Source organism: Burkholderia guangdongensis, from assembly GCF_013403875.1.
Classification (GTDB): Bacteria; Pseudomonadota; Gammaproteobacteria; order Burkholderiales; family Burkholderiaceae; genus Burkholderia; species Burkholderia guangdongensis.
Window position 1 is genome coordinate 57,672 of sequence record NZ_JACBNX010000011.1, and the last position, 110,214, is coordinate 167,885.

102 protein-coding genes, 2 tRNA genes and 5 pseudogenes are annotated in these 110,214 nt (G+C 66.6%); 54 read left to right on the top strand and 55 right to left on the bottom strand.

Annotation, left to right across the window (positions count from 1 at the left end):
* Positions 1–26 precede the first annotated feature (26 nt).
* Positions 27–368: a hypothetical protein gene (locus tag HZI36_RS12245; RefSeq protein WP_179402923.1), complete on the top strand. Its 342-nt coding sequence runs from the start codon at positions 27–29 to the stop codon at positions 366–368.
* A 210-nt stretch (positions 369–578) separates the two neighbouring features.
* Here the strand turns inward: HZI36_RS12245 and HZI36_RS12250 are convergent, their stop codons facing one another.
* On the bottom strand, positions 579–1,814 hold the full coding sequence (locus HZI36_RS12250; protein ID WP_179402924.1) for an MFS transporter: 1,236 nt from the start codon (positions 1,812–1,814) through the stop codon (positions 579–581).
* A 206-nt stretch (positions 1,815–2,020) separates the two neighbouring features.
* On the bottom strand, positions 2,021–3,208 hold the full coding sequence (gene metK / locus HZI36_RS12255; protein WP_179402925.1) for a methionine adenosyltransferase: 1,188 nt from the start codon (positions 3,206–3,208) through the stop codon (positions 2,021–2,023).
* A gap of 417 nt (positions 3,209–3,625) precedes the next feature.
* Between metK and HZI36_RS12260 the strand changes: the two genes are divergently transcribed.
* The 10 genes and pseudogenes from HZI36_RS12260 (at position 3,626) to hslU (ending at position 12,819) form a co-directional block, all read left to right on the top strand.
* Entirely contained in the window at positions 3,626–4,510 is an 885-nt protein-coding gene (locus HZI36_RS12260) for a lipid A biosynthesis lauroyl acyltransferase (RefSeq protein ID WP_179402926.1), read from the top strand.
* 40 nt (positions 4,511–4,550) lie between these two features.
* Positions 4,551–5,429, top strand: a complete 879-nt coding sequence (dapF, locus tag HZI36_RS12265; RefSeq protein WP_179402927.1) for a diaminopimelate epimerase — start codon at positions 4,551–4,553, stop codon at positions 5,427–5,429.
* 35 nt (positions 5,430–5,464) lie between these two features.
* The gene (locus tag HZI36_RS12270) at positions 5,465–6,238 is read left to right on the top strand and encodes a DUF484 family protein (RefSeq protein ID WP_179402928.1); all 774 of its coding nucleotides are present in this window, start codon (positions 5,465–5,467) and stop codon (positions 6,236–6,238) included.
* 26 nt (positions 6,239–6,264) lie between these two features.
* A complete protein-coding gene (xerC, locus tag HZI36_RS12275) occupies positions 6,265–7,185 on the top strand; it encodes a tyrosine recombinase XerC (RefSeq protein WP_179402929.1) in 921 nt (306 codons plus the stop codon).
* A 57-nt stretch (positions 7,186–7,242) separates the two neighbouring features.
* Positions 7,243–7,597 (top strand): annotated as a pseudogene (locus HZI36_RS27510) (23S rRNA (cytosine(1962)-C(5))-methyltransferase RlmI); the annotation flags it as partial.
* 80 nt (positions 7,598–7,677) lie between these two features.
* Positions 7,678–8,508: pseudogene (locus HZI36_RS12280) on the top strand (class I SAM-dependent rRNA methyltransferase); the annotation flags it as partial.
* Positions 8,509–8,673: 165 nt separating this feature from the next.
* The gene (locus tag HZI36_RS12285; protein WP_179402931.1) at positions 8,674–9,750 is read left to right on the top strand and encodes a CobW family GTP-binding protein; all 1,077 of its coding nucleotides are present in this window, start codon (positions 8,674–8,676) and stop codon (positions 9,748–9,750) included.
* A 496-nt stretch (positions 9,751–10,246) separates the two neighbouring features.
* Positions 10,247–10,663, top strand: a complete 417-nt coding sequence (gene dksA / locus HZI36_RS12290; protein ID WP_179402932.1) for an RNA polymerase-binding protein DksA — start codon at positions 10,247–10,249, stop codon at positions 10,661–10,663.
* A gap of 265 nt (positions 10,664–10,928) precedes the next feature.
* On the top strand, positions 10,929–11,465 hold the full coding sequence (hslV, locus tag HZI36_RS12295) for an ATP-dependent protease subunit HslV (RefSeq protein WP_179402933.1): 537 nt from the start codon (positions 10,929–10,931) through the stop codon (positions 11,463–11,465).
* A 10-nt stretch (positions 11,466–11,475) separates the two neighbouring features.
* Entirely contained in the window at positions 11,476–12,819 is a 1,344-nt protein-coding gene (gene hslU, locus HZI36_RS12300; RefSeq protein ID WP_179402934.1) for an ATP-dependent protease ATPase subunit HslU, read from the top strand.
* Between the two features lie 40 nt (positions 12,820–12,859).
* Here hslU and HZI36_RS12305 read toward each other — a convergent pair whose 3' ends face one another.
* From HZI36_RS12305 to HZI36_RS12315, 3 genes are read right to left on the bottom strand one after another with little or no spacing between them, the layout of a single operon-like run.
* Positions 12,860–13,402, bottom strand: coding sequence for a response regulator transcription factor (locus tag HZI36_RS12305; RefSeq protein ID WP_179402935.1), 543 nt, complete (start codon positions 13,400–13,402; stop codon positions 12,860–12,862).
* Positions 13,403–13,435: 33 nt separating this feature from the next.
* Entirely contained in the window at positions 13,436–14,746 is a 1,311-nt protein-coding gene (locus tag HZI36_RS12310) for an ATP-binding protein (protein WP_179402936.1), read from the bottom strand.
* A 49-nt stretch (positions 14,747–14,795) separates the two neighbouring features.
* Complete coding sequence (locus HZI36_RS12315) at positions 14,796–15,080, bottom strand: cysteine-rich CWC family protein (protein WP_179402937.1); 285 nt, start codon at positions 15,078–15,080, stop codon at positions 14,796–14,798.
* Between the two features lie 181 nt (positions 15,081–15,261).
* Between HZI36_RS12315 and argB the strand changes: the two genes are divergently transcribed.
* From argB to HZI36_RS12350, 7 genes are all read left to right on the top strand, one after another.
* A complete protein-coding gene (gene argB, locus HZI36_RS12320) occupies positions 15,262–16,161 on the top strand; it encodes an acetylglutamate kinase (protein WP_179402938.1) in 900 nt (299 codons plus the stop codon).
* Positions 16,158–16,976 (top strand): pyrimidine 5'-nucleotidase, encoded by an 819-nt coding sequence (locus tag HZI36_RS12325; RefSeq protein ID WP_179402939.1) that lies wholly within the window; start codon positions 16,158–16,160, stop codon positions 16,974–16,976. The genes argB and HZI36_RS12325 overlap by 4 nt, the downstream gene beginning before the upstream one ends.
* The gene (slmA, locus tag HZI36_RS12330) at positions 16,943–17,617 is read left to right on the top strand and encodes a nucleoid occlusion factor SlmA (RefSeq protein WP_179402940.1); all 675 of its coding nucleotides are present in this window, start codon (positions 16,943–16,945) and stop codon (positions 17,615–17,617) included. The genes HZI36_RS12325 and slmA overlap by 34 nt, the downstream gene beginning before the upstream one ends.
* Before the next feature lie 214 nt (positions 17,618–17,831).
* Positions 17,832–18,977, top strand: coding sequence for a homoserine O-succinyltransferase MetX (gene metX, locus HZI36_RS12335; RefSeq protein WP_179402941.1), 1,146 nt, complete (start codon positions 17,832–17,834; stop codon positions 18,975–18,977).
* Positions 18,974–19,582, top strand: a complete 609-nt coding sequence (gene metW, locus HZI36_RS12340) for a methionine biosynthesis protein MetW (RefSeq protein ID WP_179402942.1) — start codon at positions 18,974–18,976, stop codon at positions 19,580–19,582. Before metX ends, metW begins: the two co-directional genes overlap by 4 nt.
* An 86-nt stretch (positions 19,583–19,668) precedes the next feature.
* Complete coding sequence (locus HZI36_RS12345) at positions 19,669–20,988, top strand: AmpG family muropeptide MFS transporter (RefSeq protein ID WP_179402943.1); 1,320 nt, start codon at positions 19,669–19,671, stop codon at positions 20,986–20,988.
* Entirely contained in the window at positions 20,978–22,060 is a 1,083-nt protein-coding gene (locus HZI36_RS12350; RefSeq protein WP_179402944.1) for a M48 family metalloprotease, read from the top strand. The genes HZI36_RS12345 and HZI36_RS12350 overlap by 11 nt, the downstream gene beginning before the upstream one ends.
* A 16-nt stretch (positions 22,061–22,076) precedes the next feature.
* Here HZI36_RS12350 and HZI36_RS12355 read toward each other — a convergent pair whose 3' ends face one another.
* The 5 genes from HZI36_RS12355 to gatC form a co-directional block, all read right to left on the bottom strand.
* Positions 22,077–22,847 (bottom strand): exodeoxyribonuclease III, encoded by a 771-nt coding sequence (locus HZI36_RS12355; RefSeq protein ID WP_179402945.1) that lies wholly within the window; start codon positions 22,845–22,847, stop codon positions 22,077–22,079.
* A gap of 31 nt (positions 22,848–22,878) precedes the next feature.
* A complete protein-coding gene (locus HZI36_RS12360; protein WP_179402946.1) occupies positions 22,879–23,715 on the bottom strand; it encodes a PPK2 family polyphosphate kinase in 837 nt (278 codons plus the stop codon).
* 47 nt (positions 23,716–23,762) lie between these two features.
* Positions 23,763–25,235: an Asp-tRNA(Asn)/Glu-tRNA(Gln) amidotransferase subunit GatB gene (gene gatB, locus HZI36_RS12365; RefSeq protein WP_179403018.1), complete on the bottom strand. Its 1,473-nt coding sequence runs from the start codon at positions 25,233–25,235 to the stop codon at positions 23,763–23,765.
* An 8-nt stretch (positions 25,236–25,243) separates the two neighbouring features.
* Positions 25,244–26,734, bottom strand: coding sequence for an Asp-tRNA(Asn)/Glu-tRNA(Gln) amidotransferase subunit GatA (gene gatA / locus HZI36_RS12370; RefSeq protein WP_179402947.1), 1,491 nt, complete (start codon positions 26,732–26,734; stop codon positions 25,244–25,246).
* Positions 26,735–26,814: 80 nt separating this feature from the next.
* Complete coding sequence (gatC, locus tag HZI36_RS12375) at positions 26,815–27,114, bottom strand: Asp-tRNA(Asn)/Glu-tRNA(Gln) amidotransferase subunit GatC (protein ID WP_179402948.1); 300 nt, start codon at positions 27,112–27,114, stop codon at positions 26,815–26,817.
* A 371-nt stretch (positions 27,115–27,485) separates the two neighbouring features.
* Here gatC and HZI36_RS12380 point away from each other — a divergent pair, with 371 nt between their 5' ends.
* The 5 genes from HZI36_RS12380 to rodA all read left to right on the top strand — a co-directional run bounded on the left by HZI36_RS12380 (position 27,486) and on the right by rodA (position 33,834).
* Complete coding sequence (locus tag HZI36_RS12380) at positions 27,486–28,529, top strand: rod shape-determining protein (RefSeq protein ID WP_059517226.1); 1,044 nt, start codon at positions 27,486–27,488, stop codon at positions 28,527–28,529.
* Between the two features lie 112 nt (positions 28,530–28,641).
* Positions 28,642–29,820: a rod shape-determining protein MreC gene (gene mreC, locus HZI36_RS12385; RefSeq protein ID WP_179402949.1), complete on the top strand. Its 1,179-nt coding sequence runs from the start codon at positions 28,642–28,644 to the stop codon at positions 29,818–29,820.
* Positions 29,820–30,332, top strand: a complete 513-nt coding sequence (gene mreD, locus HZI36_RS12390; RefSeq protein ID WP_179402950.1) for a rod shape-determining protein MreD — start codon at positions 29,820–29,822, stop codon at positions 30,330–30,332. Before mreC ends, mreD begins: the two co-directional genes overlap by 1 nt.
* 14 nt (positions 30,333–30,346) lie before the next feature.
* Entirely contained in the window at positions 30,347–32,674 is a 2,328-nt protein-coding gene (mrdA, locus tag HZI36_RS12395) for a penicillin-binding protein 2 (protein ID WP_179402951.1), read from the top strand.
* Positions 32,675–32,685: 11 nt separating this feature from the next.
* The gene (gene rodA / locus HZI36_RS12400) at positions 32,686–33,834 is read left to right on the top strand and encodes a rod shape-determining protein RodA (RefSeq protein WP_179402952.1); all 1,149 of its coding nucleotides are present in this window, start codon (positions 32,686–32,688) and stop codon (positions 33,832–33,834) included.
* A 22-nt stretch (positions 33,835–33,856) separates the two neighbouring features.
* Here the strand turns inward: rodA and HZI36_RS12405 are convergent, their stop codons facing one another.
* From HZI36_RS12405 to rsmB, 10 genes are all read right to left on the bottom strand, one after another.
* Positions 33,857–34,681: a tetratricopeptide repeat protein gene (locus tag HZI36_RS12405; protein ID WP_179402953.1), complete on the bottom strand. Its 825-nt coding sequence runs from the start codon at positions 34,679–34,681 to the stop codon at positions 33,857–33,859.
* Positions 34,678–35,463 (bottom strand): HpcH/HpaI aldolase family protein, encoded by a 786-nt coding sequence (locus HZI36_RS12410; protein ID WP_179402954.1) that lies wholly within the window; start codon positions 35,461–35,463, stop codon positions 34,678–34,680. The genes HZI36_RS12405 and HZI36_RS12410 overlap by 4 nt, the downstream gene beginning before the upstream one ends.
* Before the next feature lie 300 nt (positions 35,464–35,763).
* Positions 35,764–36,216: a 6-carboxytetrahydropterin synthase QueD gene (gene queD / locus HZI36_RS12415; protein WP_179402955.1), complete on the bottom strand. Its 453-nt coding sequence runs from the start codon at positions 36,214–36,216 to the stop codon at positions 35,764–35,766.
* Between the two features lie 18 nt (positions 36,217–36,234).
* Positions 36,235–36,867, bottom strand: a complete 633-nt coding sequence (queE, locus tag HZI36_RS12420) for a 7-carboxy-7-deazaguanine synthase (protein ID WP_179402956.1) — start codon at positions 36,865–36,867, stop codon at positions 36,235–36,237.
* 65 nt (positions 36,868–36,932) lie between these two features.
* Positions 36,933–37,664: a 7-cyano-7-deazaguanine synthase QueC gene (gene queC / locus HZI36_RS12425; protein WP_179402957.1), complete on the bottom strand. Its 732-nt coding sequence runs from the start codon at positions 37,662–37,664 to the stop codon at positions 36,933–36,935.
* 333 nt (positions 37,665–37,997) lie between these two features.
* Positions 37,998–38,073: transfer RNA gene (locus HZI36_RS12430), tRNA-Phe, on the bottom strand.
* A gap of 61 nt (positions 38,074–38,134) precedes the next feature.
* Entirely contained in the window at positions 38,135–38,824 is a 690-nt protein-coding gene (gene esaR, locus HZI36_RS12435) for a response regulator transcription factor EsaR (RefSeq protein ID WP_179402958.1), read from the bottom strand.
* Positions 38,825–41,236, bottom strand: a complete 2,412-nt coding sequence (gene esaS, locus HZI36_RS12440) for a sensor histidine kinase EsaS (protein ID WP_179402959.1) — start codon at positions 41,234–41,236, stop codon at positions 38,825–38,827.
* A complete protein-coding gene (locus HZI36_RS12445) occupies positions 41,226–41,816 on the bottom strand; it encodes a DUF4390 domain-containing protein (RefSeq protein WP_179402960.1) in 591 nt (196 codons plus the stop codon). The genes esaS and HZI36_RS12445 overlap by 11 nt, the downstream gene beginning before the upstream one ends.
* A complete protein-coding gene (gene rsmB, locus HZI36_RS12450) occupies positions 41,813–43,186 on the bottom strand; it encodes a 16S rRNA (cytosine(967)-C(5))-methyltransferase RsmB (RefSeq protein WP_179402961.1) in 1,374 nt (457 codons plus the stop codon). Before rsmB ends, HZI36_RS12445 begins: the two co-directional genes overlap by 4 nt.
* Positions 43,187–43,449: 263 nt before the next feature.
* Between rsmB and HZI36_RS12455 the strand changes: the two genes are divergently transcribed.
* The 4 genes and pseudogenes from HZI36_RS12455 to HZI36_RS12470 form a co-directional block, all read left to right on the top strand.
* Positions 43,450–43,977, top strand: a complete 528-nt coding sequence (locus HZI36_RS12455) for a PAAR domain-containing protein (protein WP_179402962.1) — start codon at positions 43,450–43,452, stop codon at positions 43,975–43,977.
* Positions 43,974–44,717, top strand: a complete 744-nt coding sequence (locus HZI36_RS12460) for a VRR-NUC domain-containing protein (protein WP_179402963.1) — start codon at positions 43,974–43,976, stop codon at positions 44,715–44,717. The genes HZI36_RS12455 and HZI36_RS12460 overlap by 4 nt, the downstream gene beginning before the upstream one ends.
* 14 nt (positions 44,718–44,731) lie before the next feature.
* On the top strand, positions 44,732–45,946 hold the full coding sequence (locus HZI36_RS12465) for a DUF3396 domain-containing protein (protein WP_179402964.1): 1,215 nt from the start codon (positions 44,732–44,734) through the stop codon (positions 45,944–45,946).
* Positions 45,947–45,959: 13 nt separating this feature from the next.
* Positions 45,960–46,198, top strand: a pseudogene (locus tag HZI36_RS12470) (IS110 family transposase); the annotation flags it as partial.
* 16 nt (positions 46,199–46,214) lie between these two features.
* Here the strand turns inward: HZI36_RS12470 and htpX are convergent.
* From htpX to def, 4 genes are all read right to left on the bottom strand, one after another.
* The gene (htpX, locus tag HZI36_RS12475; protein WP_179402965.1) at positions 46,215–47,072 is read right to left on the bottom strand and encodes a zinc metalloprotease HtpX; all 858 of its coding nucleotides are present in this window, start codon (positions 47,070–47,072) and stop codon (positions 46,215–46,217) included.
* Positions 47,073–47,177: 105 nt separating this feature from the next.
* Positions 47,178–47,807: a LysE family translocator gene (locus HZI36_RS12480; protein WP_179402966.1), complete on the bottom strand. Its 630-nt coding sequence runs from the start codon at positions 47,805–47,807 to the stop codon at positions 47,178–47,180.
* A 123-nt stretch (positions 47,808–47,930) separates the two neighbouring features.
* Positions 47,931–48,926 (bottom strand): methionyl-tRNA formyltransferase, encoded by a 996-nt coding sequence (fmt, locus tag HZI36_RS12485; RefSeq protein WP_179402967.1) that lies wholly within the window; start codon positions 48,924–48,926, stop codon positions 47,931–47,933.
* A gap of 28 nt (positions 48,927–48,954) precedes the next feature.
* Positions 48,955–49,458 (bottom strand): peptide deformylase, encoded by a 504-nt coding sequence (def, locus tag HZI36_RS12490; RefSeq protein ID WP_179402968.1) that lies wholly within the window; start codon positions 49,456–49,458, stop codon positions 48,955–48,957.
* Between the two features lie 189 nt (positions 49,459–49,647).
* Between def and dprA the strand changes: the two genes are divergently transcribed.
* The 3 genes from dprA (at position 49,648) to HZI36_RS12505 (ending at position 54,184) form a co-directional block, all read left to right on the top strand.
* Positions 49,648–50,883 carry a DNA-processing protein DprA gene (gene dprA, locus HZI36_RS12495; RefSeq protein WP_179402969.1) on the top strand — a complete coding sequence of 412 codons (1,236 nt, stop codon included), beginning with the start codon at positions 49,648–49,650 and terminating at the stop codon, positions 50,881–50,883.
* A 37-nt stretch (positions 50,884–50,920) separates the two neighbouring features.
* Complete coding sequence (locus tag HZI36_RS12500; protein WP_179402970.1) at positions 50,921–51,301, top strand: thioredoxin family protein; 381 nt, start codon at positions 50,921–50,923, stop codon at positions 51,299–51,301.
* A gap of 285 nt (positions 51,302–51,586) precedes the next feature.
* Complete coding sequence (locus tag HZI36_RS12505) at positions 51,587–54,184, top strand: DNA topoisomerase III (RefSeq protein ID WP_179402971.1); 2,598 nt, start codon at positions 51,587–51,589, stop codon at positions 54,182–54,184.
* Positions 54,185–54,295: 111 nt separating this feature from the next.
* Here the strand turns inward: HZI36_RS12505 and HZI36_RS12510 are convergent, their stop codons facing one another.
* Positions 54,296–55,366: a LysR family transcriptional regulator gene (locus tag HZI36_RS12510; protein ID WP_179402972.1), complete on the bottom strand. Its 1,071-nt coding sequence runs from the start codon at positions 55,364–55,366 to the stop codon at positions 54,296–54,298.
* A 383-nt stretch (positions 55,367–55,749) separates the two neighbouring features.
* On the opposite strand from HZI36_RS12510, the gene HZI36_RS12515 reads away from it, so the two are divergent.
* Positions 55,750–56,763 (top strand): D-2-hydroxyacid dehydrogenase family protein, encoded by a 1,014-nt coding sequence (locus tag HZI36_RS12515; protein WP_179402973.1) that lies wholly within the window; start codon positions 55,750–55,752, stop codon positions 56,761–56,763.
* 52 nt (positions 56,764–56,815) lie between these two features.
* On the opposite strand, the gene HZI36_RS12520 is transcribed toward HZI36_RS12515, so the two are convergent.
* Both HZI36_RS12520 and HZI36_RS12525 read right to left on the bottom strand, forming a co-directional pair.
* A complete protein-coding gene (locus HZI36_RS12520; protein WP_179402974.1) occupies positions 56,816–57,682 on the bottom strand; it encodes a patatin-like phospholipase family protein in 867 nt (288 codons plus the stop codon).
* A 7-nt stretch (positions 57,683–57,689) separates the two neighbouring features.
* Positions 57,690–58,091, bottom strand: a complete 402-nt coding sequence (locus HZI36_RS12525; RefSeq protein ID WP_179402975.1) for a PaaI family thioesterase — start codon at positions 58,089–58,091, stop codon at positions 57,690–57,692.
* A 181-nt stretch (positions 58,092–58,272) separates the two neighbouring features.
* On the opposite strand from HZI36_RS12525, the gene HZI36_RS12530 reads away from it, so the two are divergent.
* Positions 58,273–58,348 (top strand) — tRNA-Lys (locus HZI36_RS12530).
* A 373-nt stretch (positions 58,349–58,721) separates the two neighbouring features.
* Here HZI36_RS12530 and HZI36_RS12535 read toward each other — a convergent pair.
* Positions 58,722–59,006 carry a hypothetical protein gene (locus HZI36_RS12535; protein ID WP_179402976.1) on the bottom strand — a complete coding sequence of 95 codons (285 nt, stop codon included), beginning with the start codon at positions 59,004–59,006 and terminating at the stop codon, positions 58,722–58,724.
* Positions 59,007–59,158: 152 nt separating this feature from the next.
* Positions 59,159–59,476 carry a hypothetical protein gene (locus HZI36_RS12540; RefSeq protein ID WP_179402977.1) on the bottom strand — a complete coding sequence of 106 codons (318 nt, stop codon included), beginning with the start codon at positions 59,474–59,476 and terminating at the stop codon, positions 59,159–59,161.
* Between the two features lie 386 nt (positions 59,477–59,862).
* Here HZI36_RS12540 and HZI36_RS12545 point away from each other — a divergent pair, with 386 nt between their 5' ends.
* Positions 59,863–60,084, top strand: coding sequence for a hypothetical protein (locus tag HZI36_RS12545; RefSeq protein ID WP_179402876.1), 222 nt, complete (start codon positions 59,863–59,865; stop codon positions 60,082–60,084).
* Positions 60,085–60,195: 111 nt separating this feature from the next.
* Here the strand turns inward: HZI36_RS12545 and HZI36_RS12550 are convergent, their stop codons facing one another.
* From HZI36_RS12550 to HZI36_RS12590, 9 genes and pseudogenes are all read right to left on the bottom strand, one after another.
* Positions 60,196–61,110, bottom strand: a complete 915-nt coding sequence (locus HZI36_RS12550) for a dimethylarginine dimethylaminohydrolase family protein (protein WP_179402978.1) — start codon at positions 61,108–61,110, stop codon at positions 60,196–60,198.
* 61 nt (positions 61,111–61,171) lie between these two features.
* Complete coding sequence (locus tag HZI36_RS12555) at positions 61,172–62,425, bottom strand: Zn-dependent hydrolase (RefSeq protein WP_246327056.1); 1,254 nt, start codon at positions 62,423–62,425, stop codon at positions 61,172–61,174.
* Between the two features lie 150 nt (positions 62,426–62,575).
* Complete coding sequence (locus tag HZI36_RS12560) at positions 62,576–63,490, bottom strand: LysR substrate-binding domain-containing protein (RefSeq protein ID WP_179402979.1); 915 nt, start codon at positions 63,488–63,490, stop codon at positions 62,576–62,578.
* Positions 63,491–63,705: 215 nt separating this feature from the next.
* On the bottom strand, positions 63,706–63,987 hold the full coding sequence (locus HZI36_RS12565; protein ID WP_179402980.1) for a PAAR domain-containing protein: 282 nt from the start codon (positions 63,985–63,987) through the stop codon (positions 63,706–63,708).
* A 9-nt stretch (positions 63,988–63,996) separates the two neighbouring features.
* On the bottom strand, positions 63,997–64,884 hold the full coding sequence (locus HZI36_RS12570; RefSeq protein WP_179402981.1) for a DUF4123 domain-containing protein: 888 nt from the start codon (positions 64,882–64,884) through the stop codon (positions 63,997–63,999).
* A 37-nt stretch (positions 64,885–64,921) separates the two neighbouring features.
* Positions 64,922–67,105 (bottom strand): T6SS phospholipase effector Tle1-like catalytic domain-containing protein, encoded by a 2,184-nt coding sequence (locus HZI36_RS12575; RefSeq protein WP_179402982.1) that lies wholly within the window; start codon positions 67,103–67,105, stop codon positions 64,922–64,924.
* Positions 67,102–67,836 (bottom strand): DUF3304 domain-containing protein, encoded by a 735-nt coding sequence (locus HZI36_RS12580; protein ID WP_246327057.1) that lies wholly within the window; start codon positions 67,834–67,836, stop codon positions 67,102–67,104. The genes HZI36_RS12575 and HZI36_RS12580 overlap by 4 nt, the downstream gene beginning before the upstream one ends.
* Positions 67,805–68,458, bottom strand: a complete 654-nt coding sequence (locus HZI36_RS12585; RefSeq protein WP_246327058.1) for a DUF3304 domain-containing protein — start codon at positions 68,456–68,458, stop codon at positions 67,805–67,807. The genes HZI36_RS12580 and HZI36_RS12585 overlap by 32 nt, the downstream gene beginning before the upstream one ends.
* Positions 68,459–68,473: 15 nt before the next feature.
* Positions 68,474–71,003, bottom strand: a pseudogene (locus HZI36_RS12590) (type VI secretion system Vgr family protein).
* Between the two features lie 382 nt (positions 71,004–71,385).
* On the opposite strand from HZI36_RS12590, the gene HZI36_RS12595 reads away from it, so the two are divergent.
* From HZI36_RS12595 to HZI36_RS12625, 7 genes are all read left to right on the top strand, one after another.
* Positions 71,386–71,736 (top strand): YgiW/YdeI family stress tolerance OB fold protein, encoded by a 351-nt coding sequence (locus tag HZI36_RS12595; protein ID WP_179402983.1) that lies wholly within the window; start codon positions 71,386–71,388, stop codon positions 71,734–71,736.
* On the top strand, positions 71,733–72,308 hold the full coding sequence (locus HZI36_RS12600; protein WP_179402984.1) for a class I SAM-dependent methyltransferase: 576 nt from the start codon (positions 71,733–71,735) through the stop codon (positions 72,306–72,308). The genes HZI36_RS12595 and HZI36_RS12600 overlap by 4 nt, the downstream gene beginning before the upstream one ends.
* Before the next feature lie 246 nt (positions 72,309–72,554).
* Entirely contained in the window at positions 72,555–73,814 is a 1,260-nt protein-coding gene (locus HZI36_RS12605) for a transglycosylase SLT domain-containing protein (RefSeq protein WP_179402985.1), read from the top strand.
* A 154-nt stretch (positions 73,815–73,968) separates the two neighbouring features.
* Positions 73,969–75,000 carry an AraC family transcriptional regulator gene (locus tag HZI36_RS12610; RefSeq protein WP_218883831.1) on the top strand — a complete coding sequence of 344 codons (1,032 nt, stop codon included), beginning with the start codon at positions 73,969–73,971 and terminating at the stop codon, positions 74,998–75,000.
* Between the two features lie 2 nt (positions 75,001–75,002).
* Complete coding sequence (locus HZI36_RS12615) at positions 75,003–75,551, top strand: chromate transporter (RefSeq protein ID WP_179402986.1); 549 nt, start codon at positions 75,003–75,005, stop codon at positions 75,549–75,551.
* Positions 75,548–76,081, top strand: a complete 534-nt coding sequence (locus HZI36_RS12620) for a chromate transporter (RefSeq protein WP_179402987.1) — start codon at positions 75,548–75,550, stop codon at positions 76,079–76,081. Before HZI36_RS12615 ends, HZI36_RS12620 begins: the two co-directional genes overlap by 4 nt.
* 249 nt (positions 76,082–76,330) lie before the next feature.
* The gene (locus tag HZI36_RS12625; RefSeq protein ID WP_179402988.1) at positions 76,331–76,612 is read left to right on the top strand and encodes a hypothetical protein; all 282 of its coding nucleotides are present in this window, start codon (positions 76,331–76,333) and stop codon (positions 76,610–76,612) included.
* A 48-nt stretch (positions 76,613–76,660) separates the two neighbouring features.
* On the opposite strand, the gene phnY is transcribed toward HZI36_RS12625, so the two are convergent.
* Both phnY and phnA read right to left on the bottom strand, forming a co-directional pair.
* Positions 76,661–78,115, bottom strand: coding sequence for a phosphonoacetaldehyde dehydrogenase (phnY, locus tag HZI36_RS12630; RefSeq protein ID WP_179402989.1), 1,455 nt, complete (start codon positions 78,113–78,115; stop codon positions 76,661–76,663).
* Positions 78,116–78,145: 30 nt separating this feature from the next.
* On the bottom strand, positions 78,146–79,381 hold the full coding sequence (phnA, locus tag HZI36_RS12635; RefSeq protein WP_179402990.1) for a phosphonoacetate hydrolase: 1,236 nt from the start codon (positions 79,379–79,381) through the stop codon (positions 78,146–78,148).
* Positions 79,382–79,584: 203 nt separating this feature from the next.
* On the opposite strand from phnA, the gene HZI36_RS12640 reads away from it, so the two are divergent.
* The 5 genes from HZI36_RS12640 (at position 79,585) to HZI36_RS12660 (ending at position 86,062) form a co-directional block, all read left to right on the top strand.
* Entirely contained in the window at positions 79,585–80,643 is a 1,059-nt protein-coding gene (locus HZI36_RS12640; RefSeq protein ID WP_179402991.1) for a putative 2-aminoethylphosphonate ABC transporter substrate-binding protein, read from the top strand.
* Positions 80,643–81,734, top strand: coding sequence for a putative 2-aminoethylphosphonate ABC transporter ATP-binding protein (locus HZI36_RS12645; RefSeq protein ID WP_179403022.1), 1,092 nt, complete (start codon positions 80,643–80,645; stop codon positions 81,732–81,734). Before HZI36_RS12640 ends, HZI36_RS12645 begins: the two co-directional genes overlap by 1 nt.
* Positions 81,731–83,458 (top strand): putative 2-aminoethylphosphonate ABC transporter permease subunit, encoded by a 1,728-nt coding sequence (locus HZI36_RS12650; RefSeq protein ID WP_179402992.1) that lies wholly within the window; start codon positions 81,731–81,733, stop codon positions 83,456–83,458. Before HZI36_RS12645 ends, HZI36_RS12650 begins: the two co-directional genes overlap by 4 nt.
* 70 nt (positions 83,459–83,528) lie before the next feature.
* Complete coding sequence (locus tag HZI36_RS12655; protein WP_179402993.1) at positions 83,529–84,659, top strand: 2-aminoethylphosphonate--pyruvate transaminase; 1,131 nt, start codon at positions 83,529–83,531, stop codon at positions 84,657–84,659.
* 14 nt (positions 84,660–84,673) lie between these two features.
* Positions 84,674–86,062, top strand: a complete 1,389-nt coding sequence (locus HZI36_RS12660) for an FAD-dependent oxidoreductase (RefSeq protein WP_179402994.1) — start codon at positions 84,674–84,676, stop codon at positions 86,060–86,062.
* Positions 86,063–86,188: 126 nt separating this feature from the next.
* On the opposite strand, the gene HZI36_RS12665 is transcribed toward HZI36_RS12660, so the two are convergent.
* Complete coding sequence (locus HZI36_RS12665) at positions 86,189–88,354, bottom strand: phosphocholine-specific phospholipase C (RefSeq protein WP_179402995.1); 2,166 nt, start codon at positions 88,352–88,354, stop codon at positions 86,189–86,191.
* A gap of 49 nt (positions 88,355–88,403) precedes the next feature.
* Positions 88,404–88,619 carry a hypothetical protein gene (locus HZI36_RS12670; protein WP_179402996.1) on the bottom strand — a complete coding sequence of 72 codons (216 nt, stop codon included), beginning with the start codon at positions 88,617–88,619 and terminating at the stop codon, positions 88,404–88,406.
* 263 nt (positions 88,620–88,882) lie between these two features.
* Between HZI36_RS12670 and HZI36_RS12675 the strand changes: the two genes are divergently transcribed.
* A complete protein-coding gene (locus HZI36_RS12675; RefSeq protein WP_179402997.1) occupies positions 88,883–89,776 on the top strand; it encodes a LysR family transcriptional regulator in 894 nt (297 codons plus the stop codon).
* Between the two features lie 42 nt (positions 89,777–89,818).
* Here HZI36_RS12675 and gshA read toward each other — a convergent pair whose 3' ends face one another.
* From gshA to ada, 3 genes are all read right to left on the bottom strand, one after another.
* The gene (gshA, locus tag HZI36_RS12680) at positions 89,819–91,432 is read right to left on the bottom strand and encodes a glutamate--cysteine ligase (protein ID WP_179402998.1); all 1,614 of its coding nucleotides are present in this window, start codon (positions 91,430–91,432) and stop codon (positions 89,819–89,821) included.
* A 195-nt stretch (positions 91,433–91,627) separates the two neighbouring features.
* Positions 91,628–92,566, bottom strand: a complete 939-nt coding sequence (locus HZI36_RS12685) for an AlkA N-terminal domain-containing protein (protein WP_179403023.1) — start codon at positions 92,564–92,566, stop codon at positions 91,628–91,630.
* Between the two features lie 53 nt (positions 92,567–92,619).
* A complete protein-coding gene (ada, locus tag HZI36_RS12690; RefSeq protein ID WP_179402999.1) occupies positions 92,620–93,708 on the bottom strand; it encodes a bifunctional DNA-binding transcriptional regulator/O6-methylguanine-DNA methyltransferase Ada in 1,089 nt (362 codons plus the stop codon).
* Between the two features lie 377 nt (positions 93,709–94,085).
* On the opposite strand from ada, the gene HZI36_RS12695 reads away from it, so the two are divergent.
* Positions 94,086–94,499 carry a VOC family protein gene (locus tag HZI36_RS12695; protein ID WP_179403000.1) on the top strand — a complete coding sequence of 138 codons (414 nt, stop codon included), beginning with the start codon at positions 94,086–94,088 and terminating at the stop codon, positions 94,497–94,499.
* A gap of 39 nt (positions 94,500–94,538) precedes the next feature.
* On the opposite strand, the gene HZI36_RS12700 is transcribed toward HZI36_RS12695, so the two are convergent.
* Positions 94,539–95,093, bottom strand: coding sequence for a YaeQ family protein (locus tag HZI36_RS12700; RefSeq protein ID WP_179403001.1), 555 nt, complete (start codon positions 95,091–95,093; stop codon positions 94,539–94,541).
* A gap of 213 nt (positions 95,094–95,306) precedes the next feature.
* A complete protein-coding gene (gene sap1 / locus HZI36_RS12705) occupies positions 95,307–95,654 on the bottom strand; it encodes a surface attachment protein Sap1 (protein ID WP_179403002.1) in 348 nt (115 codons plus the stop codon).
* Positions 95,655–95,864: 210 nt separating this feature from the next.
* On the opposite strand from sap1, the gene HZI36_RS12710 reads away from it, so the two are divergent.
* The 3 genes from HZI36_RS12710 (at position 95,865) to HZI36_RS26995 (ending at position 96,884) form a co-directional block, all read left to right on the top strand.
* A complete protein-coding gene (locus HZI36_RS12710) occupies positions 95,865–96,023 on the top strand; it encodes a hypothetical protein (protein ID WP_179403003.1) in 159 nt (52 codons plus the stop codon).
* 344 nt (positions 96,024–96,367) lie between these two features.
* Positions 96,368–96,538, top strand: coding sequence for a hypothetical protein (locus HZI36_RS12715; RefSeq protein ID WP_179403004.1), 171 nt, complete (start codon positions 96,368–96,370; stop codon positions 96,536–96,538).
* A 106-nt stretch (positions 96,539–96,644) separates the two neighbouring features.
* Complete coding sequence (locus HZI36_RS26995; protein WP_179403005.1) at positions 96,645–96,884, top strand: DUF2795 domain-containing protein; 240 nt, start codon at positions 96,645–96,647, stop codon at positions 96,882–96,884.
* A gap of 394 nt (positions 96,885–97,278) precedes the next feature.
* Here HZI36_RS26995 and HZI36_RS12725 read toward each other — a convergent pair.
* The 4 genes and pseudogenes from HZI36_RS12725 to mnmE all read right to left on the bottom strand — a co-directional run.
* Positions 97,279–97,494 (bottom strand): annotated as a pseudogene (locus HZI36_RS12725) (serine hydrolase); the annotation flags it as partial.
* A gap of 69 nt (positions 97,495–97,563) precedes the next feature.
* Entirely contained in the window at positions 97,564–97,968 is a 405-nt protein-coding gene (locus HZI36_RS12730) for a PIN-like domain-containing protein (protein ID WP_179403006.1), read from the bottom strand.
* The gene (locus HZI36_RS12735) at positions 97,965–98,651 is read right to left on the bottom strand and encodes a MerR family transcriptional regulator (RefSeq protein WP_179403007.1); all 687 of its coding nucleotides are present in this window, start codon (positions 98,649–98,651) and stop codon (positions 97,965–97,967) included. The genes HZI36_RS12730 and HZI36_RS12735 overlap by 4 nt, the downstream gene beginning before the upstream one ends.
* Positions 98,652–98,770: 119 nt before the next feature.
* On the bottom strand, positions 98,771–100,216 hold the full coding sequence (gene mnmE / locus HZI36_RS12740) for a tRNA uridine-5-carboxymethylaminomethyl(34) synthesis GTPase MnmE (RefSeq protein WP_179403008.1): 1,446 nt from the start codon (positions 100,214–100,216) through the stop codon (positions 98,771–98,773).
* Positions 100,217–100,554: 338 nt separating this feature from the next.
* Here mnmE and HZI36_RS12745 point away from each other — a divergent pair, with 338 nt between their 5' ends.
* Complete coding sequence (locus tag HZI36_RS12745; RefSeq protein ID WP_179403009.1) at positions 100,555–100,977, top strand: transcriptional regulator; 423 nt, start codon at positions 100,555–100,557, stop codon at positions 100,975–100,977.
* A 129-nt stretch (positions 100,978–101,106) separates the two neighbouring features.
* Here HZI36_RS12745 and yidC read toward each other — a convergent pair whose 3' ends face one another.
* The 4 genes from yidC to rpmH form a co-directional block, all read right to left on the bottom strand.
* Complete coding sequence (yidC, locus tag HZI36_RS12750) at positions 101,107–102,807, bottom strand: membrane protein insertase YidC (protein WP_179403010.1); 1,701 nt, start codon at positions 102,805–102,807, stop codon at positions 101,107–101,109.
* Positions 102,808–102,815: 8 nt separating this feature from the next.
* Positions 102,816–103,082, bottom strand: coding sequence for a membrane protein insertion efficiency factor YidD (yidD, locus tag HZI36_RS12755; RefSeq protein ID WP_179403011.1), 267 nt, complete (start codon positions 103,080–103,082; stop codon positions 102,816–102,818).
* A gap of 152 nt (positions 103,083–103,234) precedes the next feature.
* Positions 103,235–103,702: a ribonuclease P protein component gene (rnpA, locus tag HZI36_RS12760; protein ID WP_179403012.1), complete on the bottom strand. Its 468-nt coding sequence runs from the start codon at positions 103,700–103,702 to the stop codon at positions 103,235–103,237.
* 13 nt (positions 103,703–103,715) lie between these two features.
* Positions 103,716–103,850, bottom strand: coding sequence for a 50S ribosomal protein L34 (gene rpmH, locus HZI36_RS12765; protein WP_004198824.1), 135 nt, complete (start codon positions 103,848–103,850; stop codon positions 103,716–103,718).
* A 475-nt stretch (positions 103,851–104,325) separates the two neighbouring features.
* On the opposite strand from rpmH, the gene dnaA reads away from it, so the two are divergent.
* The 3 genes from dnaA to gyrB all read left to right on the top strand — a co-directional run bounded on the left by dnaA (position 104,326) and on the right by gyrB (position 109,735).
* Entirely contained in the window at positions 104,326–105,903 is a 1,578-nt protein-coding gene (gene dnaA / locus HZI36_RS12770) for a chromosomal replication initiator protein DnaA (RefSeq protein ID WP_218883849.1), read from the top strand.
* Positions 105,904–106,061: 158 nt separating this feature from the next.
* On the top strand, positions 106,062–107,165 hold the full coding sequence (gene dnaN / locus HZI36_RS12775) for a DNA polymerase III subunit beta (protein ID WP_179403014.1): 1,104 nt from the start codon (positions 106,062–106,064) through the stop codon (positions 107,163–107,165).
* A gap of 95 nt (positions 107,166–107,260) precedes the next feature.
* Positions 107,261–109,735: a DNA topoisomerase (ATP-hydrolyzing) subunit B gene (gene gyrB, locus HZI36_RS12780; RefSeq protein WP_179403015.1), complete on the top strand. Its 2,475-nt coding sequence runs from the start codon at positions 107,261–107,263 to the stop codon at positions 109,733–109,735.
* The last annotated feature ends 479 nt before the right edge of the window (positions 109,736–110,214 follow it).

Sequence of the window (110,214 nt, forward strand, 5' to 3'; positions counted from 1 at the left end):
GATCCAGCAAGCCAGACGCCGTTCACATGCCATTCCGCTTGACTTCCCGTGTCAGCCGCGCGCCCTCGCGCGTCGCTCCGACCCTTCCCCACCGCACGCTGCGCCATCATCGCGCGCGCTCGCAGGCGCTCGCCGGGCGCAAGCTGCAGCACGGCCGCCTCGAAGGCATCCGCGCGTGGTTCCGCGCGTTCTTCTCGATGATGAACGCGCACGTGCTCGTGCGCCGCACCGGGCTGCGCTCGTTGCTGCAGAAGCCGTCGTCGCTGCGCGCGCTCGCGCTGCGGCGCGCGCACGGCCCGCAGCGCCGGATCAACCGCCCGCGCCGCCAGGCGACGAGCACCGGCTGGTTCGCGTTCGCGACGCGATAACCGAATGGGAGGCAGCCTACGCTGCCTCCGCTCTCCGCTCCACCACATCACACGCAGGCCGGCTGCGCGCATACTCGAATCGACCGTTCGACGATGATTCTGTGCGCGACGCACTTTTGCCAGAACACGTCCGTCGCTTCGCCGGTCATCCTGATCGACTGGCACAGCTCGAGAAAACGCGCGCGCGGGAATACATCCGCCGTGCACAGACTAATCGCCTCCGGGAGGATGCGGCGCCAGGTGGGTTTCATGAGCATCGGTGCGAAAGTAGCAAATAGCGGCTATCACGACCGCCGAAATGGCGCTCAACAACACGAAAGCGGCACCGGAACCGATGCTTTCCGCTGCCAGCCCGCTGCTCCAGACGAGCAACGCGGCCCACACGGCACGCACCAGCGAAGCGCCTGAAAGAATCGTGGTCCGATTGGCTGCGTGAGGCGGCAGGCACCGGTTGATCAGGTAGGCGGTGTAGGACGGCACCATGCCTCGGACAAGCTGATGGCAGGCAATCGCGAACAATATCCAGGCAGTCGATGCCGATGCGCCGGGCACGGCAAGCGCGGCAGCCGCCACGGCCAAAAGCAGCACGAGCATGATCGGCGGCCATTTCGACACGAGCGTCGATTTCCTGATGTGGCTGAACAGGTAGGCCATCAGTGACGAGCAGCCATACATCGCCGCGAAGATCCACCCGATCGTTTCGACGCTAGTGCCGCTGTCACGCAGCAACGGCTGGTAAAAATTGAAGCCCGCGCGCAGACATGCAAACGCGGCCGCGGCAATCAGCATGGCCGCCATCAACGGGCGATTCGACACGCATCCGATGACGCCGTCGCGAACGATCGCCGCGACGCTCGCACGTCGAATGTCGGCCCTGCGCGCCGGCTCTTCGAGCCAGACAGCCAATGCCAGCGTCAACGCGCCCAGCACGCCGATGTCCACGACCATCGGCAACGCGAGCGAGCGCGCCGCGAGCCAGCCCCCCGCGACGGCAGCCGCCCCGCTGCCCAGCATCGAAAGACTCGTCGCCCGCGCGTTTATCGCATGAAAGTCGGCATCGCGGCCGCTCTGCGCGAATGCATCGAACATCATTCCCTGAAACGCACCCGTCGCCAGCGCGCCGCCGCAAGCGAACAACAACGCGACGAGCCACGGCGAAACGGCATGACCGAACGCGACCAGGCAAGCCATGGCCGCCAGATACACCACATTCCCGGCGACGAGCGCGTTTTTTCTGCCATATCGATCGGCGAGCGCGCCCATCGGTATTTCGAGCCACCATAGAAAGACGAAGATCAGCGAAATGATCGTGGTGTATTCGGCAATCGTGAAACCCGCATAGGACGTGTAGAAGAGCACCAGAACGGGGGCCGAAAATGCCTCGAGCGCAAGGGCGCCCTGCAGATAGCACAACCACTTCCAGCGCAGCAGCACGGCGTCATTCATGGTCCTTCGGAAGGAGCATTCGCCAGATCCGGCGAATCTGAAAATCCATCGATCATTCGATGCATGAAATCCAGTGTCTCACTCTCGATCCGAGGCGGCCTTGCGACTCATCAACTCAAGCCGTAAACGAAACAACCCGACCGTGCCAATGCACGATCGGGTTGTTTCGTTTCAATCAGACGCCCGGCTCGGCCGGGCGCGTCCGCTTACGCGACGCGCACCGCCGGCTCGACGCCGGCCGCTTCCGCGAGCGCCAGCGCCTTGTCGGTCGCTTCCCACGAGAATTCCGGCTCCTCGCGGCCGAAGTGGCCGTACGCGGCGGTCTTCTCGTAAATCGGGCGCAGCAGGTCGAGCATCTTGATGATGCCCTTCGGACGCAGGTCGAAGTGCTCGCGCACGAGCTTCGTGATCGTCGCGTCGGACACGCGGCCGGTGCCGAACGTGTTGACCATCACCGACGTCGGCTCGGCCACGCCGATCGCGTACGACACCTGGATCAGCGCCTTCGACGCCAGGCCCGCGGCGACGATGTTCTTCGCGACGTAGCGGCCCGCATACGCGGCCGAGCGGTCGACCTTCGACGGATCCTTGCCCGAGAACGCGCCGCCGCCGTGCGGAGCCGCGCCGCCGTAGGTATCGACGATGATCTTGCGGCCGGTGAGGCCGCAATCGCCCTGCGGGCCGCCGATCACGAACCGGCCGGTCGGGTTCACGAGGAACTTCACGTCGCCCTTGATCAGATCCTTCGGCAGCGTCGGCTTGATGATCTCCTCGATCACCGCCTCGCGCAGCGCGGCGAGCTCGATGTCCGGCGCATGCTGCGTCGACAGCACGACGGTGTCGATCGAATCCGGCTTGCCGTCGACGTAGCGGATCGTCACCTGCGACTTCGCGTCCGGGCGCAGCCACGGCAGGCGGCCGTCACGGCGCAGGCTCGCCTGGCGCTCGACGAGGCGGTGCGACAGGTGGATCGGCAGCGGCATCAGCTCGGGCGTTTCGTCGCACGCGTAGCCGAACATCAGGCCCTGGTCGCCGGCGCCCTGGTCGAGGTTGTCGTCGTGCGCGCGGTCCACGCCCTGCGCGATGTCCGGCGACTGCTTGTCGTACGCGACGAGCACCGCGCAGCCCTTGTAGTCGATCCCGTATTCGGTGTTGTCGTAGCCGATGCGCTTGATCGTGTCGCGCGCGATCTGGATGTAGTCGATGTTCGCGGCCGTCGTGATTTCACCGGCGAGCACGACGAGACCCGTGTTGCACAGCGTTTCGGCGGCTACGCGCGAATACTTGTCCTGCTCGAGGATCGCATCGAGAATCGCGTCGGAGATTTGATCGGCGACCTTGTCCGGGTGGCCTTCGGAGACGGATTCGGAAGTGAAGAGATAGTCGTTTGCCACTTTTCGGGCTCCCTCGTTGGTTACGATTTGACTTCACGTAGCCAGCTTCGATCGGCCTGAAGCGGCGACGCTTTAGCGGATTACAGACCCGGTTGGCGCGCGTCGCGCCGGCCGGCTTCGCCCCGCAAGTTGTCATTTAACTCGGCGAAGCCCGTATTATAGCGGCTTTCCGGAATTGTCACAGAGCGCCCCCTTGCCTCATCGCCCCCTGTTTTTTCCATCGCTTTCCGGCCCGCATTCCGGCCCGATTTTCGGCCTGCTTCCCGACCGGATTTCCGGCCCGCTTGTTGGTCCGCTTGTTGGTCCGCTTGTTGGTCCGCTTGTTGGTCCGCTTGTTGGTCCGCTTGTCGGCCCGCTTGTCGGCCCGCTTTCCGGTCAGATTCCCCGGCCACTTCGCCGGCTCCCCGGAGACATCGCATGCTAGCCCGCGTCGGCTCACTGTTCGCGATCGGATTCCTGAAGCTGCTCGCGCGCCTGCCGTACGGCCTGACCGCGCGTTTCGGCGACGGCCTCGGCTGGCTGCTCTACCAGATTCCGAGCAAGCGCCGGCGGATCGTCCACACGAACCTCAGGCTCTGCTTCCCCGAATGGAGCGATGCGCGCCGCGAGGAAGTCGCGTCGATGCACTTCCGCCACGCGATCCGCAGCTACGTCGAGCGCAGCTATCAATGGTTCGCGTCGGAGGAAACCTTCCGCAAGCTGTACACGGTCGAAAGCGCGGTCGACCTCACCGATCCGGACATGCCGCCGACGCTGCTGCTCGGCTTCCATTTCGTCGGGATCGAAGCCGGCTCGATGGCGATCAATCTCGAGCTCGGCCGCATTTGCGGGTCGCTCTACACGCCGATCAAGAATCCGTGGGTCGATGCCGCCTCCAAGGCCGGCCGCAGCCGCTTCGGCGCCGAGCTGGCCGGCCGCGCGGACAGCGCGCGCACCGTGCTGCGCTGGCTGCGCGACCGCAAGCCGGTGATGCTCGGCGCCGACATGGACTACGGGCTGCGCAACTCGACGTTCGTGCCGTTCTTCGGCGTGCCCGCGTGCACGCTGACCGCGGTCGGCCGGTTCGCTCAGACCGGCCGCGCGCAGGTGCTGCCGTTCATCGGCGAGGTGCTGCCGAACTACAAGGGCTACCGGCTGAAGGTGTTCAAGCCGTGGGAAAACTATCCGACCGGCGACGACGACATCGACGCGCGCCGGATGAACGCGTTCCTCGAGGAGCAGATTCCGCTCATGCCGGAGCAGTATTACTGGGTCCACAAGCGCTTCAAGACCCGCCCGCCCGGCGAACCGAGCCTCTACTGACCGCGCCCGCGCGGCATACACGCGGCATACAATAGCGCCCATGAAACTTTCGTTCACCAAGATGCAAGGCGCCGGCAACGACTTCGTCGTGCTCGACGGCTACACGCGCGCGCTGTCGCTCACCGGCGCGCAAGTGCGCGCGCTCGCCGACCGCCATTTCGGCGTCGGCGCCGACCAGTTGCTGCTCGTCGAGAAGTCGGCCGTCGACGGTGCGGACTTCAAGTACCGGATCTTCAACTGCGACGGCGGCGAGGTCGAGCACTGCGGCAACGGCGCGCGCTGCTTCGTGAAGTTCGTGCTCGACAAGCGGCTGACGACCAAACGCAGCGTGCGCGTCGAGGTGAAGCACGGCGTGATCACGCTGACGATGCAGGACAACGGCGAGGTCGTCGTCGACATGGGCGCGCCGGCGTTCGCGCCCGAGCGCGTGCCGTTCGAAGCGGCCGGCCTCGACGGCCGCGCGGAAGGCCGTGACACGCTGTGGCCGCTCGACCTGAACGGCGCGGCGAACGACGACGTGCGCTGGGTGTCGACGGTGTCGATGGGCAATCCGCACGCGGTGCAGATCGTCGACGACGTCGAGGCGTATCCGGTCCTCGCGGAAGGCCCGCTCGTCGAGCATCATCCGCGCTTCCCGCAGCGCGTGAACGCGGGCTTCATGCAGATCGTGTCGCGCCACGAAGTGAAACTGCGCGTGTACGAGCGCAGCGCCGGCGAGACGCTCGCGTGCGGCACCGGCGCGTGCGCGGCCGTCGCGGCCGGCATCCGGCGCGGGCTGCTCGATTCGCCGGTCACCGTGCACACGCACGGCGGCACGTTGACGATCGCATGGGACGGCGCGCGCGACGAAGCCGCGCCGCTGACGATGGCCGGGCCGGCCACGACCGTCTTCGAAGGCGAGATCGAGCTCGCCGTCTGACCCTTTAAATTGTTCCGATTGAGCTCTCCCGCCCCATGAACGATCGCGAAGTCGCCGACTACCTGCTCGCCAACCCCGAATTCTTCGCGCAGCACGCCGAGCTGCTCGCGACGATCCGCCTCGCGAGCCCGCACGGCCGTGCGGCGATCTCGCTGCAGGAGCGGCAGATGGAGATGCTGCGCGACAAGAACAAGCACCTCGAGCGCCGCCTGTCCGAGCTGATGCGCTACGGCCACGAGAACGACAGCCTCGCCGCGAAGTTCAACCGCTGGACCGCGCGCGTGATCGCCGAGCGCGATCCGTACGCGCTGCCGCGCGCGATCGCCGACGGCCTCGCCGACGTGTTCGACGTACCGCAAACCGCGCTGCGCGTGTGGGACGTCGCCGGCACGTATGCGCAGGCCGATTTCGCTCGCCAGGTCGGCGAGGAGGTGCGGCTGTTCGCGAACGGGCTCGTCACGCCGTACTGCGGCGCGAACACCGGCTTCGAGGCCGCGCACTGGCTCGCGCCGGTCGCGGCGGTGGCGACCTCGTCGGCCGCGGAAGCGATCGATGGCGCCGACGGCGCCCATGGTGTCAACGGCGCCAACGGCACCAACACTCAGCCCGCGCCGCCGTCCGGCCCGGCCACGTCGGTCGCGCTGATCGCGCTGCGCGCGCCGCAGGCCGCCGCCGACGCGCCGACGTTCGGCCTGCTCGTGCTCGGCTCGCCGGACGCGCGCCGCTTCCACGACGGCATGGCGACCGACTTCCTCGCGCAGATCGGCACACTCGCGAGCGCCGCGCTGTCGCGTCTGCTGCCGCACTGAGCCGCACTGAGCCACACTACCCGCCGATGACCGACGATCCGATCGCCGACTACCTGTCGCACCTGCGGCACATCAGAAAGCTGTCGGATCACACGCTGCTTTCGTACGCGCACGCGCTCGACGAGCTGAAGAAGCTCGCGAACGGCCGCCCGCTCGACGCGCTGACCGCGGTCGACATGCGCGGCGCGGTCGCGCGCGCGCACGCGGGCGGGCTGTCCGCGCGCTCGATCGCGCATCGGCTGTCCGCCTGGCGCGCGTTCTATCGCTGGCTCGCGATGCGCGTCGAGATGCCGGCGAATCCGGTTGCCGCGGTGCGCGCGCCGAAGCGTGCGAAGACGCTGCCGAAGGCGCTGTCGATCGACGACGCGGTCGCGCTGATGAACGCGCCGCGGCCCGGTACGACCGAAGGCCTGCGCGACGACGCGATCCTCGAGCTGTTCTACTCGTCGGGGCTGCGGCTCGCGGAGCTGGTCGGGCTCGACGTCGTGTATGCGCACGCGGACGGCTATCGCTCCGCCGGCTGGCTCGATCTCGCGGAAGCCGAGGTGACCGTGCGCGGCAAGGGTAACAAGGAGCGCAAGGTGCCGGTCGGCGGCAAGGCGATCGATGCGCTGAACGCATGGCTCGCGGTGCGCGGCGAGTTCGTGAAGCACGATCCGCATCCGCTGTTCCTGTCGGTGCGCGGCAACCGGATGGCGCCCGGCGTCGTGCGCGAGCGCGTGAAGCGCGCGGCGCTCGTCGCCGGCATTCCGGCGAACGTGCATCCGCACGTGCTGCGCCACTCGTTCGCGACGCACATGCTGCAGTCGAGCGGCGACCTGCGCGCGGTGCAGGAGCTGCTCGGCCACGCGAGCATCGCGGCGACGCAGGTCTATACGTCGCTCGATTTCCAGCACCTCGCGAAGATTTACGACAGCGCGCATCCGCGCGCGAAGAAGCGCGACTGACGCGCGCCCCTCCCGTTTGCGACGCCGCGCGACTACGCGGCCTTTTTCGATTCAGACATGCATACCGTTACGCTCAAACCGTCGAAGGACAAATCGCTGCTGCGCCGTCACCCGTGGATCTACGCGAACGCGATCGACCGCGTCGACGGCAAGCCCGCGCCCGGCGCGACCGTCGTCGTGCGCGCGGCCGACGGCCGCTTTCTCGCGCGCGGCGCGTACAGCCCGCAATCGCAGATCCGCGTGCGCGTGTGGAGCTTCGACGAGAACGAGCCGATCGACCACGCGTTCTTCAAGCGGCGCGTGCAGCGCGCGGTCGCGCACCGGCGCGAGATGGTGTCGGGCACCGGCGCGGTGCGGCTCGTGTTCGGCGAGGCCGACGGGCTGCCGGGGCTGATCGTCGATCAGTATCTGACCGCGAACGCGCCGGCGGACGGCCACGCGGAGAGCCACGCGGCGGGCCACGCGGCGGGCCACGCGGACGCGTCGCCGGCATCCGGCCAGCTCGTCTGCCAGTTCATGGCGGCGGGCGTCGACGCGTGGAAGGACGCGATCGTCGCCGCGCTCGTCGGCGCGACCGGCTGCCCGAACGTGTACGAGCGCTCGGACGTGTCGATCCGAGAAAAAGAAGGGCTCGAGCAGATCACCGGCGTGCTCGCAGGCGTTGCGCCGCCCGACGCGCTCGTGACGATCGAGAACGGCGTGCGCTACCACGTCGACGTGCCGAACGGCCACAAGACCGGCTTCTACATCGACCAGCGCGACAACCGCGCGCTCGTCGCGCAATACGCGCGCGAGCGCGACGTGCTGAACTGCTTCTGCTACACCGGCGGCTTCTCGCTCGCGGCGCTCGGCGGCGGCGCGAAGCGCGTCGTGTCGATCGATTCGTCCGGTGGCGCGCTCGACATCGCGCGGCGCAACGTCGAGATCAACGGCTTCGACGCCGCGCGCGCGACCTGGCTCGACGCGGACGCGTTCAAGACGCTGCGCCGGCTCGTCGACGAAGGCGAGCGCTTCGACCTGATCGTGCTCGACCCGCCGAAGTTCGCGCCGACGCGCGAGTCCGTCGACCGCGCCGCGCGCGCGTACAAGGACATCAACCTGAGCGGCTTCCGGCTGCTGCGCCCGGGCGGCCTGCTGTTCACGTACTCGTGCTCGGGCGCGATCGACATGGACCTGTTCCAGAAGATCGTCGCGGGCGCGGCCGCCGACGCGAAGGTCGACGCGCGAATTCTGAAGCGGCTCGGCGCCGGCGTCGATCATCCGCTCTTGACCGCGTTCCCGGAAGGCGAATATCTGAAGGGCCTGCTGTTGCAAATCGCGTGAGCGCCCCGATCTGTCGAGCGCGCGCGCCCATTGTCGGCCATCCGGCCCGGAGCGGGCGCTTGACAGGTGTGATTCAATAGACGGACTGCGCCCGGCTTCGGGCGCGCCCGAATTCCGCTTTTGATTCCGTTTTTGACCCCGATTCACGAACGACAGGCAATCGACATGGCCACTCCCGTCACCATCCTCACCGGCTTTCTCGGCAGCGGCAAGACGACGCTGCTCAAGCGCATCCTGAACGAACAGCACGGCATGAAGATCGCCGTGATCGAAAACGAGTTCGGCGAGGAGAACATCGACAACGAGATCCTCGTGCAGGATTCGACCGAGCAGATCATCCAGATGAGCAACGGCTGCATCTGCTGCACGATCCGCGGCGACCTCGCGCGCGCGCTCGGCGATCTGGCGGAGAAGAAGCGCGAAGGCAAGTTCGACTTCGATCGCGTCGTGATCGAGACGACGGGCCTCGCGAACCCGGGCCCGGTCGCGCAGACGTTCTTCGTCGACAGCCAGATCGCCGACGACTTCCTGCTCGACGCGATCATCACGCTCGTCGACGCGAAGCATGCGGACGTGCAGCTCGGCGAGCACGAGGTCGTGCAGCGCCAGGTGGGTTTCGCGGACCGGCTGTTCGTCACGAAGTCGGATCTCGTCGACGGCACGGTGCTCGCCGACCTGAAGCACCGGCTGATGCACATGAACCCGCGCGCGGCGATCCGCGTCGTGAACTTCGGCGACGCGGACATCAAGGAAATCTTCGACCTGCGCGGCTTCAACCTGAACGCGAAGCTCGAGATCGATCCGGACTTCCTCGCCGAGGACGATCACGCGCATGACCATGATCATGGTCACGATCACGCGGACTGCGATCACGATCACGGCCAGTGCGCGCACGATCACGACCACGACCACGATCACGGGCACCACCACCACGCGCATCACGACGACAAGATCAAGTCGTTCGTGTACCGCAACGACCGCCCGTTCGATCCGAACAAGCTCGAGGATTTCCTCGGCGGGATCCTGCAGATTTACGGCGAGCGGCTGCTGCGCTACAAGGGCGTGCTGTACATGAAGGGCGTCGACCGCAAGGTCGTGTTCCAGGGCGTGCACCAGATGATGGGCAGCGATCTCGCCGCGCGCTGGCTGCCGGCCGAGAAGAAGACGAACAAGATGGTGTTCATCGGCGTCGACCTGCCGCAGGATCTTATCACCGACGGCCTCGACGCCTGCCTCGCCTGACGCGTCGGGTACGCGTGCCGGTAAGCGCCGCCGCCGCGCGCCGCCAGTCGGCCGCGGCGCGCGCGCGGGCGGCCGTCGGCGCCCGTTTCGACGTCATCGCTTTTTCGTCGTTTGCGCGCTATATTTTCAAGATATTGGCGCAGCCGACCGGGGATCGACCCGATACGGCGCAGACTTGCGATTCAGTTACAATACGTGCCCGCTGGAAAGCGGCATAAAACAGGCTCGGTTCTTGCAGGGCAATCGCCCGAGCTTCGCAAGCGCTCCGGATCGTGTGACCGCCACCGCGGCCGCGACCGATGCGTGTCTGCCGCGCAGCACACCCGGTTCGCCGCGCGCGCGGGACGGCGCCAGGGATGACCTGGCATTTGAGAACCGGATTCCCGAGGCTTTCGGCCCCGCCGCAACGCATCGCAAATAATTGCACGCGCTGTTGCGGGTAATCCCAAAGTGCAGGCAATATGTTCCGTTTGCCGCACATTGAAGAAGCAAGCAGATGACGAAGAAACTCTTGACCGAAGCCGAAATCCTGAAGATGAGCGACAAGGATTACATGAACGAGGATCAGCTCGCCTTCTTCAAAAATCGGCTGGAGCAACTGCAGGCGGAAATCCTCCGCAATGCGGGCCAGACGACCGAGAACCTGCGTGAAACGGTGATCGTGCCCGATCCCGCCGACCGCGCGACGATCGAAGAGGAGCACGCGCTCGAACTGCGTACGCGCGATCGCGAACGCAAGCTCCTCAAGAAGGTTCAGCAGTCGCTCGCCCGCATCGAAGCCGGTGATTACGGCTGGTGCGAGGAAACCGGCGAGCCGATCGGCGTTCCGCGTCTGCTCGCGCGCCCGACCGCGACGCTGTCGCTCGAGGCGCAGGAGCGCCGCGAGTTGCGTCAGAAGCTGTTCGGCGACTGAGCGGCCGGCGCATCGCCTACACCACGCTTGACGAAAGCGCGCGGAATCCCGCGCGCTTTTTCTTTTTCAGCGCCGCACCGGCCCCTGCGCCGGTGCCCGCGCCAGCGCCCGTCGGCGCGCCGCCGAATTCCGCGTCGCCGCGCTCTTGATATCGCGGCGCCCGCCCTAAAATGAACCGAATGCGGGCGCCGGCCGCCGATGGCCCCGGCGCCCGCCCGGGCAGCGCATCGCGCCGTCCCTTCCCCGTATTTCTCAAGGAACGCAGATGGAGCAATTTCACGGCACGACGATCGTTTCCGTGCGGCGCGGCGACAAGGTCGCGCTCGGCGGCGACGGCCAGGTCACGCTCGGCAATATCGTGATGAAGGGCGGCGCGCGGAAAGTGCGGCGCATCTATAACAATCAGGTGCTCGTCGGCTTCGCGGGCGGCACCGCCGATGCGTTCTCGCTGCTCGACCGCTTCGAGGCGAAGCTCGAGAAGCATCAGGGCAACCTGACGCGCGCGGCCGTCGAGCTCGCGAAGGACTGGCGCACCGACCGGATGCTGCGCCGCCTCGAGGCGATGCTGATCGCCGCCGACGCGACGACGACGCTCGTGATCACCGGCAACGGCGACGTGCTCGACCCGGAAGGCGGGATCTGCGCGATCGGCTCCGGCGGCTCGTACGCGCAGGCCGCCGCGCGCGCGCTCGCGGAAAACACCGATCTGTCGCCGCGCGACATCGTCGAAAAGTCGCTCGCGATCGCCGGCGACATGTGCATCTACACGAACCACAACCGCATCATCGAGACCATCGAGTAAGGATCCCGCCATGAGCACCATGACCCCTGCCGAGATCGTCTCGGAACTCGACAAGCACATCATCGGCCAGGACAACGCGAAGAAGGCCGTCGCGGTCGCGCTGCGCAACCGCTGGCGCCGCCAGCAGGTCGCCGACCCGCTGCGCCAGGAAATCACGCCGAAGAACATCCTGATGATCGGGCCGACGGGCGTCGGCAAGACCGAAATCGCGCGCCGTCTCGCGAAGCTCGCGGACGCGCCGTTCGTCAAGATCGAGGCGACGAAGTTCACCGAGGTCGGCTACGTCGGCCGCGACGTCGACAGCATCGTGCGCGACCTGATCGAGATCTCGATCAAGCAGACGCGCGAAGCGGAAATGCGCAAGGTGCGCAGCAAGGCGACCGACCAGGCCGAGGACCGCATCCTCGACATCCTGCTGCCGCAGCCGCGCGCGGTCGGCTTCGGCGCGAGCGCCGATCACGCGAACGACGACAACAACGCGACGCGCCAGACGTTCCGCAAGCGCCTGCGCGAAGGCCAGCTCGACGACAAGGAAATCGAGCTCGACGTCGAGCAGCCGACGGGCGGCATGGACATCATGGCGCCGCCCGGGATGGAAGAGATGACCGAGCAGATCCGCTCGATGTTCTCGAACCTCGGCGGCGGCAAGAAGACGCGCCGCAAGGTGAAGATCAAGGAAGCGCTGAAGCTGCTGACCGACGAGGAAGCGGCGAAGATGCTGAACGACGAGGAAGTGAAGGCGAAGGCCGTGCAGAACGCCGAGCAGAACGGCATCGTGTTCCTCGACGAGATCGACAAGATCACGTCGCGCAACAACGAGGGCGGCGGCGGCGAAGTGTCGCGGCAGGGCGTGCAGCGCGACCTGCTGCCGCTCGTCGAGGGCACGACGGTGAACACGAAATACGGGATGGTGAAGACCGATCACGTGCTGTTCATCGCGAGCGGCGCGTTCCATCTCGCGAAGCCGAGCGACCTGATTCCGGAACTGCAGGGGCGCTTTCCGATCCGCGTCGAGCTCGACTCGCTGTCGGTGAAAGACTTCGAGGCGATCCTCGTCGCGACCGACGCGAGCCTCGTCAAACAGTATCAGGCGCTGCTCGCGACCGAGGACGTGCAGCTCGATTTCGCCGACGACGGGATCCGCCGCCTCGCCGAGATCGCGTTCTCGGTCAACGAGAAGACCGAGAACATCGGCGCGCGGCGGCTGTATACGGTGATCGAGAAGCTGCTCGAGGACGTGTCGTTCACCGCCGGCAACCGCGCGGGCGAATGCGTGACGATCGATGCCGCGTACGTCGACCGCGCGCTCGGCGAAGTCGCGCAGAACGAGGATCTGTCGCGCTACGTGCTTTAACCCTGCTTTAACCCTGCTGTAACCCTTTAACCGCGCGCGCTCACTGCCGCACCGGCTTCTTCGCGAGCTTGCGCTGCAGCGTGCGGCGATGCATGTTCAGCGCGCGCGCGGTCGCCGAAATGTTGTTGTTGTTCTCGGCAAGCACGCGCTGGATGTGCTCCCACTCGAGCCGGTCGACCGACAGCACGACCGGGTTCTCGAGCGCCTCCTCGGCCTGCACCTCGCTCGCGTTCGTCTGCAGCGCGGCGAGGATCGACTCGACGTTCGCGGGCTTCGCGAGATAGTTGTCGGCGCCGTCCTTGATCGCCTGCACCGCGGTCGCGATGCTCGCATAGCCGGTCAGCACGAGAATCCGCGCGTCGGGCTGCAGATCGCACAGCGGCGCGATCAGGCTCAGGCCCGAATCCTCGCCGAGATGCAGGTCGACCGTGATGAACTCGAACTTGTCCGCCGCGGCGAGCCTCAGTGCCGCGTCCTTGTCGTGCGCCTGCCGCACCACATAGCCGCGCCGCTCGAGGCCGCGCGCGAGCGTGCCCGCGAACACCTCGTTGTCGTCGATCACCAGAAAATTGTTGTCGCTCATGAAATTTCTCCGTCTGACGTAAAGGGGCGGCGGCTAGGCCGCGCCCCCTGGGGATTTCCGTTGATCGTCGCGCACCACCGGCAGCCGCAGCACCGCCCGCGTGCCGCGGCCGGGCGGCGCGCCGGCGCGCCGTGGATTCGCATCGGCGAGCTCGATGTCGCCGCCGAGCCGCGCCGCCGCGTTGAACGCGAGATACAGGCCGACGCCGTGGCCGCCCTGCGTGCTGTCGACCGGCATCGCGCCGAGCGAATCGCGCAGCACGGGCGGAATGCCCGGCCCGTCGTCGCACACCTCGAACGCGATGCGCTCCTGGCCCTTCGCGCCGTCGCGGGCGATCGTCGCGCCGAGCGTCACGCGCTGCGGGCTCGCGCGCGCCGCGTTGTCCAGCAGGATCGTCAGGATCTGCCCGGCGGCGACCGGATCGTCGAGCGCGACGCCCGTGGGCCGCGCGCCCACCTGCTCGAACCGCACGTGCGGATGCCGCAGCCGCCAGTGCTCGACGAACGTGTCGAGCCACTCGTCGACCGGCTGGCGGCTCGACGGCGCGCTCGCCCGGCTCCTCAGCCGCGCGAGCGCCGACGTGCACAGCATCATCTGCTCGTCGAGCACCTTCAGGTCGGCCTCGTAGCGGGCGAGCCCGGCGTCGGTGCGCGCGGCGTCGCGCAGCTCCTCGGTCAGCATCGCGATCGTCGACAGCGGCGTGCCCATCTCGTGTGCGACGGTGGCCGCCTGCACGCCGAGCGCGACCGCCCGCTCGTCGCGCAACAGCAGCTGCTGCGCGTCGCCGAGCGCCGTGTCGCGCTGACGCAGCGCCCTCGACATCCGCGCGACGAACCACGCGATCAGCCCGACGCTCACCATGAAGTTCACCCACATCCCCGCGCGGTAGTACTCGAACAGGTTCGCGGGATTGTCGAGATTGAGCGGCACCGAATCGAAGCCGAGCGCCGCGTAGCACGACACCGCGAACGCCGCGAGCCAGATCATCAGGTGCCACGGCAGCACCGCCGCCGCGATCGCGAGCGACGGCAGGTACAGCGACACGAACGGGTTCGTCGTGCCGCCCGACAGGAACAGCAGCGCCGACAGCGCGCCGAGATCGACCCACAGCTGGCCGAGCAGCTCGAAGTTGGTCTCGGGCCGCGCGCGCAGCACGCGCACCCAGGTCAGCCCGTTGAACACGACCTCGAGCGCGATGATCAGCAGCATCGCGGGCATCGGCAGGTGCACGCCGACAAAAGTCTGGACGACGCCGATCGTCGCGAGCTGGCCGATGATCGCCAGGTTGCGCAACCAGAAAAGATGGCTCAGGTTGACGCGGCCGGTGGTGGTGATTCGCTGCATTCCCGCAGTGTACCCGTTTGACGTTGCGACCCTGACGAAGCGCCCGCCGCTAGGCCCCGCCGCCGCCGCCGCTACTGCCGCCGCTACTGCTGCCGCCGCCGCTGCTGCCGCCACCGGGGCGCGCCGGATCGCGCTGCGCGAGCGCGTCCGCGAGGCAGCCGGGGCACAGGCAGCGCGCGCCGTCCGCCGGTTGGGCGCCGCCGGGCAGGCTGGGCATCGCCGCGCACCAGCAGGTGAACGGCTCGCTGCCGGCGCCGCAGTCGAACGCGCGCCCGCATTGCGGGCAGCGCGCGCGATGCGGCTCGGAACGGCGAGAGGTGGCGGGCTCGGTCATGGCCTTCAAGCATAGCGCGCCGCGCCGATTTTGCACGTCGGCCGATCGGCCAGCGACGCCGCGCCGGCCGTCGGCCGCACGGCATCCGGCCCCTCTGCCGAACGGCCAAAAACCCGATGCTGCACTGCGCCACTCCTGTACAATTCGCCGTGTTTCAACCCGACCCGCCCGAGCCGCCGCCATGTCCGAGCCCATCGACCTCTCGCAGATCGCCCCCGTGCTGAAAGCCGAAATCCTCGCCGAAGCGCTTCCGTACATCCGCCGCTATCACGGCAAGACCATCGTGATCAAATACGGCGGCAACGCAATGACCGAAGAGCGCCTGAAGCAGGGCTTCGCGCGCGACGTGATCCTGCTGAAGCTCGTCGGGATCAATCCGGTGATCGTGCACGGCGGCGGCCCGCAAATCGACCAGGCGCTGAAGAAGATCGGCAAGCAGGGCACGTTCATCCAGGGGATGCGCGTGACCGACGAGGAGACGATGGAAGTCGTCGAATGGGTGCTCGGCGGCGAAGTGCAGCAGGACATCGTGATGCTGATCAACCACTTCGGCGGCCACGCGGTCGGCCTGACGGGCAAGGACGGCGGCCTGATCCACGCGCGCAAGCTGCTGATGCCGGATCGCGACAATCCGGGCCAGACCATCGACATCGGCCAGGTCGGCGAGGTCGAGGCGATCAATCCGGCGGTCGTGCGGGCGCTGCAGGACGACGCGTTCATCCCGGTGATCTCGCCGATCGGCTTCGGCGAGGACGGACTGTCGTACAACATCAACGCGGACCTCGTCGCCGGCAAGCTCGCGACGGTGCTGAACGCCGAGAAGCTCGTGATGATGACGAACATCCCCGGCGTGATGGACAAGGACGGCAACCTGCTCACCGATCTGTCCGCGCGCGAGATCGACGCGCTGTTCGAGGACGGCACGATCTCGGGCGGCATGCTGCCGAAGATCTCGTCGGCGCTCGACGCCGCGAAGAGCGGCGTGAAGTCGGTTCACATCGTCGACGGCCGGATCGAGCACTCGGTGCTGCTCGAAATCCTGACCGAGCAGCCGTTCGGCACGATGATCCGCTCGCATTGAGCGCACGCCGCACGCACGCCGCGCCGGCCACGCCCGGCGCCGGCGCGCCCCCTCCCGCGCCGCGCCGGCGCCGCGTGCACGACCGGCCGCGCAGCCGGCCCCGCGCCGGCCGCCCGGTCTGGCTGTTCGATCTCGACAACACGCTCCATCACGCGTCGCACGCGATCTTCCCCGAGATCAACCGCGCGATGACGCAGTACATCGTCGATACGCTGCATGTCGAGCGCGCGGAGGCCGACCGCCTGCGCACCGGCTACACGCAGCGCTACGGCGCCACGCTCCTCGGCCTCACCCGCCACCATCCGATCGATCCGCACGACTTTCTGCGCGCGGTCCACACGTTCGCCGATCTGCCCGCGATGCTGCGCGCCGAGCGCGGCCTCGCGCGGCGGGTCGCCGCCCTGCCGGGCCGCCGCTTCGTGCTGACCAACGCGCCTGAAAACTATGCGCGCGCGGTGCTGCGCGCGCTGCGGATCGAGCGGCTGTTCGAGCGCGTGATCGCGATCGAGCACATGCGCGACCGCCGCGGCTGGCGCGCGAAGCCCGACGCGACGATGCTGCGCCGCACGTTGCGCGACGTGCGCGCGCGGCTCGCGGACGCGATCCTCGTCGAGGATACGCGCAGCCACCTGAAGCGCTACAAGCGGCTCGGGATCCGCACGGTCTGGATCACCGGCCACCTGCCCGGCCATCTGCCGAGCACCGGCCGGCCGCACTATGTCGACGAGCGGATTCGTTCGTTAAAATCGCTGCGACTGGGCACTCGATCGGGGCGACAGAAATGCAGCCGAATCACCCGCAGGACACCCGCGTAACCGACGAACACACACTGCCGCGCACGCGCCCGAAGCCGGGCGAACGGCGCGTGCACATTCTGCAGACGCTCGCGTCGATGCTCGAGGCGCCGAAGCGCGAGAAGATCACGACGGCCGCGCTCGCGGCGCGGCTCAACGTGTCGGAAGCCGCGCTGTACCGCCATTTCGCGAGCAAGGCGCAGATGTTCGAGGGCCTGATCGAGTTCATCGAGGCGACGTTCTTCGGCCTCATCAACCAGATCGCCGCCAAGGAGCCCGACGGCGTGCTGCAGGCGCGCGCGATCGCGCTGATGCTGCTCAGTTTCGCCGCGAAGAATCCCGGGATGACACGCGTGCTGACGCACGAGGCGCTCGTCGGCGAGCACGAACGGCTCGGCGAGCGCGTCGACCGGATGCTCGAGCGCGTCGAGGCGACCGTCAAGCAGTGCCTGCGCGTCGCGCTGACGGAGTCCCGCGCGCCGCTCGACGCCGAACACCCGGCCGACGCCGCGGTGCCGCTGCCCGGCGACTACGATCCGGCGCTGCGCGCGAGCCTCGTGATCAGTTACGTGATCGGCCGCTGGCACCGCTTCGCGACGAGCGGCTTCACGAAGGCGCCGACCGAGCAGGCCGACGCGCAGTTGCGGCTGATCCTGCAGTGACATTTCCGCTATACTCTGCCGACTGTCGCCTTCCGGGCGACAGGTCGGAAGCGCGCCGATTTGCAGACTCGATTGCGGGCGCGCGAACCGGCCGGGGCGTCGATCCCGGCGGTTCACTATAAATGCGGCTAAAGAGGTCGTCAGCCGCGCATCTTCGACTCCGCGCTTCGCCGACACCATCTGGCCGCCCAGTCATCCAAGTAAGGCGGAACGAATGGAATCGCTCGGCATCGTCGCTCCACAGACCATGCATTTCGCCGAACCGCTGCGCCTTCAAAGCGGCAGCGTGATCGGCAACTATCAGCTCGTCGTCGAGACGTACGGCGAGCTCAACGCCGCGCGCTCGAACGCGGTGCTCGTCTGCCATGCACTGAACGCGTCGCATCACGTCGCCGGCGTCTACGCGGACGATCCGCGCAGCGCCGGCTGGTGGGACAACATGGTCGGGCCGGGCAAGCCGCTCGACACGAACCGCTTCTTCGTGATCGGCGTGAACAACCTCGGCTCGTGCTTCGGCTCGACCGGGCCGATGAGCGCCGATCCGGCCACTGGCCAGCCGTACGGCGCGCGCTTTCCCGTCGTGACCGTCGAGGACTGGGTGCACGCGCAGGCGCGCGTCGCCGACGCGTTCGGCATCGAGCGCTTCGCCGCGGTGATGGGCGGCAGCCTCGGCGGAATGCAGGCGCTCGCGTGGAGCCTGATGTATCCGGACCGCGTCGCGCACTGCATCGACATCGCGTCGACGCCGAAGCTGTCCGCGCAGAACATCGCGTTCAACGAGGTCGCGCGCTCGGCGATCCTGTCGGACCCGGACTTCCACGGCGGCGACTACTACGCGCACGGCGTGAAGCCGAGACGCGGCCTGCGCGTCGCGCGGATGATTGGCCACATCACGTATCTGTCCGACGACGACATGGCGGAGAAATTCGGCCGCGCGCTGCGCCGCGCCGACGGCGCGCTCGACGCGTACAACTTCAACTTCGACGTCGAGTTCGAGGTCGAATCGTACCTGCGCTACCAGGGCGACAAGTTCGCCGACTACTTCGACGCGAACACGTATCTGCTGATCACGCGCGCGCTCGACTACTTCGATCCGGCGAAGGCGTTCGACGGCAACCTCACCGCCGCGCTCGCGCACGGCAAGGCGAAGTACCTGATCGCGAGCTTCTCGACCGACTGGCGCTTCGCGCCCGCGCGCTCGCGCGAGATCGTGAAGGCGCTGCTCGACAACCGCCGCTCCGTCACCTATGCCGAGATCGACGCGCCGCACGGCCACGACGCGTTCCTGCTCGACGACGCGCGCTATCACAATCTGCTCCGGGCCTATTACGAACGTATCGCCAGCGAGGTAGGCGCATGAACCAGCAAGCCATCAACGCGCTGTCCGCGCGCGCCGATTTCCGCGCGATCGCGCGCTGGGTCGAGCCGCGCTCGACCGTCCTCGACCTCGGCTGCGGCGACGGCTCGCTGCTGACGCTGCTGATGCAGGAGCTCGACGTGACCGGCTACGGCATCGAGCTGAACGACGCGGGCGTGCTCGCGAGCGCGAAGAACGGGATCGACGTGATCCAGCAGAACCTCGAGGACGGGCTGCGCCTGTTCGAGGATCACAGCTTCGATTTCGCGATCCTGTCGCAGACGCTGCAGACGATCCACCAGACCGCCGCGATCCTGCGCGAGACCGCGCGCGTCGGGCGCGAGTGCATCGTGTCGTTCCCGAACTTCGGCTACTGGCCGCACCGGCTGTCGGTGCTGCGCGGCCGGATGCCGGTGTCGAAGTCGCTGCCCTACCAGTGGCACAACACACCGAACGTGCGTGTGCTGACGATCGAGGATTTCGAGGCGCTCGCGCCGGAAGTCGGGATCACGATCCTCGACCGCGTCGTGCTGCACGGAGGCCAGCCGATCCGATGGGGAGCGAACTGGCGTGGTAGTCTTGCAGTCTACCGGGTCAAGCGCAGCTGACGCGCGGCCGTTGACGAACGGCGGCGCCGGCCGCGCCGCGTCGGCCCGCGCCGCCCTTTGTCGTCAACGCAATCCTGCTCCCTCTCATGTCGAAAACGCCACGCAAGGCGCCCGCACTCACCGCTCACGTCGATCATCCGGGCTGGCGAGCCTACCTGAACACGCACATGCTGATCTGCGTGTTTCTCGGCTTCACGTCCGGGCTGCCGCTGTTTACGCTCGTCTATCTCGTGCAGGCGTGGCTGCGCTCGGAAGGCGTGGACCTGAAGGAGATCGGCCTCTTCGCGCTGACGATGCTGCCGTATACATGGAAGTTCCTGTGGGCGCCGCTGATGGACCGCTTCGCGCCACGTCTGCCCGGCTGGCGGCCCGGGCGCCGACGCGGCTGGTTGCTGGTGACGCAACTGCTCGTCGCGGGCGCGATCGCGAAACTCGGCTTCGTCTCGCCGCGCGAATCGATCGGGACCGCCGCCGCGCTGACGATGCTCGTCGCGTTCTTCGGCGCGAGCGCGGACATCGTGATCGACGCGTATCGCCGCGAGCTGCTGCGCGACACCGAGCAGGGGCTCGGCAACGCGGTGCACGTGAACGCGTACAAGATCGCGGCGCTCGTGCCGGGCTCGCTGTCGCTGATCCTGTCCGATCATCTGCCGTGGAACGTGGTGTTTCCGCTCACCGCCGCGTTCATGCTGCCGGGCATCCTGATGACGCTCGTCGTGCGCGAGCCCGCCGCGCACGGCGCGCCGCCGCGCAATCTGTTCGACGCGGTCGTGCTGCCGTTCGTCGAGTTCATCCGGCGTGACGGCTGGGTCGGTGCGCTGCTCGTGCTCACGTTCATTTTCCTGTTCAAGCTCGGCGACACGATGGCGACCACGCTGTCGACGTCGTTCTTCCTCGACCTCGGCTTCAACAAGACGCAGATCGGCGTGATCGCGAAGACGACCGCGTTCTGGGCAAGCCTCGCGGGCGGGATCGTCGGCGGCGTGTGGCTCGTGAAGATCGGGATCGCACGTGGGTTGTGGATCTTCGGGATCCTGCAGATCGTATCGACACTCGGCTTCGCGTGGCTCGCGAAGGCCGGCGCGCAGCCGGTGCTGATGGCGGCCATCTACGGCTTCGAGACGTTCGCGACCGGCCTCACGCTCGCGGCGTTTACCGCGTACATCGCGAGCACGACCGATCCTCGCTACGCGGCAACGCAGTTCGCGCTGTTGACGAGCCTCTCGTCCGTGCCGCGCACGCTGGCTGCGGCCGGGAGCGGCTACGTCGTCGCGAAGATCGGCTGGTTCGACTACTTTCTCGTCTGCGCGGCGCTCGGCATTCCCGGGATGCTGCTGCTGTTCAAGGTCGCGCCGTGGGGCAGCCGCGCGCAAAACGGCAACAACGGAGTCGCCCGTGCGCAGTGACCGCCGGCGCCGCATCGTGCACGCGACGCACGCCGCGTACGCAGCGTACATCGTCGCGTCGCTGACGCTCGGCGTCGCCGCGCTCGCGCATGCGGCCGACAGCGCCGCGCCGCCCGAAGCGGCGGCGAGCGCGGCGGCGCCGGCTGCACCGACCACGCCGGCGGCGCCGAGCGCCGCCGCGCCCGCGCCGGGCTCCACGCCGGCCGCCGACGCCGCGCAGCCGATCGGCGGCGCTGTCCCCGCGCAACCGTACACGCCGACCCCGCAGCAGATCCGCTTCGGCAACGCGATCGCGTTCCGCACGCTGATGCCGTCACCGCTGCTCGAGCAGCTGACCGCGAGCGAATACATGCAGATCGTGCAGGCCGCCACGCAGAGCGGCCGCCTGCTCGACGCGAACCTGCCGCGCGTCAAGCATCTGCGCGCGATCGTCGCGCGGCTCGCGCCGTATGCGGTCAAGTGGAACGATCGCGTGAAGGGCTGGACGTGGGACGTAAACGCGATCCGCTCGCGCGACATCCGCGTCGCGTGCCTGCCGGGCGGCAAGATACTCGTGTACGGCGGGCTGCTCGACCACATCCGCCTGAACGACGACGAGCTCGGCGTGCTGCTCGCGCACTGCATCGCGCACGCGTTGCGCGAGCATGCGCGCGGGCTGCTGAGCGGCGCGGCGCCGACGTCGCTGCATGCGAGCGCGCCGCCGCCGCCGCTGTTCGGCCTCGGCGATCCGCTGCCGCAGGCGCTGAATCTCGGCGACAAGTTGCAGACGCTGCACTACGACGCGACCGACGAGACCGAAGCCGACGTGATCGGCGGCGACATCGCCGCGCGCGCGGGCTTCGATCCGCGCGCGGCGATCACGCTGTGGGACAAGCTCGCGGTCGCGACGCGCGCGAACCGGAGCACCGGCTTCATCTACACGCATCCGTACAGCGCCGCGCGCCGCCAGGATCTGCTGAACCGGCTGCCGGACCTGATGCCGGTGTACGCGAAGGCAGTCGGCAAGCGTGTCGATACGCTGCCCGATTACGCGGGGATCAGCGCGCAAAGGCGCAAGTTCGCGCGGCGGTGACCCCGCGGCACGCACATCACTCGTAGTCGTAATCGACCGTCAGCGGCGCGTGATCGCTGAACTTGATGTCCTTGAAGATCGACGTGCTTTTCGCGGTACCGGCAACGCCCGGCGTCGCGATCTGGTAATCGATCCGCCACCCGACGTTCTTCGCGTACGCCTGCCCACGGTTGCTCCACCACGTGTACTGCTCGGGCCGGGAATCGAGCGTGCGGAACACGTCGACATAGCCGACGTCGTCGAACAGCTTCGAGAGCCACGCGCGCTCCTCGGGCAGGCAGCCCGAGTTCTTCTGATTGCTTTTCCAGTTCTTGATGTCGATTTCCTTGTGCACGATATTCACGTCGCCGCACAAGATCACCTCGCGCTTCTTCTTCAGCTCCGCCAGATGCGGCATGAACTCATCCATGAAACGGTACTTCGCCTGCTGGCGCTCGTCGCCGCTCGACCCCGACGGCACATACACCGACACGACCGACAGCTTCCCGTAGCGCGCCTCGACGTAGCGCCCTTCGGAATCGAACTCGCTGCTGCCGAAGCCGATGATCACGTCGTCCGGCTCGCGGCGGCTGTACAGGCCGGCACCGCTGTAGCCCTTCTTCTCCGCGTGGTGGAAGTAGCTGGTGAAGCCGTGCGGCTCGACGAATTCGGCCGGCAGATCGTCGGCCGACACCTTGATCTCCTGCACGCACACGCAATCGGCGTTCTGCTCGCCGAGCCATTCGAAGAAGCCTTTCTTCGCGGCCGAACGGATGCCGTTCAGGTTCGCGGTAATCACTCGCAGCATGTTGTGTATCCCGTTGAAAGAGAAAGGGCGGTCAGCGGATCTTCACGCCGGCGAGCTCGGGCTTCGGCGGCGGATAGTCGAGCTCCATGTCCGTCATCGCGCGCAGCAGCAGCTCGGCGATCATCAGGTTGCGATGCGGCTTCGAGTTCGACGGGATCACGTACCACGGCGCATGCTCCGCCGACGTCGCGGCGAGCGCGTCGCGGTACGCGGACTGATACGCATCCCAGTGCTTGCGCGCGTCGAGGTCGCTGATGTCGAACTTCCAGTGCTTGTCCGGATCGTCGATGCGCGCCTGCAGCCGCGCGCGCTGTTCGCCCTTCGAGATGTGCAGGAAGCATTTGACGATCGTCGTGCCGCTCTCGACGAGCATCTCCTCGAACTGGCGGATCTGCCGGTAGCGGCGCACGCACTCGACATGATCGATCGCACCGAGCACGCGCGGCACGAGCACGTCTTCGTAGTGGCTGCGGTTGAAGATCGTGAGCTCGCCCGCGGCCGGCGCCTGCGCATGCACGCGCCACAGGAAGTCGTGCGCGGCCTCGAGCGGCGTCGGCGCCTTGAACGGCACGATCCGCAGCCCGAGCGGATCGACCTCGCGGAACACCGCGCGCACGGTGCCGTCCTTGCCGCTCGTGTCCATCCCCTGCAGCACCAGCAGCACCCGCTTTCTGCGCTGCGTGTGAAGCCGCTCCTGCTGCGCGTCGAGCGCCGCGCCCAGCGCCGCGAGCCGCTCGCGATCGCCGCGCTTCGACCCTTGCGTGAACGGCTTCTTCGCCGGATCGAACGCGTCGAGCGCGAATCCGGCGGCCTTCTTGCTCGTATGGTACGGCACCAGGAAATCGTCGAGCGATGCTCGTTTCGCCATGCGGCCCTCCGTTTGACGTGCGGCGCGATCGAGCGCGCCGCGTACGCTCAGCCGAGCTTCTTCTTCAGCAGTTCGTTGACCTGCGCCGGGTTCGCCTTGCCCTTCGTCGCCTTCATCGCCTGGCCGACCAGCGCGTTGAACGCCTTCTCCTTGCCCGCGCGGAATTCCTCGACCGACTTCGCGTTCGCGGCGAGCACCTCGTCGATGATCGCTTCGAGCGCGCCGGTGTCGGAGATCTGCTTCAGGCCCTTCGCGTCGATGATGCGGTCGGCGGCGGCTTCGTCGGTCGCCTTCTCGTCCCAGATCGTCACGAAGATTTCCTTCGCGATCTTGTTCGAGATCGTGCCGTCCGCGATCCGCTGCAGCACCAGCGCAAGCTGCGCGGCCGACACCGGGCATGCGTCGATGTCGATGCCGTCGCGATTGAGCTGCGACGACACGTCGCCCATCAGCCAGTTCGCGGCGATCTTCGCGTTCGCCGCACCGGCCTTCGCAACGACCGCCTCGAAGTACGCGGCCATCGCCTTGCTCGACGTCAGCACGCCCGCGTCGTACGCGGACACGCCGTACTGCCCGGCGAAGCGCTGCTGCATCGCGGCCGGCAGCTCGGGCATCTCGCCCTTCACCCGCTCGACCCAGTCCGCGCCGATCACGAGCGGCATCAGGTCCGGATCGGGGAAGTAGCGGTAGTCGTGCGCGTCTTCCTTGCTGCGCATCGAGCGCGTCTCGCGCTTGTCCGGATCGTACAGGCGCGTTTCCTGCACGACCTCGCCACCGTCCTCGATCAGCTCGATCTGACGGCGCACTTCGTAGTTGATCGCTTCCTCGAGGAAGCGGAACGAGTTCAGGTTCTTGATCTCCGCGCGCGTGCCGAACTTCTCCTGGCCGACCGGGCGCACCGACACGTTCGCGTCGCAGCGGAACGAGCCTTCCTGCATGTTGCCGTCGCAGATGCCGAGCCACACGACGAGCCCGTGCAGCGCCTTCGCATAGGCCACGGCCTCGGCGGCGCTGCGCATCTCCGGCTCGGTGACGATCTCGAGCAGCGGCGTGCCCGCGCGGTTCAGGTCGATGCCGGTCATCCCGGCGAAGTCCTCGTGCAGCGACTTGCCCGCGTCCTCCTCGAGGTGCGCTCGGGTCAGGTTGATCGTCTTCGAATACGCGTCCTTGCCGGCCTTTTCATTCGCGGGCACCTGGATCGTGATCTGGCCGCCCTGCACGACCGGGATCTCGTACTGGCTGATCTGATAGCCCTTCGGCAGATCCGGATAGAAGTAATTCTTCCGCGCGAACACGCTGCGCGGCGCGACGGTCGCGTCGATCGCGAGGCCAAAGCGGATCGCGCGCTCGACCGCGCCGCGGTTCAGCACCGGCAGCACGCCCGGCAGCGCGAGATCGACCGCGCACGATTGCGTGTTCGGCTCGGCGCCGAACTGCGTCGACGCGCCCGAGAAAATCTTCGAGACGGTCGACAGCTGCGCGTGCGTCTCGAGACCGATAACGACTTCCCATTGAGTCACAGCCATGCTTACACCCCCGCCGGAACTTGCTTGTGCCAATCGGTCGCGCGCTGGTACGCGTCGGCGACCTGCAGCATCCGGGCTTCGTTGAAATAGTTGCCGATGATCTGCAGCCCGACCGGGCGCTTCGCGTTCGCGTCCGCGCCGAAGCCGCACGGCACGCTCATCCCGGGCAGGCCCGCGAGGCTCACCGACAGCGTGTAGATGTCGGCCAGATACATCTGCACCGGATCGTCGCCCTTCGCGCCGATGTCCCACGCGACCGTCGGCGACGCCGGGCCCATGATCACGTCGCACTGCGCGAACGCTTCCTGGAAATCCTGCGCGATGATCCGGCGGATCTTCTGCGCCTGCAGGTAGTACGCATCGTAGTAGCCGTGCGACAGCACGTACGTGCCGACCAGGATCCGGCGCTTCACCTCGGGCCCGAAGCCTTCGGCGCGCGACTTCTTGTACATGTCGAGCAGATCGCGGTATTCGGCCGCGCGATGGCCGTAGCGCACGCCGTCGAAACGCGACAGGTTCGACGACGCCTCGGCCGGCGCGATCACGTAGTAGACCGGAATCGACAGCTCGGTCTTCGGCAGCGACACCGGCACGAGCGTCGCGCCGAGCGCTTCGTACTGTTTCAGGGCCGCATCGATCGCCGCGCGCACGTCGTCGGCCAGGCCCGCGCCGAAGTATTCGTTCGGCAGGCCGATGCGCAGGCCGGCGAGCGGCTTGCCGGCGCTCGCGTCCGGCGTCCACTTCTCGCCGAGATGGCGCGTGAAGTCCTCATCGTCGCGCTCGAGGCTCGTCGAGTCGCGCTCGTCGAAGCCCGCCATCGCGTTCAGCAGCAGCGCGCAGTCGGCCGCGCTCTGCGCCATCGGGCCGCCCTGGTCGAGCGACGACGCGAACGCGATCATCCCGTAGCGCGACACGCGGCCGTACGTCGGCTTGATCCCGGTGATGCCGGCGAACGACGCCGGCTGGCGGATCGAGCCGCCGGTGTCGGTGCCGGTCGCGGCCGGCGCGAGCCGCGCGGCGACCGCGGCCGAGCTGCCGCCCGAGCTGCCGCCGGGCACGGCGTGCGTGTCCCACGGGTTCTTCACCGGGCCGAACGCGGAGTTCTCGTTCGACGAGCCCATCGCGAACTCGTCCATGTTGGTCTTGCCGAGCGTGACCATGCCGGCCGCCTGCAGGCGGGCGACGACGGTCGCGTCGAACGGGCTCTGGTAGCCGGCGAGCATCTTCGAGCCGGCGGTCGAGCGCCAGCCGCGCGTGACGAACACGTCCTTGTGCGCGATCGGCAGGCCGGCGAGCGGGCCGGCGACGCCCTGCGCGAGCGCCGCGTCCGCGGCATTCGCCTGCGCGAGCGTGAGATCGGCGTCGACCTGGATGAACGCGTTCAGGTCGCGCGCCGCGTCGATCCGTTTCAGATAGTGCTGCGCGAGCTCGACGGCCGAGCATTCCTTGGCGTCGAGCGCGGCGCGCAGTTCGGTCAGGCTTTTTGCGTGCATGAAGTGGATTTCCTGGGAATTCTTGGCTTGGCTTGACTTGGGCGCGCGGGCGGGGCACCGGCGCGCGTGGCGTCGAGCGCTTACTCGATCACTTTCGGCACGAGGTAGAGGCCGTCCTGCACCGCGGGCGCCGGGCGCTGGTTGTCGTCGCGGTTCACGGCCTCCGTGACGGCGTCCGTACGCAGACGCTGCGCGACGGCCTGGATCTGCTCGATCGGGTGCGCGAGCGGCGCGATGCCGGCGGTGTCGACCGCCTGCATCTGCTCGACGAGCCCGAAGAATTCGTTCAGCTGGCCGAGCGTGTGCTCGGCGTCGGCGTCGGCCATTTCGAGCCGCGCAAGGTGCGCGATGCGTTTCACATCGGTCAGGGTCAGAGCCATGCGGTCACCGGAAAGACTAGGCTGCGCAGCGTGCGGCAAAACGTCGCTGCGTCAGTGGGTTGGGGGGCGGCGGTCCGCCCACGAAAATCGGGTACGAAGCGGGAAAAATACCCGCCGGTTCGATTCAAATACCGCGAAATTATAAGGTATCATTACGCGTTCGACCCAGACCCGGCCGCCATTTCCCGCAGCTCCGCCCCGCTCGGCGGGCGACGCGGGCGTCATGCGGCCCCGGTAGATTTCCATACGCAGCTTCGCGCTTGAGTGGCGGCCGCATCCCGCCCCGATCCGAGGCTGTTATTTTTTCCGCTGCCGTCCTTCGCCTGAGCACATGCTCCGCAGGGCCGGCCCAGAGCGACACAGGATTCTGAATGTTCGGTTTTTTGCGCAGCTATTTCTCCAACGATCTGGCGATCGACCTCGGCACCGCAAACACCCTGATCTATATGCGCGGCAAGGGCATCGTGCTCGATGAGCCGTCCGTCGTGTCGATCCGCCAGGAAGGCGGCCCGAACGGCAAGAAGACGATTCAGGCGGTCGGCAAGGAAGCCAAGCAGATGCTCGGCAAGGTGCCCGGCAACATCGAGGCGATCCGCCCGATGAAAGACGGCGTGATCGCCGACTTCACGGTCACCGAGCAGATGATCAAGCAGTTCATCAAGCAGGCGCACGAATCGCGGATGTTCTCGCCGTCGCCGCGCATCATCATCTGCGTGCCGTGCGGCTCGACCCAGGTCGAGCGCCGCGCGATCAAGGAAGCGGCCCACGGCGCGGGCGCGTCGCAGGTCTACCTGATCGAGGAACCGATGGCCGCCGCGATCGGCGCGGGCCTGCCGGTGTCGGAGGCGACCGGCTCGATGGTCGTCGATATCGGCGGCGGCACGACCGAAGTCGGCGTGATCTCGCTCGGCGGCATCGTCTACAAGGGCTCGGTGCGCGTCGGCGGCGACAAGTTCGACGAGGCGATCGTCAACTACATCCGCCGCAACTACGGGATGCTGATCGGCGAGCAGACCGCCGAGGCGATCAAGAAGGAGATCGGCTCCGCGTTCCCGGGCTCGGAGGTCAAGGAAATGGAAGTCAAGGGCCGCAACCTGTCCGAAGGCATTCCGCGCAGCTTCACGATCTCGAGCAACGAAATTCTCGAAGCGCTGACCGATCCGCTGAACCAGATCGTGTCGTCGGTGAAGATCGCGCTCGAGCAGACGCCGCCGGAACTCGGCGCGGACATCGCCGAGCGCGGGATGATGCTGACGGGCGGCGGCGCGCTGCTGCGCGACCTCGACCGCCTGCTCGCCGAGGAAACCGGCCTGCCGGTGCTCGTCGCCGAAGATCCGCTCACCTGTGTCGTGCGCGGCTCGGGCATGGCGCTCGAGCGCATGGACAAGCTGGGCAGCATCTTCTCGTACGAGTGATCGTCTGAGCGTCGTCTGACGCACGGCGTGGCCGGCTCGTTCACTTCGATCGAACCGCCGCGCCGTTTGCGCATCTGAATCACCAACCGATCACTCGCGCCCGGCGCCGACCATGGAATTCAGTCCGCCGCCCCTATTCAAGCAAGGCCCGCCCGCCCTCGCGCGGCTCATCTTCTTTGTCGCGCTCGCGCTCGCGCTCCTCGTGTCGGACGCGCGCTTCAACACGCTCGAAATCGTCCGCGGCGTGCTCGGCACCGTGCTCTATCCGCTGCAGCGCGCGGCGCTCGTGCCGCGCGACCTGTTCATGGGCGCGGCCGACATCGCCACGACGGGCGCGACGCTGCGGCAGGAGAACAAGCAACTGCGCACGCGCAACCTGCAGTTGTCGACGCAGGCGAACCAGGCCGCGGTGCTCGTCGCCGAGAACGCGCACCTGCGCGCGGTGCTCGACCTGCGCCAGCACATCGCGACGCAATCGACGCCGGTCGAGATCCAGTACGACACCGCCGATCCGTTCTCGCAGCGGATCGTGATCGGCCAGGGCACGCAGCAGGGGATTCAGCACGGCGCGCCGGTCGTCGACGAGGACGGCGTCGTCGGCCAGGTCACGCGCGTGTTCCCGCTGCAGTCCGAGGTCACGCTGATCACCGACCGCGATCTCGCGATTCCGGTGCAGGTGCTGCGCACCGGGCTGCGCAGCGTGATCTACGGCACGCCGAAAGGCGACACGCTCGACCTGCGCTTCGTGCCGACGAGCGCCGATCTCGTGACCGGCGACGAGCTCGTCACGAGCGGCCTCGACGGCGTCTATCCGCCGGGGCTGCCGGTCGCGAAGGTCGTGCGCGTCGACAAGCTCGCCGACACCGCGTTCGCGCACGTGACCTGCCTGCCGGTCGCGTCGGTGCGCGGCGCGCGGCAGATGCTCGCGCTTCGTTACCAGAACGACATCCCGCCGCGCCCGGCCGAGCCCGATCAGCCCGCGTCCGACGCGAAGGGGGCGAAGGGCGGCAAGAAGGGCGCGAAAGGCGCCGCGAAAGCGGGCGATAAAGCCGGCGACAAGGCGGGCGCGAAGCCGGCGGCGGTATCCACGCCTGCCGCCGTGCCGGCCGCCACGCCGCGCGCCGGCGCGAAGCCGGCCGCCGGGGCAGCGGCGGCGCCCGCGGGCGCGAAGCTCGACGCGAAGCCCGCCGCGCACGCGACGGCCGCGCCCGAAGCGCAGCCCGCGCCGGCCCGCGCCGAGAAGGCCCAGCCCGCGCCGCCGACCGCCGCGCAGCTCCAGGGAGACGAGTGATGAGCCGCCCGCAATACATCCTGCAGCCGGTCAACCCGTCCTTCATCGTGTTCAGCCTCGCGGCCGCGTTCCTGCTGAACCTGATGCCGTGGGGCCGGCTGCCCGGCGTGCCCGACTGCGTCGCGCTCGTGCTGCTGTTCTGGAACATCCACCAGCCGCGCAAGGTCGGGATGGGCGTCGCGTTCGCGCTCGGCATCCTGATGGACGTGCACGACGCGAGCCTGCTCGGCGAGCACGCGCTCGCGTATACGCTGCTGTCGTATGGCGCGATCACGATTCACCGCCGCGTGCTGTGGATGCCGCTCGGCGTGCAGATCCTGTACGTCGCGCCGCTGTTGATCGTCGCGCAGCTCGTGCCGTTCGTGATCCGCCTGCTGATGGGCGCCGCCTTCCCGGGCTGGGGCTATCTCGTCGACGGCTTCGTCGAGGCCGCGCTGTGGCCGGTCGCGAGCCATCTGCTGCTGATGCCGCAGCGCCGTCCGGTCGACCCCGACGACACGCGGCCGATCTGAGCCGCGCCGGAGCAATGACCGAATTCAACGATACCCAGCAGCAGCTATCGAGGTTCCGCGTGCGCGTCGCCGCGGCGGGCCTGTTCGTGTTCGTCTGCTTCGGGCTGCTCGCGAGCCGCTTCTTCTACCTGCAGGTCTGGCAGCACGGCAAGTACGCGCTGCAGGCCGACGAGAACCGCATCTCGGTCGCGCCGATCGTGCCGAACCGCGGGCTCATCATGGACCGCAACGGCGTCGTGCTCGCGAAGAACTACTCCGCGTACACGCTCGAGATCACGCCGTCGAAGCTCGACGACACGCTCGACAACACGATCGACAAGCTCGCCGAGATCGTGCCGATCGACGCGCGCGACCGCCGCCGCTTCAAGAAGCTGCTCGAGGACTCGAAGAACTTCGAAAGCCTGCCGATCCGCACCCGCCTGACCGACGCCGAGGTCGCGCGCTTCACCGCGCAGCGCTACCGCTTCCCCGGCGTCGACGTGCGCGCGCGCCTGTTCCGCCAGTATCCGCTCGGCGACACGGCCGCGCACGTGATCGGCTACATCGGCCGGATCTCGAAGCGCGATCAGGACAGGATCGACGCGATGAGCGACGAGAACGACAGCGATCCGGACACCTACGATCCGCGCCGCGACGCGAACAACTACAAGGGCACCGACTACATCGGCAAGATCGGCGTCGAGCAGAGCTACGAGACCGAGCTGCACGGCGTGACCGGCTTCGAGGAAGTCGAGGTGACCGCGGGCGGGCGCCCAGTGCGCACGCTGTCGCGCACGCAGGCCACGCCGGGCGACAACCTCGTGCTGTCGCTCGACATCGGGCTCCAGCAGATCGCCGAGCAGGCGTTCGCGGGCAAGCGCGGCGCGCTCGTCGCGATCGAGCCGAGCACGGGCGACGTGCTCGCGTTCGTGTCGGCGCCGAGCTTCGATCCGAACTCGTTCGTCGACGGGATCGACCAGCAGACCTGGGACGATCTGAACAACTCGCCGGACAAGCCGCTGTTGAACCGTCCGCTGCACGGTCTCTATCCGCCCGGCTCGACGTACAAGCCGTTCATGGCGCTCGCGGGCCTGACGCTCGGCAAGCGCACGCCGGGCTACACGATCTATGACCCCGGCTACTTCACGTTCGGCAACCACACGTTCCACAACGACGTGCGCACGGGCCAGGGCTCGGTCGACATGGTCAAGGCGATCACGGTGTCGAACGATACGTACTTTTACATGCTCGCGCGCGATCTCGGCGTGACCAACATCGCGAACTTCATGAAGCCGTGGGGTTTCGGCCAGCTGACCGGCATCGACATCGCCGGCGAGGCGCGCGGCGTGCTGCCGTCGCCGGACTGGAAGAAAAAGGCGTTCAAGAAGCCCGCGCTGCAGAAGTGGTACGACGGCGAAACGATCAGCCTCGGGATCGGCCAGGGCTACAACTCGTACACGATCCTGCAGCTCGCGCACGCGACCGCGACGCTCGCGAACAACGGCGTCGTGATGAAGCCGCACCTCGTGAAGGAGATCGAGGATCCGATCACGCGCGAGCGCCATCTGACCGTGCCGAAGGAAAGCGGCGTGATTCCGCTGAAGCCGTCGGACCTCGACGTCGTGAAGCGCGGGATGGAGAACGTGATCCAGAGCCCGTCCGGCACCGCGTACAGCGTGTTCCGCGGCGTGCCGTACCTCGCGGCCGGCAAGACCGGCACCGCGCAGGTGTTCTCGCTGCAGGGCGCGAAATACACGAGCCATATGCTCGCCGAGCATCTGCGCGACCACGCGCTGTTCATCGCGTACGCGCCCGCCGACCATCCGAAGATCGCGGTCGCGCTGATCGTCGAGAACGGCGGCTGGGGCGCACAGGCCGCGGCGCCGATCGCGCGGCGCGTGCTCGACTTCTATCTCGTCGACGAGCAGAACAAGCAGAACGAGGCGGCCGCGGTGGCCGCCGCCGCGTCGGCGACCGAGCCGATCAACGCGCCGGTGATCGGCGATGCGAACAAGCCGGTCGCAGTCGCGGCCGGTTTCACCGCGCTGCCGCAGCCGGTCGTGCCGGCGCCCGCGAGCGCGGTGGATGCCGCGTCGGGTGCATCCGCCGCGTCGGGCGCTGCGGGTTTGGCCTCGGCGGCCGGTGCGGCCGGCTCGAGCGCGCCGCAGGCGGGAGCCGACGCCGCTTCGGCCAGCTCCGCGCCGCTCGCGGCGAACGTGCTGTCGAACCGCCGCGCGGCGCTGCTGCACCGCAAGCCGCACCGCGTGCCGCCGGCGAGCGACGCGCAGCCGTACGCGGCCGCGCCGCGTGAAGACAATCGTGCGACGCCCGCCGCGAAAGGCGCGGGCGCCGCCGCTCATTGACGGAGAAAGGCATGCAATTCGACAAGCGCGCCTGGATCGACAAGGTCAGGCAGATGTTCGCGGGCTTCGACCGCCCGCTCGCGCTGATCGTGTTCCTGCTGCTGTGCGTCGGGATCGTCACGCTGTACAGCGCGACGATCGACATGCCCGGCAAGGTCGAGGACCAGCTCCGCAACATCATGCTCACGTTCGTGCTGATGTGGGCGATCGCGAACATCCCGCCGCAGTCGCTGATGCGCTTCGCGGTGCCGCTCTATTCGTTCGGTGTCGCGTTACTGATCGCGGTCGCGCTGTTCGGCGTGACGAAGAAGGGCGCGAAGCGCTGGCTGAACGTCGGCGTCGTGATCCAGCCGTCCGAGGTGCTGAAGATCGCGACGCCGCTGATGCTCGCGTGGTACTACCAGCGCCGCGAAGGCGGCCTGCGCTGGTACGACTTCGCGGCCGGCTTCGTGATCCTGCTCGTGCCCGTCGCGCTGATCGCGAAGCAGCCGGACCTCGGCACCGCGATGCTCGTGTTCGCGACCGGCCTGTTCGTGATCTATCTCGCGGGGCTGTCGTTCAAGCTGATCGTGCCGGTGCTGGCCGCGGGCGTGATCGCGGTCGCGATGATCGCGACGTTCGAATCGCGGATCTGCCAGCCGCAGGTGCAGTGGCCGCTGATGCACGACTACCAGAAGCACCGCGTGTGCACGCTGCTCGACCCGACGTCCGACCCGCTCGGCAAGGGCTTCCACACGATCCAGGCGGTGATCGCGATCGGCTCCGGCGGGCCGGTCGGCAAGGGCTATCTGAAGGGCACGCAGGCGCACCTCGAGTTCATCCCCGAAAAGCACACCGACTTCATCTTCGCGGTGTTCTCCGAGGAGTTCGGCCTCGTCGGCGGCCTCGTGCTGCTGACGCTGTACATGGCGCTGATCGTGCGCGGGCTGTTCATCTCCGCGCAGGGCTCGACGCAGTTCGCGCGGCTGCTCGCCGGGTCGCTGACGCTCGGCTTCTTCGTGTACGCGTTCGTCAACGTCGGGATGGTGAGCGGCGTGCTGCCGGTCGTCGGCGTGCCGCTGCCGTTCATGAGCTACGGCGGCACCGCGCTGATCACGCTCGGGGTCGCGATCGGGATGATCATGAGCGTCGGGCGGCAAAGAAGGCTGATGAAGAGTTGAGTGGGGCCGGCGGCGCGCTCCGCTACTGCGGCGTCCGGTGCGGGCTCGCGTCCGACGCGCCGTGCGCGCCGCCTTCGTGCGCCGCATGCTCGGCCCTCAGCCGCGCGCTCAGCCCTTCGTATTTCAGCGCCGCGGTCTCGTCGCCCTGCGCGGCCGCGGCCGCGTAATACGCGCGCGCGATGTTCAGATTGCGTTCGACCCCGTCGCCGCCGCGCTCGTAGAACGACGCGGTCACGTACTGCGCGGTCGGCTCGCCCGCATCGGCGGCCTGCTTGTACCAGATGAACGCCTGCCGGTTGTCGCGCGGCGTCCCCCGCCCGTCGAGGAACTGGTTCGCGAGCGCGAGCTCCGCCTGCACGTGCCCCTGCCGCGCCGCCTTCAGGAACCAGCGGTGCGCCTCGGCCGGATCGCGCGCGACGAAATCGCCGTCGTCGAACATCCGTCCGTACACGTACTGCGCCTGCGACATGTTCGCGCCCGCCGCGCGCTTCAGCCAGCGCAGCCCTTCGTCGACGTTCGCGCTCACGCCTTCGCCGGTCAGCAGCATCATCGCGTAGTCGAACTGCGCGAGGCGATCGCCGCGCTCGGCCGCATCGCGGAACTGCACCAGCGCCGCGCGGGTGTTGCCGGCGTTGTAGTCGGCAATCGCCGACGCGGTCTCGCTTTTCGCGTCCGGCTGCGCGTGGCCGCCGGACGCCTGCGCGAACGCGTCGCCGGTCCCGGCGATGCCCGCGATGCCCGCGACACCGGCTACGCCCAGCGAAAGCGCCGCGCCGGCGCTCAATGCACGCATCGCGCCTGTTGCACGCATCGCCGCCCGGCGGCACACGCGCCCGATTCCGTTCATGACCTCACCTCCTGCAGCGCCTGCCGCGTCGCGCGCAACAGCCAGCTCACGTCGGCGGACAGCGCGATCAGCCGGAAGCCGGCCTCGCGATACTGTCGCGCCGACGCCGTATCGTTCGCGAAGATCCCGACCGCGACGCCCGCCTGCCGGCCCGCCGCGAGCACGCGCGCGATCGCCGATTCGACGTCCGGATGGCGCGCATCGCCGAGATGCCCGAGGCTCGCGGACAGGTCGCCGGGGCCGACGAACAGGCCATCGATGCCCGGCGTCGCGGCGATCCGCTCGACCTGGTCGACGCCGCGCGCCGACTCGATCTGCGCGATCACCGCGATCTGCGCGTTCGCGGTCGGTAGATAATCGCGCCGCATCCCGTACGCGCTCGCGCGGACGATCCCGGCGACGCCGCGCAACCCGTCCGGCGCATCCGGCGACGGATAGCGCGTGAGGCGCACCGCGTGCGCGGCGTCGTCGGGCGTGTCGATCGTCGGGAACATCAGCGTGCGCGCGCCCGCGTCGAGCGCGCGCTTCACGAGCCACGCGTCGCGCGCCGGCACGCGCACCACCGGCTCGCCCGGCAGATGCGCGGCGGCCAGCGCGCGCAGTTGCGACGCAACGTCGTGGCTGTCGTTCGGCGCGTGCTCCATGTCGATGCAGAGCCAGTCGAAACCCGCATGCGCGAGCGCTTCGGCGGCCGCGTCGCTCGCGAGCGTCAGCCACAGGCCGAACATCGGTTCGTCACCGTCGTGCAGACGCTGTTTGAGAGAGTTCGTGAACGTGCTCATCGACGGCCTCCTGGCGGGCGTGCGGATGGATCGGGCGAGCGGCGGCGCACCGGCGGGCCCGGCGCGATCGCGTCAACGGCTTGGTCGGACGAGCCGGTCGAATATGACGCGCTTGCGCCAAACGCGGTTGGCTAGATGCGGTTGGCTAGACACGGCCGGCTAGACGCGCTTGCGCCAGACGCGGCTGGCACCGATCGCGCCGCGACGAAACGATCATAGCGCGGCGGGCAGGTGATGCGCAGGAAGCGGGAAGACAGGACCGGCACGAACCGGCCCCGAAAGACAGGAAAACGAAGGAGATCAGCGGCCGGGTTCGCGCTCGACGTCGGCCCAGCAGTTCGGCGTTTCGTACAGGCGCACGCGCTCGAGGCGCAGATTGATGCCGTAATGCGCGTCGTACACGTTCGCGAGAATGTCGAACGCGATCGCCGCGAGGTTCTCGACGGTCGGAATGCGGTCGAGCACGACGGTCTTGTGGTCCGCCATCTGCTCGAGGAACGCGCGCACGACGTCGTCGCGCGCATAGACGAGAAACGCGTGATCCCACTTGCCGACCAGGTGCTCCATCGCGAGCGCCTTCACGTCGGCGAAATCCATCACCATCCCGCGATCGGGCGCGCCCTCGACATCGACGAGATCGCCCCGCAGCGTGACTTCGAGCACGTAGCGATGCCCGTGCAGGTTCCGGCACTGGCTGCGGTGATCGGGGATGCGGTGGCCCGCGTCGAATTCGAGTTTTCGGGTAATCAGCACGATGTCAGGAGCGGTGGCTCAGGGAATGTTCAGATATTTGTGGGTTTGCATCGACAGGCGCCACTGCGGATGACGCTTGCACCAGTCGATCGCGAGCTTCGTGTTCAGGTCGCGCGACGGACCGTCCATCGGCTGCACGAGGAAATGCTCGAAGTCGAGCTTCGCGTAGTCGGCCAGGCGCTGGTTGTCCTGCGGGATCACGACCTTCAGCTCGTTGCCCTTCGTGACGACGAGCGGCGCATCGGCCTTCGGGCTCACGCAGACCCAGTCGATCGACTCGAGCACCGGCAGCGAGCCGTTCGTCTCGATCGCGATCTCGAAGCCGGCCGCGTGCAGCGCGTCGGCGAGCGGCGCGTCGAGCTGCAGCATCGGCTCGCCGCCGGTGCAGACGACGAAGCGATGCGTCTCGCCTTCCGGCCACAGGCTCGCGACCTTCGCGGCGAGTTCGGCGGCGCTCTGGTACTTGCCGCCGTTCTCGCCGTCGGTGCCGACGAAATCGGTGTCGCAGAAGCGGCACACCGCATCCGCACGGTCCTCTTCGCGGCCCGACCACAGGTTGCAGCCGGCGAACCGGCAAAACACGGCCGGGCGTCCGGCGTTCGCGCCCTCGCCCTGCAACGTGTAGAAAATTTCCTTGACCGCGTAAGTCATCGTTCCTCGTCCGGCTCGCGCCGTTCGTCGTCCATCAAACCATCACATTCACCGCGCGCCGCGCGTCACGGTGCTTCCGTCACCGGCTCGCCCTTCAGATACGCTTCGTAGCCGCGCTTGCGCAGCCTGCACGCCGGACATTCGCCACAGCCGAAGCCCCAGTCGTGCAGCTCCGCGCGCTCGCCGACGTAGCACGTGTGCGTCTCGACGCGAATCAACTCGACGAGCGCTTCGCCGCCGAGCTGCTCGGCGAGGCGCCACGTGTCGGCCTTGTCGAGCCACATCAGCGGCGTCTCGAGCACGACGCGCGTGTCCATCCCGAGATTCAACGCGACCTGCAGCGCCTTCATCGTATCGTCGCGGCAGTCCGGATAGCCGGAGAAGTCGGTCTCGCACATCCCGCCGATCAGCACGCGCAGGCCACGCCGATAGGCGACCGCCGCGGCGATCGTCATGAACAGCAGGTTGCGGCCCGGCACGAACGTGTTCGGCAGGCCGTTCGCGGCAGTCTCGATCTCGATCGAGCGCGTCATCGCGGTATCGCTGATCGCGCCGAGCACCGACAGGTCGATCATGTGATCGTCGCCGAGCCGTTCGTCCCAGTGCGGAAACTCGCGCCGCAACGCATCGCGCACGCCTTCGCGGCACTCGAGCTCGACGCGGTGGCGCTGGCCGTAGTCGAAGCCGAGCGTCTCGACCGTCTGATAGCGCTCGAGCGCCCATGCGACGCACGTCGCCGAATCCTGCCCGCCCGAAAACAACACGAGCGCGCCGTCCTTAGCGTCTGTCCGAATCACCGTGATACTCCGTGAATATGTAGGCTCGCGTCGCGCTGCGCCCCGGCGGCCGGCTGCCGCCGGACGGTCCGACGCGTGCCGGCGATGCGCCGGCTCGACCAGTATAGGCAGCGCCGCCGGCGTCGAAGACGGCCGGCGGTTATACCGCCGATCGCGCGAAATTCGGCGCCGCGTCTTGCCCGGACAGACCTTTGCTGCGCGGACGCCACGCGCTTAAGTCATTGAGCGGGCTCGGATTTTATCACGCCGCGCCGAAATCGGCCGCCGCGCCGCCACGGCACCCGTCACAAGCGAAAAACCCCAAGAACCTGACGATTCTTGGGGTTGGATACTTGGTGGCCTGGGACGGAATCGAACCATCGACACGCGGATTTTCAATCCGCTGCTCTACCAACTGAGCTACCGGGCCAACGAAGAAAAGAGAGTATAGCGACCTTTCCCACGCCCCTCAAGCGTTTTCGCGAAATTTTTTACATCGCACCTTCGGACGGCTTCTTGCCGAGCTCGACACCGAGCTGCTTCAGCTTGCGGTACAGGTGCGTGCGCTCGAGGCCCGTCTTCTCGGCGACGCGCGTCATGCTGCCGTTCTCGCGCGCGAGGTGATACTCGAAGTACGCGCGCTCGAACGCGTCGCGCGCCTCGCGCAGCGGGATGTCGAACGGAATCGCCGCCGTCTGGCCCGCGAGGCCGAGCGCGGCGGCGACGTCGTCGCCAAGCGTCGGCAGCGCCGCCGCGGACGCGACCGTCGCCGGCCCGGCCGCCGTCTTCGCCGCCGAGTTCACCGGCAATGGCGACGCGCCGCGCGCGAGCCCGTGCTCGACCGACTTCAGCAGCTTCTGCAGCGCGATCGGCTTCTCGAGGAAATCGAGCGCGCCGATCTTCGTCGCCTCGACCGCCGTGTCGATCGTCGCGTGCCCGGACATCATGATGACCGGCATCGTCAGCTGCCCGTGGCTCGCCCACTCCTTCAGCAGCGACACGCCGTCGGTGTCGGGCATCCAGATGTCGAGCAGGACGAGATCGGGCGCCTGATTCAGGCGGTACGCCCGCGCGGCCTGCGCGTTCTCCGCCACTTCGACGACATGGCCTTCGTCGCTGAGGATCTCCGAGAGCAATTCCCGGATGCCCATTTCATCATCTACCACCAGGATGGTTGCCATTTACGCTGCCTTTGTCTGCACAGTTGCTTTTGTCTTTGCAAGCGCCGCCGCTCGCTGCACTCCATCGTCGGAGCCCGGCAGATCATCCGCCAGTTGCAGGAACAGGATCGACACCTGCGCGCCCTCGACGGTCTCGCCGTGCATCCGGTTGCGCAGATCGATTCGCGCACCGTGCTCGTCGACGATCTTCTTCACCGTGGCGAGCCCGAGGCCCGTGCCCTTCGACTTCGTCGTCACGTAAGGCTCGAATGCGCGCGTCAGAATGCGCGCCGGAAAGCCCGGCCCGTTGTCGGACACGGTGAGGCGCACCGCGACGCGCGTTTTGCCCTCGGCGTCGGGATCGCCATATTCTACTGTCTTGGTTTCGAGCAACACACGTGGATGCTCGACTTCGGCGACCGAATCCTGCGCATTCTGCAGCAGGTTGTGGATCACCTGCCGCAATTGCGTCGCGTCGCCGCGAATCACCGGCAGCGGCGCCTGCTCGACGACGATCGTGCTCTTGCCCTCGCCGACGCCATACAGGCTCAGCACCTCGCTGACCAGATCGTTCAACTGCAGGTTCGCGAGCACCGCCGGCGGCGTGCGCGCGTATTCGCGGAAATCGTCGACCATCCGCTTCATCGCGGCGACCTGGTTGACGATCGTCGTCGCGCCGCGCTTGAGCACATCCGCGTCATGCGGCTCCAGCTTGTCGTGCAGCTTCATCTGCAGTCGCTCGGCGGACAGCTGGATCGGCGTCAGCGGATTCTTGATCTCGTGCGCAAGCCGGCGCGCGACCTCGCCCCACGCGACCGAACGCTGCGCGGAGATCACGTCGGAGATGTCGTCGAACACGACGACGTAGCCGGACGTCTGCGGATCGTCCGCGCGCGCCTCGGCGGCCGACACGAGCCGCGTGCCGCGCACGAGCAGCGTCAGCGGATCGGCCTCGCCCGGCAGCTCAACCGCGAACTGCTGCTGCCAGTGGCCGCGATCGCTCTCGCCGCCGGCCGACGCGGCCTCGCGATCCGCGAACGCCTTGCGCACCATCGCGCCGAACCCGGCGGCGACGCCGATCTGGTCCAGCGTCGCGCCGATCAGGCCGTTGAACGGCTGCCGGAAGATCCGCTCGGCGCCGCGGTTCGCGGTCGTCAGCCGGAACTGGCGGTCGAGCACGAACACGCCAGCGGTCAGGTTCGCGAGAATGCTTTCGAGATAGGTCTTCGAATGCTCGAGCGCGACCCGGTTGCGCTCGACCGCGAGGCGCGCCTCGGAGAGCTGGCGCGTCATCGCGTTGAACGATTGCGTGAGGAAGCCGAGCTCGTCGCGCGTCTTGATCTCGCGCTTCGGCGTGTAGTCGCCCTCGGCGACCTCCTTCGTGCCCTGCGCAAGCAGGAACAGCGGCCGCGCGAGCTGGTTGCCGAGCGCGAGCGCGAGCATCATTGCGATGAACGTCGCGAGGAACAGCGCGAGCGTCAGCGTGCCGATGTACATCTTGCGCAGGCCGGTGCGGCCGAGCGCCTTCTCCTGATATTCGCGATACGCGCGCTGCACCGCGTCCGCATTGCGCGCGAGCGTCGTCGACACCGGCTGCGTGAGCTGCAGATAGCGCTCGGCCGGCTGCAACAGCGACGTGCTCGCATCCGGAATGCGCCGCACGACGCGCAGCCTCAGCGCCCCCTTCGCGCCATGCGCGCGCGGATCGCCGTCGACCTCGCCCTCGATCGCCGCGTAGCCGCCGTGCTCACGCGCCTGGCTCAGCATCAGATCCGTCGGCAGGTCGTCCGGGATCAACGCGGCGAAGTTGCCGGACGCCTGCGCGACGATGTGCAGGCCGGGCGTGGCGCCCGTGCCGCCGCGGTCCGGCTCGACGATCGTCGCGTCCTGCACGCCGAACTGGTCGCGCAGCCGCAGCAGCGTCAGCGTCGTGCCGTTCGAATTCGTGTCGGCGCTCGCGAGCTGGTCGGCCATCAGCCGCGACTTCGTCTGCAGATCCGACAGCGACGCGTCGAGCATCCCGCGGCCGAGGTTCAGGCCGGCGGTCAGCGCGGTCTCGACGTTCACATCGAACCACGATTCGATGCTGCGCGACACGAACTGGTACGACACGATGTAGATGATTCCGCCCGGCACGACGCCGACGAGCGCGAAGAACACCGCGAGCTTCGCGAGCAGCCGCGTGCCGAACTTGCCGCGCCGCAGCCGCACGACGATCATCGCGATCAGCCCGACGACGACGAGCAGGAACACGAGCGCGACGATGATGTTCGTCGCGTAGAGCCACGAGTAGTACCGGTCGAAGAATTCGGTGTTCGCGCTCGCGGCCGCGAGCAGCACGAGCAGCAGCAGCGCGGTGAGCGCGACCGTCGACACGATCACGCGAATCAGGAGGCTTTTTCCGCTCGTCTCGCGGCGCACTTTATTTAGCACGTTCGGCCACCGTGAAGTTGAAGCGCTTCCAGTCGGACGCGAGCGTCCAGTCGCGATTGTTCACCGCGTCGACCTGGAACGGCTTCGGCATCAGCGCGGTGTCGAGCTGCATCCGCACCGACGCGGTGTACGTCTCGCCCTGCGCGACCTGGCCGCGGTCGATCACGTGCCACGACGTCACGTGCTTGATCACCGCGAGCGCCTCGGCGAGCGACGCGAAACCGAGCTGCAGGCCGCCCGTCGACACGCGGTATTCGCGCGTGAGCGGCTGGAACGACAGGCGGATCGTCTGCGTAACCGACACCGGCTGCTCGTCGAACCAGTACCAGCGCGCGCGGGTCAGCTCGAAATCGGTCGTGAAGTACAGCGGGATGCCCTTGTTGACCGCATCCTCGAGGCTGTTGTTGAGCTCGAAGTCGAAACGGGCATCGAGGCTCCAGCCGCCGCCGTCGGATTGCAGCGACGCGCGCTGCACGGCGATCGAATCGGCCCGCGCCGGCGCCGCGACGGCGAGACACAGCGCCAGCGCGATCATCAGCGCGGCCGCGAGCCGGAGTGGAAAAAGGTGTTTGATGGTCACCGTTTCTGAAACCGCGCGTAGAAAAATCCGTCGTGATCGGTGTTCTGGTCAGGCCCGCTGGACGCGGTGGGCAGCAGCTGGCCGGGAGCGTCCAATCGTACCGCATCTTCAAACGCGCCTCCAAACCACGCCGCCTGCATCTCGCCCTCTTCCGGAAAGATCGAGCACGTAACGTACAGCAATTCGCCGCCTGGTTTCACGAGCGGCCACAGCGCGGACACAATGCGCCGCTGTTCGGCGACGAGCGCCGGAATGTCGGCCGCGCGACGCAGCCAGCGGATGTCCGGATGGCGGCGCACGATGCCCGACGCCGAGCACGGGACGTCCGCGAGCACGCGGTCGAACGGCCGGCCGTCGTACCACTGCGCGGGCGCGCCGGCATCGCCGACACACACGTCGGCGACGAGCGACAGGCGCGCGAGGTTCTCGCCGATGCGCGCGGCGCGCGTCGCGTCGCTCTCGAGCGCGACGACCTCGACGTCCGCGAGCTCGAGGATATGGCCGGTCTTGCCGCCCGGCGCCGCGCACGCGTCGAGCACGCGCATCCCGTCGGCCGCGCCGAGTTGCTCGGCGGCGAGCTGCGCGCCCGCGTCCTGCACCGACACGACGCCGTCGGCGAAGCCGGGAATACGCTCGACCGGCAGCGGCGACGCGAGCCGCACCGCGTGCGCGCCGACCTGGGTCGCGTCGATCCCGTGCTCGCGCAGCGACGCGAGATACGCGTCGACGGTCGTGCGGCGCGCGTTCACGCGCAGCGTCAGCGGGCCGGGCCGGTCGCCCGCCGCGAGGATCGCCTGCCAGTCACTCGGCCACGCGCGCTCGACCGCGTCGATCCACCAGCGGCGGTAATTCCAGCGCGCGGCCGGATCGGCCTGCAACGCGGCGACGAGCGCGTCTCGCTCGCGCAGGAAGCGCCGCAGCACCGCGTTGACGAGCCCTTTCGCGAACACGAACTCGCGCCGCGCGCCAATCGTGGTCACCGCCTGGTCGACGATGGTGAAGGGCGGATACGCGGCGGCGTCCGCGTCGTCGAGCAGCAGCGCGAACGAGACCGCGAGCACGGCACGAATATGCGCCGGCGGCGCCTTGCTGACGAGTCGGCCGATCAGCCAATCCACGCTGCCGAGACGCCGCATCGTCCGATACGCGATGTCCTGCGTCGCGCCGCGCGCCGCGCTTTGCGCGATGGGCGCCATGCCGGCGATCGTCGCGGCGAGCGCGGCCGGCAGCGCGGTACCGCGCTCGACCGCGTCGATCGCCTGCGCGGCCGCATCGAGCGCGAAGCCGAGCGAATCGGGCGCGAGATGCAGTGCGGAAAGACGCGCCGGGCGGCCGGGCGAGGATTGGGCGGAAGAGCGTGGTCGTGTCATCGAGTCTTGGCGTCTGCGAGCAGCGGGATCGTCGCGGCGCAACGCCGCTGCGATCCCAAACCGGGCATTGTAGCGCGCGGGGCTTGCGTCGCTTGGCGAGACCACACCGGGAGCACGCGGCGCAAGCGTGACGCCGAACCGACGTGCCGTGACCGATCATCATCTTTACGAGGAACGCATGAAAACTGATAACGTCGACAGGGTGGCCTAGGGAAAACCCACCATGCTACATTCCTTCACCACTTTGGTCAGAGGAATGCTGAATGAGTTTCGCGTTTATCCGGGAGGGCGATTCAACCTCCCACGGCGGGAAGATCCTGACCTGCTCACCGTTGAACAAATCCGATGACAAAGCGATCGCGCTACTGGGCGACATGGTGTCGTGCCCACGCTGCGGTGGAGTGTTCCCCATCGTCACCGTGAAGCCACTGGGCGTTAGTTTCGATGGCCGCCCGGTTGCGTCACACGGGGATGTCACCGCGTGTGGAGCAACCTTGATCGCTTCGCAAAACACCACTACGGCGTCCCCGACGTCCGGTCCCGGCGGCGCCATTGGTGGTGGGAAGAGCGTCCTGCCCGAGACCAACCCGCAGACGCCCCACCGCGGACGCTTCCAGGTGCTCGACGACACCACCCGTCAGCCGGTCGCCGGTCACTCGTATACCGTGCGCTCTGCGGACGGACGGGTGGTCCAAGGGAAAACGGACACCAAAGGGTTTACCGACTGGCTGGACGGTCATGACGCCTTGTCGTTGACCTTCAACCAGCCTGGGAGCGAGGGCGTCGCATGAGCGACTACGGTCCGGGTTCCGCGATCGGTGGGATGTCGCCCGAGGGTCAAACGACCCGGGTCGGGGTCAACGGTCGCCTCTCGAAGAAAGACCGCGTGGTGCTGTGCCAGGTACTCTGCAAGTGCAAGAAGATCGGCGTCGCCACGCGGAACGGTCGAATCCAGCGCCAGAAATGCGTGCAGCAACGCTTGGACTTCGCGAACGAGACTTCCCGGATGGAGACGGGAACACCGACCGAGTACCGCCCCGAGCAGACGTACGACATGAAAGCCGTGCCGCCGGAGCCGGTGACTGACCCGGAAGATCCGCTGCGCCCCCATTCGGATCTGCGACAATGGATCGAGGACTTCTGGCCCGGCGGTCGGGAGATGTACAAAGCGGGGGCTGGGAACCTGCGCCGCCCGGACGTGGTGATCGTCAACGACCCCACGCAACCGCCGGTGCAATCGAACATCAAGCAGGTCGTCGAGTTCAAGTTCCCTCCCGACGATTACGGACGCAACCAGGAACGGGATTACGTCCGCATCGCGGGATCGCGGTCGAAGTTCGTGCCGCTCGGCCCGGCCGAATGCGGTTGTGGTGACGACGAACCGGACGGTGAAAAATCCAGCCAGCGACAGTCCAAATCGTCGTCCGACATGGACGAACTGCTGGGCGGAAGCAGCGGACACTCGATGTCGAGCGGGAGCGGATTTCCGCCCGCGCTGCCACCGTTGCCGCCGGTGCCCGCCTTCCCGTGATGGAACGATGAGACATGACTGAAGACGAGATCAAACGCTGGATCGCGGACCCTCGCCGTGCGGACACCCTGCCGTTTGGTGTGTATGAGCCGGCGTACCGGAAAGGGATCACGGGCGCCGCGCTCGTGGTGCGTGGCGTCGTGTATTTCCGTGACGGTCACACGCCCGCCGTGCGCACCGCAATCGTGAAGTGCTTCGAGCAGTACCGCGCGACGATCGACGAGTATTTCCACGCGCTACAGGTCGCCGCCGGGGAAAAACCGTCGAAGGACGGTCCGCTGCGGTGGTTTTACACCGAGGGCGAGCAGCCCATGTTGCTCGACAAGGCCCCCGGTCTCGACGCACTAGCGAAGACGGTGCCCGCCGACGAAGCACTGGTTGCGCAGGTCACAAGCGCCGCCCACAAACTCGCGACAGGGTTGTACGAGTTCGCCGTGTTCACGATCGCGGACTGGCAAGCGAAGCTCAACCGCGGGATGGACGTACTCGATTTCACGGTGCCTCGAGCCTTCCTCGAACAACGCCCGGGCGTGTTCCAGGCGCTGTTCGCCGCCTTCTGCGAAGCCTTGCCAACGGTCCACGGACACGCGGGTTTCGCGGTCAACGTCCCACCAATGGGGCGTGACCCGAACGAAGCGAGCGAGTATTTCTATGCGCGCCGCTACGGACCGGGGATCGATGTGGGTGATCCGATGGGTGTAAGTACCGTCGATCTGATCGGCAAGATCAAAACCGTGGATTGGATCGTCGCGCTGGACGGTGAACTCGTGCGCGCGGCCGGCGGTTCGCCGTCGCTCACGCTGCCGCCTGACTGGTACGTACGCCAGCCCTTGGGCGACGGCGGTTTGATCATTCAAGCCGGGGTTGCCCCGCAATCCGGCATTTCCGCCGGACCGGGCAAGCCACCGCTGCCACCGCCCGCGTACGTGCTACTCAACGCCGCGCTGCGCCCCATCGTTGCCGATAAGATGGACATCCTCCAAAGCGGAACGCTTGACAGTACCGCGCCGCTCCTGAACACCACCGTGGCAACGGAAGCCTGGTTGCGGAGGTTTGACCTGCCCCCCGTCCAGGTGACCGAGCAATGGCGCGAGCTGCACAAAACTCCGACCGTCACGGACAGCAAAGTCGTCGTCGCACGCAACCTCCATCGTCTACGGAAGGCGATGGGGCTACCCGACGCCACCACGCCGAACGGCATGGGGTACGACGGTGGATCGCCGGGCTAACGCCTCTCCTGAGTTACGCAATGGGCGACGACGGGTTCAAGGTGGCCGCTTCGCGATCCGTCGCGTGCTGTACATGGCCACGTTGACCGCGACACGCTACAACCCCGCCATCAGAGCCTTCTTCAACGCCTGAAGGCCGCCGGCAAACTGTCCAAGGTCGCGCTCGTTGCCTGCATGCGCAAGCTCCTGACCGTGCTCAATGCCATGGTCAAAATCAACACACCTTGGGACGATTCACTTCATCGGGCTTGACGCGGAAGAAGGTTACTCAGTCGAAGCGCCCGGTGCGCGCCATCTCCATCAGACGCGCGATACGCTCCTCGGTCGCCGGGTGCGTCGAGAACAGATTCTGCAGACCGCCGCCATGCAGCGGATTCATGATCATCATCTGCGCGGTGGCCGGATGGGCCTCGGCGGCCGGGAACGGGATGCCCGCCGCATAGCGGTGGATCTTGTCGAGCGCCGACGCGAGCGCCTGCGGATCGCCGGAGATCTGCGCACCGCCGCGGTCCGCCTCGAACTCGCGGGCACGCGAAATCGCCATCTGGATCAGCGCGCCGGCGATCGGCGCGAGCAGCGCGACGGCGATGCCGGCGATCGGATTGGCCGGCCGGCCGTTCTCGTCGCGGCCGCCGAAGAACATCGCGAAGTTCGCGAGCGCCGAGATCGCGCCCGCCATCGTCGCGGTGATCGTCGAGATCAGGATATCGCGATGCTTCACGTGCGCGAGCTCGTGCGCCATCACGCCGCGCATCTCGCGCTCGGACAGCACGCGCAGAATGCCGGTCGTCGCCGCCACGGCCGCGTGCTCCGGATTGCGGCCGGTCGCGAACGCGTTCGGCGCATCCTCGTTGATCAGATAGACGCGCGGCATCGGCAGATCCGCGCGCGTCGCAAGCTCCCGCACCATCCGGTAGAACTGCGGCGCCGTGTTCTCGTCGACTTCCTGAGCGTTGTACATGCTCAGCACCATCTTGTCGGAGAACCAGTACGAAAAGAAATTCATGCCGAGCGCGAACAGCAGCGCGATCGTCATCCCGCGCGACCCGCCGATCATGCCGCCGATCGCGATGAACAGCGCCGTGATCGCGGCCATCAGGACCGCCGTCTTGACCCAATTGAACATACATCCACTCCTTGTCCGAATGCGGCTACCGCCGCGCGCCCGGGCCGGGCGCGGCGATGATTGTAAGCGTTTCGTTAGATAAGGGCGGAGCGCGGAAATTCAATCTCAACGCCGCGACATCGCGAGCTTGAGGCCAAGCCCGACGAACGCACTGCCGACCGTGCGGTCGAGCCACTTCCTGACGCCGGGCTTGCCGGAAAAACGCCGCGTGACGCTGCCGGCGATCCAGGCGATCAGGCTGTTCCAGATCGTGCTCATCACGACGAACACCGCGCCGAGCGACAGGAACGCGAGCGTCTTGTGCGCGCTATCCGTCGACACGAACTGCGGGAAGAACGACACAAAGAACAACACGACCTTCGGATTCAGCACGTTCGTCAGGAAACCCTGCTGGAAAAGCTGGCGCAGCGTCCTCGCCGTGCCGCGCGGCGCGACCGGCGCGGCGGCCTGCTTCGCGACGATCATCTTCACGCCCAGATAAATCAGGTACGCGGCGCCGATCAGCTTGACCACGGTGAACGCCGCGGCCGACGCCGCGAGCAGCGCGGTCAGGCCGAACGCGCAGGCGAGCGCGTGCACGCAGCAGCCCGCCGAGATGCCGAGCGCGGACATCAGTCCCGCGCCGCGCCCTTGCGCGACGCTGCGGCCGACGATGTACGCGGTGTCCGGGCCGGGCGTGATGTTCAGCAGAAAGACGGCCAGGATGAAGAAACCGAAGTGAGTGATGCCAAGCATGGGAACCTCGGAACCGGGTGAACGCACGGAAATTCTACGCGCGTGCACCACGCCGTGCGACTCGGCCGTTCGGCCGATTGCGCACCGCGCGCGGTGCGTGTCGAATGACGGGCAGAACGGCTATCAGCCCACCTCGGCGCCCGCCTCGGGCAACGCGAAGCGCTGCCCGGCGGCGAGCGGCGCGCCGGCCAGGAATTCGCGCGCGGGCAGCCGCTTGCCGCCCGGCTTCTGCAGTTGCGTGACCCGCAGCGCGCCGGCGCCGCACGCGACGACGACGCCCTCCGGCCCCGCTTCGACGATCGTGCCGGGTGCCGCCGCGCCGCTCGACGCAACGGGCTCGGCCGCCCAGAGCTTGAGCGCCGCGCCATCGAGCGACCCGACGCCGCCCGGGAACGGATCGAACGCGCGCACCTGGCGCGCGAGCACGTCCGCGGGCTTGCGCCAGTCGAGCGCGGCCTCGTGCTTGCCGATCTTCTCGGCATAAGTCACGCCGTCGGCCGGCTGCGGCGTCGCCGGCAGGCTGCCGGTGCGCTCGAGCTCGGCGAGCGCGTCGACGATCAGCCGCGCGCCGGCGTCGGCGAGCCTGTCGTGCAGCGTCGCGGTCGTGTCCGTGAGCGCGATCGGCAGCCGCGCGTCGTGCAGCATCGCGCCGGTGTCCAGCCCGGCGTCCATCTGCATCAGCGTGACGCCGGTTTCCGCGTCGCCCGCCTCGATCGCGCGGTGAATCGGCGCCGCACCGCGCCAGCGCGGCAGCAGCGACGCGTGGATGTTGATGCAGCCGAAACGCGGAATGTCGAGCACTTCCTGCGGCAACAGCAAGCCGTAGGCGGCCACGACCATCACGTCGTGCGGCGTCGCGCGCAATTGCTCGATCGCCGCGGCGGCTTCGGCGGGAAACTTGCCCGCACGGCGCAACGACGGCGGCTGCGCGACGGGCATCCCGTGCTCGAGCGCGTAGCGCTTCACCGCGCTCGCCTGCAGCTTCATCCCGCGCCCGGCGGGGCGGTCCGGCTGGGTGAGGACGAGCGGCACGGGAAAACCGGCCTGATGGATCGCGGCCAGCGCGGCCGCGGCGAATTCCGGCGTGCCGGCAAAAATGACGCGCAACGAATGTGTCATGGAAACGGTCGAGCAGAGCGAACGCGCGTCACATCGCGCGTTCGAGTTTCTTCATCTTCGTCTTGATCCGGCTCTGCTTGAGCAGCGACAGGTATTCGACGAATACGCGGCCCATCAGGTGATCCATCTCGTGCTGGATGCACACGGCCATCAGGCCCTCGCAGTCGAGCTCGAACGGCTCGCCACGCTCGTTGAGCGCGCGCACCTTCACGCGCTCGGGGCGCTCGACCTCGTCGTACACGCCCGGCACCGACAGGCAGCCCTCCTCGTAGATCTGCCGGCCGTCGCTCGACCAGACGATTTCGGGATTGATGAACGCGCGCAGGTCGTTCTTCTCCTCGGAAATGTCGATGACGATCACGCGCTCGTGCACGTCGACCTGCGTCGCGGCGAGGCCGATGCCGGGCGCGGCATACATGGTCTCGGCCATGTCGGCGACGAGCTTGCGGATCCGGTCGTCGACCTTGTCGACCGGTTTGGCGATCTTGTGCAGGCGCTTGTCGGGATAGTGGAGGATGTTCAGCAAAGCCATGATGTTCGGTAATCGGGTGAATCGGCATCCGGCGCGTTGGCCACTCGGCCGACTGTCCGCAGCGCCGGGGCGCGAGGAAGATGACGTGGATACGCGGCGAATCAACGCTCGCGCTCACTCTTCCCGCAACCGGCTGCATGTGCGTGCATGCAGCCCCATCGGATTATTTCGGATGATGAAAATTCTAGCATGCCGGCCCGACAACCGCTGTGCGTCGCGTTCAACGGCGTCGTCATGTCGCCGCGCGCGCTGAGCCCGGCCGAGCTGCGCGCATGGCTGCGGTTCGCGGGCACACCCGGCATTCCACCGGCCGTTGCGCGCGCGTTGCTCGACGCGTTCGGATCGCCGGCCGCGCTGTTCGACGCGCCGGACGACGCGATCGCGGCGGCCAGCAGCCCCGCTGCCGCACGCACGCTCCGCGAGAACGCGCCCGCCGATCTGGCCGCGCATACCGACGCGGCACTCGCTTGGCTCGACGCACCCGGCAACTCGGTCGTCACGCTCGGCGACCCGGCCTATCCGCCACGGCTCGCCGATCTGCACGACCCGCCGCCGCTGCTATATGTAAAGGGGCGCACGGCATTGCTGCACGCGGGCAGCGTCGCGGTCGTCGGCAGCCGCCATGCGACGCCGCAGGGCCTCGCCGACGCGACGCACTTCGCACGAAGCCTGTCCGACGCCGGCTTCGCGATCGTGTCCGGCCTCGCGCTCGGCATCGACGGCGCCGCGCATCGTGGCGGACTCGACGGCCGGTCGAGCACGATCGCGGTGATCGGCACCGGCGCGGACCTCGTCTATCCGGCCCGGCATCGCGCACTCGCGCACGAAATCGCCGCGCGGGGCGCGATCGTGTCGGAATGGCCGCTCGGCGCGCCGGCGCGCGCCGAGCACTTTCCGCAGCGCAACCGGCTGATTGCCGGGCTCGCGCGCGGCGTGCTCGTCGTCGAGGCCGCGCCGCGATCCGGGTCGCTGATCACCGCGCGGCTCGCGAACGAGATGGGGCGCGACGTCTTCGCGGTGCCGGGCTCGATCCACGCGCCGCTCGCGCAAGGCTGCCACGCGCTGATCCGCGACGGAGCGAAACTCACCGCCGCGCCGTCGGACGTGCTCGAGGAATTCGGCGAGTGCGGCATACCGCGCAGCACACCTGCACCCGACGACGACGCCCCATCCCCCCCGGTCGCGAATTCCGACGAGTGCGCAGTCATCGCCGCGCTCGGCTACGGCCCCGTCACGTTCGAATGGCTCGCCGAGCACGCGGGCCTGCCAGACGACGCGCTGCACCGCGCGCTGCTCGCGCTCGAGCTCGCCGGACGTGTCGCGAGCCTGCCCGGCGCGCGCTTCGTCCGCCTGAACATACCCGCCGCACCCGCCACAGCGCCGTCAGCGCGCGGTGCGCCCGGCGTGCTACAGTCCCGCGCATAGGGGCGGCCGCACCGCCAACGAACCTGCAAGGAAAGTCATGCCCGCGCTGAATCTCGACACCGATGCGGATCGGATCGCCGAGCGCCTCCGCCATCCCGCCACGCTGCTCGTCGCTTGCCTGTGCGCCGAATGGTGCGGCACCTGCCGCGACTATGCGGCGGCGTTCGACCGGCTCGCCGATGCGCATCCGGACGCCTGCTTCGTCTGGATCGACATCGAGACGCACGCCGACCGGCTCGATGAGCTCGACGTCGAAAACTTCCCGACGATCCTGATCGAGGACGCCGACGCCGCGCGCTTCTTCGGCACCGTGCTGCCGCACGCGTCGATCGTCGACCGGATGCTGGCCGACCTTGCCGCGGTGCCCGGCTCGCCGCATGCACCGAAATTGCGTAACCTGCTCGTCGTCGAGGCCTGAGCGGCTCGTCGGCAGGCCCCTGAGCCGCTCGTCGGCGGGCCCCCGAGTCGCTGGCCGGCGGGCCACTGAGCCGGTGGCCGGCGAGCCCCTGAGCCGGTGGCCTGCGAGCCGCTCCGGCGCGCGTTCCGGCGGCCCGCCACGCCGGGCGCTTGCCGCCGCCGCGGGCCCCCACTATGATGAGCCGCTTTTCGCACGCCGGTTGCCGTCGCGGCGGCGTGTGCTATAAAGCCGTCGTAAAAGGGATCTACAACCGGGGCGAGCCCGGTCCACCAACACACACCTGTCATGTCCAAAGCACTGATCATTGCGGAAAAGCCTTCTGTCGCGAACGACATCGCGCGCGCTTTGGGCGGCTTTACCAAGCATGACGAATACTATGAGAGCGACGACTTCGTCCTTTCGTCGGCAGTCGGCCACTTGCTGGAAATCGCCGCCCCGGAGGAATACGAAGTCAAACGCGGCAAATGGAGCTTCGCGCATCTGCCCGTCATTCCGCCGCATTTCGACCTGAACCCGATCGCAAAAAGCGAATCGCGGCTGAAGGTCCTCACGAAGCTGCTGAAGCGCAAGGACGTCGAACGTCTGATCAACGCATGCGACGCGGGGCGCGAGGGTGAGCTGATTTTCCGCCTGATCGCGCAGCACGCGAAGGCGAAGCAGCCGGTGCAGCGCCTGTGGCTGCAGTCGATGACGCCGGCCGCGATCCGCGACGGCTTCGCGCATCTGCGCAGCGACTCGGACATGCAGCCGCTCGCCGACGCCGCCCGCTGCCGCTCGGAAGCGGACTGGCTCGTCGGCATCAACGGCACCCGCGCGATGACCGCGTTCAACAGCAAGGGCGGTGGGTTCTTCCTGACGACGGTCGGCCGCGTTCAGACGCCAACTTTGTCGATCGTCGTCGAACGCGAAGAGAAAATCCGCCGGTTCGTGCCGCGCGATTACTGGGAAGTGCGTGCCGAGTTCGTCGGTGCGGCCGGTTTCTACGAAGGCCGATGGTTCGATCCGAAATTCAAGCGCGACGAATTCGATCCGGAAAAGCGTGATTCGCGGCTCTGGAGCCTGCCCGCGGCCGAAACGATCGTCGCGGCCTGCCGCGACCAGATCGGCACGGTCACCGAGGAATCGAAGCCGTCGACGCAGCTTTCGCCGCTGCTGTACGACCTGACCACCCTGCAGCGCGAAGCGAACAGCCGCTTCGGCTTCTCCGCGAAGAACACACTCGGGCTCGCGCAGGCGCTGTATGAAAAGCACAAGGTGCTGACCTATCCGCGTACCGACGCGCGCGCGCTGCCGGAAGACTATCTCGGCACCGTGCAGTCGACGCTCGAGATGCTGAAGGAAAGCCACAACTACCTGCCGCACGCGAAGCAGGTGCTCGACAAGGGCTGGGTGAAGCCGAACAAGCGGATCTTCGACAACTCGAAGATCAGCGACCACTTCGCGATCATCCCGACGCTGCAGGCGCCGAAGTCGCTGTCCGAGCCGGAGCAGAAGCTCTACGACCTCGTCGTAAAGCGCTTCCTCGCGGTGTTCTTCCCGGCCGCGGAGTACAAGGTCACGACCCGGATCACCGAAGTCGCCGGCCATCACTTCAAGACCGAGGGCAAGGTGCTCGTCGAGCCGGGCTGGCTGCAGGTGTACGGCCGCGACGCGCAAGGCGCGGACGCGAACCTCGTGCCGATCCAGAAGGGCGAGAAGGTCAAGACCGACAAGGTCGCCGCGCACGGCCTCGTGACGAAACCGCCCGCGCGCTACTCGGAAGCGACGCTGCTGTCCGCGATGGAAGGTGCCGGCAAGCTCGTCGAGGACGACGAGCTGCGCGAGGCGATGGCCGCGAAGGGGCTCGGCACGCCGGCCACGCGCGCGGCGATCATCGAAGGGCTGCTCGGCGAGAAGTATCTGGTGCGCGAAGGCCGCGAGCTGATCCCGACCGCGAAGGCATTCCAGCTGATGACGCTGCTGCGCGGCCTCGACGTGAAGGAGCTGACCGCGCCGGAGCTCACCGGCGAATGGGAATACAAGCTCTCGCAGATGGAGCGCGGCAAGCTCGCGCGCGACACGTTCATGCAGGAAATCGCCCGCATGACGCAGACCATCGTCAAGCGCGCGAAGGAATACGATTCCGACACGATTCCCGGCGACTACGCGACGCTCGAAACGCCGTGCCCGAACTGCGGCGGGCAAGTCAAAGAGAATTACCGGCGTTTTGCGTGCACGAAGTGCGAATTTTCGATCTCGAAGATCCCGGGCAGCCGGCAGTTCGAAATTGCGGAAGTCGAGGAGCTGCTGCAGAAGAAGGAGATCGGTCCGCTGTCCGGTTTCCGCAGCAAGATGGGGCGGCCGTTCTCGGCGATCCTGAAGCTCACGCTCGACGACGAGACGAAGAACTACAAGCTCGAGTTCGATTTCGGCCAGGATCAGGGCGGCGAAGACGGCGAAGCGCCCGACTTCTCCGCGCAGGAGCCGGTCGGCGCGTGCCCGAAATGCAGCGGCCGCGTGTTCGAGCACGGGATGAGCTACGTGTGCGAGCACTCGGTCGCGAACCCGAAGACCTGCGATTTCCGCTCCGGCAAGGTGATCCTGCAGCAGGAAATCACGCGCGAGCAGATGGGCAAGCTGCTCGTCGACGGCCGCACCGATCTGCTGCCGGGCTTCAAGTCGGCGCGAACCGGCCGCAGCTTCAAGGCATTTCTCGTGAAGCAGCCGGACGGCAAGATCGGCTTCGAATTCGAGAAGAAGGAGCCGAAGAAGCCCGCCGCGAAGAAGACGGCAAAATCGGCGACGAACGAAGCGGAAACGGTGACGGAAGGCGCGGAAGAAAAACCGGCACCGGCCCGCAAAACCGCCGCACGCAAGACGACGTCACGCAAGACCGGTTCGTGACGCGATCGGCGCGCCGCGCCGAAGCGTTCGGTCGTAAAAAAACGCGGATCGCAACCGATCCGCGTTTTTTATTGCCCGTTCCGAATGAAATGCCGGGAGTTGAGCATCAGCTCAGAGCGGCGAAGGCACGGCAACCCGCGTGCGCGGCGCCTTCGCCGGCAGGCGGGGTGACAGCGCCGGATCGGCCGCATCGGATGCCGTCGCCAGCGCTTCGGCGCCGAGCGGGTCGGCGACGGGTACACGCTGCGTCGACCATTGCTCATCGGCCGCCGGATCGCCGGCCGACGGATCCGAAGTCTGATTGAAGTGCTCGACGAGGTGATCGATGAAAGTCCGCACCTTGGCCGGCAGATGGCGGCGGCTCGGATAGGCGACGTTGATCTCGACCTGCGGCAGCCGATAGTCGCTCAGCAGCCGTACGAGATGACCGCGCGCGGTGTCGCCGCCGCTCAGGTAGCTCGGCAGAATCGCGATCCCCATGCCGAGCAGCGCGAACTGGCGCAGCATCTCGGTGTTGTTCGCGACGACCACGTTGGTCGGCCGCACGCGCACCTCGCCTTCCGGCCCCGTGAACACCCGCTCGTCGCCCCAGTATTCGGACGGCAGGCTCAGGCTCGGGTGCTGCATCAACTGCTCGGGGTGAGTCGGCACGCCGTGCTTCTCCAGATAGCCGGGCGTCGCGCAGACCATCATGCAGCCAGTCGTCAGTCGCCGCATCACGATGCTCGCGCTGCGCATCTGGCGCGCGATCACGATGCCGACGTCGAAACCTTCCTCGACCAGATCGACCTGCCGGTCGACCAGCGTCAGATCCGGCACGACTTTCGGATAGCGTTCGGTATAGGTCTTCAGGACCGGCGCGAGATTGTGCAGGCCGAACACGACGGGCGCGACGATGCGCAGCGTGCCGACCGGCTCGTGATTGCGCGCGACCACCATCTGCTCGACGTCCTCGAGCTCGTCGAGAATCTGGCGCGCACGCTCCAGATACACCTGACCCGACTCCGTCAGGGACAGGCTGCGTGTCGTGCGATTGAGCAGACGCGTGCCGAGGCGGCCCTCCAGATCGGCGACGTGACGCGTCGCGACCGCGTTGGAGATGTCCATCGCGCTCGCGGCCCGTGCAAAGCTGCCGAGATCCGCCACCTTGACGAACACTCGCATCGACTGCAAATGATCCATAAACAACTCCTGCCGCTGTTACTGCTTCAAAAAAGAGACGCAAATGCGTAATTCTCCTACGACACGCGAAATGGCGCAGAGTTGCCCAACCGACGCGCTTATCCAGCGAAAAATGATCAAACTTGCTCGGCTTCGCGGTGAATTTGATTCAATTATTCCTCAAACAGAAACAATCAGGCAGACTTCGTTCGACAAGCGGCAGATTCAGGAACGACTCGTCTGATGTGGCACGGGGGATCCGCGCGCCGCCGGCGCCCATTGCGGGCGGGCGTAACAACCTGTTAAAAAGTGATACAGCAGACGGCCGTCCGGCATAGCATCATATCGGCCCTCAAACCGGGCGGAGGCCCCCGCCCAGCCCTCAACGCGCGACTCCCGCTACCATGAAAATTGCCATCCTCGACGACTACCAGGACGCCGTCCGCAAGCTGAACTGCTTCCAGATGCTCGCCGATCACGACGTGAAAGTCTTCAACAACACGGTGCGCGGGCTCGGCCAGCTCGCGAGCCGTCTGGCGGAAGTCGAAGCGCTCGTGCTGATTCGCGAACGCACCCCGATCTCCTCGCAACTGCTCGCCAAACTGCCGAATCTGCGCATGATCAGCCAGACCGGCCGCGTCTCGAGCCATATCGACCTCGAAGCCTGCTCCGACCGCGGAATCGCGGTGCTCGAAGGCACCGGCTCGCCCGTCGCGCCCGCGGAACTGACCTGGGCGCTCGTGATGGCCGCTCAGCGCCGCATCCCGCAGTACGTCGCGAACCTGAAACAGGGCGCGTGGCAGCAATCGGGCCTGAAGACGTCGGCCATGCCGCCGAACTTCGGTCTCGGCCAGGTACTGCGCGGGCAGACGCTCGGGATCTGGGGCTACGGCAAGATCGGCCGCATCGTCGCCGGCTACGGCAAGGCGTTCGGGATGAACGTGATGATCTGGGGCCGCGAGCACTCGCTCGAAGCCGCGCGCGCGGACGGCTACACCGCGGCCGAGAGCCGCGAAGCGCTGTTCGAGCAGAGCGACGTGCTGTCGCTGCACCTGCGCCTGCACGACGACACGCACGGCATCGTCAAGCAGGAGGATCTGATGCGGATGAAGCCGACGTCGCTGTTCGTGAACACGAGCCGCGCCGAGCTGCTCGACGAGAACGCGCTCGTCAACGCGCTGTCGCACAACCGGCCCGGGATGGTCGCGATCGACGTGTTCGAGACCGAACCGATCCTGCAGGGCTACAGCCTGCTGCGCATGGAGAACGTGATCTGCACGCCGCACATCGGCTATGTCGAACGCGAAAGCTACGAGCTCTACTTCAGCGCCGCGTTCAGGAACATCCTCGCGTTCGATCAGGGCGATCTGTCGAGCGTCGCCAATCCGGAAGCGCTGCAGCCGATTCGCAAACGCTGAAGTTGACGCGCGGGCGGCGGACGGCAAACGCGCGTCGCCGCCCGTCAGGCCATCAGACCGTTATGCGCCCGTCCGTCAGCGCACCGACGCGGGTGAGGAAATGCTCGCCGTCGCGCCGGCCGAGATCGTACGCGTGCCGCATCTGCGACGCGTTCGTATAGTCCCAGCTCGAGATCGGCACCTTGCTCGACGGCTGCACGTAGAGGCGCCGCTGCTCGCCGTACGCGACCGTGAACATCCGCGGGCGCGGATACAGCCGCGTAACCAGCACGAGCACATCGCCCGGCGACGCGTCGAGCGCGCCGACCGGCACGTTGTCGACCATCCCGCCGTCGAGCACGGGCCGGCCGTCACGTTGCAGCACCGGCGTGAACGGCGGCGTGCACGACGACTGCAGGATCAGGTCGGCGAGCTCGTCGACGCGCGCGCACGACTGCGCACGCACGAATTCCGGCTTGAAGCCGAGCGTGCGGCCGAGTGTCGGATGCAGCGACTTGCGCACGTACTTCTCGATGTTGTACGCGACGATCCCCGCGACGACCGCGCTGCGCGCGCCGAGCCAGCGCGGCACGTGCGACACGCCGATGCGGATTTCCGGCGCGTCGCCGAGCTTCGCGAACGGTTCGCCGTAGATGTCGAGCAGCGCCTGCCGGTAGATCCGGTAATGCGGGAACACGGGCTCGCGGCGGAACAGATTGCCCCAGTACGCGTTCTTCCGGTTGCGGCTCAGCGCCTGTTCGTAATAACGCATCACCCAGGCGGAATCGCGCGTATACAGCATGCACGCGGTCGCGGCGCCGGCGGAGATGCCGGCGATCACGCGCGGCTTCAGCGCGAGCGCGGGCTGCGCGACGTCCCAGAAACCGGCCTGCCACCAGCAGCGATTGCCGCCGCCCGCGAAGACGATCTGATCGAACACCGCGCGCTCAGCCGACGAGCGCGTACGTTGACGTCGCGTGGACGGCCATCTTGCCGTCTTCGTCGAACAGCTCGACCTCACCGAACACCAGGTTGCGGCCCATGCGCAACACGCGCGCGGTGACGAGCAGATCGCCCTTGCGCACCGAGCGCATGAAATTCGTGTTCAGCGACACGGTGGTCATCGGCCGGAATTCGCCGAGCGCGACCGAGATCGCGACGACCATCGCGGTATCGGCGGCGGCCGTGAACACCTGGCCACAGATCACGCCGCCCGAATGGCGGAATTCACCGGAAAACGGCAGACGCAGCGTGACGCTCTCGTCGGAGATCGATACGGGGGTCAGACCGAGCGCGCGAATCCACGGGGCCATTCGGCCCAGTAGTTCGCGGACAGCGTTTTCGTCCATCTTCAGGGGCTCAGGAAATGTTGCGCAGCGCGTAGGAGCATCATGATACCGGGAGCGCGCGCCGAGCGACCGCATGTCGTATCCGGAGCCCGGCCGCTCGGCGGTCCGTGCATATTTTTGAAAAAAGTGATGGAAGGGGCTTGCCAGAAGTGAAAATGCCATGCATAATCTTGCTTCTGTTGGGGCGTTAGCTCAGTTGGTAGAGCAGCGGACTCTTAATCCGTAGGTCGAGTGTTCGAGTCACTCACGCCCCACCACCGAATTCTGCTGTAGGAAATCAAGCACTTGCGAGCGATCGCGGTGCTTTTTTTTGTCTGTAGCTCGTGCGGGCAGGTGTCAAAGTTACGCATGATCAGCACTGCATCCACCGCCAAGAAAATCTCCCCGGCAAACTTCCCCGGCACTGGCACGTCGGTCTGAGCAACACGGCCGCGGCGGCCCCCATGCGTGCCGTGATCCAGCAAGACGTTCAAGCGCCTTAAAGTATCCAGATTGGTCCTTCGTCGATCATAGCGGGACAGGCCATTGTTACGTAGTCCATATTGTTTGATTCGGCCGGACGAAATTTGGATGATTTTGCGTTCAACTCGAAAAGGGGTTCCTTATGGTCGTATCGCCCTCGCGTCAATTTCAGAGGGTCGTCAGCAATCGCAATTGATGTTCTGTCTCGGTTCCTTCAATCAGCGCATAGAACCATGTTTCCTGACGCTCGACCACTGAAAGGCCTTCAACGTCGGAAAAGGTATTCCACGCGATACCATCGAGACGTGCGAACCTGCCGCGCGTTCGCGCAAACGCCCGCAACAGCGGACTCGCTTCACGGCGGAGCACCAGGTGGTCCGCATTCAACACATAGGGCGGCCAGCCGGCACGAAGGACAAGATAGTAGGGAATGGCACTGTGATCGATTTTCATGAACGGCTCTGCTTATCCGGGGAGTCTTGGGTTTAGCCGATCTGCCCCGTGTCACAGATGCGCACACCGAGGAAAGTCATGCGCCACTATACGCCGCCAATTCACATTCGGTTAGAGCCGCTTCGGCTCGAAGCTTCGAGCACGGCGAAACGCTACCGTCTGGGGTGCTTCATCTCCTCCGCTTCCATCGCTGCATTTCGCTCTTCGCTCGCGGAGACAGGTTCCATGGCCTCGTCGATCGATGCCGCCGCACACTCGGAGGCCAGTTTCGTTTCCTCGACGTCGGCCCCAGGCTTCCCATCGTCGTCGAGAGGGGGATCGAGCATGTCTCTGAGCATGGCCGCCAGCTCCGGGGTATCCCATTGTTCGCCCCTTTGCGTTTTCCTCTTTATATAGTGCCGGATTTCCGCATCTTGCTCGGATGTCAGCGGCAGGTGCCGAAAAGTGCTGTTTGGCTCAGCGTCAATCATGATGGTGCTCCGAAATCCAGCTCGATTTCAGTTTAGTCGCTTCTCAACACACGCACACGCCGGAAAAATGATTGGGATGACGGATCAACTTGAGAATGATGTCGGTCTTGAGAATACTTGCCCCAAGACGCCTAAAATTCAGTCATGGCCGCGTTCCCCGAGGAGGTTGCCATGTCTCAGTCAATGATCGGTTGGGTGGTGGGTTGTGCGGCGGTTGCTGTTGCTGCTTTCGCGTTGGCGCGTCGTTACAGGAGTGAACATCCGGGCGAGGGAATGGTTCAGTGGCTGGATTCCCATCACATGGGATGGATGCATGGCAAGCATTGACCTCTCCGCACCGGTGCCGACGGTATGGCCTCGCCGAGGGTGCCTGCAAGGAAAACATCGTGGATGACGAAATCTGTACGACCCACACGCACGTGGCGCGCCTTCGGGTGATGAAGACGATGTCCGGACGTTATCGCGGAATTGTCTACCTGCGCCATATCGGAGAGGATCCAGGCGCCTCCGAGGAGCACAATATCGAACAGGAATTTTCAAGCGACGTCGAGGCCCGTGATGCCGCTCGAGCACTCGCGCGCAGTTTGCTCGAAAAACACGAATCCTGATTTTAGGGGTCTAACCGAAGGGTTCGGTACAGCAGGTTCACGATGGATTCCCAGGCCGGTCAGTCCAAGCTGACCGGCCTTTTTACTTGCTCCAGTGCGATATTCGGCCCATCAAACCGCATCCCGCCGCAACGGCTGACACATGCAGTGCACGCCGCCGCCGCCGTTCGCGATCATGTCGATCGCTGGATCGTAGATCCGGAAACCCAACGCCTTCAGCCGGTCCTTCAGGAAGTGGCTGCTCTGCGGCAGCAGCACGCGATCGTTGCCCAGCGCGACGACGTTGCAGCCGAGCGCCATCGTGTCCTTGAACGGCACCTCGACGATCTCGATCCCCTTGCCGCGCAGCCAGTCGACGACACCCGGGTCGGTCGTCTCGACGCAGACCGCCGCGAGCTTCGGCGCGAGCATCACGACCATCAGGTCGATATGGACGTAGTACGGATCGATATCGCAGAGCCGAACCTCCCAGCCCTCCTTCTCGAACCAGCCCTTCAGCTGGCGCGCGCCCTGTTCCTGCGAGCGGCCCTCGGAGCCTTCCCAGCCGATCAGCACGCAGCCCGGCTCGATGATGTCGAAGTCGCCCCCCTCGAACGTGCCGGCCGTCACGTAGTCGTAGATCGGAATGCCAAGCCGCTGATACGTCTCGATCGCGCGGAAGTTCTCGCCACGCCGCCACCACTGCGCCATGTTCGTGATCACCGCGCCGAACGGCGTCATCACCGACGAATCCCGCGCGAAGATCTGATACGGCAGTTCGGAATCCGCCTCGTGAAAGTGCACGTCGACGCCCGCGGAGCGATACGCGTCGACCATCTCCGCATGCTGCCGGCGCGCGACGTCCGCGTCGAAACGCAACCCGCTGCGCAGGCTCTTCTTCGACAGCGAGCTCGTCTCGAGCCAGCGATAGTTGTCCGCCGGGCCGAGCAGCACGTCGCGCAGCACGCCGTAGTCGCTGTTCGCCCCCCATTCCTTCAGCGCCGGGGTATTGCCACCGTCACGACGATTCCGGAGATTGAATTCCATATTTAGTATTCCTTATTGAATAGTTGAAATGCCCGCACCGACGTGCGGATACCACCCGACTCTAGATCCGCGCCCGCGTGAGCTCGACGATCGCGCCGAGCAGCACGTTCGCGCCCGCCTCGACGTGCGCCGGCTCCGCTTCCTCCGCCTCGTTGTGACTCACGCCGTCGCGGCACGGGATGAAGATCATCCCGGTCGGCATCATGCGCGACAGGTAGACCGAATCGTGCCCCGCGCCGCTGACCATCCGGCACGCGGGCAGCCCGAGCGCGCCGCTCGCGCGTTCGACCGCGTCGACGCACGACGGCGCGAACCGGACGGCCGGCGAATGCCAGACCGTGTCGATCCGGTGCGTCACGCGATGCCGCTCGCACGCGTCGGCCGCGATCGTGACGAACGCATCCTCCATCCGCTGCAGCGTCGCCTCGTCCGGGTGGCGCAGATCGACGGACAGCACGACGCGGCCCGGCACCGTATTGCGCGATCCCGGCTCGACGGACAGATCGCCGAACGTGACGCGGCTGTCCGGCGCATGACCATCGACGAGCGCGTACAGCGCCTGCTGGATCTCGCACAACGCGCGGAACGGATCGCGCCGGTCGGCCATCGGCGTCGGCCCCGCGTGCACTTCGCGGCCTTCGATCACGAGGTCGTACCAGCGCATCCCCTGCACGCCGGTCACGACGCCGATCGTCAGCCCGCGCTGCTCGAGAATCGGCCCCTGCTCGATGTGCAGCTCGAGCGCGGCCGCGTACGCATGCCCGCCGACGTCACGCTCGCCCGCGTAGCCGATGCGCGCGAGCTCGTCGCCGAGCGTGCGGCCCGCCTTGTCGGTTCGCGACAGCCCGTAGTCGAGCGTGAACACGCCGGCGAACACGCCCGATCCGACCATCGCCGGCGAAAAGCGCGCGCCCTCCTCGTTGGTCCAGCTCGCGATCTCGAGCGGATGCAGCGTGCGCACGCCACGCTCGTTCAGCGTCTGCGCGACTTCGAGCCCGGCCAGCACCCCGTACACGCCATCGAACTTGCCGCCCGTCGGCTGCGAATCCAGATGCGAGCCCACGAGCACTGGCGGCAGCGTGTCGTCGATGCCCGCGCGGCGCGCGAACAGGTTGCCGATCCGGTCGACCTCGACCGTCAGGCCCGCGTCCTCGCACCAGCGGCGAAACAGATCGCGGCCGCGCCGGTCGGCATCCGTCAGCGCCTGCCGGTCGACGCCGCCGTGCGGCAGCGCGCCGATCCGCGCAATTTCCATCAGCCGCGACCACAGCCGCTTGCCGTCGACGCGCAATGCGCGGTCTTCTGCGTTCATCATCGAATTCCTCATTGAGCGGCCGGCCGCTTGCGAGCCGCGATCTGTTGCGCCGCGATGCGAAGCGACTGTACCCGGCGAAAAAGGGCGCAACAATCGAGGAATTTAAGCGCGAGACGTCAGTTTTTTTAAACTCCGGCGGTTTTTCTCGACTCAGGTCTGCCGCGGCGGCGTGCGCCACGCGCGTGCGGACACGCGGTGCTCCTCGAGCAGCCAGTCGCTGAACGCACGCACTTCGGCGCGCTGTGCGCGCTCCGGCGTCGCGACGAGGTAGTAACCGCGCGGCGAATCCATCGTCACGTCGAACGGGAGGATCAGCAGCCCGCGCGCGAGCGCGTCGCCGCTCACCAGCGTATCGCCGATCGCGATGCCCTGGCCCGAGATCGCCGCCTGCTGCGCGAACGGCGCTTCGGAGAACACGATCCCGCGCCGCCCGTCGACGTGATGCGCGCCGGCGGTCGCCAGCCACTGCACCCAGTCCGTATGGCCGCCCATGTGCAGCAGCAGCACGTCGGCGAGATCGTCGAGCGTCAGCGGGCGCCCGCGCGCGTTGACGAGCGTCGGGCTGCAGACCGGGAAATAGCTGAGCGACGTGATCGGCTCGATCGCGAAGTCGGGCCAGTCGCCGTTGCCGTACGCGATGAACAGGTCGGCGTCGCGCGGGCCGACTTCGTCGGCGGTGCGCGGCGACGTGATGCTGAGCTCGACGTGCGGATACGCGCGGTGGAATGCCCCGACGTGGTGGCTCAGCCAGTAGACCGCGAAACCGGGCGCGCAGCTCACGCGCAGCCGACCGGCGACTTCGCCGCCCGCGCTGCGGTGCGCCGCTTCCTCGAGGATGCCGAGCGCGCGCCGCGCATCGTGGATGTAGCGCGCGCCGCGATACGTGAGCACGATCCCGCGCCCCGCGCGCTCGAGCACCGCGAAGCCGAGCGTCTCCTCGAGCGTGTTGATCTGGTGACTGATCGCGCTGCGCGTCAGGCACAGCTCGGCGGCCGCGCGCGAAGCGGAACCGTGTCGGGCGATCGCGTCGAGCGCGCGCAACGCGGTGATCGAAGGCAGGTGCATAAGGTCGTCGTCGAAGGAGCGCGGCTTGGGCGGCGCTGCGGGAGCCGCCCGATTGTAAAGCAGGCGCTGGACGATCAGTCATCCCCAAACCTAGCCACCCGAACGGCCCCCACCCTCTCGGCCTCGACAGAGCCCTCCCTCTCCCCCCGAAACTCAACGCATGCGACGAGGTTCAGCCGCCGCGTTCCCGCGAGGTCGATTCGAATGCCATCGGTTCAATCGCCCACGCGAGCAGTCAGGCTGCCAACCAATGTGCACCCGCACTCGGTATGATGGCCATGCAACGCAACTCGCTGGCCATCGATCGTCACTGTCGGATGTGCCTCGATAATCTTGTTGACGCCGTGCGGCCGACCGTCCGGATATTTTTCCGGGCAATCCACCAGGTCATGCAGGCGCGCAATTTTTTTACCGCCGATGGTGTGGGTTTCCGAACCGGAGATCACTTGCCCGCCATGCGAGGTCGCGTCGCCGACCACGATCATCTGCAATGCCATATCGCCTCCTTATAGCGTGGTTGACTGCGGCGCAATCCCGGCGTCACGCCCCCCCATCCGCTCAATCTCCTCCCATACACCCACCGGGACACGGGTGATAGCGGCACCAAACGACTCGCCTGACTGCTGACCCCGGACCAGCAGATCGTTGACAAACCGATGCTGATCGAAATCCTTTCCGTACAGGTAAGTATGCTGGCAGAAAACCAGGCGATCCCCCGGCTCACTGATCCCCCATTGCACCGCGCGGAGGTATCGGGGAATGAAGTCCTCGAACCGATCGAGATAGGGACGCGCGCCGTCGACAACGCCGGACTCGATCAGTACCGCAAGAATCTCGTCTGGCTCCGTGTGCGCCGTGAGGACGTCAATGTCCGTCTGCTCCAGCCGAATCATGACTGAGCGGCAGATCCGCGCGCTCGCCGTCAAATCGTTGTGGATTGGCTGCCACTCCTTGTGGCGCCCTCGGTACATCCACTGCTCGATCGGGCTCATGAACATGCCGCGGACCTGTTCGCCCCATATGTCGAAAACCGCGCCGGTGTTGCGCGGGTCAAAATACCGGACCATCGCGGTCATGTTGTCGCCAATGTCCGCAAACAGGAACGCCTGCAGATGCGTGACGAGCGCATCCATATCGACGCGGCTCCAGATCAACGACAGGCATGGGCTCTGAAGATCGAGTCGGTCGAGTTCGACAATCCAGTCCGCTTCGATGTCGCTCACCGGCGCCAAAAACAGCGATGCCGGTCCGAGCTCTTCTTCTGGCAGGCCGGTGAAAACGGAGCGGAACGGTACGCCGGCACGCTCCAGCAAAGGCACCCCCTTCGGCGGACACACTGCCGCGTCGACCAACCCCATCAGGCTCACCTGTGGGGACGTAGTTTGTAGTTCCATCTGAAATCCCGCTTATCGACAAGCCGTCCAGCCCGCGTCAGGCCCAGCCGGCTTGGGTTTTGCCATCGCCGAGATCCAGAGGCGCAGCATTTGATGCGAGGCCTAAATAGGCCTTGCGCTTGTCCCCGCCAGCAAACACGACGCGCGGAAAGCCATACCCGCCCGGCGCGTACTCGTGGAAATACGGCACCCGGAACCAGCAGCGGCTATCGTGGACGTAGTCGTCGAACAGGGTAACGGCCCCGGCAGGCAGTTTGCTCACGGCGTCGGGCGACGTGTGCTGGCGCAGGAACGATTCCACGCCGGGCGACGGCGCAGCCATTACGTCGTCCTGCACCCGGTAGTTCTGCACAAGCGTCGACCAGGCTGTGTTCAGCAACACACCGCTTAACGCAAGCGTGACGCAGGGGGAGTCGCTCCCGGGCTGGTCGTGCGCGACAGAAAGCGTCGGCGGCACCTTGATCGGATAGCCACCAGGGACAATCACGGGAGGATGTTGTGTACGCTTCACTTGCCATCGTTCGCACTGGTCCGGATACAGGTGCCCCAGGAGCAGCCGCATTTCCTCCGCGCCCTGCCGCAGGTCGGTCTGGTCGTTGGTCGAGACATCGAGTGGCCCCTCCCCCGGGCGCGCAGGTTTCGGGTTGTCGATACCGGGATGCGCAATCGCGCCGCATAGCTGCTCATTGCGCCGGTTCATTGCATTGTCGAGCGCTGTCGCCTGTTCCTTCTGCGCGCTCATGTACGACGCATATCCCCCGATCGACGAGGTCATGGCGTTTGCCTGGAGAAGCTGGTACAGCGACTTGAGCTTGCTCATGGTCGCATCGTTCTCCGCCACCCTTGGAAGCGCCTGCTGAACCTTGTGCGGCGTCATCTTGTCTTCATGCGCCCGCTTGAAGAACGCCTGTCCTGTGACATAGCGCTGCGGATTGCCGATTTCCGCGCGCAGCGTCCGCCACGCCAGCATCTGGCCCAGCCCGATCTTCAACGCGTCCTCCACGCTGCTGACGTTATCGACAGTCTTGCGCCATGCATTGAAGGCCGCGATCAATGACGGGTCGAGTGCGAAGTCTTTTCCAAGAGGAGACTCTGGATCAAAATCGTCTTTGCCCCGAAGAGGCACACCATATTTGGCAGCCTTCAGGTACATATCGTGAAGCGGGATCTGGCTAAGTTTGTGGCTGTCGTCACCGACCTTCGACGTGGCCCCTCCCTTTCCCTGCTCGTTGGGCGCATAGCCTCCGCCCACGTCCGAATGGACCCCCGGATAGGCCACCTCTTCGCGAACACCGCCACCGTAGCTGTCTCCGTTGCGAATCGAATCAAGCGGAAAGCTCATGCGCTGCTCGTGTGTCGAGAACGCGTGATAACAAAATCGCACATCCTTCGGGATATCGAGCCGGCCGTCGTCAGCGAACGCGAAGTGCCCATCGAATGTGCCGAAATCCACGGTTGCGCGGGTCGAGTCGGGCGGTCCAACGGAGGCAACCGTATCAAAAAGACCGACGAAGTTGACCTTGTAGTTCAGCGCATATCTGCCGGTCTGGTAACCAATCCGTCCATTCGATGCCCATTCATTGATCAGCTTGTTCACGAACACGCGCGCGCATGCAGCCCCGCGCGAGAAGCCGATCACGTTGATCCATATTTGTTTGACCGTCTGCGGATATCGTCCCTCGTCGATTGCCTGCTTGTGGGCAAGGCCCAGCCGGTCGGTGTAGCCGACCAGCGGAAGTTTGTGGCCATCGGCCACTTCGGTACAAACTCTGTTGGCGTCGCCATCCGGAATCAGGTTTCGGGTCTTGTCGGAAGCGATGGCGTTGTATATAGCGTTCAGCACCCTTGTATAGCCCCACACGCAACGGCTACCGAAGCCGGTTGCCATCGACTTACCTGAAGTCGTGTACACCTGTTCGCCAATCTCTTTAAACGGCGTACCCACGCCAGGAATGTAGAATGCGAAAATCCCTTGTTCGTTCTTATCCAGTGCCGCGTTATAGAGCCGGGCAACGTTGGTATGTGTGCGACCGAGAGAATCCCGAAACGGATTGGTCTGTAAGTCGTTATTGTTAGTGCCGTCAAAGAACAGTGTGATGTGAAGCGTCTGGGGACAGGACATAAGTGCATCGCACACCAGCATGCGCCCCTTGATCAATGCCGCGGCGCTATCCGCCACGCGCCCGCCTTCAGGCATCGGGTCAGCCCAGCTGAGACTCATTGCGCACCTCCTCCATCCCTGTATAACCGGTTCCATTCTTGATCCACCACACCTTGTGCGATGTATGGATCATTGTCCGGAGGGCGTATGCCGGGGTCGTTTGCATCTCCTTTCTGGCCATCGGCCACCATGATGCGGACCCGGTCACCCGGCAGAAAGACCGCCCACAAACCTCCCATGACCTTCCCATATTTCGGTATCCGGACGTTTTCGGCCTTGTACCAATTCGTCGTGTGGTCCTGCTTCCTGTAGACAAGCCAGCGCACCGTCAGTCTCAGATCCGGCTGCCAGATCGAAGGGATGTCGCTGCAGCACGTTTCCTTACCGCCACCGGACGGCTTGCCATCTGCCTCCGCCGGCCATACATTGGGGCCCCCACCGGCCACACCTGACCCCTCAGGCCCCTCAATCCCCCACTGGTGGATGTACCAGGGGGAGTAATTCAAGGTCGAGGCACCAACACCCAGCGTGTCGTAGTGCTTCGGCAGGTTCGACAGGTCAAGTGGTTGCGCCATGGGCCCGGGATGCCTGTCGCATGCTCCGAGGCTGAACACGGCAGCAAGGGCAGCGACCTGGATCGCATGCCGCCCGTAACGGTAAAATCGGTCTGTCCGGATCTGTTTGACCGTTCGCACCCGTTCGCACGCTAGCGCGCGCGCCTTCTTCAACGCCGCGGCGCTACCCGCCACGCGCCCGCCCTTAGGCATCGGGTCGGCCCATCTGAGACTCATTGCGTGCTTCCTCCATCCCGGGATAACCGGTTCCATTCCTGATCACCACCCCTTGTGCGATGTACGGATCGTTGTCCGAGGGGCGTACGTCCGGATCGTTTGCATCATTCTTCTGGCCGTCGGGCACCATGATGCAGACCCGGTCACCCGGTAGGAAGACCGCCCACAAGCCTCCCATGACTCGTCCATATTTCGGTATCCGGACGTTTTCGGCCTTGTACCGGTACCCTCGGGTTTTGCCGTCCTGCTTCTTGTCAACCAGCCAGCGCACCGTCAGCCTCAGATCCGGCTGCCAGACCGACGGGATGTCGCTGCAGCACATGTCACCGCTACCGCCGTATGGTTTGCCGTTTGCTTCCGCAGGAAATACGTTGGGGCCACCACCCGCCACACTTGACCCTTCAGGACCTTCAAGCCCCCACTCGTGGATGTACCAAGGTGTGTAGTTCAAGGTCGAGGCGCCAACACCCAGCGTATCGTAGTGCTTCGGCAGGTTCGACAGGTCGAATGATTGCGCCATCGGGCCGGGGTGCCTGTCGCATGCTCCGAGGCCCAACACGGCAGCAAGGGCAACGGCTTGGATCCCACGCCGCCCGTCACGGAAAAGTCCGCCCGTCGTCATGAACGAACCTCCGGATTAACGGGGCACCAAGGCCGCCCCGCCCCGAGCGGCCTTGAGCAAGCATTCGACACAGATCTTCTTCGGAGACAGCTCGACCATCTGGTCCTTCGGACCTGGCAGATCATGAGACGCCGCGTACGCAGTAAATTTTCCCGTCGTGCCGCTTACAACGCCGCTCGCGTCCATGTTCAAGAAGCTGCCGTTGACCTCGACGCGAAATTTGTTTGCGCGCAGCAGGATCTCCTCGCTTTCCAGCAGGATCTGCTTCTGCGCCCGCGCCACGATGGACTTCGTCAACGCATTCAATACGATGTCGCCCGCAGCCGACACAAGATGCATCGGCCCGGTCTGCGCAAACAGGCGAAGGGTGTCGCGCACCGTCGCAAAGAAGCTGCGTCCGCTCGCAATACCAATATGGCCTTCCGTCGTGATCGCGGCCTGCTGGGACGCCACATGCACGGTGGCTGGCGTGGTGATCTCGACTCCCGCCTTGCCGTCGATCACCAGATGCGGTTCCGACAATTCCGGAAACGCGTCGCTGCTGCCCGCGCTCGCGCCCCGGATCTGCCCGTTCTGCGCTGCGATAGTGTTGACGATGTCGGACTGATGGCCGTCCGCATCCTGCGCCTCGCTGTGCTGCGCGATCTTCGTCAGCGCATCATGCAGCATGCAGTTGCTGCGCCCTCCCGAGTCGCTCAACGGTCTCGCTCATGTCTTTCGCCGCGGCCGTCGCACCCGAACGCGTCTCGGTGGTCACCAGCATGCCCCGGTTCGCACGCAGCACGCCCCAGGAATCCGTGGCCAGCTCCCATCCGGTACCGCGCGCGTCTCCTCGCCCTGCATTGCCGTCAATGCGTGTGTTGTACCCGACTACGAGGCGTGACTGCTCATGGTCGCTCGACACTTGCACCTGTAGTTTTCCCGGCGTGTCGTCGGCCACAATCTGATTCGCCTGCAGACCATCGAGGTCACGAGAACGCAGGCCCGATAGCGCCTGGTTATCCGGCAGTCTCCACTGCACAAAGTTGATGCCGTTCGGCACGCGCCCCGTGATGATCGGCCGGTCCGGGGATCCACTCAGAAACGACACGACGACTTCGTCGTCAATTCGAGGGACATGGATCATCCCAAAGCCCTGGCCCGCCCACGGATGGCTCACGCGGATCCAACAGGAACTGCGCCCATCGCGCTGTCCGATCCGATCCCAGTGAAACTGCACCTTGACCCGGCCCAGCTCGTCGGTATAAATGCGCTGTCCTTGCGGACCGACCACAGTCGCCGTCTGCATCTGCATGACAGGCTTATGGTGTTCGAACGGGCTGCGAAACGGCACGGATTTGCGCTGCGCCTCGATCTCAACCAGGAAGAAGCCCTCGGAGCCATCGAAATGCGTGATGCGGGAAGCAGGCTGCCCTTCGTGGCATGCTTTTGCTTCAGCCAGTCGATCTTTCAGACTGTACGGAAGATCTCCGTGATGGCTCGATCCCGGCAGGTTGTTCTCGATCAGCCACACCACTTCGATAACGGCGAATTCGCGACGCTCGCCAAACTCACGATCGTGCTCCGGGTGCCCAACGAGCTCAAACCACCGCCCAGCATCGACGCTGCGCAACCCTCCCGTACCATAAAACCGCTTGGCGCGTGATTCCCATTCCTCCATGCGCACTTTGGTGAGATGATCGCCGCGCTCCCGCTCCAGAAACGTATAGGGGCCGGTGTACTCGTACATCTCCAGTTGTTCCGGCAATTCGTGCGACAAAGTCGGGACATTGGTGCCCTTCGGATTGGCGAGTGGCGACGGATGCTTGTAGTCGAACGTGCGAGTAGTCAGGGTCGCGCTATGGAGGGTTCGCAAGCCTGACCAGTGAACCAGCGCGTCAACCTCATCGTTCGCGCCGTATCGGGAGAACTGAACAGATCGTGCGGCGAGCGGCTCGCACGTATCCAGGCGATCCGTGATAGTCAGAGTATGGGATTGGCCGTCGTCGGCCTGCTTCCAGATGCCGAACAGGCCCTCCTCCTCCATCAACCGGTGGACAAAATTCCAATCGTCCTCATACTGCGTGCAGTACGATCTCGGCGGAAGCGCCCTCGATAGTGCAAAGTCAAACCGACCTTGCGCCTGCGGATGCGCGTTGAATATATCCCTGAGGATTTCATCGACAGGCTTGTCCTGCCAGATGCGCTGATCGCGACGAAATTTCAGGAAATGCATCCATGATGCAAAGCTGATCTGGTAACTGGTCAGCCCGCCTTCCGATCCCAGTCTTCGCACGGCATACACGTAACCGTTTCGGGGGAGATAGGCGTGATCTGCCTGCTGAATCCAGAGCGTAACGGGTTGCCCGATCAGTTTCTTCAGCTTGAGGTCGCTGCGCGTCGACAGGACATCGAGTGCGAAGTCGAAATGTCGGCCGATCCGGGACCAGCCCACGGTGCGCTGGGGTAGCAACACGTCGGCCCCGAGCGGAGTATCGAGTTTCAGCAATCGATCTTGCTGAAGCAATCCGCCCCGCATCGCCCTCACGATGTCTTGCGCATCCATTTCTATCCCTTTATTACTTTTTGCCTACTTATTGTCACCAATATGACATGGGCTCTCACGCGCGATTCTACAGTCAAATGCGTTGTCAGCAAGATGAACCAAGGTCAAAGATGGATCTGACGCGCATCAGCCAGCGCGGCATTGTGTTATCGAACCATCTGCCGAGCCCCATCCGGAACCTCCCCGCATTGCCCTGAACCGACTCAGGCCATACTATCCCAGCACGTCCACCCTACCGATCGACTGTAAGCGCGGCGTCAGCGGCCCGAATCAGATGCAGCCCCGGTCCGCGAACGCCTTCACCTGCTCTTAAGCTTTCATTTCCCACAATCCTTTCCGTCGCCGCCATCCCGGCACGACGTGCTCATCAACGAGGATTTCCATGAAAAAGACGATCATCGCGCTCGCGCTCACCATTGCCGCTCTGCCGGCGCTCGCTCAGTACACCGGCCCCGGTGCGGATGCGGCCGCGCAACCCACGACGGTCAAGCAACTGCTGGCCTCCGGCAAGGACGATCAGCAGGTCGTGCTGCGCGGCCACATCACGAAGCAGCTCGATGACGACAAGTATCAGTTTTCCGACGGCACCGGCGAGATCCCGGTCAAGATCAAGCATTGGCCGAACGGGCAAACCATCGGCGAAAAGAACACCGTCGAATTGAGCGGCGAATACGACAAGCCGATGTTCGAATCGTCGAAGCTGAAGGTGAAACAGATCAAGGTCGTTCAATGATCTGGCCGGACGCCTGGCGTACTCCCGCGCTGTTCCTCCGGGAGTGGCTCGGCCGCCCCGCCGTCGTCGGGGCGCTCTGCCCCAGTTCGCCGTACCTCGCGCGCCGGATGGCCCGCGCGGTGCCGGCAGGCGACGGACTGGTGATCGAGCTCGGCGGCGGAACAGGCGCGGTCACGCGGGCACTGCTCGATTGCGGCGTTGCGCGCGAGCGCCTCGTCGTCATCGAGCGCTCACCGGTTTTCGCAGGACATTTGCGGGCACGCTTCCCCGGCGTCGCGATCGTACAAGGCGACGCCGCACGGCTCGAGAAGCTGTTGCCGCCCGATACCCCGGTCGACGCGATCGTTTCGTGTCTGCCGCTACGCTCGCTGCCTCGGGCAGACGTGACCGCCATCGTCGATCAATGTCACCGGCTGTTGTCCAGCCACGGCGTGATGATCCAGTTCACATACGACCTGCGGCCGCCAGGACACTACGCGATCGGACACACCGGCCTGGTCACCTCGGAGACTTGCGTCGTCTGGGCCAATATCCCGCCCGCACGGGTCGTGATTGCCCGCAGACGCCCGTGACCGGAAAATCGTCGTTTGCCGGGTGAATTCGGGCGATTTCACATTAGTTGAACGTTTCGGCGCTCACGAAATCGCTGCCGGTTTTAAAATAATCGCGCTTCCGGATTTTCGATTCATGCGCAGGACGATCGTTATTCGCCCCGCCCATTCGGGTCATTTTTACCCGATCAAAATCGAAAAATCGCCAAATCCGGTATTTATTGCGTTGAATAAAAAATCCGACGGCCGATTCGACTCCAACCAACCATGCATTCCGAGAAACACAGCCCGATCGGCCGCTTCCTGCTCAAGACGCTCGCGCTCTTTGCCACGCTGTTCACCCTGCACGGCAACGCGATGGCCGACTGCATCGACGACGCGGCCGCGTTTCAGCACGTCAACGTGAGCCTGATGCGCGCGATCGCGCAGGTCGAATCCGGGACGCGCCCCGATCGCGTGAACACGAACAGCAACGGCACCACCGACATCGGGCTCATGCAGATCAACAGCTCGTGGCTGCCGGTGCTCGCGAAGGAAGGGATCAGCGAGCAGAGCCTGTTCGATCCGTGCACGAACGCATACGTCGGCGCGTGGATCCTGTCGCGGAACATCCGCCAGTTCGGCCCGACCTGGAACGCGATCGGCGCGTACAACGCCGCGTCGCCCGACAAGCGCCTCGCGTATGCGCGCAAGGTCTATGATGCGGTTCAATCCATCTCCGATTCGTCGGATCCTTCCATGCCCATCCTCCCGCCCTCGTTCACGCCGCCGCAGACATACAATCCGTTCGCGAGCCTCAACGTCACGTCCGCGCAAGTGAACCGTTCGCGCGCCGCCGCATCCGCCGGCATGCCGCCGGGCATGCCCGCGCCGGTCGGCGCGTCCGGGTCCGCCGTCGCGTCGTCGGCCGCGTACAACTTCGGCTGGACGGTCACCGGCGCGGATCAGGCGAAGCCGATCCAGGTGTTCGACGACGGCTCGAAAGTGTTCGTCCAGTTCACCGATATGAAGCACGTCCCCGCGATCTTCGCTCAGACGTCGTCCGGCTCGCGCGTGCTGCTGCGCTGGGATCTGCAGTTTCCGTACGCGGTGATCGCGCGTCCCGAGCAGACGCTGGTGTTTCAGATGGGGGCGTTCGAGGCGCGCGCGCAGCGCACGCCCGGCAGTGCCGCTCAGAGCGGCAACGCACCCGCTCCGGTGCCCACTCCTGCCGCCACGCAAGCAAACGTTGCCGTGCGCAACGCGCCGCCGGCGGGCGTCGCCGGCCAGACCACCGCGTCGGCGAGCCGGACATCGCCGGCGACACGCTCGGCATCGACCGACGCGCTGTGGTACATCTCCCAGCCGTCGTCCGCGCCGTCGCAGGCGAACTCGCAGCCGGCGACGACCCCGCAGGCGAGCCCGCAGCCGGCGACGTTCCCGCAAGCGGTCACGACGCCCGCGCCGGCCCCGCAAGCACCGTCGCCCGCGCCGCAGAAGGCCAGGGCCGGCACGAGCACCGACGCGCTCTGGTACATCACGAAGTAATCGCGCGGCCGGCCTCGCGCCACACGGAAGGCGGCTCGAGGTCAATCGTCAGACCTCGGGAAAGCCCCGATCCGCCGCCCGCGCCCGCTTCGCTATCCTCGATGCGGCACTTGCTCACCGGCCGCGCCAGGGCCATCCGCGATACCGAACGACTTTGTACCGCTCACCGCCCGACTTCGAACCGCGCGCCTACGGGCCGCAACGGATCACCGCCGTCGTCGCGACGATGGCCGAGGACGGCGTCGCGCCGCCGCTCGTGCTGGCCGGCAGCGGCCTCGACGAGGCCGCGCTGCGCGAGCCGTCGACGCGCGTGTCGTACCGGCAGATGGCGACGGTGTTCGCCAACGCGGCGCGGCTCGCGCGCGATCCGGCGATCGCGCTGCGCGCGGGCATGCGGATGCGCCTGACCGCGTACGGGATGTACGGCTACGCGCTGCTGAGCAGCCCGACGCGCGAGGCGGCGCTCGATTTCGCGGTCAAGTACGTGCGCGCGATGGGCCCGCTCGCCGACTTCACCTATACGCGCGAGCGCGACGTCGGCATCTTCCACTACGACCTGCTGCTGTCGCCGGATCCGAACGATCCGCTGTACCGCTTCGCGCTCGAATTCACGTATGCCGCGCACCAGACGCTGAGCCGCGATCTGTACGGCCACGCGTTCCGCTTCGCCGAGATACGGGCGGCGTTCCCGGCGCCCGCGCATGCGAGTGCGTACGCGGACGTGTTCGGCTGCCCGGTGCGCTTCAGCCATCCCGTCAACGAGTTACGCGTCGACGCGGTGTGGGCCGAGCGCGCGCCGCCGCTGCCTGACTCGGTCACGCACGCGATGGCGCGCGAGCTGTGCCAGCAGTTCCTCGCGGACCTGACCCGCGTGGGTGGTTACGCGTCGATGGTGCGTCGCGCGCTCGTCGAGCAGATGCCGCGGCACTTCTCGAGCATCGACGCGATGGCGCAGGAACTGGCGATGGCGCCGCGCACGCTGCGCCGCAAGCTCGAGGCCGAAGGCACGACCTTTCGCGATCTGCTCGCCGAGGTGCGGCGCAGTCTCGCGATCGAGTATCTGCGCAAGACGCGGATGACGAATGAGGAGATCGCGAGCCGCCTCGGCTACAGCGACGCCGCGAATTTCCGGCATGCGTTCGTGCGCTGGACCGGCAAGAGCCCGCACGAGTACAGGGTAGCGTGAGCATGCTCGACGTCTTCCTCGCGTTCGCGCAGATCGGCCTGACCAGCTTCGGCGGCGGGCTGAGCGGGCGGATGATGCGCGACTTCGTGCACGAGCGCCGCTGGCTCGACGAAGATGAATTCCTGAACGGCCTCGCGCTGTCGCAGGCGCTGCCCGGCGTCAACGTGAAGAATCTCGCGATCTGGATCGGCTACCGGATGTGCGGCTGGCGCGGCGCGGTGGCCGGCTTCATCGGGATCATCGTGCCGCCGGCGGTGCTGATCGTGCTGCTCGGCGTCGCGTTCTCGACACTCACGCGCTTCACGCTGACGCACGTCGCGCTCGCCGGCGCCGCGGCCGCAGCGATCGGACTGTCGATGGCGATGGCGCTGACCGCCGTGCGCCGGCTGCCGCGCCGCATCGTGCCATTCGCGGTGATGGCGCTCACATTCGTCGCGGTCGCGGTGCTGCACTGGCCGCTCGTGTGGACCGTGCTGATCGGCGGCACGGTCAGCGTCGCGCTCGAATACCGGCGCGCGGGCGACGCGTCGCCGCGCGGCGAACGCCGATGACGGCCGCGCAACGCTACGCGGCGCTCGGCGCGGTGTTCGCGCCGCTGTCGATCGCGACGATCGGCGGCGGGCAGGCGATCATCGCGGACGTGCAGCGGCAGGTCGTCGACGTGCATCACTGGATGACGGCGACGCAGTTCGTGAACGACTTCGCGATCGCGCGGATGGCGCCCGGCCCCGGCTCGCTGCTCGCGACGCTGATCGGCTGGCAGGTCGCGGGGTTCTGGGGTGCGGTGATCGCAACGCTCGCGCTGTTCGGCCCGACCGCGTTCCTGATCTACGGCGTCGCGCACGTGTGGAAGCGGCATCAGGGCAAGCGCTGGCAGATCGCGCTCGAGGCGGGGCTGCGGCCGGTCGCGGCGGGAATGATCCTCGCGTCGGTGTGGGTGCTGCTGCAGGGGCTCGACGGCGGCTGGCCCGCGCGCGTGCTCGCGCTCGTGTCGACCGTCTGCGTGATGCGCACGCGCGTCAACGCGCTGCTGCTGATCCTCGCGGGCGCCGCGATCTTCGTCGCGATGCACGCAATCTGACGATCCGCCCCGCCCCATCCCGCCTCCCCCCGCCCAATTGGTAATAATTCGTAATAGTCCGAAAATCCGGGCGCCACGCGCGCCTTGCCGGTGACGGATCGCGGCCGCGAAGGCCCGCGCCGCATGGTTACCGACTGTTACACGCGCGGCGCTCCGGGCCGCATCGGCGCCGCCGGCGACGCTTACCATTCACGCATGGATGAACATGTCGCCCGCAAGCCGCTGCGGCCGCGGGCGGGGAGAGTGAAGGTGAAACGGATTCTGTTTTTGGGCGCGCTCGGTCTGACGGCCGCGTGCGTATCGGCGAGCGCGTTCGCGCACGCGGACGTCGGGGTGTTTCTCGGTATTCCGGGGCCGGTGATCGAAGCGCCGCCGCCCGTGTACTATGCGCCGCCGCCGCCCGTGTACTACGCACCGCCGGCGCCCGTGTATTACGGCTCGCCGTACTACGGCGACTATCGCTACCGCCGCGAATGGCACGACAACGGCTGGCACCGCGGCTGGCGGCATCACCATCACGACGACGATTGATCCCGTCCGCGCGGCGGCCTGCCCGACAGGCGGGCCGCCGCGCGCCACTCACCAAGGCAGCGAGTAGGTCTTCGTGTTCGTGAAGCTCTTCATCGCTTCCTGCACGCCTTCCTTGTACCCGAGCCCCGAATCCTTGATCCCGCCGAACGGCGTCAGCTCGAGCCGGTAGCCCGGCACCTCGCGCACGTTCACGCTGCCCACCTCCAACTCGGTGATGAAGCGCGTGATGTAGTCGAAGCGGTTCGTGCACACCGACGACGACAGCGCGTAGTCGGTGCCGTTCGACATCCTGATCGCCTCGTCGATGTTGCGAAAGCGCAGGATCGGCGACACCGGCCCGAACGTCTCGTGCTTGACGAGCGGCATGTCGGGCGTCACGCGGTCGACGACGGTCGGCGAGTACAGCGCGCCGTCGCGCACGTTGCCGACGAGCAGCCGCGCGCCGCGCGCGATCGCATCGTTGACCTGCTGCTCGCAGAAGCGCGCGGCGGCCTCGTCGATCACGGTGCCCATGTCGACCTTCGGATCGGCCGGATTGCCGTAGGTCCACGCGCGCGTCTTCTCGACGACGAGCTCGGTGAAGCGGTCGGCCACCGCCTCGTGCACGAGCATCCGCTTGATCGCGGTGCAGCGCTGCCCCGAGTTCTTGTACGAGCCCGACACCGCGAGCGTGCTCGCCTCGTCGAGATCGGCGTCCTCCATCACGATGATCGGATCGTTGCCGCCGAGTTCGAGCACCGCGCGCCGGTAGCCCATCCGCGTGGCGATCGACTTGCCGATCGACACGCCGCCGGTGAACGTGATCAGGTCGATCGACGGGTTCGTGATCAGCTCGTCGGCGATCTCCTTCGGGTCGCCCGTCAGCACCTGCAGCATCTGCGGCGGCAGCCCGGCTTCGTACAGGATGTCGGCAAACAGATACGCGGACAGCGGCACTTTCTCCGACGGCTTCAGCACCATCCGGTTGTTCGTCGCAACCGCCGGCACAACCTTGTGCGCGACCTGGTTCATCGGGTGGTTGAACGGCGTGATCGCCGAGATCACGCCGAGCAGCGGATCGCGCTGCGTGTACACGCGGCGCTTCTTGCCGTGCGGCGTCAGATCGCACGAGAAGATCTGGCCGTCGTCCTTCAGCACCTCGCCGGCGCCGAACGTCAGCACGTCGGCGACGCGGCCCGCCTCGTACGTCGAATCCTTGATGCACAGGCCGGCCTCGGCGGTGATCAGCTGCGCGATCTCGCCGGTGCGCGCCCGCACGAGGTCGGCCGCGCGCCGCAGGATCGCCGCGCGCTCGTAGCGCGTGAGGGTCGGCTTGTATGCATGCGCGGCCGCGAACGCGCGCCGCACGTCGGCGAGCGTCGCCTTCGGCACGGTGCCGACGAGCGAGCCGTCGAAAGGATTGCGCACGTCGATCACGGCGTCGCGATGGATCTTCTCGCCGTCGATCCGCAGCGCTTCGTGGCGGATGTCGGCGGCGGCCGTCGGTTCTGCAATGGCGTTCATCAGTGAGTCCTCTTTACGGAAGCGTTCGCGTTACTGAAGGTGATTGAGCGCGATGTCGATCACGTCGAAATTGCGCAGCCGCGCACGGCCGGTCACGTCGGCGGCGACCGGCTTGCTGAAGACCAGCGGCACCGTCTGCTCGGACAGCCCGCCGTGCGAGCGCAGCGGCACGTCGAGGCCCGACAGGTCGTGCTTCACGCGCCGCGTGCCGAGCACCACGTCCTGCTTCGAGATCACGATCAGGTCGCCCATCCGCGCGGGCGGCAGCTCGAAGCGCGCGCAGCCGTCGGCGCCCGTCAGCGCGAGCTCGATCCCGTCCTCGGCCGCGAGCTTCGTGCGCAGCGCGTCGACATCGGCGCCGTCGGGCAGGTAGACCGTCGCGAACGAGCCGAGCGCGCCGTGGTGCACGACGTACGGATCGGTGATCGGCAGGATCACGCGCGCGGCGTCCTCGCCGAGCCAGTCGTCGAAACGCTCCTGCAGATAGATCACGTTCGGCTCGCCGTCCTCGTCGTGCTTCGCGTTCATCCCGTGATCGGCGGTGATCGCGATCACCGCGCCGAGCGCGTCGAGCTGCTTCAGGTACGCGTCCATCATCTGGTAGAACGCGTTCGCGCCGGCCGTGCCGGGCGCGTGCTTGTGCTGCACGTAGTCGGTCGTCGACAGGTACATCAGGTCGATCTTGCGCGTCTCGAGCAGGCGCACGCCCGCGGCGAACACGAACTCCGACAGATCCGCGCTGTACACGCTCGGCACCGGCTTGCCGACGAGCTCGAGCACGTTGTCGATGCCGTTCTCGTCGAGGGTCGCCTCGTCGGCCTTCTCGGACGAGAAGCAGATCCCCTTCAGCCCCTTGCCGAGCAGCCGGCGCAGCTTGTCCTTCGCGGTGACGACCGCGACGCTCGCGCCTTGCGCCGCGAATGTCGCGAGCACGGTCGGCGCGACCAGGTACTTCGGGTCGTTCATCAACACTTCCGTGCCGCTTTCGCGATCGAAGAAATAGTTGCCGCTGATACCGTGTACCGCGGGCGGCACGCCGGTGACGATCGACAGGTTGTTCGGGTTCGTGAAGCTCGGCACCACGCAGTCGCCCTTCAGCGCCGTGCCCGGCTTGAGCAGCGTGCGCAGGAACGGCGCGACGCCGGCCTCGGCGGCCTCTTCCAGATATTCGTAAGCGCAGCCGTCGACGCACACGACGACGACGGGCCGGCTCATCCAGTTGTAGCGGCGGCCGTTCACTTCTACGGAAACAGGGGTTTCGTTCATGACAGTCCTTTCTGATCGGAGGGGTTGAGCCGCCGGCGCCCGCGACGCGCCGACTTCGTGAATTCCATGCTTGACATTAAAATTGATGATTTGTAGATTGTCAACAACATGCAGATAACAGAGGGCAACCGGTTGTATGTAGCAGGCAGAAAGATCACCACCCATTCGCCGCGGTTGCGGCACCACAGTCAAGGGGTCTGAAGATGAACGGAAAGCCGGTATTCAAGCGTTCGGGCACATGGGCGTCGGGCGTGCTTCGCTGTGCGCTCGCGGCGTCGGTCGCGCTGGGCGTCGCGCAGGCGGCGCAGGCGAAGACGTCGCTGCTCGTCTACACCGCGCTCGAGGACGAGGCGATGAAGCCGTACAAGGATGCGTTCGAGAAGGCGAATCCCGACATCGAGATCCGCTGGGTGCGCGATTCGACCGGCTCGGTCACCGCGAAGCTGCTCGCCGAGAAGAACAATCCGCGCGCGGACGTCGTGCTCGGGCTCGCCGCGTCGAGCCTCACGGTGCTCGATCTGCAGGGGATGCTGATGCCGTACGCGCCGAAGGGCTTCGATCAGCTCACGCGCAAGTACAGCGATGCGAACACGCCGCCGCACTGGGTCGGGATGGACGTCTGGGGCGCGACGATCTGCTACAACCGCGTGATCGGCGAGCAGCGCCACATTCCGAAGCCGACGTCGTGGGCCGACCTGACGAAGCCGATCTACAAGGGCGCGATCGTGATGCCGAGCCCGGTGTCGTCCGGCACCGGCTATCTCGACGTGACCGCGTGGCTGCAGACGCTCGGCAAGGACGGCGGCTGGAAGTACATGGATGCGCTCGACAAGAACGTCGCGCAGTACGTGCACTCGGGCTCGAAGCCGTGCACGCTCGCCGGCACCGGCGAATTCCCGATCGGCATCTCGTTCGAGTTCCGCGGCCACGAACTGCAGGAGCAGGGCGCGCCGATCGATCTCGTGTTCCCGAAGGAAGGGCTCGGCTGGGACATGGAAGCGACCGGGATCATGAAGACGACGAAGCATCCGGACGAAGCGAAGAAGCTCGCGGACTTCATGGCGAGCAAGGACGCGAACGCGATCACCGCGCGCTGGTGGGCGATCGTCGCGTATCCGGGCGTCGCGAAGAAGCTGTCCGGCATCCCCGACAACTACGCGGATCTGCTCGTGAAGAACGACTTCACGTGGTCCGCGAAGAACCGTCAGTCGATCCTCGATACCTGGCAGCAGCGCTACGGCGCGAAGGCGGAGCAGCAATGATGGCACCTTATCTGAGCGTAGAACGCATCGACAAGCGGTACAACGACACGCAGGTGCTCCGGGGCATCAGCCTGAGCGTGATGAAGGGAGAAATGATCTGCTTCCTCGGGCCGTCCGGCTGCGGGAAGACGACGCTCCTGCGGATCATCGCGGGGCTCGAGGCGCAGACGTCCGGCCAGATCACGCAGGGCGGCCGCGACATCTCGCGGCTGCCGCCACAGTTGCGCGACTACGGGATCGTGTTCCAGTCGTACGCGCTGTTCCCGAACCTGACCGTCTACGACAACGTCGCGTACGGCCTCGTCAACCGCAAGATGAAGCGCGCGGCGATCGATGCGCGCGTGCACGAGCTGCTCGAGCTCGTCGGTTTGCCGGACAGCCATCGCAAGCATCCGGGCCAGCTGTCCGGCGGCCAGCAGCAGCGGATCGCGCTCGCCCGCGCGCTCGCGACGTCGCCCGGGCTGCTGCTGCTCGACGAGCCGCTGTCCGCGCTCGACGCGCGCGTGCGGGTGCGGCTGCGCCAGGAGATCCGCGCGCTGCAGCAGAGCCTCGGCCTGACGACGATCATGGTCACGCACGATCAGGAAGAGGCGCTGTCGATGGCCGACCGCATCGTCGTGATGAACCACGGCGTGATCGAGCAGATCGGCACACCGCTCGAGATCTACCGGCAGCCGGCGTCGCCGTTCGTCGCCGACTTCATCGGCAAGGTCAACTCGATCTCCGCGCAGATGCAGGGCGACGGCACGCTGCGCGCGGGCGACGTCGGCCTCGAATGCCAGCGCGGCGCGACGCGCCCCGCGGCGGGCGCACCGGTGTCGGTCTACGTGCGCCCCGAGGACATCCGCATCGCGGTGCCGGGCGACACGCCCGACAACCGGCTCACCGGCCGCGTCGAGAAGCTCGAGTTCCTCGGCGCGTTCTGCCGCGTGAGCTTCCGCGTCGACGGGCTCGCCGCGCAGGAGATCGTCGCCGATCTGTCGTTCCACGAAGTCGACCGCACCGGCCTGCGCGCCGGCGCGTCGTTCGATCTCGCGCTCGATCGCGAGCATGTCCGCGTGTTTCCGTCCGTCAAGGAGCGCCCGCTATGAACGCCGTGCTATCCGAGCGCCGCCGCGGCGCGTCCGCGCCTGCCGAAGTCCGGCAGACGACCCACTGGCACGACCGCGTCGCGCAGCTCGCGCTCGTCGTGATGGCCGGGCTGCTGTCGCTGTTCCTGCTGCTGCCGCTCGCGATCGTCGTGCAGAAATGCTTCGTCGACGCGGACGGCCATTTCATCGGGCTGCACAACTTCGGCACGTACCTGGCGAACAGCGGCGTGCTGCGCTCGGTCGGGCATTCGCTGACGGTCGGCGCGCTCGTCACGTCGATCGTCGTGCCGATGGCGTTCACGTTCGCGTATGCGATCACGCGCTCGTGCATGCCGCTGAAGAACGCGGTGCGCACGATCGCGCTGCTGCCGCTGCTCGCGCCGACGCTGCTGTCCGCCGTGTCGTTCATCTACTGGTTCGGCAACGCGGGGCTGCTGAAGCCGCTGTTGCACGGCCACTCGATCTACGGGCTGCCCGGCATCGTTGCGAGCCTCGTGTACGCGTCGTTCCCGCACGTGCTGATGATCCTCGTGACCGCGCTGTCGCTCGCCGACGGGCGGCTCTACGAAGCGGCCGACGCGATGGGCACGAGCCGCCTGCGCAAGTTCTTCACGATCACGCTGCCCGGCGCGAAGTACGGGCTCATCAGCGCGACGATGGTGGCGTTCACGATGTGCATCAACGACTTCGGCGTGCCGGTCGTGATCGGCGGCTCGTACAACGTGCTGTCGACCGACATCTACAAGCTGATCATCGGGCTGCAGGACTTCAACCGTAGCGCGGTCGTCAGCCTGATGCTGCTGTTCCCCGCGCTGATCGCGTTCGGCATCGACTTCTTCATCCGCCGCCGGCAGCAGTCGCAGCTCGGTGCGCGCTCGACGCCGTACCAGCCGAAGCCGTCGCGCGGCTTCGACTTCGCGATGCTCGCGTACTGCGGCACGGTCTGCGCACTGTTCATCGCGGTGGTCGGCATCTCGGTGTTCGCGTCGTTCGTGAAGTTCTGGCCGTACCAGATGAGCCTCGGCGTCCAGCACTACCGGATGGGCCTCGTCGCGGCCGGCATCTTCGACGCATACCTGAACAGCCTGAAGATGGCGCTCGCGGTCGCCACCGGCGGCACGATCGTCGTGTTCGGCGGTGCGTACCTGATCGAGAAGACGCGCTGCGCACGCTGGCTGCGCACGTTCATCAGCCTCTGCGCGATCCTGCCGATGGGCGTGCCCGGCCTCGTGCTCGGCATCAGCTACATCTTCCTGTTCAACGCGCCCGGCAATCCGCTGAACGGCCTGTACGGTTCGTTCGCGATCCTCGCGATCGTCACCGTCGTCCACTACTACTCGTCGAGTCATCTGACCGCGGTCACCGCGCTGCGCCAGATCGACAGCGAGTTCGAGGCGGTGTCCGCGTCGCTGAAGGTGCCGTTCTACAAGACGTTCATCCGCGTCACGGTGCCCGTCTGCCTGCCCGCGATCCTGCTGATCGCGCGCTATCTGTTCGTGAACGGGATGACGACCGTGTCCGCGGTCGTGTTCCTGTACTCGCCGGACACGCAGCCCGCGTCGGTCGCGATCCTGAACCTCGACGACGCCGGCCAGATCGGCCCCGCCGCCGCGATGGCGACGCTGATTCTCGCGACGTCGTCGTTCGCATGCGTGCTGTTCGCGTGCGTGTCGCACGGGCTGCTGCGCAGGACGCAGGCCTGGCGCCAGCCGAATCGCCGTTGAAGCTCCGATTGAAGCCTTATCGAGTCGCCGCTCCACTATTTGTCCCAGTACCCCATATCGAGGAATCGACATGACGCTCGCCGCTACGCCCATTCTGCTCACCCCCGGCCCTCTGACGACCTCCGACCGCACGCGGCAGGCGATGCTGCGCGACTGGGGCTCGTGGGACACCGACTTCAACCAGATCACCGCGCGGCTGCGCGAGCGGATCCTGCGCATCGTGCACGGCGAAGGCACGCACGAATGCGTGCCGCTGCAAGGCAGCGGCACGTTCTCGGTCGAGGCCGCGATCGGCACGATCGTGCCGCGCGACGGCCACGTGCTCGTGCCGAACAACGGCGCGTACTGCCAGCGGATCGCGAAGATCTGCCGCGTGCTCGGCCGCAAGCTGACGACGCTCGACTACACCGAAGCGCAACGCGTCGAACCGGCCGACGTCGATCGCGTGCTCGCGGCCGACCCGACGATCACGCACGTCGCGCTCGTGCACTGCGAAACCGGCACCGGCGTGCTGAATCCGCTGCACGAGGTCGCGCAGGTCGTCGCGAAACACGGACGCGGCCTGATCGTCGACGCGATGAGCTCGTTCGGCGCGATCGACATCGACGCGCGCACGACGCCGTTCGACGCGGTGATCGCCGCATCGGGCAAATGCCTCGAAGGCGTGCCGGGGATGGGCTTCGTGATCGCGAAGCGCAGCACGCTCGAACGTTGCGAGGGCAACTGTCATTCGCTGAGCATGGACCTGTACGATCAGTGGACGTACATGCAGCGCACGACGCAATGGCGCTTCACGCCGCCGACGCACGTCGTCGCGGCGCTCGACGCGGCGCTCACGCAATACTTCGAGGAAGGCGGGCTCGCCGTGCGCGGCGGCCGCTACGCACGCAATTGCGCGGCGCTCGTCGACGGGCTGGCCGCGCTCGGCCTGCGCACGTTCCTCGACGCATCGGTGCAGGCGCCGATCATCGTCACGTTCCACGCGCCTGACGATCCGAACTACGATTTCAAGACCTTTTATCAGGAAGTCAAAAAGCGCGGCTACATTCTGTATCCGGGCAAGCTCACGCAAGTCGAGACGTTCCGCGTCGGCTGCATCGGCCATTTCGGCGAAGCGGGCATTCCGGGCGCGGTCGCCGCGATCGCCGACACGCTGGAGGCGATGGGTGTCGCGCGCGTGTCCGCCGAAGAAACGGCCTGACCGAAGAGTCCGTTATGCGTCCCTTCTGGATCGAACAAGCGCTCTTCAACGACGGCGAACTCGCGCCCGCGCTGCAGGGCGCGACGAAAGCCGACGTCTGCATCGTCGGCGGCGGCTTCACCGGCCTCTGGACCGCCATTCAGGCGAAGCAGCAGAACCCCGCGCTCGATGTCGTGATCATCGAGCGCGATCTGTGCGGCGCCGGCGCGAGCGGCCGCAACGGCGGCTGCCTGCTCACGTGGTCGGCGAAATTCCTGACGCTGCGGCGCCTGTTCGGCGAAGCAGAGGCGATCCGGCTCGTGAAGGCATCGGAAGCGGCGGTGCAGCACATCGCCGACTTCTGCCGCGCACACCGGATCGACGCCGAACTGCGGCTCGACGGCACGCTGTATACCGCGACGTCGCCCGCGCAGGTCGGCACGCTCGCGCCGGTGCTCGATGCGCTCGCCGCGTGCGGGATCCACAGCTACGCGCCGCTGCCGCCCGCCGAGGTCGCGCGCCGCTCGGGCTCCGCGCGCAATCTCGACGGCGTGTTCTCGCCGATCGCGGCCACCGTGCATCCGGGCAAGCTCGTGCGCGGGCTGCGCCGCGTCGCGCGCGAGATGGGCATCCGGATCTACGAACGCACGCCGATGCTCGACTTCACGCCGGGCCAGCCCGTCACCGTGCGCACGCCGACCGGCAGCGTGACCGCGGGCAAGCTCGTGCTCGCGCTGAACGCATGGATGGCGAGCCGCTTTCCGCAGTTCGAGCGGACGATCGCCGTCGTGTCGAGCGACATGATCATCACCGAGAAATGCCCGGAGCTGCTGGCGCGAGCCGGGCTCGTCGACGGCGTGTCGGTGCTCGATTCGCGGATCTTCGTCTACTACTACCGCAGCACGCCGGACGGCCGGCTGATGCTCGGCAAGGGCGGCAACACGTTCGCGTGGCGCGGGCGGATCGCGCCGGTGTTCGACCAGCGCTCGCCGTACGAGGCGCAGCTGACGAAGAGCCTGCACGAATTCTTCCCGTCGCTCGCCGGCGTGCCGATCACCGCGAGCTGGAACGGCCCGTCGGACCGCTCGGTCACCGGCTTCCCGTTCTTCGGGCGCCTCGACGACGCGCCGAACGTGTTCTACGGCTTCGGCTATTCGGGCAACGGCGTCGGGCCGACGTACATGGGCGGGCAGATCCTGTCGTCGCTCGTGCTGGGCCTCGACAACGCGTGGACGAGAAGCCCGATCACGCGCGGCCCGCTCGGCCATTTCCCGCCGGAGCCGTTTCGCTACGTCGGGTCGCTCACGGTACGCAACGCGATCCGCCGCAAGGAACGCGCGGAGGACGCGCACCGGCAGCCGTGGATCGTCGACACGTGGTTGTCCAAACTCGCGAGCGCGGCCGGGAAAGCGGACAAAGCGTAAGCGGACAAGGCGTAAGCGGACAAGGCCTGAGCGAACAACGCGTAAAAAAACACCGCGGGGCCGGCATTGCACCGGCCCCGCGGCGTTTCTGGCGCAATGTGCCGATCAGCCGGCCAGCCCCGCCGGTCAGCCCTTCACCGGCCCCGGATCGCTCTGGCTCGGCCGGCCCGTCTCGACGTGGCCCGCGAAGCGGCGCACGACCGTGTCCGTCGCGCCGCCGACCGTCGTCGCCGCGATGTTCAGGTCGTACCAGCCGTGGCTCGAGCTCAGCTCCCAATGATCCTGCTGCGTCTGGCCCGGCTGCAGCGTGTACTGGCGCGCGTGCGCGTTGCTGTACGCGTTGCCGACAGTGATGCTGCACGCGGCCGCGCCCGTGTTGCGCAGCTCGAGGTAGACCTGACGGTTCTGCACGTCGTAGCCGATCCGCACGTCCGGGTTCGCGTGATGGCCGTCGGTCGCGGTCTGCACGTTGCCCTGGAATTCGCTGAGATAGCCGTTCGGGCCGTAGACCGCGAAGTGATACGCCCCCTGCGACGACGACGTGCTCCAGTAGTCGGTCAGCGTATCCTGCGACGCGACCGAGTAGCGGCGCGGCGGGTTGGCCGTCTGAAGGCGGTCGTACACGTAGAACGCCGCGCCCGCGCCGCCCGTGTTCGCGAGGTCGAGCCACAGGTTGCCGTCGTGGCCGCTCACGCGGCTCTGGACGAACACCTCGTACGGCAGCGCGCGCGCCGGCCGCGTGCCGGGCTCCTGCGCCGGCATCGTCTGCTGCGCGGGCACCTGGTACGCCTGGCCGGCCGTCTGGATGTGCTGCGGCACCGTGAAGCTGACCGTCGACGTGTCCGGCTGGCCGGAGAAGTCGAACGCGGACGTCAGGTCGCCGCACAGCGAGCGGCGCCACGCGCTGATGTTCGGCTCATGCACGCCGAAGCGCGCCTCGAGAAAGCGCAGCACCGACGTGTGATCGAACATCTCCGAGCAGACCCAGCCGCCCTTCGACCACGGCGACACGACGATCAGCGGCACGCGCGTGCCCAGGCCGATCGGCTGAATCCCGCCCGGGTCCGCGCCGGGGATCATCGGCCCCATCTCGTGCGGATACTGGCCGAGGTCGAGATACTCGTCGCCGATGTTCGACATCAGGCTCGACGAGATCATGCCCTGCGCGTTCTGGCCGCTCGACAGCGGCGGCATCGGCGGCACGACGTGGTCGAACAGGCCGTCGTTCTCGTCGTAGTTCAGGATCAGCACGGTCTTCGCCCACACGTCGGGGTTCGACGTCAGTGCCTCGATGACCATGTTGATGTAGAACGCGCCGTCGGTCGGCGACGACGACGGATGCTCGCTGTACTTGGCCGGCGCGACGATCCACGACACCTGCGGCAGCTGGTTCGCCTGCACGTCGGCCTTCAGCTCGGCGAGCGTGTGGTTCGACGCGCCCTTGTCGACGAGCGGGCCGCTCGCGCCTTCCTGCACCTGGAACTTCTTGAAGAACATCAGCGAGTTGTCGGTGAAGTTGTCCGTCGCGTCGCCCGGGATGCCGGTGCCGCCCTGATACACCTTCCAGCTGATGTTCGCGTTCTGCAGACGCTCCGCATAGGTCGTCCACGTATAGCCGTTCACGTTGTCGCGCTCGCCGATGCCCGGGCCGTTCGGCGGATTGCCGTAGATGTTGCGCGGGTCGATCGTGCCCGTGAACAGAAAGATGCGGTTCGGCGCGGTGTCGGCGGGCGTCGAGCAGAAGTACGAATCGCAGATCGTGAACGCGTCCGCGAGCGCGTAGTGATAGGTCAGGTCGTCGCGCTTCAGATAGCCCATCGTCAGCACGTCCTGCTTCTGGTTCACCCACTGATCGTAGAAGCCGTTGTTCCATGCGAGATGGCCGCTGCTCCAGCCGTGGTTCGTGCCCGGCTGATATTCGGTGGTCTGCTTCGGATCGAGGTAGAACGGCAGCACGTACTTCGCCGACGGATCGAGGCCGCGCGAATGATAGTTCTTCGTGAACACCGACGCCGGCGGCTGCTGCCATACCGGCGCGCCGTTCGGCAGCACGTGCGGACGCGGATCGTCGAAGCCGCGCACGCCGCGCAGCCCGCCGAAGTAATGGTCGAACGAGCGGTTCTCCTGCATGAAGATCACGACGTGCTCGACGTCCTGGATCGTGCCGGTGCGCGTCGCGGCGGGCATCGCGAGCGCCTTGCGGATTGCGGGCGGGAAGCCCGCGTAGGCAGCCATCGCGCCCGCCGACTGAGCGGCGAGGCGTAGGAAGTCGCGTCTGTTTTTCGAAGACATGAGGAATCCTGTTTATCTGTCGGAATGAAGGAGGGGTGCGGCTGGCGGATCAGTGCGCGTTGCTCGCGCCGGAGTCGGGCGCCCAGTGCATGACGGGCGGGCCTGGCGGGTTGTCCTCGGCGTTCGCCGCCTGCTGGCTGTTCGCGCTCGGCGCGCTCGACGATGGCGCCGACGACGGGCCGGCGCTGCCGCCGCCGTCGCACGCGGCGAGCGCGAGGCAAAGAAACAGCGCCGCGCAGACGGCGCGCGAATCGATTCGACGCATGGGGATCGGTCCGTGGATGACGAATGCGGTCATTAACGCATCGGCGCGTGTCCCCGCAGTGACCGGTTCCATCAGATTTCTTTCGGACTACCTCAGCTTTTTTGCACGAAGCGCCGGTGCGCCACCGGCGTTCGCTATCGCTGCGCCATGGCGCCGTTATCGCGCGTAACCGACGAAACACGCTCGTCCGTGCGCGTGTCACGCGGCGGACACATCGTCGCGCTAAGCTGTCGCGCGACACGGCAGGAGAAGAGGACGGGATTTTGTTCGATCAGCTGAAGGCGTTCCACGCGACGGTCCGTCAGGGCAGCATCACGCGTGCGGCGCGGCATCTCGGCGTCAGTCAGCCGACGATCGCCGCGCAGATCCGGCAGATCGAGCAGCTCTACGGCGTCGAGCTGTTCTATCGCAGCGGGCGCCGCCTCGCGGTCACCGAGACCGGCGTCGCGCTGCTGCCGCTCGTCGAGAAGATGATCGATCTCGAAGCGCAGGCCGACATCATGCTACGCAACGTCGGCGGCCTGTTCGAAGGCCATCTGCGGCTCGGCGCGACGGGGCCGTACTACATCATGGACGCGGTCGGGCGCTTCTCGAACGCGCACCCGGCGATCGCGCTCACGTGCCGGATCGGCAATTCGGAAGATATCCTGAATGCGCTGCACGAGTTCCGCATCGATCTCGCGGTGTCGTCGCAGCTCAACGACGCGGACGGGCTCGAGCGGCGCGTGATCTCGACCGATCCGCTCGTGCTCGTCGTGCATCGCAGCCACCCGCTCGCGCGCGTCGACGCGATCGACGCGGCACGCCTCGCCGACGTACGCCTGCTGATTCGCGAGGAAGGCTCGGTCACGCGCCGCTGCACCGAGGAGATTCTCGCGAAGGCCGGCGTCGCGCCAACGTCGACCGCCGAGATCGGCAGCCGCGAGGCGATTCGCGAAGCGATCCTGCACGGCGTCGGCGGCAGCCTCTTTCCGCGCGGCGAAGCGGAACGGCATCCGGATCTGCATGCGATCACGCTGTCCGGCGTCGACACGACGATCGACGAATACATCTACTACCTGAAAGCGCGCCGGCACAGCCCGGCGATCGACGCGTTTCTCGCGTGCATCGTGCCGGGCGGAAGTGCGGGGGAAGTCGCGTCGCGTCACGACGCATGATGCGCCACCGCCCGCGAGAACGGGGCGGCGGCACACGAGCGGTCACACGCTGAAGCGGTTCAGCGTATACGCACGATACGCGGCAACGAACGCGTCGAACGATCCGGTTTCCTTCGCTTCGAGCTCCGCCTGCTCGACGAGCGACTGCTCGGCGAGCGCGGCGGCCGCGCGCGCGTCGTCGGCCGACAGCGGCCGCGCGCGGAAATGCGCGGCATGCGCGTCGCTTTGCGCGCGTGCGAAGTCGAGGAACGACTGACCACGCTCGCGCATCGTGCGCAGCACGCGCGCGGACGGCGTGCACTCCGGATCCGCGAACTTCTCGCGCTGCGCGGCGATCGCGCGCGCATGCGCGTCGCCGCCGCGAATCTCGTCGAGCCGGCGGCCGATCGCGTCGATCTTCGCAAGCAGCTCGTCGGCCCACGCGTGCATGTCGACGTCGCTGCCGTCGCGCGACAGCGTGAGGCCGGGCTTGCGCCCTTCCATCGTCACGCGGCCGAAGTTCGCGTTCGCTTCCTTGTATCCGTCGCCGTCGAGCGCGGGGCTCTCGTCGAGCGCGCACGCCAGCAGATACGCATCGATGAAGCGCGCGGTGTCGATCGCGATGCCGGTCGGCTCGAACGGATCGATGTCGAGACAGCGCACCTCGATGTACTGCACGCCGCGCGACGCGAGCGCATGCAGCGGCCGCTCGCCCGAATACGTGACGCGCTTCGGGCGGATCGTCGAGTAGAACTCGTTCTCGATCTGCAGCACGTTCGTGTTGATCTGCACCCACTCGCCGTCGCGATGCGTGCCGATCGCCTCGTACGGCGGATACGGCTCGCTGACCGCCTTCGACAGCCCGTCGAGATAGCCCGGCAGCGTGTTGTAGTCGGCCTGCAGCGCGGCCTGCGCGGTCGTGTTCGAGTAGCCGAGATCGCTCATCCGCAGGCTCGTCGCGTACGGGCGATACAGCGTGTCGGCATCGAACGTGTCGAGCGTGTGCGGGCGGCCGCGCAGGAAGCGCGTATCGAGCGCCGGCGACGCGCCGAACAGGTACATCAGCAGCCAGCTCGTGCGGCGGAAATTGCGGATCAGCGCGAGGTAGCGCTCGGACTGATAGTCGACGAGGCTCGCGGTCGAGTTTTCCTCCGCATGCAGGCGGCGCCACACTTCCTCGTGCAGCGAGTAGTTGTAGTGGATGCCGGCGATGCACTGCATCGTGCGGCCGTAGCGATACGCGAGCCCGCGGCGATAGACGGTCTTCAGGTGTCCGATGTTCGACGTGCCGTACTCCGCGATCGGAATCTCGTCGTCGGCGGGCAGCAGGCCGGGCATCGATTCGGTCCACAGCATCTCGTCGCCGAGCGACGCGTAGACGAGACGATGCAGCGCGTCGAGACGCTCGAGCGTGATCGACGCGTCGTGCTCGGCCGGCGTGATCAGCTCGATCAGCGCCTCCGAATAGTCGGTCGTCAGCGACGGATGCGTGAGCGCCGAACCGAGCGCGCGCGGATGCGGCGTGAACGCGATCATCCCGTCGCGCGTGACGCGCAGGCTTTCCTTTTCGATGCCGCGCAGGCCGTCAGGCAGATGCTGTCGCGTCGGGCCGGTACTCAGCACGTCGAGGCGATTCAGCAGCAAATCGGTCTGGCGGTGGGTCATGGTGTTCGGCATGAATGCGCAAATGCAGGCTCGGCCACGCTCGCGCGGCCAGGCAGGATTGATGGTCGCTTCCTTTGGTAGCGGGCACTTTAACATCTCGCCGAAACCCGCGCTTGACCTGACTTTTCGGCGGGGTATTCGGGAAAAGCGCGCCCGTCGCGCCGACGTCAACTGCCCCGCGCCGGCGTCACCTCCCCTGCGCCGACCTCACCCACCCCGCGCCGCGCCCGCGCGATCCGCGACCTCGTTCCACAGATGCAGCGCCGCATACGCGCGCCACGGCCGCCACGCTTCGCTGCGGCGCCGCTGGCCGGCCAGCCGGTCGAGTGACGGATCGCGCGCGGCGATCGACTGCATCAGCACGAGATCGGACGCCGGCCACGCATCCGGATCGCGCCACGCGCGCATTGCGAGATACTCGACCGTCCACGGGCCGATTCCCGGCAGCGCGAGCCACGCCTCGCGCGCCGCCGCGAAATCGGCCGGCGCGGGCGCGAGCGGCACGTCGCCCGCCGCGACCGCGCGCGCCATCCCGGTCAGCGCCGCCGCGCGCTTGCCCGGCATGCCGATCCGCGCGACGTCGCACGCGGCGAGTGCGTCGGGCGTCGGAAAGCGCCACGCGGGCGCGCCGCCGTCGTCCGCCCCGACACGCTCATTCATGCGCTCGCCCGCGCGCTCGACAAGCCGGCCGACGATCGTCGTCGCCGCCTTCACGCTGACCTGCTGGCCGACGATCGCGCGCACCGCGAGCTCGAAGCCCGACCACGCGCCGGGCACGCGCAGCCCCGGCGCGGCGTCGACGAGCGGCGCGAACCACGGATCGCGCGCGAGCTGCGCGCCGATCGCGTGCGGATCGGCGCCGAGATCGAACATCGCGGCGAGGCGCGCGGCGAACGCGGCGTCCGCATACCGGGCCGCCGCGCCGTCGACGGTCGCGACGACACAGTGCTTGCGCGGATGCCGCTCGACGGTGAGCCGCCCGACCGCGCCGCGGTGCTCGACGATCCGGCGATACACGCCGCCCGCGACCTGCTCGACGCCCGGAATCGCCCGGCCCGCGAAGAAGCGCAGCACGCGCGGCCAGTCGTACGGTGCGCGAAACCGCAGCTCGAGCCGCACGGACGGCGCGGCATCCGCGCCGTCGATCGGGAGGGGCGCATCGATCGGGACAAACGCGCCGTTCGGGACAGGCGCGCCGCTCAAGCCGCGTCGTCCGCCGTGACGGCGGCCTCGTCGTCGTGCGCGCGGCGCGCTTCCGCGTCGAGCAGCGCGGCCTTGCGGCGCAGCCCCCAGCGATACCCGGCGAGCGCGCCGCCCTTCTGCACGACGCGATGGCAGGGAATCGCGAGCGCGACCGGATTCGACGCGCACGCGGCCGCGACCGCCCGCACCGCGCTCGGCGCGCCGAGCGCTTGCGCGATGTCGGTGTAGCTGCGCGTCTCGCCGTACGGAATCCGCGCGAGCGCCTCCCAGACGCGCTGCTGGAACGCGGTCGGCGCGATGTCGAGCGGCAGGTCGAACGCGCGGCGCGAGCCGTTCAGATACGCATCGATCTGCGCGAGAAACGGCGCGATCCGCGCGGGCGCCTCGACGAGCTCGGCCCGTGCGAACGCGTCCTTCAGCGCATCGACGAGCGACGCGCGATCGTCGCCGAACGCGATCCGGCAGATCCCGTGCGCGGTTGCCGCGACGAGCGCGATGCCGAGCGGCGTCGACGCGCTCGCGTACTCGATCCGCAGCCCCGCGCCCTGGCGACGGAACGCGGACGGCGACATCCCGAGTTCGCGCGGCACCGACGCATAGAGCCGCGACGGCGACTGGAAGCCCGCGTCGAGCGCGGCCTGCGTGACCGGCTGGCCGCGCTCGAGCGCATTGCGCAGCGCAGCGCCGCGCCGCGCGGCCTGATACTGGCGGGGCGACACGCCGACGATGCGCGTGAACAGTTTCTGCAGATGGAACGGGCTGACGTGCACCGCGTCGCCGAGCTGCGCGAGCGTGAGCCGCTCCGGATGCGCATCGAGCACCGCGCACGCGCGATTCACGATCTCGAGGTCGCGCGGCAGCCCTTCGGGCTGGCAGCGCTTACAGGGCCGGAACCCGGCCGCGCGCGCGGCGGCCGGATCGTCGAAATACGCGACGTTCTCGCGGCGCGGCAGCCGCGACGCGCAGCTCGGGCGACAGAACACGCCGGTCGTCGTCACCGCGTAATAGAACGCGCCGTCCGCCTGCGGATCGCGGCCGGTCAGCGCGGCCCAGCGGGCGTCGTCGGTCGAATAGGCGGAAGTCATCGGAACCCTCGCATGCTCAGTGTGGATGGTGCCACTGTACGCATCCGCGCGCGCCGATGCGCGCCGAATCTTGCGCTGTCATTCGCGGCAGGCATCGAGGATGCGGCCCGGAAAATGTCACCGTCCGGTCATGTTTATGTTGCAGCGCAAATGCGACGAACTGTCGCCCTGACGTTTTTTAACACAAGAAATATTGCGTTGCACCATCCCGATGTGTATAGTTGGACCTGTCTCCTCCATGTCTCCTCCTGATATGGATTCAGCCCGTTCATCGCGAACGGGCTTTTTTTTGCCTGCGATCCTGACGGGGGTGCCGCAAGCGCCGCCGCCGGTGTGGTCTACACTCGATGAACCGGACCGCGAAGGAGCCCGCCCCGATGAAACCGACGATCCGCGGCATCGATCATGTCGTGCTGCGCGTGACCGACGTCGCCGCGATGACCCGCTTTTACTGCGACGCCGTCGGCTGTCGCGTGGAGAAGGAGCAGCCGGATCTCGGCCTCGTGCAGCTTCGCGCGGGCACCGCGCTGATCGACCTGCTCACGGTCGGCGCGAAGATCGACCGCCCCGACAGCGGGCCGCCCGGCGCCGGACGCAATCTCGATCACCTGTGCCTGCGCGTCGAGCCGTTCGACGCGGCCGCGCTGATCGCGCACTTCGCCGCGCACGGCGCGCACCCCGGCACCGTCGAGGAACGCTACGGCGCGGACGGCTACGGGCCGTCGCTCTATCTGTTCGATCCCGAAGGCAACATGCTCGAGCTCAAGGGGCCGCCGCCCGTGATCGCGTGATCGCGTGATCGCGCGGCGCGCGCACGCCGAAGTGTGCGCTCACACGCCGTCGCGCGGCTTCAGCATCGTCCACTCGATCGCGACCGGATCGTGCTCGGCGCTCGACAGCCACGCGGCGCCGTCCTGCACCGTGCACTGCAGGCGCATCGACCGCTGCGCGAGCTGGCCGAGCGCCGCCGCAACGCCGTCGGTGAGCGACAGCACCTGCACGTTGCGCAGCCGCTCGACCTTGCCGCGCACGCCCTGCCACCAGATGTCGGACGTCTTGCCGCCGTACGCGATCACGGTGACCTGCGCGGCGCGCCCGGCCGCCTTCGCGATGCGCCGCTCGTCGGGCTGGCCGACCTCGATCCACGCGTCGATCGCGCCCGTCAGATCCTTCAGCCACAGATCGGGCTCGTCGACGTCCGACAGCCCCTTGCCGAACTCGAGCCGCTCGTGCGCGTTGAGCGCGAACGCGGCGATGCGCACCATCATCCGCTCGTCGGTCTCCGACGGATGGCGCGCGACGGTCAGCGCGTGATCGGCGTAGTAATGCCGATCCATGTCGGCGATTTGCAGTTCGGCTTTGTAGATCGTGGATTTGAGCGCCATGTGGGAGAGGCCCTGACGGGCTATCGAGTCGGTCCGGGCCGTGATGATACCGAATGCCCGGCCCGACGGTCCGTCGCTGGCCGCCTCTGGTCGCCTCTGGTCGCCTCTGGTCGCCACGAAGACGCAAACGGCCCGGCATCATGCCGGGCCGCGTTCGGGTGCCGCACACCGGCCTGGGCCGGCACGCGCAGGTTACCGCTGATCGACGGAAGGTTACTGCTTGATGAAGCGCGAAGGCGCCCACAGACCTTGCTGGTCGCTGTTGTCGGCGCTGACGAATTGCACCTCGCCGTTGTCGACGGCCACCACGCGGAAGCGCTGGCCTGCCGGCACCGACAGACAACGGAAATCGTCGAAATATTGCTGCTTCGCCTGATCCTTGCCGTCGTGCTCGTGCGTCAGCACGGAATCCAGACTGTCCTTCGACAGACAGCCGAATGCGTTTTGCGTCAGCTGGATTTCCTGCTGCGGCTTGACGCTGGAATCGCCGCCGGCCTGGGCAACCGATGCCAGGGCAAACGTACCGACGAGCGCAATGAAAACACCGGTTCGCTTCATCATGTTTGAGTCTCCGTACTCGCGGCCATCAGGCTCGCGGTTTAGCTATGTGCTTACAGGTGATCGTGAACCCGCGCCTTTGATCCTAGAAGACGTGACGGCGATAGCAAGCACATTCGTTGTGCACTCGCAATAGCGGCGAATTGTCGCACCCTGCGCAGCGCGGTTTCGGGGGCGCATCGCGGCGCGGCGAATTCGCTGAATGCGCGATGAATGACGCAACACGGCGCCCGCGAAACGTTCTACCGCAAGGCACTGAGCGAAACGGGCCCGATTCCGTTGAACGGTTTGGATAATCCATTTCGTCGTCCGGATTATTTTGATGCGCCGCACATAAAGTCGCAACAGAAAACGCCCGATTTATTGCGATGAGCCACCATTTCGGTCACATACAAGAAAAATGCCAGATAGCGCCACACTCCGAATTTACCCGAATCGCACGGCGGCCTTGATGCGCAACGCGTGATGTCGAAAATAACCGGCCGCGACGCGTCGCGCGGAAAATCCGGGTGCGATATTTTGAATTCCAAAGCATTCGGCGTGCCATTCAATGGCCAATTCGAATCCGCATTTTCCCCTGAGTGAATTCCGGACACCCTCGAAATGCCGGATTGCCGCCCGCGCGCATTGTAAGAAAATGAAGTTGGGCGCCGGACAGCGTGCCGGTACCAGCCTAGAATGGGTTAAAGATTCTGCGCGCACGAAGGGAGGCTACCGTGATCGAGCAAGTGATCCTCGGTGCGTTTCTGATACTGCCGCTCGTGATCGTGGCCGTGCTGTTTTCCGATGAACTCTGGCAGGAACATCGGCGGCAGCATCCGCGCGACGAGAACGCGCCGCATATCGACTGGAAACACCCTTGGCGACGCGTGCGACGCGGACATTGAGCGTCCGTCGCACGCCGCCGCTCCCCTGCACGCCCGCATCCGACGCGGGCGCGTGGTTCGCACGCGCCGGCCACGCGTGCCGTATCGATCCGACTGCGAGACTGACGTGAACGACACCCGATCCCCCGACATTCCGCACGAAACGATCGATCTGCAGATCGCGGACGTGCTGGCCTCGATCAAGTATCCGGCGAACAAGGACACGCTCGTCGACGCGGCCCGCGAAGCGGGCGCGAGCAACGAAGTGCTGGTCATGCTCGACGGGCTCCCAGAGCAGGATTACGACGACATCGACGCGGTCACGCGCTGGGTCGCCGGCAACTACGGGCCGGGGCTCGGGGTCTGAGCGCGGCGGGCGCGGGTGACGCCGCGCGTCGTTCGCGCCGGCGCAACGCGAAGCGCATGGCGGCTCGCGGAAGGGTCGAAAGCAGCGCGCGTTAATGCGCCGTTACGCATGTACGGTCAGGAAACGATTGCTTACAGCCGCGGCGAGAAGTCGCCGATATGCTGGCGGCAAATCGTTCCTGATCGGATAAATCGCCATGAAAACCCTGATTTTGATCATCGGTGTCGCCGCACTGCTGAGCGGCTGCATCGTCGTACCCGCGAACGGCTATTACGGCGGCGGCGGCTACTACCATCACCACCACGACTGGGATTGACGGCGGCGGATGACGAGCGCGCGCTCGAAGCCGAATACGCGCTCGCGCCAGACCTCAGACACCGTACACGGCGTCCCGCATCGCCAGCGTGAGCGCACCCGACATGCCTTCGTACGCGGCCTCCAGCACGCGCAGCACGTCGTCGGCCGTCCCGACCATCCCCGCGCCGCCCGACGGGAACGCCGCCGGATCGAACGCCCGCGACGGTGCGAAGCGCACCGACACGCCGTGCCCTTCGGGAAGCGGCACGTCGACGTTTTCTGTCATCCGCTCGGGCTGCGGGCGGGCATCCGCCGTGGACGCAGGAGGCCCATCCCTATATCGCGCATTTGTGTGCCCTCGCGTATGCCAAAAACTGCGCGCCTACAGGGTGACCTGTTCGAACTGCCCCTTACCGGAGAAATTGTAAGGAACCTTGAATGCGGCTCCGCCCTTGATCCCCTCGGACTGCTCGATGATCCGCGGCCACCAGCGCACCAGGTTATGCGCCTTATCCCAGAACTGGTGATTCGACCATCCTTTGTCTAGAAAAAAGACGATCAACCCTGCTCGCCGCAACGCCTCCCGTTCCAGCCCTTTGTTTAGCTTGTCGTGGGTGATGACGGACCATCCCCCCTCATTAGACAAAGCATCGATCCAATCCGAATCGATCGTATTTGGGGAGAACATTTCCTTCAGGTGGGCAACCGAATGCCCCCAAGGCTCGGATAGCGCATGCAAGGCCTTTGCCAAGGCCGGTGGCAGGTTGTTGTCAACGAAGAATCTCACGCGGCTATCAGGCTTTCTTCGAAAGCGATCGCCGCGTCGACAGCGGCAACCGGCACTTCATAAAGCCTCGCAACGAAATTCTTATCGCCCTCCACGGCAAATGCGTCATACAGGATCGACGTCCTGACGGCGCCATCCGTGACGATCGGCTTTCCGAACGCAATCTCAGGATCAAGCACAACCGCTTTGCTTCGCAGAGTTGGGTACCACCTCGCCGCCACCTGATCCCGACCAAACTCGATGCCGCTGTACAGCGATGGTTCAATTATTTTCCGGAACGCATACTGCCTCCGGACCAGATCCAGCAACTCGGTCTCCCCGGTTTCCTCCATGGCGGACGCGAAAATAGTGCGGCCGTCAGTCCGGAATTTGCGGGAAGTGAACGGGTAGTTCGTGTCGAATAGCTCACGCGCTCGCTGGCTTGCCAGACGGATGGTCTGCAAGCTGACGCCATGCTGGCGAAACGCCCGCACAAACCGAACTTCGAGGAGATCGTGGAAGCTGATGCCATCCACCTGATCATCAAATTCTGTTTCCCAGAGGGCGGGGACAGCAACCGGCGCTTCGTGCTTCTTGTCCCGGTATGAGTAGCCGCTCAACCACCGGCGCAGGTCTCGAAGCGGGATTTTTGTAAGCCGAGCCGCTTCATGGAAGGTATATAGGCCGACGCCTGTAAGCTTCATGCGCACCTCCCTCCAGAAAGTTGACTCGCCGAGATTGCCCCGGTGCCCGATAGACGTTTAATTTTACCGAAATCCCCCCGCCGCCTCCGCGGCGCGACGTCGCCCCCCGCGGCAGCCCCTCACTTCCCAATACAAAACCGACTAAAAATCACCCCCAGCAAATCATCCGACGTAAATTCCCCGGTAATTCCGTTCAACTGCTCCTGCGCGAGCCGCAGCTCCTCCGCGAACAGATCGAGCGCCTGAGCGCGCTGCTCCGCATGCGCGGCCGCCATCTCCAGATGCGCTTGCGCCGCGCGCAGCGCGATCAGGTGCCGCTCGCGCGCGAGATACACGCCCTCCGCGCCCGCCTGCCAGCCCGCGATCCGCAGCAATTCGCCGCGCAGCAGATCGATCCCGTCGCCGCGCTTCGCCGACAGCCGCACCTCGCACAGATCCGAGCGACCCGCGCAGGCGCTACCCGCATCCGCGCGGCCGGCGTCAGTCCCCTCCGCCCCTCCCACCCGCGCAACCGACGCCAACACGCCCGTCAGATCCGTCTTGTTCAGCACCCGCACGACCGGCACGCCCGCCGGAAACCGCGCGGCGATCGTCCCGTCGTCGGGCGTCATCCCGACTCGCGCATCGAGCAGGTGCAGCACCACATCCGCCCGCTCGATCTCGCTCCACGTGCGCGCGATGCCGATCCGCTCGACCTCGTCTTCGGTCTCGCGCAGCCCCGCCGTGTCGATCACGTGCAGCGGAATCCCCTCGACCTGGATCGTCTGCGCGACCTTGTCGCGCGTCGTCCCCGCGATCGGCGTGACGATCGCGAGCTCCGCGCCCGCGAGCGCATTCAGCAGCGACGACTTGCCGACGTTCGGCTGCCCCGCGAGCACGACCGACAGCCCTTCGCGCAACAGCGCGCCCTGCCGCGCGTCGCCGAGCACGCGCGCGAGCTGCGCGCGGATGCTCGCGAGCTTGCCGCGCGCATCCGCGGCCTCGAGGAAGTCGATCTCCTCTTCCGGAAAATCGAGCGTCGCCTCGACCAGCATCCGCAGATTGATCACGTCGTCGACGAGCGCATGAATCTGCCGCGAGAACGCGCCGTCGAGCGAGCGCCCCGCCGAACGCGCGGCCGCCTCGGTGCTCGCCTCGATCAGGTCGGCAACCGCCTCCGCCTGCGCGAGATCGAGCTTGTCGTTCAGGAACGCACGCCGCGTGAACTCGCCCGGCTCCGCGAGCCGCAGCCCGAATCCGCGCCCCGCGTCGAGGCAGCGCTGCAGCAGCAGCTGCATCACGATCGGCCCACCATGCCCCTGCAGCTCGAGCACGTGCTCGCCCGTATACGAATGCGGCGCCGGGAAATAGAGCGCGATGCCCCGGTCGAGCGTCGCACCGTGCGCATCGAGGAACGGCACGTAGCTCGCATGGCGCGGCGCGATGCGCTGGCCGAGCAGCGCGTCGAGCAACGGCAGCGCGGCCGCCTCGCCGCCTCGCCCGAACGACACGCGGACGACACCGATCCCGCCGCGCCCGGCAGCGGTGGCAATGGCGACGATCGGATCGGAATCGGTGGCGAGCATGGCAGTCGGGGCAGGATCAGCGGTGAAACGGCGCGCCCGCGCTGCGGCGCGGGCCTCGGGACGCCGGCATTGTAGCCTGCCGCCGCGCGCGCGGCCCACGCCCGGCCGCCCCGACAGCACGCGTCTCCCGGTTTATCCCAATTACGATAATAAAAATCTCAATAACAATGGAGATTCGAGATAACAAATGGACGAAATGCTGGCCGGATCGGCTTGACCGCCAACGGCTCCGGCGCGGGCCCGGTCGAGCACGCCGTTAGCCCGGATGCCGCCTGATCAGGCTAAGTCTAGCCTCATCGGTTGTCTCCTGCGTGCCGGTCGAATTGCACAATCTCGCCATGCCGACATCCGATGAGAAAACGGCGTTCACCGAACGCCTGAAATTCGCCTTGCTGCGCAGCCCGGAGAAGATCACGGGTGCGACCGAGCTTGCGCTGCATTTCAATCTCCGGCATCGCGGCGAGCACCCGGTCTCGCCGCAGACCGCGCACAAATGGCTGACCGGCCGTACGATTCCGACCGCCGATAAACTGCGCACGCTCGCGGAATGGCTTCGCGTCGATCTGCACTGGCTGCACTATGGCCCGCCGCCGAATGCCGCGGCGCGCTCGACGCCGCAACCGCTGCCGCGCGACGAACGCTATCCGCCGACGCCCGAAACGATCGAGCTTGCGTCGAAAATCGAGGCGCTGTCACCGCATCATCGCTACCTGGTTCAGGAACTGGTCGCGCAATTCTACGGCGAGACGTCGAAGCGCTGAGCCGGCACCCGTCGCGCGAAACCATCCGATCCATGCAAAAAGCCGCGCGGCTCACGCCACGCGGCTTTTTGCATTGCGACAACCCGGTCGAACGGAGCGCTCGAAGCGCCCCGTCCGTCGAGTCGGGCGTCAGGCCGCCGGCTTCTTCTTCGCGCCGCCGAGCGTGCGCGTGATGTAGTACTGCTGCGCGATCGACAACACGTTGTTCACGACGTAGTACAGCACGAGGCCGGCCGGGAAGAAGAAGAACATCACCGAGAACGCGAGCGGCATGAACATCATCATCTTCGCCTGCACCGGGTCCGGCGGCGTCGGGTTCAGCTTCGTCTGCACGAACATCGACACGGCCATCAGGATCGGCAGCAGACCGATCGGCGCGTTGAGGATCGGCAGCGTGCCGAGCAGGCTGTCCGGCGCGGACAGGTCGTGGATCCACAGAATCCACGGCGCGCCGCGCATCTCGACCGACGCGAGCAGCACCCAGTACAGCGAGATGAACACCGGGATCTGGATCACGACCGGCAGGCAGCCGCCGAACGGATTGACCTTCTCGGTCTTGTACAGCTCCATCAGCGCGGCGTTCATCTTCTGCGGATCGCTCTTGAAGCGTTCGCGCAGCGCCTGCATGCGCGGCGTGATCTCCTTCATCCGCGCCATCGACTTGTAGCTCGCGGCCGACAGCGGGAAGAACACGGCCTTGATCAGCAGCGTGAGCAGCACGATCGCCCAGCCCCAGTTGCCGACCAGCCCGTGAATCTTCTCGAGCAGCCAGAACAGCGGCTTCGCGATGATCGTCACCCAGCCGTAATCCTTCACGAGCTCGAGGCCCGGCGCGATGCCCTCGAGCATCCGCTGCTCTTCCGGACCGGCGAACAGCCGCGCGGACACGTCGGCCGACTGGCCCGGCGCGATCGTCGCGACCGCCTGCTGCACGCCGACGCGGTACAGGCCCGGCGACAACTGCTCGACGTAGTTCTTGCGCGCGGTGCCTTCCTTCGGAATCCACGCGGACGCGAAGTAGTGCTGGACCATCGCGACCCAGCCGTTGTCGGCGGTTTCGAGGTAGTCGGCCTTCTTCTTGTCGATGTCGCTGAACGTGATCTTCTGGAAGTGCTTCTGGTCGCTGTAGACCGCCGGCCCGAGGAACGTGTGCGTGAAGCGCGGCCCGTCGACGGCCTCGCCGTCGCGCACGAGCTCCATGTACGCGGTCGGCGACACCGGCGCGGTGCCGACGTTGTCGATCTTCTCGTCGACGCCGATCACGTAGCTGCCGCGCGTGAACGTGTAGGTCTTCACGACCTTCACGCCGCCCTTCTCCGGCGATTCGAACGACAGCTTCAGCGTGTTCTGGTCGGCCGTCAGCGACGTCGGGCCGGCGACCGGCGTGAACACGTCGTTGTGGTTCGGGAAGTCGCCGCCGAACAGGCCCGTGCGCGCGACGTAGGTATGCGACGGCGACTGGTCGAACAGCGTGACCGATTCATCGGCGCCCTTGCCCGGGCTCGGGTACTTCAGCACGAGCTTCGCGAGCGTGCCGCCGCGCGTGTCGATCTGGCCTTCGTAGACGTCGGTCGAGAAATTCACGAGCTGCGCGGGTGCGGCGGGTGCCGTCGTGGCAGGCGCGACGCCGGCCGCGGCGGCCGGCAGTGTCGCCGTCGATGCCGTCGCGCTCGCGGCGCCCGGCGTGCCGTTCGCGGCCGAAGGCGCGCTCGTCTGCGTGACGTTCGGGAAGAACATCGACGGGCGTCCATGGGATCGCTGCCAGTTGTCGAACAGCATGACAGCTGACACGAAGAAGATCACCCATAGGACGGTGCGTTTGATATCCATGCGTTGTCTCAGAGTCGATGGGACTGCGCGTCGGCGGAGGCGCCGGCGCGTGTATCGGAGGTGGGCGGCGGGACGAGGTCGATGCCGCCCGCGGAAAACGGATGGCATCGGCATACGCGCCTCGCGGCGAGATACGCACCGCGCGCGGCGCCATGATACTGGATTGCCTCGCGCGCGTAATCCGAACAGGAAGGATAAAAACGGCAGCGGCTGCCGAGCAGCGGGCTCACGGCAACCTTGTAGAAACGCAGCAACGCGATCAATACCGTTTGCATGGCGAGGGCGGCGTCGGATACGCCGCGTCAGGGCTAATCGGGCACGACAGTACGGACCCGGCCGGTCGGCCGCGTCCGTCGAGCACGCGCAAACGCCGCCCGCGTGAAGCGGGCTCAAGCGACAGGCAAGCGGCGGCCATCAAGCGGCGGCGTCAGCCGGACGTCGGCGTCGCCGCGCCACGACGAGCGATCTCCCGAACCGCCCGGTCGAGCAGCTCGCGGATTTCGCTCGCGCACATCGCCGCGAGCGGCGCGGACGCGGCGCTCGGCAGCGCCTTCCTGTCGAACTTCGCGTGCTGGCGCAGCAGCAGATCCCAGCCGGCGAACTCCGCGCGGCGCAAGCGGAACGCGTCGCGCGCGAGCCGCTTCACGAGATTGCGCGTGACCGCCCGCGGCGCGTACTTCTTGCCGACGACGAGCCCGAGCCGCGCCGGTTGCCCGGTCGGCTTGCCGTAAATGACGAAGTGCGCGGAGCGCCGCCACGGCCGCAAACGAAAAACGGATGAAAATTCATCCGTTTTCAGAAGTCGCGCAGCTTTGGGAAAGGCGGCTTTCGCTTGCAACGGATTCGCACCCGGCTCGACAGCGGCCTCGCCCGCAGAACTGCGGACGGCGGACACGCGAGCGCCCGCCTTAGATCGCGAGACGCTTGCGGCCCTTCGCGCGGCGAGCGTTGATGACCTTGCGGCCGCCGGCGGTCTTCATGCGGACGCGGAAGCCATGGGTGCGCTTGCGGCGCGTCACGGACGGTTGGTAAGTACGTTTCATGATGCTCTCACTTGTTCGAGAATGTCGGGAATTCAGGGACCGCGTGCCGACCACACGCCATTACCGGCAGGCCGTCGTGCGAACGCAATCGCCGGAAATACAGGATTGGTTTTCGCGGAACCCGCTATTTAAACCGTTTTTCTCTTGACGGTCAATACTTTACGATGCCGCGCGAGCGGCTCCCGCGCAGGCGCGGCGGCGATGCAGCCGGCTCGGGCCTGTGCGATCCGCCCCCGGCAACCACCCCGCGCCCCTGTGGATAACTCCCGCTCGGACCGCGTTTGGCGGTAGAATCTCGCCTTATCTCCAAGAATCCCGCATGCCGCTTCGGCCCGCCGCCCGCCTCCAGCCCTGCCTGCAGCCGCTGTGACGCCGGCGCCCGAAGCACGCTCGCGCAACCGTATCGGGCCTTGTTGCGCATCCGCGACAAGAGTCGGCCGCCAGCGTGCGTGCAACCAATAACGACAGCAACTTGATGAACGATTTCTGGCAACACTGTTCCGCGCTACTGGAGCGTGAATTGACGCCCCAGCAGTACGTGACGTGGATCAAACCCTTGGCCCCGGTCGCCTTCGACGCAGCGGCGAACACGCTGTCGATCGCCGCGCCGAACCGCTTCAAGCTCGATTGGGTCAAGAGCCAGTTCTCGGGCCGGATCTCCGATCTGGCCCGCGATTTCTGGAACGCGCCGATCGAAGTCCAGTTCGTCCTCGATCCGAAAGCCGGCATGCGTCACGCGGCCACCGGGGCGACGGCGGCGCCGCGCGCGCCGCTGCCGCCGGGCGGCCCCGCGGCCGCCATCGCGGCCACCGCCGCCGCGGCAACAGCCGCTGCGAACGCTGCGGGTGCTGCCGGTGGGATGCCGGCTGCGTCGATCGCCGCGGCGAGCCTCGCGCAACTGACGGCCGACGACGCCGCCGATCTCGACCTGCCGAGCCTCACCGCGCACGAAGCAGCGGCCGGACGCCGTACGTGGCGGCCGGGCGCGGGCGCCGCGCCGGCCGCGGCGAGCGAGACGGACTCGATGTACGAGCGCTCGAAGCTGAATCCGGTCCTCACGTTCGACAACTTCGTGACCGGCAAGGCGAACCAGCTCGCGCGCGCGGCCGCGATCCAGGTCGCGGACAACCCCGGCATCTCGTACAACCCGCTGTTCCTGTACGGCGGCGTCGGCCTCGGCAAGACCCACCTGATCCACGCGATCGGCAACCAGCTGCTGCTCGACAAGGCCGGCGCGCGCATCCGCTACATCCACGCGGAGCAGTACGTGTCCGACGTCGTGAAGGCGTACCAGCGCAAGGCGTTCGACGACTTCAAGCGCTACTATCACTCGCTCGACCTGCTGCTGATCGACGATATCCAGTTCTTCTCCGGCAAGTCGCGCACGCAGGAGGAATTCTTCTACGCGTTCGAGGCGCTCGTCGCGAACAAGGCGCAGGTGATCATCACCAGCGACACGTATCCGAAGGAAATCTCCGGGATCGACGACCGGCTGATCTCGCGCTTCGATTCGGGCCTGACCGTCGCGATCGAGCCGCCCGAGCTCGAGATGCGCGTCGCGATCCTGATGCGCAAGGCGCAGTCGGAGGGCGTGAGCCTGTCGGAGGACGTCGCGTTCTTCGTCGCGAAGCATCTGCGCTCGAACGTGCGCGAGCTCGAGGGCGCGCTGCGCAAGATCCTCGCGTACTCGAAGTTCCACGGCCGCGAGATCTCGATCGAGCTGACGAAGGAAGCGCTGAAGGATCTGCTGACCGTGCAGAACCGGCAGATCTCGGTCGAGAACATCCAGAAGACCGTCGCCGACTTCTACAACATCAAGGTCGCCGACATGTATTCGAAGAAGCGTCCGGCGAACATCGCGCGGCCGCGCCAGATCGCGATGTACCTCGCGAAGGAGCTCACGCAGAAGAGCCTGCCGGAAATCGGCGAGCTGTTCGGCGGGCGCGACCACACGACCGTGCTGCACGCGGTGCGCAAGATCGCCGACGAACGCACGAAGGACGCGCAGCTCAACCACGAGCTGCACGTGCTCGAGCAGACGCTGAAGGGCTGATCCCGCCCGCCGTTGCAAAACCCGAAACCGCCCCAATTTAGAGGGGGCAATGCGGTTTTCAGGCACAATATGGGTTTGACCGCTCCGGCGGGGGCCTGCCGGCTCGTCCGGCGGAGCGTGGCGAGGCTTGCAGGCCGTCATCTCAACGAAGGAACTCTATGCAACTGGTCAAGACCGAACGAGACACCCTCCTCAGGCCGCTGCAAACGGTCAGCGGCATCGTCGAACGCCGTCATACGTTGCCGATCCTCGCCAATCTGCTGATCACCAAGACCGGCGAAGACGTGTCGTTCCTGTCGACCGACCTCGAACTCCAGATCACGACGCGCGCCGGCTTCGGCGTCGGCGGCGAACAGATCGCGACCACCGTCGCGGCGCGCAAGCTGCTCGACATCCTGCGCGCGATGCCCGACGGCCAGGTCACGCTGTCGCTCGCGGACAAGCGCCTGACGGTCCAGTCCGGCAAGAGCCGCTTCGCGCTGCAAACGTTGGCCGCCGACGAGTTCCCGACGGTCGCGCAGTCGAAGGATTTCGGCGCGAGCCTCTCGGTGCCGCAGAAAGCGTTCCGCCAGTTGCTCGGCATGGTCCACTTCGCGATGGCGCAGCAGGACATCCGCTACTACCTGAACGGGATGCTGCTCGTCGTCGACGGCGACCAGCTGATGGCGGTCGCGACCGACGGCCACCGCCTCGCGTTCTCGTCGATGAAGATCGAAGGCGCGTTCCCGCGCCAGGAAGTGATCGTGCCGCGCAAGACGATTCTCGAGCTGCAGCGCCTGCTCGAGGACATCGACGATACGGTCAAGATCGACATCGCGCAAACGCAGGCGAAGTTCACGTTCGGCCAGGTCGAGCTCGTGTCGAAGCTCGTCGAGGGCAAGTTCCCGGACTTCCAGCGCGTGATCCCGAAGGCGCACAAGAACACGTTCGAGATCGGCCGTGAAGAGCTACAGCGCTCGCTGCAGCGCGCGGCGATCCTGACGTCGGACAAATTCAAGGGCGTGCGCTGCATCATCGCGCCGGGCCAGCTGAAGATCATGTCGACGAACGCGGATCAGGAAGAGGCGCAGGAAGAGCTCGAGATCGCGTATCAGGGCGACACGGTCGACATCGGCTTCAACGTCACGTATCTGCTCGACGTGCTCGCGAACCTGAAGGTCGACACCGTGCAGGTGAGCCTCGGCGACGCAAGCTCGAGCGCGCTGATCACCGTACCCGAGAACGACGAATTCAAATACGTCGTGATGCCGATGCGCATCTGACGCCGCCGGCGCACACGACACTCACCAGGGGGCTGCGAGCCCCTTTGGCGTTTTTATGGCGCGTCCGAGCGCGCCGGGCAGAACCGGAACACACCATGACTGAACAGCACAATTCGCAGCCCGACACCAGCTACGGCGCCTCGTCGATCCAGATCCTCGAGGGTCTGGAGGCGGTGCGCAAGCGTCCCGGGATGTACATCGGCGACACGTCGGACGGCACCGGTCTGCACCACCTCGTGTTCGAAGTGCTCGACAACTCGATCGACGAAGCGCTCGCCGGGCACTGCAACGACATCCACGTGACGATCCACGCGGACAACTCGATCTCCGTCACCGACAACGGCCGCGGCATTCCGACCGACGTGAAGATGGACGACAAGCACGAGCCGAAGCGCTCGGCCGCCGAGATCGTGATGACCGAGCTGCACGCGGGCGGCAAGTTCGACCAGAACAGCTACAAGGTGTCGGGCGGCCTGCACGGCGTCGGCGTGTCGTGCGTGAACGCGCTGTCGAGCTGGCTGCGCCTCACCGTGCGCCGCAACGGCAAGAAGCACGCGATGGAATTCCACCGCGGCGTCGTGCAGAACCGCGTGCTCGAGGCGCGCAACGGCGTGGAGACCTCGCCGATGCTCGTGACCGGCGACACCGAGCAGCGCGGCACCGAAGTGCATTTCATGGCCGATCCGACGATTTTCGGCACCGTCGAGTATCACTACGACATCCTCGCGAAGCGCATTCGCGAGCTCTCGTTCCTGAACAACGGCGTGCGCATCCGCCTGACCGACCTGCGCAGCGGCAAGGAAGACGACTTCGCGTTCGTCGGCGGCGTGAAGGGCTTCGTCGAGTACATCAACAAGACGAAGACCGTGCTGCACCCGACGATCTTCCACGTGAACGCGGAGAAGGACGGCGTTGGCGTCGAGGTCGCGATGCAGTGGAACGACAGCTACAACGAGAACGTGCTCTGCTTCACGAACAACATTCCGCAGCGCGACGGCGGCACCCACCTGACGGGCCTGCGCGCGGCGATGACGCGCGTGATCAACAAGTACATCGCGGACAACGAGATCGCGAAGAAGGCGAAGGTCGAGACGTCCGGCGACGACATGCGCGAAGGGCTGTCGTGCGTGCTGTCGGTGAAGGTGCCCGAGCCGAAGTTCAGCTCGCAGACGAAGGACAAGCTGGTGTCGTCGGAAGTGCGCGCGCCGGTGGAGGAAATGGTCGCGAAGGCGCTCGAGGAATTCCTGCTCGAGACGCCGAACGACGCGAAGATCATCTGCGGGAAGATCGTCGAGGCCGCGCGCGCGCGCGACGCCGCGCGCAAGGCGCGCGAGATGACGCGCCGCAAGGGCGTGCTCGACGGCGTCGGGCTGCCGGGCAAGCTCGCGGACTGCCAGGAGAAGGATCCGTCGAAGTCGGAGATCTACATCGTCGAGGGCGATTCGGCGGGCGGGTCGGCCAAGCAGGGCCGCGACCGCAAGTTCCAGGCGATCCTGCCGCTGCGCGGCAAGGTGCTGAACGTCGAGAAGGCGCGCTACGACAAGCTGCTGGCGTCCGAGCAGATCGTCACGCTCGTGACCGCGCTCGGCTGCGGGATCGGCAAGGACGACTACAACCTCGACAAGCTCCGCTATCACCGGATCATCATCATGACCGACGCGGACGTCGACGGTGCGCACATCCGCACGCTGCTGCTCACGTTCTTCTATCGGCAGATGCCGGAGATGGTCGAGCGCGGTTATGTGTACATCGCGCAGCCGCCGCTGTACAAGGTGAAGGCGGGCAAGGACGAGCGCTATCTGAAGGACGACTCGGAGCTGAACGCGCACATGCTGCGGCTCGCGCTGCAGGGCTCGGCGCTGGTGCCGGGCACGGACGCGACGCCGATCACCGGCGACGCGCTCGGTGAGCTCGCGCGTTCGTATCTGCTCTCGCAGAGCGTGATCGACCGGCTCGCCCGGCTGTACGACCCGGCGGCGCTCGAGGCGATCATGGACGGCGTCGCGATCGATCTGGGCAGCGAGGAGGCGACGGAGGCATCCGCGAAGGCGCTGCAGGCCGCGCTCGAGGACAGCGCGCACAAGCACGATGAAGTGCGTGTGGTGCCGGCGTATGACCCGGTGCGCGAGCTGCGGTCGTTGCGCATCGAGCGGCCGCATCATGGGAATGTGCGTGTTTCCGTTCTTGATGAGGAGTTTCAGCTGACGGCGGATTATCAGCAGCTGGTGAACACCGCGAATTTGTTCAAGGGGCTGATCGGCGAAGGCGCGGTGATCAAGCGCGGTGAGCGCAGCATGGCCGTGACGGACTTCAAGAGCGCGATGAAGTGGCTGATCGCCGATGCGGAACGGAACGTGTCGAAGCAGCGGTATAAGGGGCTCGGGGAGATGAACCCGGAGCAGCTGTGGGATACGACGATGAATCCGGAAGTCAGGCGGTTGTTGAGGGTGCAGATCGAGGACGCGATCGCGGCGGATGGGATCTTTACCACGCTGATGGGGGATGAGGTCGAGCCGCGTAGAGCGTTTATCGAGAGTAATGCGTTGAGGGCGGGGAATATTGATGTTTGAGGGTTGGGAGCTCTCGTAGGACGCTGGGGGCGGTGCGACTGGTGTAGTGAGTCATTGTCTTGCAGTAAAAGCCGTGAGGATGGTTTCGTCCCACGGCTTTTTTGTTTTTTGTGACCCGTCCTGAAATAGGTTGACACTTTTTCGACGAATCGAAGGGGCGCAAACGGCCACCCAGCCAGCGAAGCTGCCGTCGGCATGCTGTCATTCAAATGTCTCCTTCACTTCGAAAGCGATCGCCGCCGGCCTGTTGAGGCGACCGGCAGATCCAGATCGATTTCAGCCGGCTGAGGGAGGGGGGCCGGTCATTAACGGTTCTTCACGCTATGCAGGCGAACGGCTGGAGGTATCCGGAATTTCGTGTGTGAGGCGGGTTGAGACTCAGATTCCGATATTGAATCGCTCCGGGTAAAGCAGTGCAAACTGCGTCATCGCGCCTTTCCAATCGTGCCGGGAGCCGGTCCACTTGGCAACGACGTTAC

Coding starts and splice junctions, on each gene's coding strand:
- hslU (WP_179402934.1), top strand. CDS start 11,476: ATGAGCACCATGACCCCTGCCGAGATCGTCTCGGAACTCGACAAGCAC.
- dnaA (WP_218883849.1), top strand. CDS start 104,326: ATGAACGATTTCTGGCAACACTGTTCCGCGCTACTGGAGCGTGAATTG.
- yidC (WP_179403010.1), bottom strand. CDS start 102,807: ATGGATATCAAACGCACCGTCCTATGGGTGATCTTCTTCGTGTCAGCT.
- HZI36_RS12260 (WP_179402926.1), top strand. CDS start 3,626: ATGCTAGCCCGCGTCGGCTCACTGTTCGCGATCGGATTCCTGAAGCTG.
- def (WP_179402968.1), bottom strand. CDS start 49,458: ATGGCTTTGCTGAACATCCTCCACTATCCCGACAAGCGCCTGCACAAG.
- gshA (WP_179402998.1), bottom strand. CDS start 91,432: ATGCCGAACACCATGACCCACCGCCAGACCGATTTGCTGCTGAATCGC.
- HZI36_RS12665 (WP_179402995.1), bottom strand. CDS start 88,354: ATGTCTTCGAAAAACAGACGCGACTTCCTACGCCTCGCCGCTCAGTCG.
- HZI36_RS12250 (WP_179402924.1), bottom strand. CDS start 1,814: ATGAATGACGCCGTGCTGCTGCGCTGGAAGTGGTTGTGCTATCTGCAG.
- HZI36_RS12585 (WP_246327058.1), bottom strand. CDS start 68,458: ATGACGACGGGCGGACTTTTCCGTGACGGGCGGCGTGGGATCCAAGCC.
- sap1 (WP_179403002.1), bottom strand. CDS start 95,654: ATGATGAAGCGAACCGGTGTTTTCATTGCGCTCGTCGGTACGTTTGCC.
- gatA (WP_179402947.1), bottom strand. CDS start 26,734: ATGCACGCAAAAAGCCTGACCGAACTGCGCGCCGCGCTCGACGCCAAG.
- mrdA (WP_179402951.1), top strand. CDS start 30,347: ATGACCGAATTCAACGATACCCAGCAGCAGCTATCGAGGTTCCGCGTG.
- HZI36_RS12500 (WP_179402970.1), top strand. CDS start 50,921: ATGCCCGCGCTGAATCTCGACACCGATGCGGATCGGATCGCCGAGCGC.
- argB (WP_179402938.1), top strand. CDS start 15,262: ATGTCCGAGCCCATCGACCTCTCGCAGATCGCCCCCGTGCTGAAAGCC.
- dnaN (WP_179403014.1), top strand. CDS start 106,062: ATGCAACTGGTCAAGACCGAACGAGACACCCTCCTCAGGCCGCTGCAA.
- xerC (WP_179402929.1), top strand. CDS start 6,265: ATGACCGACGATCCGATCGCCGACTACCTGTCGCACCTGCGGCACATC.
- HZI36_RS12245 (WP_179402923.1), top strand. CDS start 27: ATGCCATTCCGCTTGACTTCCCGTGTCAGCCGCGCGCCCTCGCGCGTC.
- HZI36_RS12465 (WP_179402964.1), top strand. CDS start 44,732: ATGACTGAAGACGAGATCAAACGCTGGATCGCGGACCCTCGCCGTGCG.
- HZI36_RS12650 (WP_179402992.1), top strand. CDS start 81,731: ATGAACGCCGTGCTATCCGAGCGCCGCCGCGGCGCGTCCGCGCCTGCC.
- HZI36_RS12560 (WP_179402979.1), bottom strand. CDS start 63,490: ATGCACCTGCCTTCGATCACCGCGTTGCGCGCGCTCGACGCGATCGCC.
- HZI36_RS12380 (WP_059517226.1), top strand. CDS start 27,486: ATGTTCGGTTTTTTGCGCAGCTATTTCTCCAACGATCTGGCGATCGAC.
- queE (WP_179402956.1), bottom strand. CDS start 36,867: ATGACTTACGCGGTCAAGGAAATTTTCTACACGTTGCAGGGCGAGGGC.
- HZI36_RS12505 (WP_179402971.1), top strand. CDS start 51,587: ATGTCCAAAGCACTGATCATTGCGGAAAAGCCTTCTGTCGCGAACGAC.
- dprA (WP_179402969.1), top strand. CDS start 49,648: ATGCCGGCCCGACAACCGCTGTGCGTCGCGTTCAACGGCGTCGTCATG.
- HZI36_RS12700 (WP_179403001.1), bottom strand. CDS start 95,093: ATGGCGCTCAAATCCACGATCTACAAAGCCGAACTGCAAATCGCCGAC.
- HZI36_RS12355 (WP_179402945.1), bottom strand. CDS start 22,847: ATGCTGCGAGTGATTACCGCGAACCTGAACGGCATCCGTTCGGCCGCG.
- metW (WP_179402942.1), top strand. CDS start 18,974: ATGAACCAGCAAGCCATCAACGCGCTGTCCGCGCGCGCCGATTTCCGC.
- HZI36_RS12535 (WP_179402976.1), bottom strand. CDS start 59,006: ATGAAAATCGATCACAGTGCCATTCCCTACTATCTTGTCCTTCGTGCC.
- rsmB (WP_179402961.1), bottom strand. CDS start 43,186: ATGACACGACCACGCTCTTCCGCCCAATCCTCGCCCGGCCGCCCGGCG.
- HZI36_RS12735 (WP_179403007.1), bottom strand. CDS start 98,651: ATGAAGCTTACAGGCGTCGGCCTATATACCTTCCATGAAGCGGCTCGG.
- mreC (WP_179402949.1), top strand. CDS start 28,642: ATGGAATTCAGTCCGCCGCCCCTATTCAAGCAAGGCCCGCCCGCCCTC.
- HZI36_RS12555 (WP_246327056.1), bottom strand. CDS start 62,425: ATGATGAACGCAGAAGACCGCGCATTGCGCGTCGACGGCAAGCGGCTG.
- gyrB (WP_179403015.1), top strand. CDS start 107,261: ATGACTGAACAGCACAATTCGCAGCCCGACACCAGCTACGGCGCCTCG.
- HZI36_RS12710 (WP_179403003.1), top strand. CDS start 95,865: ATGACGCAACACGGCGCCCGCGAAACGTTCTACCGCAAGGCACTGAGC.
- HZI36_RS12565 (WP_179402980.1), bottom strand. CDS start 63,987: ATGGCATTGCAGATGATCGTGGTCGGCGACGCGACCTCGCATGGCGGG.
- HZI36_RS12575 (WP_179402982.1), bottom strand. CDS start 67,105: ATGAGTCTCAGCTGGGCTGACCCGATGCCTGAAGGCGGGCGCGTGGCG.
- HZI36_RS12285 (WP_179402931.1), top strand. CDS start 8,674: ATGGCCACTCCCGTCACCATCCTCACCGGCTTTCTCGGCAGCGGCAAG.
- phnY (WP_179402989.1), bottom strand. CDS start 78,115: ATGAACGCCATTGCAGAACCGACGGCCGCCGCCGACATCCGCCACGAA.
- HZI36_RS12270 (WP_179402928.1), top strand. CDS start 5,465: ATGAACGATCGCGAAGTCGCCGACTACCTGCTCGCCAACCCCGAATTC.
- slmA (WP_179402940.1), top strand. CDS start 16,943: ATGCAGCCGAATCACCCGCAGGACACCCGCGTAACCGACGAACACACA.
- hslV (WP_179402933.1), top strand. CDS start 10,929: ATGGAGCAATTTCACGGCACGACGATCGTTTCCGTGCGGCGCGGCGAC.
- mnmE (WP_179403008.1), bottom strand. CDS start 100,216: ATGCTCGCCACCGATTCCGATCCGATCGTCGCCATTGCCACCGCTGCC.
- HZI36_RS12455 (WP_179402962.1), top strand. CDS start 43,450: ATGAGTTTCGCGTTTATCCGGGAGGGCGATTCAACCTCCCACGGCGGG.
- HZI36_RS12605 (WP_179402985.1), top strand. CDS start 72,555: ATGCATTCCGAGAAACACAGCCCGATCGGCCGCTTCCTGCTCAAGACG.
- HZI36_RS12580 (WP_246327057.1), bottom strand. CDS start 67,836: ATGAGTCTCAGATGGGCCGACCCGATGCCTAAGGGCGGGCGCGTGGCG.
- gatC (WP_179402948.1), bottom strand. CDS start 27,114: ATGGCTCTGACCCTGACCGATGTGAAACGCATCGCGCACCTTGCGCGG.
- dapF (WP_179402927.1), top strand. CDS start 4,551: ATGAAACTTTCGTTCACCAAGATGCAAGGCGCCGGCAACGACTTCGTC.
- HZI36_RS12310 (WP_179402936.1), bottom strand. CDS start 14,746: ATGCAGCGAATCACCACCACCGGCCGCGTCAACCTGAGCCATCTTTTC.
- HZI36_RS12540 (WP_179402977.1), bottom strand. CDS start 59,476: ATGATTGACGCTGAGCCAAACAGCACTTTTCGGCACCTGCCGCTGACA.
- HZI36_RS12595 (WP_179402983.1), top strand. CDS start 71,386: ATGAAAAAGACGATCATCGCGCTCGCGCTCACCATTGCCGCTCTGCCG.
- metX (WP_179402941.1), top strand. CDS start 17,832: ATGGAATCGCTCGGCATCGTCGCTCCACAGACCATGCATTTCGCCGAA.
- HZI36_RS12515 (WP_179402973.1), top strand. CDS start 55,750: ATGAAAATTGCCATCCTCGACGACTACCAGGACGCCGTCCGCAAGCTG.
- HZI36_RS12645 (WP_179403022.1), top strand. CDS start 80,643: ATGGCACCTTATCTGAGCGTAGAACGCATCGACAAGCGGTACAACGAC.
- phnA (WP_179402990.1), bottom strand. CDS start 79,381: ATGAACGAAACCCCTGTTTCCGTAGAAGTGAACGGCCGCCGCTACAAC.
- HZI36_RS12620 (WP_179402987.1), top strand. CDS start 75,548: ATGACGGCCGCGCAACGCTACGCGGCGCTCGGCGCGGTGTTCGCGCCG.
- HZI36_RS12660 (WP_179402994.1), top strand. CDS start 84,674: ATGCGTCCCTTCTGGATCGAACAAGCGCTCTTCAACGACGGCGAACTC.
- HZI36_RS12510 (WP_179402972.1), bottom strand. CDS start 55,366: ATGGATCATTTGCAGTCGATGCGAGTGTTCGTCAAGGTGGCGGATCTC.
- HZI36_RS12600 (WP_179402984.1), top strand. CDS start 71,733: ATGATCTGGCCGGACGCCTGGCGTACTCCCGCGCTGTTCCTCCGGGAG.
- ada (WP_179402999.1), bottom strand. CDS start 93,708: ATGACTTCCGCCTATTCGACCGACGACGCCCGCTGGGCCGCGCTGACC.
- HZI36_RS12745 (WP_179403009.1), top strand. CDS start 100,555: ATGCCGACATCCGATGAGAAAACGGCGTTCACCGAACGCCTGAAATTC.
- esaR (WP_179402958.1), bottom strand. CDS start 38,824: ATGGCAACCATCCTGGTGGTAGATGATGAAATGGGCATCCGGGAATTG.
- HZI36_RS12640 (WP_179402991.1), top strand. CDS start 79,585: ATGAACGGAAAGCCGGTATTCAAGCGTTCGGGCACATGGGCGTCGGGC.
- HZI36_RS12410 (WP_179402954.1), bottom strand. CDS start 35,463: ATGAGCACGTTCACGAACTCTCTCAAACAGCGTCTGCACGACGGTGAC.
- HZI36_RS12480 (WP_179402966.1), bottom strand. CDS start 47,807: ATGCTTGGCATCACTCACTTCGGTTTCTTCATCCTGGCCGTCTTTCTG.
- HZI36_RS12360 (WP_179402946.1), bottom strand. CDS start 23,715: ATGGCGAAACGAGCATCGCTCGACGATTTCCTGGTGCCGTACCATACG.
- fmt (WP_179402967.1), bottom strand. CDS start 48,926: ATGACACATTCGTTGCGCGTCATTTTTGCCGGCACGCCGGAATTCGCC.
- HZI36_RS12405 (WP_179402953.1), bottom strand. CDS start 34,681: ATGAACGGAATCGGGCGCGTGTGCCGCCGGGCGGCGATGCGTGCAACA.
- rpmH (WP_004198824.1), bottom strand. CDS start 103,850: ATGAAACGTACTTACCAACCGTCCGTGACGCGCCGCAAGCGCACCCAT.
- HZI36_RS12315 (WP_179402937.1), bottom strand. CDS start 15,080: ATGACCGAGCCCGCCACCTCTCGCCGTTCCGAGCCGCATCGCGCGCGC.
- rodA (WP_179402952.1), top strand. CDS start 32,686: ATGCAATTCGACAAGCGCGCCTGGATCGACAAGGTCAGGCAGATGTTC.
- HZI36_RS12570 (WP_179402981.1), bottom strand. CDS start 64,884: ATGGAACTACAAACTACGTCCCCACAGGTGAGCCTGATGGGGTTGGTC.
- HZI36_RS12615 (WP_179402986.1), top strand. CDS start 75,003: ATGCTCGACGTCTTCCTCGCGTTCGCGCAGATCGGCCTGACCAGCTTC.
- HZI36_RS12345 (WP_179402943.1), top strand. CDS start 19,669: ATGTCGAAAACGCCACGCAAGGCGCCCGCACTCACCGCTCACGTCGAT.
- mreD (WP_179402950.1), top strand. CDS start 29,820: ATGAGCCGCCCGCAATACATCCTGCAGCCGGTCAACCCGTCCTTCATC.
- HZI36_RS12460 (WP_179402963.1), top strand. CDS start 43,974: ATGAGCGACTACGGTCCGGGTTCCGCGATCGGTGGGATGTCGCCCGAG.
- HZI36_RS12695 (WP_179403000.1), top strand. CDS start 94,086: ATGAAACCGACGATCCGCGGCATCGATCATGTCGTGCTGCGCGTGACC.
- dksA (WP_179402932.1), top strand. CDS start 10,247: ATGACGAAGAAACTCTTGACCGAAGCCGAAATCCTGAAGATGAGCGAC.
- htpX (WP_179402965.1), bottom strand. CDS start 47,072: ATGTTCAATTGGGTCAAGACGGCGGTCCTGATGGCCGCGATCACGGCG.
- yidD (WP_179403011.1), bottom strand. CDS start 103,082: ATGCAAACGGTATTGATCGCGTTGCTGCGTTTCTACAAGGTTGCCGTG.
- HZI36_RS12670 (WP_179402996.1), bottom strand. CDS start 88,619: ATGCGTCGAATCGATTCGCGCGCCGTCTGCGCGGCGCTGTTTCTTTGC.
- HZI36_RS12305 (WP_179402935.1), bottom strand. CDS start 13,402: ATGAGCGACAACAATTTTCTGGTGATCGACGACAACGAGGTGTTCGCG.
- HZI36_RS12655 (WP_179402993.1), top strand. CDS start 83,529: ATGACGCTCGCCGCTACGCCCATTCTGCTCACCCCCGGCCCTCTGACG.
- HZI36_RS12525 (WP_179402975.1), bottom strand. CDS start 58,091: ATGGACGAAAACGCTGTCCGCGAACTACTGGGCCGAATGGCCCCGTGG.
- HZI36_RS12550 (WP_179402978.1), bottom strand. CDS start 61,110: ATGGAATTCAATCTCCGGAATCGTCGTGACGGTGGCAATACCCCGGCG.